Source organism: Streptomyces sp. NPDC026589 (assembly GCF_040638385.1).
Taxonomy (GTDB): Bacteria; Actinomycetota; Actinomycetes; order Streptomycetales; family Streptomycetaceae; genus Streptomyces.
In genome coordinates, this window is the sequence record NZ_JBEZYG010000028.1 from 1 (window position 1) to 114266 (window position 114266).

Genomic DNA, 114266 nt, shown 5'->3' on the forward strand with positions numbered 1-114266 from the left:
CGAACCCCAACCCGCCCCATCAGATTGACCAAACTCATAGGGGCACCCCCCCCCCCAGAAGCGCACACGTCACGACCCATCACACCCGCATCACCAGCAGACAGAAAAGAGCCGACGATGAACATCTCGAAGACACAGCGGGGGCGCGCCACGGCCGCGATCTCCATCGCGGCGGTGCTCGCGCTGACGGCCACCGCGTGCGGCGACGACGGCAGCGGCTCCGGCACCGAGGGCAGCGGAAAGGGCGAGATCACCTTCTGGGACAACAACGGCGGTCCGCGCACCGCCGTCTGGACCGAGATCATCAAGGACTTCGAGAAGCAGTACCCGGACATCAAGGTCAAGTACGTCCCGATCCCGATCGCCGACGTCCAGTCCAAGTACGACACGGCGATCGCGGGCGGCGGGCTGCCCGACGTCGGCGGTGTCGGCACGGCCTACCTGGCCAACATGGTCTCCCAGGAGGCCCTGGAGCCGGTCAACGACCGGCTGGAGAAGTCCGCGCTGCGGGGCAAGCTGGTCGAGTCCATGGTCGAGAGCGTCCGCGCGGCGGCCGGGCGGGGCGACGACGTCTACTCCGTACCGACCTCCGCGAACAACGGTGTGCTCTGGTACCGCACCGACCTGTTCGAGCAGGCCGGTCTGAAAGCTCCCGACACCTGGGCGAATTTCTACACGGCGGCCGAGGAACTGACCGACGCGAAGAACAATAAGTTCGGCTACACGATCCGCGGCGGCGCCGGCTCCATCGCGCAGGCCCTGGACGCCGTCTACGGGCAGTCCGGCATCACCGAGTTCTGGGACGGCGACCGGACGACGCTCAACGACCCGAAGAACGTCGCCGCACTGGAGAAGTACGCCGGGCTCTTCAAGAAGACCACGCCCGCCGCCGACGTCAACAATGACTTCACCAAGATGGTGGCCCAGTGGGACACCGGCACGATCGGCATGCTGAGCCATAATCTGGGCTCCTACCAGGACCATCTCAAGGCTCTCGGAGAGGACAAGTTCGCGGGCATACCCGCGCCCATCGGGGACGGCGGCACCCGGGTACAGGTCTCCAATCCCGTCGACGGCCTCGGTCTCTTCCGATCGAGCCAGAACAAGACCGCGGCGTGGAAGTTCATCGAGTTCGCGGCCTCCCACGCGTCCAACAGCAAGTGGAACGAGTCGGCGGGCGCCATCCCGGCCAACACCGAAGCCGCGAAGGACCCCTGGATCACCGAGACCGAGTCGACCGCGCTGGCCGCGAAGACCCTGACCGACGGCTCCACGAAGGTCGTCGATCTGCCCTACTACCTGCCCGACTGGAACAACATCAGCAAGGCGGACAACGAGCCGGAGTTCCAGAAGGTGCTGCTCGGCAAGATCACGGCCAAGGCGTTCCTGGACGACATGGCCGAGCAGTTGAACGCCGCCAACAAGGAGTGGAAGGAGATCGGCAACGGTTGATCCGGCCTCCTCCTCTGTCCCTCCCCCCATGACGGGGGCCGGCGGCGGTCCGGGTCGCGCTCCGCCGCCGGCCCCTCTCCCGCGCAAGCGCGCACACAAGAGAGGCAGCCCTCCGTGTCACTCACCCGCAGACAGACCGCCACCGCACTGCTCACCCTGCCCCTCGGCCCGGGCCTCGCCCTCACCGCCACCCCCGCGCATGGTGGCGGGGGCGAGGGCGGCAGACCCCGGCCCCGCACGATCCACATCGCCGGGGACTCCACGGCCGCCGTGAAACACGCCGACGCCGCGCCCGAGACGGGGTGGGGCATGGCGCTCCCCTTCTTTCTCGCCGGTCGGCTCCGGGTCGCCAACCATGCGGTGAACGGCCGCAGTTCGAAGAGCTTCCTCGACGAGGGCCGCCTCACCGCGCTCCTGGCCGGTGTCCGCCCCGGCGATCTCGTCCTCGTCCAGTTCGGCCACAACGACCAGAAGACCGAGGACCCTGCCCGCGGCACAGACCCGTACACCACCTATCAGGAGTACCTGCGCCAGTACGTAAAGGGCGCCCGCGCGCGAAGGGCGCGGCCGGTACTGGTCACGTCGGTCGAGCGCCGCCGGTTCACCGCCGACGGCACCGCCCGGCCCAGCCTCGGCGAGTACCCGGCGGCGATGCGCGCCCTGGCGGCCGAGGAGGAGGTCCCCCTGGTCGACGTCCAGGCCCTCTCCCTCGCCCGCTGGCAGGAGCTTGGTCCGGACGGCACCGAGGCCTGTTTCCTGTGGCTGGACCCCGGCGACTCGCCCAACCACCCCGACGGCGCCCGGGACAACACGCACTTCAGGCCGGCGGGCGCCATCGAGGTGGCCCGGCTCACCGCACGGGCGCTACTGAGCGAGGACGCGCTCGCCCCGCGCGACGTCCGCCGCCTGGACGACCGGGTCCCGGCGGAGTGGATCACCTGGCCCGGACAGGTCTGACCACTCCCCCACCCCTTCCCCCTCCCCCTCTCCATCTCCATCTCTTCGTCTTCTCCCTTCTTCCTCTTTCCGACGACACAGAAGGATTCGCCATGCCCGCACGCAAGCGTCATACCCGCGCCATCGCCGTGACCCTGGGCTGCACCTCTCTGGCCCTCGCCCTCAGCACCCCGGCCCTGGCCACCGGACGGCCGAGCCACGCCGGCCCCGGCGTCGAGCGCGCCGTACTGCCCGCCGGAGACGGCTGGGCCGCCGCCGAGGGCTCCACCACGGGTGGTGCGAACGCCACCCCCGACCACGTCTACACGGTGACCGACCGGGCCGAGCTCATCGCCGCCTTCGCGGAGGCGGGCGACGCACCGAAGATCATCAGGATCTCCGGGACCGTGCACGGCAACTCCGACGTCAACGGCACGCCGATCGGCTGCGAGCACTACCAGACCGGCGGCTACACGCTGGAGAAGTACCTCGCCGCCTACGATCCCGAGCTCTGGGGCCGGGACACGGTCCCCTCGGGTCCGCAGGAGGAGGCCCGCGTCGCCTCCGCGAAGCTGCAGGCGGCCGCCGTCACCATCAAGGTCCCCTCCAACACCACCCTGGTCGGGGTGGGGAAGAACCCGAAGGTCATCGGGGCCTCGCTCCAGGTGCGGGACGTCTCCAACGTCATCATCCGCAACATCGGCTTCGAGGACACCTACGACTGCTTCCCCCAGTGGGACCCCACGGACGGGGCCGAAGGCGCCTGGAACTCCGAGTACGACAACCTCGTCGTGTACGGATCCCGCCACGTCTGGGTCGACCACAACACCTTCAGCGACGGCGACCGCCCCGACGCGGACCAGCCCCACTACTTCGGCCAGGTCTACCAACAGCACGACGGCCTCTTCGACATCGTGCGCGGCGCCGACCTGGTCACCGTCTCGTGGAACGTCCTCAAGGACCACGACAAGACCATGCTCATCGGCAACAGTGACGGCGCCGGCGCCACGGACCGGGGCAAGCTCCGCGTCACGCTCCATCACAACCTCTTCAAGGACGTCAAGGAGCGGGCCCCGCGCGTGCGGTTCGGCCAGGTCGACGCGTACAACAACCACTTCGTGGCGACGAAGGGCAGCGCCTACGGATACACGTTCGGCATCGGCGCGGAATCCCGACTGGTCGCCGAACACAACGCGTTCACCCTCACGCGGGACGTGGACCGGGCGACGATCCTGAAAAAGTGGTCGGAGTCGCCCCTCACCGCGAGGAACAACTACGTCGACGGGCGGAAGACCGACCTGGTCGCCGTGCACAACGCGGGTGTGCCGGACGAGCACCTCACCGAGGGCGCCGGCTGGACGCCCCGCCTGCGGACGGCGGTCCACCACCCGCTCGTCGTGCCGGTGCTCGTGGCGTTCGAGGCGGGAGCGGGCAGGGCGAGCGCGAGCGGTCGCTGAGAGCTCGTCCCCGACCGCACGCGCCCGGAGGCAACCGCCCCCGGACCGCATCACCCGGCCGTAACCGCCCCCGGCCTCGCCGTCGCGGGCGCGACCGTCCCCGCGCCTCATCACCCCTCGACCCGACTACCCCGAACCGGCCGGAGCGGCACCGCATGCTTTCCACCACCCCGGAGAGCGCCGCTCCGGCCTCTCGCCGCTCACCCCGAGGAGCCCCTTCATGCCCAGCGGACCTTCCCTGCCCAGCGGACCTTCCCTGCCCAGCAGACGTACCGCCCTCTCCCTGCTCGCCGGAACGAGTGCCGCCCTCGCCCTCGGCGCGACCGCCGCCCACGCCGGGACCGCGGCCCCCCGCCCCTTCGGCCGCTACGGCTCACCCGCACGGCGTCTGGACCCGCGCACGCTGTACGTCGACACCTACGGCCGCGGCGACCACACCGACGTGCAGTCCGCCGTCGACGCGGCGACCGGCACCGGGCGCACGCTCGTGATCGCCCCCGGTGTGTACCGCGCGACGGTGCTCATCGGCCCCGCCCACGAAGGGCTCACCCTGATCGGCGCGAACGGCGACGCCCGGGACACCGTGCTCGTGTACGACAACGCGGCGGGCACACCCAAGCCCGACGGCTCCGGAACCCTGGGCACCAGCGGCTCGGCCTCCGTCACCGTCCGGGGGGCCGGATTCACCGCCCGCGACCTGACCTTCGCCAACGACTGGCTGCGCTCCGACAACCCCGAGTACACCGGCACGCAGGCCGTCGCCATCAAGGTCCAGGGGGACCGGTCGGCGTTCTATGGCTGCCGGTTCCTCGGCCACCAGGACACGCTGTACGCCGACTCCCCCGCCGTCGACGCGTTCGCCCGCCAGTACTACCGCGACTGCTACGCGGAGGGGGACGTCGACTTCGTCTTCGGCCGCGCCACCGCCGTCTTCGACCGCTGCCACTTCCGCGCGCTCACCCGCACCGACCTGGCCTCGGCCCCGTACGGCTATGTCTTCGCGCCGAGCACCGCCGGGGCCAATCCGTACGGCTTCCTGGTCGTGCGCTCGCGGATCACGAGCACCGCCCCCGACGCGCACTACAAGCTCGCCCGCCCCTGGGTGCCTTCTTCGGACCTCACCGCGCACCCTATGCTGACCGTCCGCGACAGCCGGCTCGGCCCGGGGATCGACGCGAGGACGCCGTACGCCACCATGTCCGCGGGCTTCCCGTGGCAGGACCAGCGCTTCGCCGAGCACCGCAACACAGGCCCCGGCGCCCGCGTCACCGTCCCCGCGAACCGGCCGCAGCTCAGCGCGGCCGAGGCCCGTGCCCACACTCCGGCCCGCTGGCTGGACGCCCGGAACCCGCACCTCCCGGATACGTGGGAGACGCGGGTCGCGGACGATGCGCGCGGACTGCGTGGTCAGCCCGCGTAGGTCTCGAACTCGGCGATCCTCGGGGTGCCGGTCGAGCTGGTGATCTCGAAGGTGATCTTGCGCAGGGAGGTGCGGGGGAAGCTGATGGCCCCCGCTCCTTCCCCGGAGGTCAGGACGGCGCCGGTGTCGCCGTCGAGGAGCCGCCAGGCCTTGACGGCGCCGGTGGAACCCGCCGCCTCGTGGATGACGACCGAGGAGACGGAGGTGGCGGAGGCCCACTTGATCGAGGCGGAGCCGGTGGGGCCGGCGGGCGACCAGTAGGTGCTCGGGTCGCCGTCGCGCAGATCGCCGTAGCTTGTTCCGGCGGCCTTGCTGGATCCGTCGGAGCCCGCTCCGATACTGAGGTTGGTCCCGGTGGGCGGAGTGGGGTCGGTCGGCCCGGGAGTGGGATCCGTCGGTCCCGGCGTCGGGTCGGTCGGTCCCGGCGTCGGGTCCGTCGGTCCCGGCGTCGGCGTCTGCGGTGTGCAGTTGCCGTCCGAGACCTTCAGGCCCTTGTCGGCGCCCGCCGTGCGGCTCACGACGTCCGGCACGCAACCAGCCGTGTCAGCACGGTAGGTGTAGGGGATGTCGACCGTGGTGGTGGACTTCATGTCGGGCCCGGCGGGGTTGGTCGTGCCGCCGGGGCTGGACCAGGTGACGTTGTCGAGGGTGTTGCCGCTCACCTGCCAGTAGCCGGCCTCGTCGGTGTAGAAGGTGCCGAGGACGTCCTTGGAGTCCTCGAAGTAGTTGTTCTCCACCTTGGCGCGGGCCCCGGCCCGGGAGTTGATGCCGGACTCGTTGAGCTTCACGTAGTGGTTGTTGTAGATGTGGGCGATGCCGCCCCGCAGCAGGGGCGTGCGGGAGTCGATGTTCTCGTACAGGTTGTGGTGGTAGGTGACGAAGCCGTTGGAGCGGTCGCTCTCGCTGGACCCCACCAGGCCGCCGCGGCCGGAGTTGCGCAGGATGCTGTACGAGAGGGTCACGTACTGCGTGTTGGCCTTCATGTCGAAGAGGCCGTCGTACCCCTCCGACTCCCCGCCCGACGCCTCCAGGGTCGTGTGATCGACCCAGACGTTGCGGACGCCGGACTCCATGCCGATGGCGTCGCCGCCGTTGGAGGTGGGCGAGCCGGACTTCTTGACGTTCCGGACGGTCACGTTCTGGATGATGATGTTGCTGGCCTCACGCAGGTGGATGCCCAGCTGATCGAAGACGGCCCCGCTGCCGACGCCGACGATCGTGACGTTGCTGATCTGCTTGAGCTCGATCACGCCGGCGGCGGTGCTGCAGCTGTCGCCGGACACCTTGGCGGTGTTGCCGTGGTTGATGGTGCCTTCGACCTCGATCACGATCGGGGTGGCGCTGTCGGCCCGCCCGCACAGCGCCTCATGGATCTGGGTCCCGGTGGTGGCGCGGGCGGTCTGCCCGCCCGCACCGCCGGTGGTCCCGCCGTTCTGGGTGGCGTAGCCGGTGGCGCTCCCGGTCGCCGCCACCGCCTCGGGCGCCGACAGCACCGCTCCGGTCGCGGCCGCGAGGGCCAGGGCTGCCACTGCGGCCTGCAGCCGCCGTGCGACTGGTCGTCCCATGTTCGTCTCCCAGGTGTCTTCGGTTGGTCGGTGATGGATGCCACAACACATGTCGAATGACGTGTCCATGACATGCGGGAGCGCTCCCGCACGCAGCCGCACAGAAGCGGCTCGATCCACCAGGGGACGTACGGCAGCGCCCCTGCGCCCCGGGCTCCACGCCGGAAGCGACAGGACAGCAAGCGCTTTCTAAAGTGAAAGTAGAGGGGTCCGACCGGCATGGCAAGGTGCGTGCGGCAGCGGTTTTCCCCAGACCGCTCTCGCGCCGAAGTACCCATGCCTCCCGGACCCGTTCGGACCGCCTCCCGGCACCGGCACCCGCCTCAGCGCGCGCAGATGGCGCCGCGAAGGGTCCAGCGGATCAGGTCATCGACGCCGTGGCGTGCGACGAGCCCGTCCCCGGTCGCATGGAGGCCGGTGTAGACGATGCTCCACACCATGCGCTGGATCCACTCGGCCGGGACGGTGGAGTCGAGCTCGCCGCCCCGCTGGCCCCTCCGGATCTCCGCGACGAGGATCTCGTCGACCGCACCCGCCACCGCGGCATCCGCGCGGGAGGGGTCCTCCCCCGCCGAGGCGAACAGGAACAGCACCCGGTCACCGACGTGGACCATGGCGCTGACGATCCGGTCGATCACCTCCGACACCGAGCCGGAGCCGGGAGCGGCCTCCACGATCGCCGCGTGGAGAGCAGCCCAGGAGTCACTGGTGAGCGCCGACCAGAGGTGTTCACGGTCGGGGAAGTAGCGGTGGACGGTCGCCCGGCCGACACCGGCCGCCTCGGCGATGCGCCCCAGGCTCGCGGCGGGATCCCGCGCCCACTCACCGGCCGCCGCGTCGAGAACGGCACGGCGCGTGCGCTGCTTCTGCGGTGACAACTCCATTGCCAGATCATAAAGCACAGTGCCATTATGAGACTATGAAGTCTCATTTTGATAGCTCATTGCCTCTTACTGTGGTGACCGGTGCGACCGGCGTGCTCGGGCGGCGCGTCGTCGACGGGCTGCTGAGCAGCGGCCGGCCGGTACGAGCCGTGTCCCGGCGGCCCCGCCACAGCGTTCTGCCTCCGGCCGTAAAGGTGGTGGCCGGCGACGTCCACGAGCCGTCGACGCTCGGCACCGCGTTCGAGGCGGCGAAGGCCCTGGTGCTGATCGCGGTGCCCGACACGGCCGTCGAGGTCGTCGAACGCGCGCGGAAGGCAGGGATCGAGCACATCGTGGTCGTGTCGTCCGCCGCCGTGACCGCGGGCCACGACACCACCTACAACCTGCCCGTCGAGCGCGCGGTGCAGGCGTCCGGGCTCGACTGGTCGATCGTCCGGCCCGGTGAGTTCGCCACCAACGCCCTGCTCATCTGGGGTCCGTCCATCCGCTCCGGCCGGCGGGCGGTCGAGCCGTTCCCCGACCAGGCCGGCCACCCGATCCACGAGCAGGACATCGCGGACGTCGTCGTCGCCGACCTGCTCGATCACGACCGCCGCGGACGGATCGACACGATCATCGGCCCCGATACGCTCACCAAGCGCGAACAGGTCGCCCTCATCGCCGAGGCGGTGGGAGAGGACATCGCCCTCGACGAGGTGACGCCCGAACAGGCGCTCCGCTTCTACCGCGAGCAGGGCGGGTTCGCGGCCGACAACGCCGACTGGCTGTACGGCTTCACCAGTTACGACGGGGTGGAGGGCGTGACCGACGAACCCCGGGAAGCGAACCCCGCTTCCGACGATGCCTACCTCACCCTCGCCGAGGTGCTCGGCCGACCGGGGCGCTCCTACGTGCAGTGGGCCCGCGACCACGCCTCCGACTTCACGGGAACGGTCGACTGAGCCGATCTCCCGCGGCTGCCCGCCGGGCACGGGCGGCCACGGTCGGGGGATCCGCCGCTGCCGGAGGCGCCCGGGCCGGCGCTGCCGCTCCGGCCGGTGGTGAGCCGTCGCGTACGCGCGAGGCACCACGCGTCAGTCGGCCGGGAGCCAGCCCCGCTCGCGCAGCGCCGCGACGAAGCGGCCGTGGGCGTCGTCCAGAGCGGGGCGCTCCCCCGGCACCGGCTCGACGAGGGCGCCGCCGCGCACCATCGCCGCGGCGCTCGCCGCGAGGTCCTCGTGGAGGGTGCCGGTCGCGGCGAGGAGTGCGGCGCCGAAGGCCGTCTCCGCACGCTCGACGACCCGGACCGGGCGGTCCAGGACGGTGGCCCGGATCGCCGTCCACACGGCGCTGCGGCTGCCCCCGCCGGCCGCGTGCAGGGGGCCCAGCACCGGGACGCCGAGTCGCTCGACCCGGTCCAGGGCCAGGCGTTCGACGAAGGCGACTCCTTCGAGTGCGGCCCGGTGGGCGTCCGCCTCGTCGCGGGGGCGGCCCAGCTCGAATCCGCGCGCCGCGCCGGAGACGAAGGGGAACCGCTCGCCGTCACGGCGCAGCGGGTAGCGCACGTACGAGGCGGGGCCCCGGGCCGCCGCGGCGGCGTCCAGCGCGGGCAGGCGGGCCGGGTCGATGTCGGCCAGGCACCCCCCTCCGGTGTTGGACGCACCGCCGGGGAGCCACCAGCCCTCGGGGTGCCGATGACTGTAGAACGCTCCGGTCGCGTCGCGGACCAGGTCCGCGGAGACCCCTTTGAGGACGTACGTGGTGCCGAGTACGCCCACGAAGCGGCCCGGCTCGACCGCCCCCGTGGCGATCTGGCCCGCGCAGCCGTCCGTCATCCCGAGGCGTACGGAGCACCCTTCGGGCAGGCCCGTGGCCTCGGCCGCCTCCGGGCCGACGACTCCGGCCTCCGTGGCGGGGGCGCGTACGGAGGGGAGCAGCGCGAGCGGGAAGGCGAAGGTGTCGAAGACCTCGTGAGCCCACTCCGAAGCGCGGGCGTCGTAGCCGGACTTGAGTGCGTGGCTCCAGTCCGTGGCAACGGGACGGCCTGTCAGCGCGCGCCCGACGACGTCGGGTGTGTGCAGGACCTGACGCAGGGCGGAGCCGTACGTCCGCAGGCACCAGACGGCCCGGCCCAGCGCCGCGGTGGGCCCCACGGACAGGCCGAGCGCCTCCCACCGGGCGCTGCCCGCCCGCTGCGCCTCGGCGTTGACGTCGGCGGCCCGCCGGTCGTCGTACATCAGGGCCGGGCCGAGCGGGACACCGTCGGTCCCGGTGGGCACGATGGTGCCGGACGTGGCGGACACGGCCACCGCGATCACCTCACGCCCGCCCCGGGGCAGCGCGCCCGTCGTGCGGCGCAGCGCCGAGCGTACGGCGGGCCACCACGACCGGGCGTCCTGCTCACTCGTCCCGGCGGCGGTCCGTACGGGGGGCGGCAGTTCGCCCCGCGCCTCGGCGAGTACGCGCCCCTGCCCGTCCACGCACACCGTGCGGACGGACGCGGTCGCCACGTCGATGCCGATCACGGCCGGGGCGTGGGGAGGGGGGCGACGGGATGCACTGCTCATGGCGGAAAGCGTCCTTCCCCGGCGGAACGGGCCTCAGGCGTCCACCTGTCAGGTGGACGGTCCCTTCGCGGTGGCTACGTGCGTGGGCAATCAACAGGTCTTTGACAGGCGTTCCGTCGTGGCGGGAGGAACGGCTTCATGGTGCGACGGCCGCCACCGTCACCCGGGTCCGCTCGCGGAGTTTGCCGAGCAGTTCGGCGTCCGCCCCGTCGTCCACGACGAGATGGTCCAGGTCGCCGACGGGCCCCACCCGGTGCAGCGCGGTCCGGGCGAGTTTGGTGTGGTCCATGAGCATCACCTTCGTGGCCGCCGACGTGAGCATCGCCCGTTTCACCAGCACCACGTCCTGCTCCTGGTGGTAGGCCGTCCTGGCGTCGAGGGCTGAGGTGGAGACCGCGACCAGGTCGACGGAGAGCGCCTCCACCGCCTCGACGCAGGGCATCCCGAGGAAGGAGTCATGGGTGCGCGAGTACTCGCCGCCCAGGGCGATCAGGCGGATGCCCTCGCACCCGGTGAAGACGTCGAGCACCCGGCGGGCGTTGGTGACGACGGTGAGGGGAGCGAGATCGACCAGCAGGCCGGCCATGACCAGGACCGTGGTGGAGTCGTCGAGCATCACCGACATCCCGGGCTCCACCAACGCGGCGGCGGCGCGCGCGACGGCGTTCTTCTCCGCCGTGTTGACGCCGAGCCGGTAGTCGAGGCTCGACTCGAACACGGTGGACGGCAGGGCGGACGCGCCGCCGCGGAAGCGGCGCAGCACCCCTTGCCGCGTGAGGTCGTCGAGGTCGCGGTGGACGGTCATCAGGCTCACGCCCGCGAGCTGGGCGAGGGCGGCGCCCGTGGCGGTCCCCTGCTCCACGACATGGTCGGCGATGAGCCGTCGCCGCTCTTCGGCGGATCTCTTGGTCATGGGGATCAGTCTCCCGCAGGGCTCGGGCCGGGCGCCGGGGCGGGGGGCACGACGGTGGGCACGTTGAGCGAGCGCAGCGCCGTCTCCGTGCCGCGGATCTCGATCTCCGTGACGGCCCCGTTGTCCAGGCGCGGAAAGATCCGCCGGTAACGCCCGAGGGGAAGTCCGAGGAGTTCGCACAGGGCGATGCGCAGCAGGGTGTTGTGAGCGACGACGAGCACCTTTCCCCCCTGGTGACGGTGTGCGAGGTCGCGCAGGGAGCCGGTCGCCCGCGCCGCGGCCAGGACGACCGGCTCGGAGCCGGGGAAGGCTCCGGAGTCGGCGTCCTCGCGGAACCGCCGTACGGCTTCGGGGTCCTCCAGGGCCATCTCCTCGATGGTCCTGCCCTCGCCCCATCCGAAGTCCACTTCCCGCAGCCCCTCCTGGACGTCCGCCGTCAGCCCCAGCGCCGCCGCCGCGGGTGCCGCGGTCAGTTGGGCGCGGCCGAGCGGGGAGCAGGCGACCGCGTCCACGCCGCTGCGGACGGCCCAGGAGCCGAGGTCGGTCCCCTGGGCCACGCCCTTGGGCGTCAGGGCGACGTCGGTGACACCGGCATACCGGTTCTCCGCGTGCCACTCGGTCTCGCCGTGGCGTACCAGCAGGAGACGAGAGGTCATGGAGAGGCCCTTTCGAGGTCGAGGCGCGTCCGAAGGATCAGCGACAGGCCGTACGCGCCGGGCGCATTGCCGGTTCACGTGAGCGCTGTTAAATTTAACAGAAATTCCACAACCCAGGGTCGGCCTGTGGCCGCCCGGATCACGCTCCGGCCCGCTCGCCCCGCAACCCCACCGGCTCTCCTCGCAGAAGGAATCCGACGTCATGCGCATCCTCGCCGCAGGCGACCACTTCGTCCGCCCCTCGTTGATCCGCGCGGCAGTGAGCCAGGAGCTGTCCCGCACGGGCCGGGAGCTGCCGGAGTTCACGGAGCTGACCCTCCCCTGGCCCCACGAGCCCTTCGGCCCGGTCGCGGAGGTCCGCGAGGCGAGCGGTACGGAGGACGAGCTCGTCGAGGCGCTGGCCGGGGCCCCGGTCTGCGTGACGCAGATGGCCCCGTTCACCGAGCGAGTGTTCGCCGCGTCGTCCGCACTGCGTCTCGTCGCCGTCTCCCGGGGTGGGCCGGTCAATGTGGACCTGGCCGCGGCCACCCGTCACGGAGTGCGGGTCAGCTTCGCCCCCGGCCGCAACGCCCAGGCCGCCGCGGAGTTCGCCGTGGGGCTGATGCTCGCCGCGATGCGCCGCGTCACCGCCGCCGACGCGGAGCTCAAGCGGGGCGTCTGGCGGGGCGATCTGTACGCGTACGAGGAGAGCGGCGGTGAGCTCGGCGGTGCCACGGTCGGGCTCGTGGGCTACGGCGCCATCGGCCGGATCGTGGCACGGGTGCTGCGCGCCTTCGGGGCCCGTGTGCTGGCGGCCGACCCGTACGCCGACCGTGCGGCGGCCGAGGCGGAGGGCGTTGAACTCGTCGACCTGGAAACCCTTCTGATCCATAGTCAGGTGGTGAGCCTGCATGCCCGCCTGACGGAGGAGACCCATCACCTGATCGACGCCCGCCGCCTCGGGCTGCTGCCGCGCGGTGCGGTCCTGGTGAACTCCGCCCGCGGCGGGCTGCTCGACCACGCGCCGCTGCCGGGGCTGCTGAGCGGCGGCGCTCTCGGGGCGCTCGCCCTCGACGTGTACGACATCGAGCCGATCCCCGCCGACTGGGCCCTGCGCGACGTGCCGAACGTGATCACCACACCCCATCTCGCGGGCGCGACCCGGCAGACGGCGCACCGAGCGGCGGCCATCACCGCCGCCGAGGTCGGCCGTTTCCTGCGCGGGGAGAAGCTGTCCCACCTCGCGAACCCCGACGTCCTGACGGCCGGTCGGCCCTGACGGCCGCCGCCGCCGTCGTCGTGCCCCTTCGTCCAGGAACCCCTCGGCTCGTATCGGCCGCTACCGGCTCGTACAGGAGGCACCACGCGTGAGCACCATCATCGGTGTGGACATCGGGACGTCGGTCACCAAGGCCGTGGCGTTCGACGGGACGGGCGGCGCCCTGGCCTCCGCGAGCCGGCGCTCGCGTCTGGACATGTTGCCGGGCGGACGGGTCGAGCAGGATCTCGATGACGTCGTGGCCGGTGTCGGCGAGGTCGTGCGCGAGGTCGCCGCCGCGGTCGGCCGGCCGCCGGACGCCGTGGCGCTCACCGGGCAGGGGGACGGTCTGTGGCTGCGGGACTCCGAGGGCCGCCCGGTGCGGCCCGCCATCTCCTGGATGGACGCGCGGGCCTCGGACCTGGTGACCCGCTGGCTGGTGGACGGCACGATCAGCACCGCTTTCGCCCACACCGGCTCCGGCATGTTCCCCGGGTGCCACGGCCCGCTGCTGAACTGGCTCCAGGAGCACGAGCCCGACTCGCTGGACCGGGCCGCCGTCGCGGGGTACTGCGTCGACGCGGTCGCCCAGCGCCTCACCGGCCGGGTGTGCCTCGACGCGTCCGACGCCACGCTGCCGTTCCTCGACCCGCGGACCCGCCGCTACGCACCCCGGGCCCTGGCCGCCTGCGGTGTCGGGGACCGGGCGGGGCTGCTGCCTCCTCCCGCCGCTCCGGGCACGGTGCTCGGGCTGGACGGCCGCGGCGCCGGACTCCTGGGGCTGCCCGAGGGACTGCCGGTCGTGGCGGGGCCGTACGACCTGCCGGCCTGCGCCATCGGCAGCGGGGTGCGCAAGGTGGGAGACGGCGTTCTCATCCTCGGCACGACCCTCGCGAGCCAGGTGCTGACCGACCGCGTCGATCTCGATCCGCTCGCCGAGCCCGCCGGCATGTGGCTGTGCACACCCACCCCCGGCCGGTGGCTGCGCGCCATGCCCGCCATGGTCGGAACGGCGGCACTGGAGTGGGTGCTCGCCCTCGTCGGCGCGACCACGGCCGACGTGGACGCCCTGCTCACCGACAGCCCGCCCGGAGCCCGGGGCGTCCACGCCTTCCCCTTCCTGTCCGAAGCGGGCGAACGGGCCCCGTTCGTCGAGCCGTCGGCCCAGGGCAGACTCGACGGGCTCAGCCTGGCGACGGGCCGGGAGGACGCCGTGCGGGCCGTCTGCGAGGCCATCGGCTACGCCGCGAGGCACTGCCTGGACACGGCGGGGCTGAGCGGCACCCTCGCCCTGTGCGGCGGCGGCACCCGGTCGGTGATGTGGGCCCGGCTGATCGCCGATGTCCTCGGCCGGCCCGTCCGCGTTCCGCTGGAGGAGCAGGTCGGGGCGCTCGGCGTGGTGTCCGTCGCCCGCGCCTCCCTGTCCCCCGGGTACGAGGCCCCTCCGGGACGCCACCGGGTCGTCGATCCGCGCGAGGACGTACGGGCGCTGTACGAGGACGGATACGAGCGGTACCGGGCGGAGTTGGTGACGGCCCGGGCGGAGTGGAGGGCTCGCGCGCGGTTGCCCGGACGGCTCTGAACGGCCGGCCACCCTGTTATTTATGACATGCCCATTGACACTACTAACACGTGCGCTGTTAATTTGACGCGAAGGAGGGCTCTCCGCCTGAAGACCAGGAGATTCCAGTGAAGCAACGCTCTGTCAGATCGTTCGCCGCTGCCCTGTCCGCGACGGCGGTGATCGTCGCCGCCGCCGCGTGTACGACGAAGGCGCCGGGCGGCACGGACGGCACGTCACCGGAGGACGCCAAGATCGCGTTCCTGATGCCCGATATCGCCTCCACCCGGTACGAGTTGTACGACGCTCCCCTCTTCAGGGCCAAGGTGAAGGATCTCTGCGGTGGTTGCGAGGTCCTGTACCAGAACGCGGGCGGCGACGCCGCGAAGCAACAGCAGCAGGCCGACTCCGCGCTCGCGCAGGGCGCCAACGTCATCGTGATCGATCCGGTCGACTCCGCCGCGGCGGCCAGCACCGTCCGTACGGCACAGGGCCGAGGGGTCCCGGTCATCGCGTACGACCGGCCGATCCCGGCGGTCAAGGCCGACTACTACGTCTCCTTCGACAACGAGAAGATCGGCTCCATGATCGGCGCGTCCCTGGTGGAGCACCTCAAGGCCACTTCGGCCGAGGGCGGCCTCCTCCAGGTCAACGGATCACCGACCGACGCGGCGGCGGGCCTGATCAAGAAGGGCATGCACAGCGCGGTCGACTCCAGCGGATTCGAGCTCCTCGCCGAGTACGACACCCCTGCCTGGGAACCAGGGAAGGCGCAGAGCTGGGTCAGCGGCCAGATAGCCAAGTTTCCGGGAAGGATCGCCGGAGTGGTCGCCGCCAACGACGGCACGGGCGGCGGATCCATCGCCGCGTTCAAAGCGGCCGGAGCTACCGTGCCGCCGGTGACCGGGAACGACGCCGAACTCGCCGCCGCCCAGCGGATCGTCAAGGGCGACCAGTACAACACCATCTCCAAGCCCATCAAGACCGTCGCGGAAGCCGCCGCCACCGCGGCGTTCGCCTTCGCCAGGGGAGAGAAGCCCCGGGGCGACACCACGCTCTTCGGCACCCCCTCGGAACTCTTCACCCCCACCGTGGTCACCCGGGAGAACATCGCGGAGGTTCTGGTGGGCGACGGGAAGCCGCTGAAGACCGCCGAGGTGTGCACGACGACGTACGCCGCCGCCTGTGCCGAGGCGGGCCTCACGTAGTCCCACCGGCCCGACCGTGCGGCGTCCACGACCGTCCGCGGCGGGGTGGGATGCCCGCCCCCGGGCCACCACTGTCCCCGCCCGCCCGCCTCCGGAAGGCCGGTCCATGTCCGCTGACTCCTTGCCCTCCCCTCACGAGGCGCCGGGCGGCTCATTGCTCTCCCTGCGCGGAATAAGCAAATCCTTCGGCGCCGTCGCCGCACTCACCGATGTCGACCTCGACGTCGCCGCGGGGCAGGTCGTGGCTCTGGTGGGCGACAACGGCGCGGGGAAGTCCACCCTGGTCAAGGTCCTCTCCGGGGTGCACCAGCCGGACGCCGGAACCGTCGGCTTCGGTGCCGGGACCGTGGCGATCACCTCCCCGGCCACCGCACAACGGCTCGGCATCGCGACCGTGTTCCAGGACCTCGCCCTGTGCGAGAACCTGAACGTGGTGGAGAACCTCTTCCTCGGGCGCGAGTCGCGTGGGCTGCGCCTGGACGAGGTGGGCATGGAGGTCCGCTCCCGTGCTCTGCTCGGGGAGCTGTCGGCGAAGATCCCCTCGGTACGCGTCCCGGTCGCGGCCCTGTCCGGCGGCCAACGGCAGACGGTGGCCATCGCGCGGACGCTCCTGGGCGACCCCAAGGTGATCATCCTGGACGAGCCGACGGCCGCCCTGGGCGTGGCGCAGACGGCGGAAGTCCTCAATCTGATCGAGCGTCTGAGGGAGCGTGGGCTGGGCGTCATCATGGTCAGCCACAACATGGCCGACGTGCGGGCCGTCGCCGACACCGTGGCCGTCCTGCGACTCGGCCGCAACAACGGAGTCTTCGAAGCGGCCGGGACGACAGCGTCGGAACTGGTGGCGGCCATCACCGGAGCCACCGACAACGTGGTCAGCCGCCGCGCCGGCCGCGACCGGGCCACGGGCGACAGAACGGAGCCGGCGTACCGGACCGGTACGGCGCACCAGGGGGAAGCATCATGACGGAACCGGCCGCTGTCACGAGCCCGGAGCTCTCCCCCTGCGAGCCCGTCGGGCCGGCGGCCCGGTCCGCCGGTGCGCGCGACCGCCTGCGAGCGGTTCTCGTCCGGCTGCGCGGCGGCGACCTCGGGCTCCTGCCCGTCCTCGCCGGGCTGGTCGTGATCTGGGGCGTGATGCAGGTCCTCAACCCCATCTTCCTGTCGAGCGCGAATCTCACGAACCTCGCCCTGGAGAGCGTGCCGGTCGGCATCATCGCCCTGGGAGTCGTCTGTGTCCTCCTCGTCGGCCAGATCGATCTGTCGGTCGGCTCGGTCAGCGGCCTCGGCGCTGCCGTACTGGCGGTCCTCTTCGTGGACCGGGGGCTGCCGGCCTGGCTCGCCGTCGCCGTCTCGCTGGCCCTCGCGGGTCTGATCGGCTGGTTCTACGCCCAGGTCCACAACCGGGTCGGGGTACCCAGCTTCGTCATCACCCTCGGCGGCCTCCTCGGCTTCCTCGGCGTGCAGCTGTGGATACTCGGGCCCAAGGGATCGATCAACCTGCCCTACGACTCGGGCCTGGTGGCCTTCGCGCAACTCCAGTTCCTGCCACCCTGGTTGGCGTACGCGCTGGTCGTCGCGGGTGCGGCGGCGCTGTACTCGACCGGTGCCGCGCGTGCGTCGGAGCGCCGCCGGGCGGGGCTCACCGCCGCCTCCCGGCGCCTGCTCGCCGGACGGAGTCTGGCGCTGCTGGCCGGCCTCGGCGCGGCGGTCTGGTATCTCAACCGGGACCGGGGGGTGGGCTGGATGTTCGTGTTCTTCCTGGCCCTGGTGCTGGCGCTGCACTATGTCCTGTCCCACACCTCCTTCGGCAAGTCGATGTACGCGGTCGGCGGCAACATGGAAGCCGCCCGGCGTGCGGGCGTGAACGTGAGGGCCGTCCTCACCACCGCCTTCGTGGTGTGCGCGACGCTCGCGTGCGTCGGCGGCGTCCTCTCCGCCTCACGGCTCGCGGCGGCCAACCAGAGCAGCGGCGGCGGTGACGTCAACCTCAACGCGATCGCGGCAGCCGTCATCGGCGGCACCAGTCTGTTCGGCGGCCGGGGCACCGCGTTCGCCGCACTGCTCGGCGTTCTCGTGATCCAGTCCATCTCCAGCGGGCTCACGCTGCTGAATCTCGACTCCGCGTACCGCTTCATGGTGACCGGCGGGGTACTGCTGCTGGCGGTGTCGTTGGATGCCGTGGCCCGGCGTTCGCGGGTCTCCCACGGCAGGGCCTGAGGCACCGCCCGTATGCGGTACCCAACCCCTTCACGGTGCTGGGACGCCCCTGACGAGCGTCATTCGCTTTCGTTCTCGGTCCGCCAGTGGTCCCACAGTGCCGACAGCTCCGCTTCCAGCGCCGGGGCCTCGGTGTCCAGCAGCCGGACCTGGGCCCCCGGGCCCGCGAGGTCCGTCCGGTAGGGGTGGGGCGGTCCCGGCGGGCGGGCGCCGAGGGCGGTGACGGAGCCGATGATCCGGTTCGGGCCGAGGACGCCGGGGAGTTCGCGTATGTCCGGGTCGGTCAGGTCGAGGTCCTCGACCAGCAGTTCCCGGTCCTCGTGCACGGCCCGGGTCCTGGCCCGGACGCGGCCGCCGCGTTCCCCGGAGCGGCCCAGGACGAGGGTGTCGCGCCACAGCATCCGGGCGCCGGGAGCGAGCGTCACCTCCATCGTGCGGTCGACCCACGCCCCGTGCGCGACGACGAACGGCTTCCCGTCCCAGTCCAGTCGGCCTCCCGCCGCGATGTCGATCCTGGCCCGCCACGCCGATCTCCCTCCCCGGTGGTCGTACGCCACCAGACCGGAGGGTTCGACCAGTTCCAGGCGGGCCCCCGGGCCGACCGAGACGTGCAGCCGGAGATCGTCGCCGGCCAGCAGCCCCGCCCGGGTGCCGACGAGGGCGATCCGCAGGCGGTCCGCGCAGGGCAGCAGGGGGCGGGGGGCGAGGAACGCCCCGGGAGACAGCTCGCGGGCGAGGTGCCGGCCGGAGGCGTCACGCTCGACGGCGACGACCGTGGGGTCGTCGGGCTCGGCCGGGCGGGCGGCGGGCGCGGGCGGGCCGGTCACGAGCCGTCGTGGCTGTGGCTGTGGGGCGCCATCGGGCCGGGGTCGGTCGGCACATGGGTGCCGGAGCGGTGGCGTACCAGCACGGCTCGCACCCAGTCGGCCAGTTGGGCGATCGACTCGGGGTCGTGCTTGGACAGCGCGAGGACGGGCAGACCGTCGCGGGCCCGTTCGGCGTCGGCGACCATCGCGGCCACGTCGACCTCCACGTGCGGGGCGAGGTCGGTCTTGTTGATGACCAGGAGGTCCGCGCCGGTGATGCCCGGGCCGCCCTTGCGGGCGACGTCCCCGCCGCCCGCGACGTCGATGCTGAAGAGCTGGGCGTCGGCGAGGGCGGGGCTGAACGTGGCGGTGAGGTTGTCGCCCCCGCTCTCGATGAGCACCAGGTCCAGCGGTCCGTAGGCCTCCTCCAGGTCCTCGACCGCGTCGAGGTTGGCGCTCACATCGTCGCGGATCGCGGTGTGGGGGCAGGCTCCGGTCTCGACGGCGCGGATGCGCTCGGTGGGCAGGACGCCGGCCGAGCGGAGGAATCGGGCGTCCTCGTCGGTGTAGATATCGTTGGTGACGACGGCCATGGAGAGCTCGCCGGCCAGTTCGCGGCAGAGGGTGGCGAGGATGGAGCTCTTGCCGGTGCCGACGGGGCCGGCGACGCCGATGCGCAGGGCGCGCGGCTGGTTGAGCGGCTGGTGATAGTGCTCGTTGGGGCCCTGGGCGGGTTGTCCGGGCTGCTGGGCGGAAGCGTTGTCAGGCAAGGAAGAGTCTCCGTTCGCGTCGGTCGTGTTCGAGTGCCCACTGCTCGGTGAGCGGTGGTGTACGGGCGGGGAGTTCGGCGGGGGTGCGCACGGCCAGTGCTTCGGTGACGGCTCGCGCGGCGTCCGCCTCGGCGGCGACGATCCACGCGACGGAGTCGAGGGGGTCGCCGGGCAGCAGCTTGAGCGCGGCGGAGGCGATGGTCTGCAGTTCGTCATAGACGACGCCGTGGGCCAGCGCCTCCTCCCCCACCCCCAGGGCCGCCCCGAGCGCCCCGAGGGTGACCGGCCGCAGGGGGCGCGGGTGGAGCCGGGTCAGGGCGGTGACCGCGGGATGGCCGGGGGCCAGCCGGCGGGCGAGGCGGTGCACGCCTCGGCCCAGTGCGGCGGAGGCCTCGCGCAGCGGGGCCGTCGGCGTCCGGGCGGCGAGCGCCTCCTGCACGGGCGTGTAGTCCACCGGATCGCGCTGGGCCGCCCGCAGGGCGAGTACGGCGCCGGCGGCTTCGGTGACGACGGTGGTGTGCAGGCGGGCCCTCAGCAGGGCGGGGATCTGCGCGCGGGTGAGGCCCGCCGCGACGGCCGGTTCGAGGCCCGCGCTGTAGGTGTGGGCGCCGACCGGGAGCCGCCCGTCGGCGAGGAGGTAGGGGGCGAGAAGCGACATCAGAACATGCTGTACCGCTGGGCCAGCGGCAGTTCGGCGGCGGGGGCGGGCTCGACGAGCTCCCCGTCGATGCGGATGGCGAAGGTCTCCGGATCCACGTCGATGGCCGGGAGCGCCGTGTTGTTCGGCAGGTCCGCCTTGGTGAGGTGCCTGGTGGGCCGTACGGCGACCAACTCCCGGACCAGGCCGAGACGTTCGGCCAGCCCGTCGGCCAGCGCCAACGGGGAGACGAAGCTGACCGACAGGTGCGGCGCGGCCTCGGCGGCGGCGGTGGCGCGCATGAGGACGGGCTGTGTGGTGGGGATCGCCGCGCCCGCGTCGCCGAGCGGCGCGTACACGGCCATGCCGCCCTTGATGACGGCGGCGGGCCGGATCCCGAAGAAGGCGGGGTCCCAGAGCACCAGGTCGGCGAGCTTTCCGGGCTCCACGGAGCCGACGACGTGGTCGATGCCGTGGGCGACGGCCGGGCAGATCGTGTACTTGGCGACGTACCGGCGCGCTCGCTCGTTGTCGGCGGGCAGTTCGCTGCCGCGGTCGCCGAAGCGCTGCTTCATGACGTGGGCGACCTGCCAGGTGCGGCAGACGACCTCGCCGATGCGGCCCATCGCCTGGGCGTCGGAGGAGGTGATGGACAGTGCGCCGATGTCGTGCAGCACGTCCTCGGCGGCGATGGTGGTGGCCCGGATCCGGGACTCGGCGAAGGCGAGGTCCTCGGGCACCCGGGGGTTGAGGTGGTGGCACACCATCAGCATGTCGAGGTGCTCGGCGACGGTGTTGACGGTGTGCGGGAGCGTCGGGTTGGTGGATGCCGGGAGGATGTTCGGGTGGGAGGCCACGGTGATGATGTCGGGAGCGTGGCCGCCGCCCGCGCCCTCCGCGTGGAAGACGTGGATACCGCGTCCGGCGATGGCGTCGAGGGTGCCTTCGACGTAGCCGACCTCGTTGAGGCTGTCCGCGTGCAGCGCCACCTGGAGGCCGTAGGCGTCGGCCGCCCGCAGCGCGGCGTCGATCGCGGCGGGGGTGGCTCCCCAGTCCTCGTGGACCTTGTAGCCGCCGGCGCCGCTGAGGGCCGCCTCGCGCAGGGCCTCCTCGCCGACGGTGGAGCCCTTGCCGAACAGCATGACGTTGAGCGGGACGCGGTCCAGGGACCGGTGCATCATGGCGAGGTTCCAGGCGCCGGGGGTGACGGTGGTGGCCTTGGAGCCCTCGGTGGCGCCGGTGCCGCCCCCGATGACGGTGGTGGTGCCGGTGGCGAGCGCCTCGTGGAGGGTCTCCGGCATCAGGAAGTGGACATGGGTGTCGACGGCTCCGGCCGTGAGGATGCGGCCCTCGCCGGAGATCACGTCGGTGCCCGGGCCGATCACCAGATCCGGATGGACGCCGTCGCTGATGTCGGGGTTGCCGGAGCGGCCGAGGGCGACGATCCGCCCGTCGCGAACGCCGATGTCGGTCTTGACGACGCCCCAGTGGTCCAGGACGACCGCGTTGGTGATGACCAGGTCGGGTGCGCCTTCGGCCCGGGACGCGGTGGCCTGGGCCATCGACTCGCGGATGGACTTGCCGCCCCCGAAGACGGCCTCGTCGCCGCCGAAGCAACGGTCCTCCTCGACCTCGATCCAGAGATCGGTGTCGGCGAGGCGGATCCGGTCCCCGGTGGTGGGGCCGTAGAGCGAGGCGTAGGCGGCACGGGTCAGCTGGGCCATGTCACTAGGTCCTCCGTTCGAGGTGTGGGGGCGGGGGCGGGCGCGGGGGTCCGGGCCTCGGGCAGCACGATGCCGGGAACGCGGCGGCGGCCGCGGAGTTCGACGAGGCTGACGTCGACGCCGACGCCCGGCTCGAAGCGCAGCGACGTCCCCGACGGAATATCGAGCCGAAATCCCCGGGCGGCGGTCCGGTCAAAAGAAAGAGCCGGATTCGCGTCGGAGAAATGCAGATGGGATCCGACCTGAATGGGCCGGTCTCCGTCGTTCACCACGGTGAGAGGCAATACCGTGCTTTCGGCATTGATGTGCACGACTCCGGAGCCCGTCCGGATCTCGCCGGGGATCACGGGATCGGCGAGGTGATCGTGACGAGCTTGCGCCCGTCCGGGAAGGTCGCCTCGACCTGGACGTCGTGCAGCATCTCGGGGACGCCTTCCAGCACTTCAGCACGGGTGAGCACGGCCCTTCCCGCCGTCATCAGCTCGCTGACCGGGGCTCCCTCACGGGCCCGCTCCATCGCCCAGCACGCGAGCAGGGCGACGGTCTCCGGGTAGTTGAGGCGGACGCCGCGGGCGCGCCGGTCACGGGCGATCATTCCGGCAACACTCAGTAGCAATTTCTCCGTGTCGGACGGAGTCAGAAACATGGGAAACCTCCATGGCGGCCTCCCCGGAATTCCCGGCGGCGCCTGAACCACATGCCTCTTATAGCTCTTCTCTTCGCGGCGTGGCAAATTCTCGCGCACGGCGAAAAGTCCCTTTTTGTGGTTACGACCCACTACATACGGGCAAAACGTACAAAATTCGGTCGGGCGACTACCGGGGTCAGCGCGTCACAGCGGGCCGACCGGAGGGTTCCGGTGGTGGTGCCTCGCCCTGTCCGCCCTGGTCCCGCGCGAGAGGCAGTGGTGACCGAACGGCGTCGCCGGTCCGCGCCCCCGGAAGGTCCGGCGTCTCGAAACGGGGCGGAAGATCAGGGGTGAGGAGTGATCGTGTCCGGGCCATCGATCCCACCTGCTCCTTCGGAAGAAGTCCGGGCCCGCCCTCACCAGTGATTCGGAGCCGGGCGCCGAAGGGATGGGTCCACCGGGTGACCCGGCTCACATCCGACCCCTGTCAGCAATCGGAGCGCTGTCCCGTTCAAGGGGTACGCGAACGAGACAGGAGCCATGTCATGAAGCACCGCATCGTCGTACTCGGCGCCGGCTACGCCGGGGCTTTCGCCGCCGGCAACCTGGCCCGCAGACTCTCCCCCGCCGACACCGAGATCACCGTCGTCAACGCCGCACCCGACTTCGTCGAACGGATGCGCCTCCACCAGCTCGCCAGTGGCCAGGAGCTCGCCTCCCGCAGGCTCGCCGACGTGTTCGCGGGCACCGGGGTGCGGTTGCGTCTGGCGCGTGTCACCGGTATCGACCCCGAGCACAGGACCGTCGCCGTGGCCGGCGAGGACGGCGCCGGTGAACTCGCCTACGACACCCTTCTCTACGCGCTCGGCAGCTCCGTCGCCCACCATGACGTCCCCGGCGCGGCCGAGTACGCCTTCGATGTGGCCGGCCGGTCCTCGGCGCTGCGTCTGCGCGAGCGCCTGGCCGGCCTGGGCGGGGGCGGCACCGTCGTGGTCGTCGGCGAGGGGCTGACCGGCATCGAGACCGCGACCGAGATCGCCGAGTCGCGGCCCGGGCTCTCGGTCGCGCTCGCGGCCCGCGGCGAGCTGGGCGCCTGGCTCTCCCCGAAGGCGCGTCGTCATCTGCGCGGCGCCTTCGACCGGCTCGGCGTCACCGTGCACGAACACACCGCCGTCGACGCCGTCGAGCCGACCCGGGTGCTCACCACCGACGGCAGGTCCGTCCCGGCCGATGTGACCGTGTGGTCGGCCGGGTTCGCCGTGCACCCCATGGCCGCCGCCGCCGGACTGGAGGTCGCCGGGACGGGCCAGATCGTCGTCGACCGCACCATGCGTTCGGTCTCCCACCCGGACGTCTACGCCGCGGGCGACTGCGCCTACGCGATCGGCGAGAACGGCCGGCCGCTGCCGATGTCCTGCGCCTCGGCCGGTCTCACCAACATGCGGGCGACCGCCGCGATCATCGCGCGCCTGACGGGCCGCGAGGTCCCGGCCACCGGGCTGAAGTACTTCGGCAACCACATCAGCCTCGGACGGCGGGACGCCATCTTCCAGATGGTGGACGGGGACGCCCGGTCCAAGGCCTGGTACCTGGGCGGCCGAACCGCCGCACGGCTCAAGTCGGGCGTGCTCAAGGGCGCCTGGTGGGGCATCCCCCATCCGACCTTCGGCCTGCCGAAGCGCAGGCACCGGCTTGCCCCCGCGCCCGGCCGGGCCGGTACGCGGGTCGCCTCCTAGGCTGTTGCGCATGGACAGCACAGCCGTCGATCAGTTCGAGGCCGGCCGGAGCAGGCTGGCCTCGCTCGCGTACCGTCTGCTCGGCTCGGCGGCCGACGCCGAGGACGCCGTGCAGGACACGTTCCTGCGCTGGCAGGCCGCGGACCGCGAGCGGATCGAGGTACCCGAGGCGTGGCTGACCAAGGTCGCCACCAACCTCTGCCTCGACCGGCTCCGCTCGGCACAGGCGCGTCACGAGCGATCGGCCGGCGCGTGGCTGCCCGAACCGCTCCTCGACGGCGACCCGATGCTCGGCCCTGCCGACACCTTCGAGCAGCGTGAATCGGTGACCCTGGCGGTACTGACCCTCCTGGAGCGCCTCTCGCCGGCCGAGCGGGCCGTCTACGTCCTGCGCGAGGCCTTCTCGTACAGCCACGCCGAGATCGCCGCGATCCTCGACATCACCGAGTCGGCGAGCCAGCAGCATGCCCATCGGGCCCGTACCCGGGTCGCCGCCGAGCGCCGCCGCGGCTGCGCGGCAGACCCCGCGTCCGCGCGCCGGGTCGTCGAGGAGTTCCTCGCCGCCGCCACGTCCGGGCGCACCGATCGGCTGGTGGCGCTGCTCACCGACGACGTGACGGCGGTCTCGGACGGCGCCGGACTGGCCAGGCGGCTGCTGCGGTACACGTCGCGCGAGCGGGTCGCCTCCTTCGTGCGGGCGGGTTTCAAGCCGACGCCGGCGAAGCGGCGGCTGGCCGGCGGCTCGCTCGCGATGCATCTCGCGCGGGTCAACGGCACCCTGGCCGTCGTCGCCGTGGTCGGGGGCCGGGTCGTGGGCGCCGTGGCTTTCGAGGTCAGCGACGGCAAGGTCGCGTCCCTGTACGGCATCGCCGCCACGGACCGGCTCGCGCGCCTCGACGAGGCGTGGCAGCACCACGAACCCGGCGTACCGGTCATCGACGCGTGGTGACCGGCCCGTGGGAGATGTCGCCGAGGGGGGCGGGGCGGCTCCTCGCGCGCCGTGCGATAGCTTGCCCGCCATGGCTGAACTCCCCAGCGCCACCTGGCCGCCCGCCCCGATCAGGACGCGACGGCTCGTGCTCCGTGAGTCCGAGGCGCGGGACCGCGCGGCGTTCGTCGAGCTGTTCGCATCACCGGAGGTGGGCGCTCACATCGGCGGTCCGCAACCGCGCGACGCTCTCGAACGCTCCGTCCCCGAGGTGCCGGGGCGACGGCGGGGCTTCTTCGTGGTCGAGCTCGACGGAGCGATGATCGGCACGATCACTCTCGACCGTCGGCCCGGGGAACTCCCGGATCGCCTCCGTCCGGATGCCGGGGAGACCGAACTCGGCTACCTGTTCCTGCCGGAAGCCTGGGGCTTCGGGTACGCCGCCGAGGCGTGCGCCGCCGTACTCGGCTGGTTCGCCGCCGCGCGGCCGGGCGAACCGGTGGTCCTCTGCACACAGATCGCCAACACCCCGTCGATGCGCCTCGCGCGGAAGCTGGGGTTCACCGAGGTGACCCGGTTCGAGGAGTACGGCGCCGAGCAGTGGTTGGGCGTGTGGAGTCCGGTCACGCCGTCCGGCTGATCCCGTGCCGTACGCCCTCGCGAGCAGGCCGTTTCCGGGTGCCCCGCTGTTACACAACGATCATTGAGTGCGCCCGAACAGCCTCTGCATACTTCAGGAATCCGGGGCCGAACGCGTATCCGAACGCGCCCCGTACGGCCGGGCCTTCGCCCGCCCGAACCACTCCTGAGCAGGGACAATCTTGCGAAAAAGATCAACGAGGGCGTACGCGCTCGTCGCCGCGGCCTCGGTCGCCCTGACCGCCGGCATGACCGCTCCGGCGTCCGGGAAGACCGGCGGCCCGGACACGGCATCCCCGACCAGCGCCAAGGCCTTAAAGGCAGACGACCGGGCCGTCGACACCGTCACCCTGATCACCGGTGACCGGGTCCTCGTGGACGCCAAGGGCCGGGTCGGTGGCATCCAGCGGGCCACGGGCCGGGAGGACATCCCCTTCTTCACCGAGATCCACGACGGCCGCACCCATGTGGTGCCGCGTGACGCCCGGCAGCTGATCGCCGACGGCAGGCTGGACCGGCGGCTGTTCGACATCACCGCTCTGGCCGAGCCGGAGAGCCTCCAGGCCCACCGGGCCGGGCTCAAGGTGATCGTCGGATACCGGGGAGCGGCGGCCGGGTCAGCCCGTGCCGAAGTGCGGTCCGCCGACGGCACCACCGTCCGCCGGACCCTGTCGGCCCTCGACGCCGATGCCGTCACCAGTGCCGCGGCCACCGACAGCGAAGGCGCTCTGTGGGACGCCCTGACGCGTCAGCGGAAGGACGGTTCGGCGGCCACCGCGTCCGGCATCGCGCGGATCTGGCTCGACGGTGTGCGCAAGGCCTCGCTCGACCGCAGCACCGGTCGGATCGGCGCCCCGGCGGCCTGGGCCCGGTCGTTCGACGGCACCGGTGTGAAGATCGCCGTCGTGGACACGGGCATCGACGCCACCCATCCGGACCTGGCGGGCCGGGTCGCGGCTGAGCGCAACTTCAGCGGCTCCCCGGACGCCCGGGACCGTGACGGGCACGGCACACATGTGGCCTCGACGGCGGCCGGCACCGGGGCGAAGGACGCCCGGTTCAAGGGCGTGGCCCCCGGAGCCCGGCTGATCAACGCGAAGGTGCTGGACGACCGGGGCTTCGGTGACGACTCCAGCATCATCGCGGGGGTCGACTGGGCCGTCGCCCAGGGCGCCGACGTCATCAACATGAGCCTGGGCGGCCTCGACACCCCCGGCATCGACCCGCTGGAGGCCCAGGTCAACAAGGTCTCCGCGGAGAAGGGCGTCCTGTTCGCGATAGCCGCGGGCAACAACGGGCCGAGCCAGGGCACGGTCGCGTCGCCGGGCAGCGCCGACGCGGCCCTGACCGTCGGCGCCGTCGACGACAACGACCTGATGGCCGACTTCTCCAGCGTCGGTCCCCGTACCGGTGACAAGGCCGTCAAGCCCGACATCACCGCGCCGGGCGTCTCGATCACGGCGGCCGCGGCGGAGGGCGTGGCGGGGCAGAACCCGCCCGGATACCACAGCCTCAACGGCACGTCGATGGCGACTCCACACGTAGCGGGGGCCGCGGCGATACTCAAGCAGAAGAACCCCACCTGGACCGGCGCACAGATCAAGGCCGCCCTGACGGGCTCGGCCAAGGACGGCGCCCACTCGGTCTTCCAGCAGGGCGCGGGCCGGCTCACCGTCGACAGGGCGATTGACCAGACGGTCGTCGCCGAGCCGGTCTCCGTGAACCTGGGCACCCAGACCTGGCCCCACACCGACGACACCCCCGTCACCGAGCAGGTGACGTACCGCAACAACGGCAGCGCCGACGTGACGCTGGACCTGTCGCTGTCCGCGCCGACCGGCGGGGACGGACAGCCCGCCCCGGCCGGCTTCTTCACCCTCGGAGCCCAGCGGGTCACGGTCCCGGCGGGCGGGACCGCCGCCGTGGACCTGACGGCCGACACCCGCCTCGGCGGTACGGTCGACGGCTCCTACTCCGCCACGGTCGTGGCGTCCGGGGGCGGCCAGAGCGTGCGCACGGCGGCAGCGGTGGAGCGTGAGGCCGAGTCGTACGAGGTCACCTTCAACACCACCGGACGGAACGGCGCACCCAGCACAGGCTGGCAGGCGGACCTGAAGGGGTACGTTGGTCACGCCTCGGGCCTGCGGTTCTTCCCTGACCTGTCGTCCGGTTCCGCCACCGTCCGGCTGCCGCGCGGCACCTACAACCTGTCGGCCGACCTGCTGGTCGACCCCGCGGCTCCGGGCAAGGGCGCCGACCTGATCAACAACCCCCGGTTCTCGGTGACCGGCCCGACCACGGTCGACCTCGACGCCCGGACCACGCGGCCGGTGACGTTCAAGGTGCCGGACGCCTCGGCCACTCCGACGCGCGCGGGGATGATGTACTCCCTCAGCACGCCCGAGACGGGCATCACTCTGTGGAGCGACTTCACGAGTTTCGACAACGTCCGCACCGCGTACCAGGGTTCCCCGGTGACCGGCGACTCCTCGCTCTACCAGCAGTGGTCCGCCCATTGGAAGCAGGGGGCCACCGAGTACAACGCGCTCGCCGGCAGTCTGGTCCCGGAGCTGGCCACCGGCTACAGCAAGACGTACACGACCAAGAACATGGCCCTGGTGAAGGTGCGGATCGGATCGTCCGTGCCCGGCCTCGACGGCATCGTCAGGGCGGACGGTGAACTGGCCAACGGGGGGATCGCCCCGCTCTACTCGGCGCACCCCCTGCCGGGGACCCGGAAGGTGTACCTGTCCACGGACGACGACGCCGTCTGGAATATCGCGGCCGGTGTGCTGGGTGAGAAGGACGCGGCGGGCAACCGGCAGGTCGAAGGGGCCTACTCCTTCGCGCAGTCACGACGCTTCGAGCCGGGGACGACGCACACCGAGACCTTCCACGCCGGTGTGATGGGGCCACGGATCGAGGCCGGCGACGGGCTCGTGCGCGACGGCGACAACCTCTACGGCTCGCTGGCGCTGGTCAGTGACGGGCCGGGCCATCCCGGGTTCGCCCGGTACGCCGGTGCGACCACCACCATCCACCGTGACGGCGTGCTGTACGCGAAGGAGGACGCGGCCATCGACGAGCGGTTCTTCGCGCTGCCTGCGGAGTCCGCCACGTACAAGGTGGCGACCACCATCAACCGGAACCCGGCGGTGTACCGCGCCGGGAACCGGATCGACGCCTCGTGGACCTTCACCTCGGCCCGCACCGAAGCTCCGGCGACGCTGCCGGTCTCCACGGTCCGCTTCCAGCCGCGGCTCGCGCTGGACTCCACCGTTCCGGCAGGCTCCCAGCAGACGTTCCCCGTCGTGGTGCAGGGCGCGGCGGCCGGAGCCGGCCTGAAGTCGCTGCGGGTGACGGTGTCGTACGACAATGAGAAGTGGCTGCCCGCCAAGGTCACCGCGGGCAAGGTCACCGTGAGCGCCCCCGCGAAGGACAAGGCGATCTCGTTGAAGGCCGTCGTCACCGACAAGAGCGGCAACGAGTCGACAGTCACGATCCACAACGCCTTCCTCGGAAGGTGAGGCGCCCCCGGGCGGAACACCGCCCGGGGTGATCCCGGGCGAAGCGGCCCGCCGGAACGGAAGTTCCGGCGGGCCGCTGTCATGCCGTCGGCTGGGTGGCCCACTCCCTCCGCCCGTTCCCGCTCCCCCTTCGGGCGCTCAGCGTGCCGGGGCCGGGACCGGGCGGAGGGAGCAGTCGGCCGGAGCGAGGCGACCGTCCCGTCCGACCAGGGTGACGGGCAGGGCCCCCTGCGTCTGGGCGGCGAAGGCGGCCGTGCAGACGAGTTGGTCGCGGGCGGGGGCGGACAGCCGCCTCACCCGCAGGTCCAGCCTGACCTCGACGGTGGAATTCCCCGTCACGACCCGGTCCACGGCGGACGCCTCATGCGGCAGTGTGGGGGCGTTGCGGAGTCCGGCCCGCCGTTCGGCCTTGTTCGGCCCGTCGAGCAGGGCGGTGACAGCCGTCAGGGGCGACAGGGCCTTGCTCGCCTCCTCTCTCTCCGAGGCCGAAATCTCCGGGTCGCCCTGCCAGGGGACGTCGACGATCCGTGGCACGGGCAGCAGTTCGTCGTCGGGGGAGAAGAAGAACAACAGCACCCGTGTGTCACGCGGGGGCAACAGGTCGCCGACCGGCGGCCTCCCGGCCCCGACCACGCCCGTCTCCTGGATACCGCAGCCGGAGAGCGGCGCCCCGGCGAGCACCAGCAGCGTGGTCAGCCCGGCCGCGCGCAACGCCCGCTGCCTCACGCGTGGGCCCCCATGTCCTTGTCGGAGCCGGCCCCCGGCCGTTCGCCGAGTGCGGCAGCCTGACCGTCCGGCACGCCGTGGCCCGAGGCGGCGGGCCCGTCGAAGGGCAGTTCCACGGTGAACAGCGCGCCGCCGCCGGGCGGGCTCGAAGCACGGATCGTGCCGCCGTGGAGGCGCACGTTCTCCTGGGTGATAGCGAGTCCGAGGCCGCTGCCCGACGAGCGGGAACGTGCGGCGTCCGCCTTGTAGAAGCGGTCGAAGACGTTCGGCAGCGCTTCGGGGGCGATTCCGGGGCCGCTGTCGCGCACCTCGGTGATCAGCGCACCCGCTCGGGCCGACAGCCGGACGGTGACGGGTTCGGCCCCGTGGTGCAGGGCGTTGCCGACGAGGTTGGCCACGATGACGTCGAAGCGTCGCGGGTCGAGGCGGATGCGGACGCCCTCGGGCAGCTCCGCACGGACCCGGTCCTGCCACTGCCTGCCGGACAGGGTTCTCCGTACGGCCTCCGCCGCGTCCACCTCGTCGGTGCTGAGTCCGGCCGCGCGGGCGTCGAAGCGGGACATCTCCATCAGGTCCTCCACCAGCACGGCCAGTTTCCCGGTCTCGGCGCTGATCAGGCGCACCGCCCGGGCGGTGTCCGGGTCGAGCGTCCCGGCCTCCTCGTCCAGAACGTCCGTGACGGCGAGCATCCCCGCGAGGGGGGTGCGCAGTTCGTGCGAGACGTCCGAGGCGAAACGCCGGGCCCGCCCCCCGGCGTCCCGGAGTTCCTGTACGGAGTGTTCGAGGCGGGCCGCCGAGCTGTTGAACGTCCGGGCGAGGTCGGCCATTTCGTCCCTGCCGCGCACGGTGATCCGCGCGTCGAGCTGCCCGCCGCCCATGGAGTCCGCGGCACGGCGCAGTTCACGGACGGGGCGCAGCACGCTGCGCGCCGCGAACAGGGCGGGCACCAGGGCCACGACCAGCCCTGGCAGCGCACCGTCGCGCGCGGCGGTCACCAGTGCGTCGATGTCCGTCTCCTCGTTCGTCATGGGCATCACGGCGAAGAGGACCAGACCGCTGGGCACCGCGCCGCCGCCCGCGACGACCCGTGTCATCACCGGCATCCCGATCGTCAGATACGCGTTCCCGTCCTTGACGACCCGCTGGAAGCCGCCGTGCGGCGCGGTCCGCGCGGCACGGCGCAGCTCCCCGGTCAGCACACCGGAGACGGGCCGGTCTCCCGAGGAGACGCGCACGGAGCCGTACTCGGCGAACACGATCCACGGATGGGGTTTGGAACGGGCCGCGATGTCGTACAGGTCCCACCGGACCGATTCCGGGTCCAGGGGCAGGCCGGGGACGAACCGCTCGACCTCCTCGCGGAAGGAGGCGACGGCCGTGTCCTGTGCGCGTTCGAGGACCGCGCTGCGCGCCTCCCGGTAGGTCAACGCGGCCGTCGTGGCCGCGCTGACCGCGGCCACCAGAAGGAACGCGAGCACCAGCCGGGTGCGCACCCCGAACGCGGCGGCCGCTCCGGGTATCTTCACAGCGGGCCGAAGCGGTAGCCGAATCCCCGCACGGTCTGAATGTAGCGAGGGCTGTCGGACGGGTCTTCGATCTTGATGCGGAGTCGGCGCACGCAGGCGTCCACCAGGCGCACATCGCTGTGGTAGCTGTGGTCCCAGACCTCTTCCAGGAGCCGCTGCCGGCTGAAGACCTTTCCCGAAGCCGCGGACAGGAACAGCAGCAGCTTCAGCTCGGAAGGTGCGAGCGGGACCGGCCGGCCCGACTTCAGGACGGTGTGACCGGAACGGTCGATGTCCAGGTAGGCGTGGTGTTCGACGGCGGGCCGGGTGCCGGGCGGGGCTTCGATACGGCGCAGCACAGCACGGATACGGGCTTCGATGACCTCGGTACGGGCGGGCTTGACGACGTAGTCGTCGGCACCGGCCTCCAGACCGACGATGATGTCCACGTCATCGCCGCGCGCGGTGAGCATGATGATCGGCAGCTGGCTTTTCGCGCGTACGCGGCGGCACACCTCGACACCGTCCATCAGGGGCAGCATCAGATCGAGCAGCAGGAGGTCGGGGCGGAAGACGTCCAGCGCCTCCAGGCCGGCCTCGCCGGTCGCGGTGGCGAGGACCTCGTGGCCGCGGCGGCGCAGCCCCATCTCGACGCCGTCGCGTACGGACGGATCATCTTCGACGAGGACGACGCGTGGCATGCCGGTATCTCCAGGTCCTGGGACAGGAAGGATCGCGAAGGGGGACTTTCGGTGAGCGAGCGGTGGGGAGCGGACTCCCCGAGAGGCCGCGGGGTCACGTGGCCGGTCGGGTGTGCACGCTGACCGCGTAGCCGCCGCCGTCCTCGTACGGGTCGCCGTTCCAGGTCGCGTAGCGCTGCCGCAGGTTCAGTCCGGCCCGGGCGCACCACCGGTCGAACTCGGTGATGGTGACCGGAGCTTCGTCGAGGGGCAGGTGTGCCGCGTCCAGTCCCATGCCGGTGACCAGCAGACCGCCGGGGCGCAGGGCGGCGGCCAGGTGCCCGACAACGGTCGCTCCGGTGCCGGGGGCCAGCAGCGGGATGACGTTTCCGGCGGCGAGCACCAGGTCGAAGTCGGGATCCAGGCCGAGGGCGTCCAGCCGGGCCAGATCGCCGAGGAGCCAGTCCTGTGCGGGTGCTTCGCGGCGCGCGACGGCGAGCATCGAGGAGTCGACGTCCACGCCGGTGCAGTGGTGGCCCAGTTCGGCGAGGCGGATCGCGATCCGGCCGGTGCCGCAGCCCGCGTCGAGCACGCGGGCGGCCGGTTCCAGCAACGCGGCGCAGAAGGAGGCCTCACCGTGGATGTCGTGGCCCGACTCGGCGAGCCGTGCGAACCGCTGGGCGTACTCCTCCCCCGCCTGTCCACCGGTCAGTTCCGCCCAACGGTCGCGTTGCCCAGTCATGTTCAGCTTGCCTTCCGGTCAGCCCCCAGCGGGAGCATAAACGAGCCTGTCACACGGAGTCCGGTTCGGGTGGCTCCGGGCCGGCCCGGTACGCCGGGCTGGCTAGAGTCTCCGCCATGAGTGATCACCGCGATCCCGGGGCCGTCTCTCCGGTGCTGTTCGGCGTGGGGGGCGACTGGCTGCCTGTCGCCGCGGGCGAATCGGGTGCCTCCGTCTTTCGCTCCGTGGACGCCACCCGGTACGCCAAGTGCGTGCCCGCCACGGACGCGGCGGGACTTGAGGCGGAACGCGACCGGATCGCCTGGCTGAGCGATCAGGGCGTGCCAGGTCCCCGGGTGCTCGACTGGTACACCGCCGACGCGGGCGCCTGCCTGGTCACCCGTGCTGTCTCCGGCGTGCCCGCTGATCAGGTGAGCGCCAAGGATCTTCGCGCTTCCTGGGGGCACATCGCGGACGCGGTCCGTGGGCTTCACGAGGTGGCCGTGGTCTCGTGTCCGTTCCGCCGGGGGCTGGACTCCGTGGTCGCCGTCGCACGTGACGTCGTGGCCCGGGGGGCCGTGCATCCGGAGTTCCTCCCGGTCGAGCAGCAACTCGTGCCCCCCGCCGAGCTGCTGGCCCGCCTCACCGGGGAGATCCCTCGGCGACGGGATCAGGAGGCCGCCGACTCGGTCGTCTGCCACGGCGATCTGTGTCTGCCCAACATCATCCTCGATCCGGAGACCCTGGAGGTGTCGGGCTTCATCGACCTGGGCCGTCTCGGAGCGGCCGACCGTCACGCCGACCTGGCGTTGCTGCTCGCCAACGCACGCGAGACATGGGGGGACGAGGAGCGGGCGCAGGTCGCGGACGCGGCGTTCGCCGAGCGGTACGGCATCGCCCCGGATCAGGAGCGCCTGCGCTTCTACCTCCATCTCGACCCGCTCACCTGGGGCTGAGGGCTGTCCCGCAATCCCCGGCGGCGACCGTGGGCAGATTATGGTGGTCCGTCGCGACGACCACCACCTGGTCCTCGGCGTGCCAGACGCGCCGCTCGCCCTTCGTCGGGTTGAGTCTGATGCCGTGGTCCCCGGGTCCGGTGCGGGCGACATCGTGCCGACGGTAGCCGATCGCGCATTCGCCCCGGTCCCGCGCGGCGGCGACGACATCGGCGAACGTGGCCTCGGCTCCTGGGTGGATGTAGGCACCGGCAGGCCGCAGACAGACGTTGTTGCCCTCTGCGGAGAACAACTCCTCGAAGACGGGAGCCATATGCCGGTTCTGGGCGATCTGAGCCATGAGAAGACCGATGAGCATCCCGCTGACGATGACGTCGGAGCCGCTGTTGACGGGTGCCAGGGGGCGGTTCCGGTCATCGAGGAGCTCGGTGACGACACGCGTCTCGCGTCCGGTTCGCTGCTCCAGCAGTCGCACCGCCAGCAGCGTGACCAGGGTCCAGTCGTCCGGGTGGTCGGGGCCGTCGCCCCGGTCCGGGCCCAGGACGACCACCGTTTCGTACGGATCGAGGTCGAGGCCGAGCACGGTCTCGGGCCGCGACAGGGGAGCCGACCGGAAGCGCACGTCCGGCCCGGACGGCTCCCCGCCCTCCGGCTCTCTCGGCCCGGGTACGGCGCTGTCGGCGACCACGTCCACGACGGAGCCCGGGCGGGCCGTGCTCCGTAACTGGTCCAGGACCAGGGGGGCCCGGCGGTTCCAGCCGAGCAGCAACAGCCGGGAGGGGCCGGTCGGCTCGGCCCGTGCAGCGGCGATCACCGAGGCGTCGACGAGGTTCCGGCAGTCCTCCACGCGGGGACCGGCGTCATCGCGGGCGAGCACGATCAGGCGGCTTCCGGGGCGGACGACGGTGTCGGCGGGCGGATTCAGCAGCGTACGGCTCTCGGGCGTGAGCAGCCCCACCACGCAGGAGTCCGGGTGGCTCAGCAGGGTCGCTCCGAAGGGGCCGTCGTGGAACGCGGTGGCGTCGGCGACATGGAACTCGTCGCCCGCGAAGTCGAGAAGGTCGCGCAGTACGAGGGAGAGGCCCGGGCGGCCGACGCACTGCGCGATCAGCCGGGCCGTGACGGTGTCGGTCTCCAGGACCGTGCCGCGGGGGCCCGCGGCCAGCCGGGCCGGGGCCCGGTACCGGTCGTCCCGGACCGCGGCGAGTACCGGCGGCCCGTCCGTGTCCTCGCCGAGGACCGCCCGCAGGGCCAGCAGGATGCGCAGCACCTCGGCGTCGGCCGTCGGTTCCGCCGACGGCAGCACCACCACGGTGCTCGCCGACCGCGGGCTGACGAGTGCGAGAACGTCCGGATCACTGGCGGGACCACTGCGGCAGATGATCCGGGCGCGGGCAGCCGGGGCGGCCCGCGCGGTCAGCGCCTCCTCCATCTCCGCCTTGTCGCGGTCGGCGAGCAGCACGATGGCGCGCGGCCGCCGCGGGGCCCGGGCGGCGACCAGCTCGCTCACCACGGTGGTCACCTGGTCGGACCAGCCGAGCACCAGGACGTGCCCCTCCTCCAGGACCGTGGACCGCCCCCTGCTCAACTCCGCCATCCGCTCGGCCAGTCCGGTCGTGATCACCCCGACGAGGGTCGACACGCAGAGCAGCGCGACCAACCCGAGCACCGCGGAGAGCACCAGGCGCAGTGGCGTACCGGTGGCCGCGCCCAAGCGCAGCGTCTCGGCGCTGATCCGCCATGTCGCGATCAGCCGCTCCGAGAGGGACGTGGGCGATCCGGGATCGGTCCACACCAGCAGCAGGCTGACCGGGACGACGACGGCCAGGCAGGTGATCACCAGCCAGCCCATCAGCGTGCCGGGGGAACGGGCGAGCGTGCGGTCGAACCGGTAGCGCGCCCGGTCCCGCAACGGCACCCGCGGCCGGCCCTTGGCTGATTCCACTGCCCACTCCCCCTCGCCGCCGCCGCGCACCGCACGGCGGGTGCGGCATCGGCCGTCCCTCTCGGCAGAGTGCGGCCTCCGTCCTCGGGGCACGCCGGGTTCGGCGGTCGATTCATCCTTTCGGGCGCTCGGTCGCGGCGCGCCCGCATGAGTCCGGCCGGCGGCCCGCGCCGGTCAGCCCGTGGGTCCCCCGGGCTTCCGGGCCCCGGACAGACCTTCCGTACGATCGGGCAGCGACGGACGACGACACACGGAGGACTCCATGGGCGGCCTGGTCACCGCGGTGAGCCGCAACGAGCGGTACGGGTTCAGCAAACCCACCCACCCGTTCATCACGCTGCTCGCCGGACTCGGCGTGGAGGGGGATGTGCACGCGGGCACCACGATCCGCCACCAGTTCCGCATGACGTACGAACCGGACCTGCCCAACCTGCGCCAGGTCCACCTGATGCACGAGGAACTCTTCGAGGAGCTCGCCCTCAAGGGCTTCGATGTGTCGGCGGGCCAGCTCGGCGAGAACGTCACCACCGCGGGAGTGGATCTCCTCGGCCTCCCCACCGGAACCCTGCTGCGCCTCGGCGAGGAAACGGTGCTGGAGGTGACCGGGCTGCGCAATCCGTGCGCGAAGATCAATGACTTCCGCCCGGGGCTGCTGGGTGAGGTCTTCGCCCTGGATCCCGTGTCGGGCGAATTCACCTTCAAGTCGGGCGTCATGGCCGTGGTCCGTAACGGCGGGACGGTCCGCGCCGGCGACACCATCGGGGTCGAGCTGCCGACGCCCCCTTACCGGGCCCTGGAACGCGTCTGAGGGCTGTCCCGAGCACGCGGAGTACCCGCCTTGTCGGGGCCGCCCGGTCGCGGCCGGCGCCCGGCTCCCGTGGCGGACGCGGCCCCGTCGCGACCGGAGAGCCGGCGCCGGGGCCACGTTTACGCCCCGTCTCAGTCCTGCTGCTCCAAGGAGTCCGCGAACGCGCGCAGCGCATCGGCCAGATCCTTCTTCGTGGGCAGCTCGTCGACCTTCTTCTCCAGGTCGTCGATCCGCTGGGCGACCTCCGCGAGATCGACCGGAGCCGTCGGCGAGGGGCTCGGTCCGCCCGTGGGATCCGGGCCGCTCGGGTGGGCGCTGGGCTCGGGCCCCCCGATGGATCCGGCATCGCCGCCCTCCGACCCGCCGGACCCACTGACGCTTCCGCCACCGTCGGACCCTCCGTCGACGCCGCCGGAGCCACTCACGCTTCCGCCACCGTCAGACCCTCCGTCGACGCCGCCGGAGCCACTCACGCTTCCGCCACCGTCAGAGCCGCCCGAGACGTCGCCGCCACCGCTCGGTCCTGGGGGCACGCTCTCCGCGGGTACCGGGTCCCGGCCGGTCCGCCCCTCGTCCGACGTACCCGCGGCCAGCGCACCGCCGACTCCGAACACCACCGCAGCAGCGGCTCCTACCAAGGCCGCCGTCACACGTCTCGCCCGCCGATTTCCCATGGTCTCCATTCGTCAGACCCTAGCCATCGCATCTGGCGGAGGGACGGGTTCCCACATTCACGCGAATTCTCCACCCCTAACCGCCGCAGCTCCCGTTGACCGGTTAGATGCGAGCGGCGCGATGGAACTAACCAACAAATCAAAGTAGAGGGGTTAGCCATGGTTGCGGTCCACCACCGCTACGCGGACGTACAGGGACAGCGGAACTTCTCCTGGGAGGCCGGCGCCGGGCGCACGCGCGTGCTCGCCCGCCCTTGCGGCCGACGCGACCCCGCCGCCCCGCCGGGTCGGTGGACGTACGGCCCCGGCAGCGCGTGAGCCGTACGGAGAAATGCGCTTCAGGTTCGGTTCAGTTCGGGCTGTTAGAGTGCAGTCCTGCGGCGGCAATTCGCCGAGCGGCTTTGGCACTTCGCCCTACGGGCCGAATCGACCGGGACAGGGAGCGTAGGAATGCGCTGCAGGAAGATGCTGGCCTTCTACGCCGGTATCGCCGTGCTCCTGATGATTTCCGCGTTCGCTCTCGGCGGCTCCTCCCAGACCCCGCAGACCGTCGACACGGCAACTCATTCTCACTCCGTGTCCGTATTCGACGGGTCAGGGCCGAGCGCTCCGCTGGAGGGCGTCGACGGTGACGTCACGCTCCAGCACCGTCACAAGGCGGGGAGCACGACGGCCTCACCCCCCGTGCAGGCAGGTATTCCCTCCTCAGCACCGGATCTCCACGCCTGCGCGACGGAGGTCACCCGGCAGCATTCTTCGCACTCAGGATCGCGAAGCCCTGTCCGTGTCCAGATCCTTCTCTGCTGAGCGGAACCTCCGATCGTCGTGCGGCAGCCCCCGGGTCCCGCACAGCGCGAGGCGCTGTTGCGGCTCGGCGTTCGCCCGGTGAACTGCGCCTCGCCCGACCTCTTCCGTGAGCAGGCCCCCGGTGGCCCCAGGCCTCGATCTCCCGATCGCGGATACGTGCCATCACGTTCCTCGTCATGCGGAATCCGCCGCGATTCAGTCGTGATGGACCTCGGATTCCTCTCTCGGTATCCGACCGGCCTTTGCGGGATTTCCGACCCCCAAAAGATGTGACGCCGAATTGGCCGGCCCCGGCCTCGGCCCCCTACTCAGCCCTGGAGCAGACGCACATGCAGCATTTCCCCCTCGCCTCGGAACCGGCGAGCGGCATCGCAGGGTGGGCGACCAGCCTTGTCGAAACCATGGGCGGCCCCGGGGCCGGGCTGGCGATCGCCTTGGAGAATCTCTTTCCGCCGTTGCCTAGCGAAATCATCCTGCCGCTGACGGGCTTCGCCGCGGGACAGGGAGTGATCAGCCTGTTCTCCGCTCTGTTCTGGACGACGCTGGGGTCGGTGGTGGGGGCTGTCGCCCTCTACCAGATCGGCGCTCTCTTCGGCCGGGACCGCATGTACGCCCTGTGGGCGCGGCTTCCCCTGGTGAAGGTCTCCGACCTCAAGAAGACCGAGGAATGGTTCGTCAAGCACGGCATGAAGGCCATCTTCTTCGGTCGGATGATTCCGATCTTCCGCAGCCTGATCAGCGTCCCGGCCGGCCTTGAGCGGATGCCTCTGCCGCTCTTCATCCTCCTCACCGCGCTGGGCAGCTTCATATGGAACTTCATCCTCGTCATGGCCGGATATCTGCTGGGTGATCAGTGGGAGCTCGTGGAGAGTTACGTCGGGGTGCTCTCGAAGGTTGTTCTGGTACTGGTGGTCGTGGCGCTGGCCGTGGCGGTCGGTCGCCGGCTGCGTTCCCGTCGAGGTGATCGGCAGAAGGACCACGCGTGACCGGTTCGCCGAACCTTCCGGAGCCGCCTGCTCCGGGAGGCCCACCGGTCACCGGGCGAGGGCCGCCGACGGGCGGACCACGAAGAATGGTTGCAAGCGGCCGCGCACACTGCGCGGACCATCGATCCGATCGACAGGGTGGCACGCATGGCTATGTGGGACCGCATCAAGGACCAGGCCAAGGGGCTGCAGCAGCAGCAGTCGCAGGGCACGAGGGGCCCCGCCGGCCAGCGGCAGGCGGGTACGGGAGCCGCGGGCGGCTCGAAGGAGAAGTTGGTGGGGCTGCTCAAGTCGCAGCTCGGCTCGCTCAAGACGGAGCTCAAGAGCGGGGCGTACCGGGACGCCAGTATGGCGATGTGCGCTCTGGTCGCGGCCGCCGACGGCTCTGTCGACCCCGCCGAGCGGCACCACGTGGAGACGTTGATCCTGCAGAACGACGTCCTGCAGAACTTCCCTCCGGAGCAGTTGCGGCAGAGGTTCAACAAGCACGTCGACCAGATGATGTTCAACTTCCAGCAGGGCAAGACCGAGGCCATGCAGGAGATCGCCAAGGCCGCGAAGAAGCCTGTGGAGGCCAAGGCGGTCGTCCAGACCGGTTTCGTGATCGCCGGCGCGGACGGGTACATCGCCCCGGCGGAGGCTCAGGTTCTGCGGGAAGCATGCATGGCGCTCGGGGTGTCCCCGCAGGAGTTCGGCCTCTGAACCGGCCGGTGCCTCTGAACCGGCCGGCGCGTGTGAACCGGCCGGCGCGTGTGAACCGGCCGGTGCCTCTGAACCGGCCGGCGCGTTTTCCGTAGCGGTGGGAACCCGGCGGGCGCGACCGTGTCGCGTCCCGCCGGGCCCGGCCCGTCAGTCGTCGGTCAGGGACACCGCCCCGACCGGGCAGGCCCGGACGGCCTCCCGCACCAGCGGATGGTCCACCGCCGTGTGGCCGGGTAGCATCTCGCCGAATCCGTCGTCGTCCTGAGTGAACACGTCCGGCGCGGTCAGCGCGCACATGCCGGCCCCCACACAGCGTTCCTTGTCGACCTGGACGCCCATGCCGCTCACCAGGCCACGGGCAGTTCCAGGAGACCCTGGATCGTGTCCCCGGGTTTGTGCTGGATCTCGTCCGCGGGCACGGCGAGCCTGAGCGCCGGCAGCCGCTCGAAGAGCGTACGCAGCGCGATGTCGAGTTCGGTGCGGGCCAGGTTCTGGCCCAGGCACTGGTGGACGCCGAAGCCGAAGGCGAGGTGGTGGCGGGATGTCCGGTCCCAGTCGAGCGTCTCCGGGTTATCGAACACCTCGGTGTCGCGGTTGATGAGCGAGGTCGAGAAGAGCACGCCCTCTCCCTCGCGGATCGTCGTCCCGGCCACCTCGATGTCCTCGGTGGCCAGCCGCTGCAGACCGTCGGCGATGGACAGGAACCGCAGCAGCTCCTCGACCACCGCGGCCGTAGTCGTCTCTCCGGACCGCAGCGCCGCCAGTTGCCCCGGGTGCCTCAGCAGAGTGAACGTGCCGAGCGAGATCATGTTCGCGGTCGTCTCGTGCCCCGCGATGAGCAGGATCACCGCGAACGAGACGAGGTCGTCGCGGTCGACGGGCCCGCCGGGATGGTCCCGGTGGATCAGCTCGTCCAGGAGCCCCTCACCCGGCTCCACCCGCTTGCGGTCGATCAGGGCGCCCAGATAGCCCTCCAGTTCGGTCCGGGCCTTGTCCACGTCGGCCGCGCCGGGACCCCGCAGGAGCCGCCGCGAGCAGCCCTCGAAGAACTCGTGGTCGACGTACGGCACACCGAGGAGCGCGCAGATCACCATCGAAGGCACCGGCAGTGCGAAGTCGGCGACCAGCTCGGACGGCGGCCCCTGCCGCTCCATCGCGTCCAGCAGTCCGTCCACCGTTTCCTGGATGCGGGGGCGCAGCGCGGCGATCCGCTTGACGGAGAAGCTCGGGATGAGCATCCTGCGCTGGGCGTTGTGCTCGGGGTCGTCGACACCGAGCAGAGCCACGCGCCGCCCCTGCGCGTTCACGAACCGCTCGGCCGGAACGGGGAAGTCGGGATGGGTGCGATCGGTGGACAGCCGCGGATCCGCGAGCAGCCGACGTGCCAGGGCATGGCCGGTGACCGCCCAGACCGGGCGCCCGTCGAAGAGGGTGACCCGGCTCAACGGCCGGTCCGCGCGCAGTGGTTCGTAGCCGGTGGGCGGGTGGTAGGGGCACTCTCGGTCCTGCGGGAACGGTGTCGCGGAGGTCGGTTGCGTCGAAGGGGCGGTGAGAGCGTGGTCCTGGCGGGCCGGTTCCGTCGTGGATTCCGTCATGGGAGCGGTCGCCTCGCAGTGCTCGGTGATAGGTGCGGAGCGGGTCGCTCCGCACCTCACCGCAATTGGATGCCCCAGGCACCTATTGGGTAACGTCCGGACCGGCCACATCGCGGGATCGCGGATCTGGCCGGTGCCTTTCGTACACGGTCGAACGGTTTCGCATCCGCCCAGGTCCAGAGGGTGCGGCGGAGTGGTATCGGAGCGGGCGCCGCCCCTTCCACGGCCGGAACCGTTCAGCGCGGCGTCCGGAACCTTGCCGTCGGCCATGTCGTCCGCGATCGGCGGAGGCGCGCGCGTGCTGTCCGTGCCGCACGGCGACACCTCAGCCGGCCGTGTCGGGTCACGCCGTCACTCTGGCGATGAACGCCTCGACGTTCACCACGGTTCGCTCGATCTGCTGCTCCAGGGTGAGGGACTCGCGGAGCCGCGACCCGACGCCCGCGTCCTTCTTCCCGCGTACGTAGAGCGAGCAGGCGAGATCGCTGCACATGTAGGCACCGACCGAGTTGCCCTGCTGGCCCGCCTTCCCGGCCCTGGGGGCCACCAGCAGGGAGACGCCTCCGGTGTGCACGGTCACGCACAGCGAGCACATGCTGCGGCGGGTCTGCCAGGACCCGGCGTCGGAGGAGCGCAGCTGGATGCCGACGGGACCCTCGCCCGAGGCGAGCACCAGATAGGCCCGGTCGGGAGCCTGCGGGTCGCGCCAGCCCAGGAAGTCCAGGTCGCCCCAGGGGCGGTCGGCGAGGTCACGGGGAACGGAGAGGCGCTTGGCCTCGCCCTTGGTGCAGTTCACGAAGGCGGTACGGATCTCTTGCTCGGTCAGGGGCTTCATGGAACTCACGCTAATTTGCCTAATCCTATTAGGCAAACATATATTTTCTTAGCCAATCGCAGGTGAGCGTTCGGAGGGTCGCATGGCACGAGCAGGACTGGCCGCGGAGCGCGTCGTACGGGCCGGGGCCGAACTGGCGGACGAGATCGGCTTCGAGCAGGTGACCCCGTCGGAGCTCGCCCGGAAGCTGGGCATCAGGACCGCGAGCCTGTACTCGCACGTCAAGAACGCCCATGACCTCAAGACGAAGATCGCCCTGCTGGCCCTGGAGGAACTCGCCGACGAGGCGTCGGCGGCACTCGCGGGGCGGGCGGGCCGGGACGCGCTCGGCGCCTTCGCCAACGCCTACCGCGACTACGCCCTCCAGCACCCGGGGCGCTTCGCCGCGGCCGGGTTCCGGCTCGAAGCGGACGCGGCGGCCGCGAGCGCCGGCGTCCGGCACTCCCGGATGATGCGGGCGATCCTGCGCGACTACGACCTGACCGAGCTCCAGCAGACCCACGCGGTGCGCCTCCTGGGCAGCTTCTTCAACGGCTACGTGGGACTGGAGACGGCCGGCGGATTCCGCCACAGCTCCCCCGACTCCCAGGAGAGCTGGACGGAGATTCTCGACGCGCTCGACTCCCTGCTGCGCAGCTGGCCCGCCCCCTCCTGACCCGCCCCTCGTGACCCCGCTTCCCGCCCCTCGACGAACGAGAAGACCGAGAACATGACCACCCGGCACGACTGGACGACGACCCCCATCAGCACCGACATCCTGCGGGGCGTGCTCGACCTGGAGCGGACCGGGCGCGGCATGCTGCCGCACCGGCTGCCCGAGCGGGCACGGCGGCAGATTCCCGACGGCCAGCTGGCCATGGCCGAATCACAGCCCTCCGGGGTCCGGCTGGCGTTCCGCACCCGGGCCACCGCCGTCGAGCTGGACGTGGTGGCCACCAAGCGGGTCTATCCCGGTGCGCCGCCGCGCCCCGACGGCGTGTACGAGCTCCTCGTGGACGGCCGCCCCGCCGCCCGGGCCAGTGCCCCCGACGGCGACACGCTCACCATCGATCTGGCCTCGATGACCTCGCGGACCCGGCCGGGCCCCATGGAAACGCTCCGGTTCACCGGGCTGCCGGCCGAGGAGAAGGACGTCGAGATCTGGCTGCCCCACAACGAGACCACGCTCCTGGTCGCCCTGCGTACCGACGCACCGCTCCGGAGCCCCGGGCCGAGCGGCCGGCCTATCTGGCTGCACCACGGCAGTTCCATCAGTCACGGGTCCAACGCCACCACCCCGACCGGCACCTGGCCCGCTCTGGCCGCGAGCCTCGGCGGAGCCGAGCTGATCAACCTGGGGTTCAGCGGCAGCGCCCTGCTGGACCCGTTCACCGCCCGCACCATGCGCGACACCCCCGCCGACCTGATCAGCGTCAAGATCGGCATCAACCTCGTCAACGCCGACCTGATGCGGTTGCGCGCGTTCGGCCCGGCGGTGCACGGCTTCCTCGACACCATCCGTGAAGGCCACCCCACCGCGCCCCTGCTGGTGGTCTCGCCGATCTACTGCCCCATACACGAGACCACTCCGGGTCCCTGCGCCCCGGACTACAGCGCGACGGGCGAGGGGCGACTCCGGTTCGTGGCCATGGGCGACCCCGCGGAGAGCGCCGCCGGGAAGCTGACCCTCACGGTCATCCGCGACGAGCTCGCCCGGATCGTCGCGGACCGCGCCGCCACCGACCCCCATCTGCACTACCTCGACGGCCTCCGCCTCTACGGCGAGAGCGACCACGCCGAGCTTCCGCTCCCCGACGACCTGCACCCGGACCCGGCCGCCCATCGGCGCATTGCCGAATGCTTCGCCCGCCTCGCCTTCGGCCACGACGGACCGTTCACGCCAAGGAACAGCTGACACCGGGGCGGACCGGCGTGTCACCCCGTTCCCGGGTTCCGGCGGCGGGCCGGCCGGGAACGGGGTGGCCCGCCGCCGGTTCAGGACGGGGCCGGCGTCTCGCGTGTCCTCGTACGACCGGTTACGAGGCGTCCACCAGGACGCGTCCGTCCGCCGGCACACGCGAGGCGAGACCGCCCGCGTAGGCGTACTCGACGCGGGACTGCTCGGCCGCGTTCGGTACGGCGTTCTTGCAGCTGATGCCGGCGCTGGATCCCGACATCAGCTGGGAGCAGGGACCGGGCTTGGTGTCCGGCAGCCCCAGACTGTGGCCGATCTCGTGAGCGGCGATACGGGTCTTGTCGTGGCCCTGGGCGACTGCCTGGCTGCCCAGCTCCACCCTGACCTGGCCACCGGGCCGGACCGGGCCGAGTGTGGCCTGCGGCCAGCCGCTGGTGGCCACGATCTGTATCTCGGCGCGCGCACCGGGTGCGGCCTCCACCAGCTTGACGTTGTCGACGTTGGAGTTCCACGAGGCGACCCCTGCCGCGATCGCCGACTCCCAGCCGCCTGCCCGGCTGTCGTCGTACCGGAGCGTCACCACCGCCGACGTGCGCTCCGCCGCCGGGTCCGGCGCGGGAGCGGCCTGCGCCGCCGTAGCTGTGGCCAGGGTGATCGCCGCGGCGACACCGACTGCCTTGAGCCATCTGGATTCCAGCATTGCTGTCCCTTCACTCTCATGGGGGCTCGGCTCCGCGCGGAGCCGAGGGAGTGGGAGGACGGTCACCGCGAACCGTAGGGACACAAGGGCCGGTGGCCTGTCCTCCCGGGGCCGCAGAAGCTATGCCGCGATCACAGCTTGATCATGCACCTGTCACAAAATGAGGCCGGAAACGCACCCTGCCGGGATCTTCGGCCCGGGCCCTTCGTCCCATCGGGTCGCCCCCGCGGCCCCGTCGCCCGGCATCGTCGCCATCGGGGGCATGTTCCGTACCCTGAGGACATGCGCATGCGACCCACCCTGAGCTGGACCTCCACCGAGGAGCCCCTGCCGGGCACCACGGACCTGGAGCCGGCCGTCGAGGCGTTGGGCGGTGGCGGTGTGCTGATCCTGAGCGGTGCGGGCATCTCCACGGAGTCGGGCATCCCCGACTACCGGGGCGAGGGCGGGAGCCTGAGCCGCCACACCCCGATGACCTACCAGGACTTCACCGCCGACGCCGGGGCCCGTCGCCGGTACTGGGCGCGCAGCCATCTCGGCTGGCGTACGTTCGGCCGCGCCCGGCCCAACGCCGGGCACCGGGCCGTGGCCGCGTTCGGGCGCCAGGGGCTGCTGTCGGGTGTCATCACCCAGAACGTCGACGGCCTGCACCAGGCCGCCGGCAGCGCGGACGTCGTGGACCTCCACGGCCGTCTGGACCGGGTCGTCTGTCTGTCCTGCGACGCCTTCAGCCCACGCGCCGAGCTGGCACGCCGGCTGGAGGAGGCCAACGAGGGCTTCGCGCCGGTGGCCGCCTCGATGAACCCGGACGGGGACGCCGATCTCACGGACGAGCAGGTCGGGGACTTCCGCGTGGTGCCTTGCGCGGTCTGCGGCGGCGTCCTCAAACCGGACGTGGTGTTCTTCGGCGAGTCCGTGCCCCCGCAGCGGGTCGAGCACTGCCGCGCACTGGTCCGCGGAGCGAGCGCCCTGGTGGTCCTGGGCTCCTCGCTGACGGTGATGTCCGGGCTCCGGTTCGTCCGCCAGGCCGAACGGGCGGGGGTTCCGGTGCTGATCGTCAACAGGGACCCGACCCGGGGCGACCGGCACGCCCTGACCCGTATCGCTCTCCCGCTGGGCGACGCCCTCACCACCGCGGCCGACCTGCTGGGCGTTCCCGTCGACCTCCCGTAGGGCCTCGGAGAGGGCGAAGCGGGGCAGGAGAGCGCGAGCCTGCGGTTCCACGACTCTGCGTGAGTGCACCCTTACCGATATAGGTGCTTATAGGCAGTTTTCTGCCTGCCCAGTCGGGTACCCCGCAGTAAGGCGGAGCGCATCGTTCCGCCCCTGCACCAAAATCGTCGTTCTGGAGATTCCATGTCGGAGCAGCGCAAGAGTTCGTTCGCCACCGTCAATCCGTACACCGGGAAAACGCTCGCGGAGTTCCCGGCCATCGAGGGTCGGGAAGTCGACGCGGCGCTGGAAACAGCCGACGGTGCCTTCGAGGCGTGGCGGAAGCGGCCCGTCGAGGAGCGTGCCGAGCTGGTCGGCCGTGTTGCCGGGCTGATGAGGGAGCGCAAGGAGACCTTGGCGCAACTCATCACCCTGGAGATGGGAAAGCTCATCTCCGAGGCACGGGGAGAAGTGGATCTCGCCGCCTCCATCCTCGCGTACTACGCGGAGCACGGGCCCGGTTTCGCGGCCCGAGAACCTCTCGACGTCGAGGAGGGGGAGGCGTACCTCGTCAACGAGCCGCTCGGAGTCCTGCTCGGCGTCATGCCGTGGAACTTCCCGCTCTATCAGGTGGTGCGCTTCGCGGGACCCAACCTGGTCCTGGGCAACACCGTCCTGGTCAAGCACGCCGGGATCTGCCCGCAGTCCGCCCTGGCCCTGGAAGTGCTCTTCCGTGACGCGGGCGCGCCCGAGGGCGTCTACACCAACCTGTTCGTGAGCCACGAGGAGATCTCCCGCATCATCGACAGTCCGGTGGTGAAGGGCGCGTCGCTGACCGGCAGCGAACGCGCGGGGGCCCAGGTCGCCGAGCGGGCCGGGCGGAACATGAAGCCCAGCCTGCTGGAGCTGGGTGGCAGTGATGTCTTCATCGTCCTCGACGGTGAGGGGCTGGAGCGTACGGTCGGCGCCGCGGTAGCCGGCCGGATGGCGAACACCGGGCAGAGCTGCGTGGCAGCGAAGCGGTTCATCGTGCTGGCGGACGTCTACGACGACTTCGTGGAGCGCATGCGACGCGCCTTCGAGGCACTGGAGCCCGGCGACCCGGCCGACGAGGCGACGACGCTGGGGCCGCTCTCGTCCGAACGGGCCGCCTCCGGCCTGGTCGAGCAGATCCGCGAAACAGTGGAGCAGGGAGCCGAGCTGCTGACCGGCGGCGACCGGATCGACCGTCCCGGAGCCTTCGTCCGGCCGACGATCCTCACCGGCGTCAAGCCGGGCATGCGTGCGTACGCGGAAGAACTGTTCGGCCCGGCCGCGGTGATCTACCGGGTCGAGGACGAGGACGGAGCCGTCGCGCTCGCCAACGACAGCCAGTACGGCCTGGGCGGATCCGTCTTCTGCGCGGATGTGGAGCGGGGCCGCCGGGTGGCCGAGCGGGTGGAGACCGGCATGGTCTGGGTCAACCACCCGACCTCGACCCAGCCCGATCTGCCGTTCGGCGGGATCAAGCGGTCCGGCTACGGCCGGGAGCTGTCGAAGCTCGGTATGCGGGAGTTCGTCAACCGCAAGCTCGTCCGGGTGTTGCCGCCCGACGCCGAACTCCGCGGCATCGCCGGCTGAGCGGCGGCCCCGCCACCCGTACCTCTCACACCGCCTTCCGAGGCTTCGACACAGCAAGGAGCAACCATGCCCCCAGTACCCTCCATCACGCTCAACAACGGTGTGACGATCCCCCAGCTCGGCTTCGGGACCTTCCAGATCCCGCCGGACGAGACCTGTGAGACCACGCTGGCCGCCCTGGAGACCGGCTACCGGCACATCGACACGGCGCAGATGTACGGCAACGAGAAGGAGGTCGGCCAGGCGGTCCGCGCATCGGGACTCGACCGCGCCGACGTCTTCGTGACGAGCAAGCTGAACAACGGCGCGCACGCACCCGACGAGGCGCTCCGGGCGTTCGACCGCTCCATGGAGGAACTGGACCTCGATCACCTGGACCTCTTCCTCATCCACTGGCCCCTGCCGGGGGGTTCGGGGGACTTCGTGGAGACGTGGAAGGCCCTGGAGGAGATCTACCGGTCCGGACGCGTCAAGGCGATCGGGGTCTCCAACTTCCAGGAGAACCACCTGCGGCGGCTGCTGGACAACAGCACGGTGGTGCCCGCCGTCAACCAGATCGAGGTGCACCCGTACCTCACGCAGAACGTCCTGCGCGCCTTCGGGGCGGAACACGGCGTCGCCACGGAGGCGTGGTCGCCCATCGCCCAGGGCAAGGTGCTCGCGGACCCGACGGTCACGCGCATCGCCGAGCGGCTGGGCAGGACCCCCGCGCAGGTGGTGCTGCGCTGGCACCTGCAGCGTGGGGACATCGTGTTCCCCAAGTCCGTGACGCTCAAGCGCATCCAGGACAACTTCGCACTCTTCGACTTCGAGCTCACCGAAGGGGACATCGGCGAGATCGCCGCCCTCGACCGGGGCGAGCGCACCGGGCCCGATCCGTACACGTTCAACGGCTGAGCCGACCGAGCGGGGCCCGGCCCGGGAGGTGCCCCGGGCCGGGCCCGCCCCGCTTCACGCGGCGGGCGTACCTACCGGGCGAACTCCCTCAGCTCCTCCGCCAGCGAGCTGATCGCCGCGGGATTGCGCGGGCTCTCCACCAGGTCGACGTAGTCGAGCACGACGATCCGGTCGTTCTGAATCGCGGATACACCGGCGAGCGGCTTGTAGGACTTCAGGAACCTCCGCTTCTCGTCCGCTCCGGTGTCCCCGTAGTTGTTGATGACGATGACCTCGGGGTCCCGGTCGACCACGGTCTCCCAGCCCACCGTCGTCCAGCTGTCCTTGAGGTCCTTCATGATGTGGTCGCCGCCGGCCTTGGTGATGATGTCGTGCGGTCCGGCGTACGCACCCGAGGTCAACGGCTTGTCCTTCCCGTCGTCGTACAGGAAGACGCGGAGGCGGTCGCCGCCCTCGGGCGCCTTCGCCCGCGCGTCGGCGACCTCCTCGCGGAACGACGTGATGAGGGTGTCCGCCCGGTCCTCGACGTCGAAGATCTTTCCGAGGTTCCGCAGGTCGGTGTAGAGCGCTTCGAGCGGGGGCATGACTCCGCGGGCCTTGCCCTGCCCGTTGCGGCACGACTCGCTGAGCAGGTACGAGTCGACGCCCACGCGCTCCAGTTCGGCGGGGGTGAAACCCTCACCCTCGTTGAACCCGTAGTTCCAGCCGGCGAAGACCAGGTCGGCGCGGGCGTCGAGGACCAGTTCCTTGTTGATCCGCTCCTTGGAGAGCCACTTGGTCTTCTTGTAGCCGTCCTTCCAGGGGACGGACGTCATGTCGCCCTTGTCGTCGGGCATCACGTACCCGGCCATGTGGTCCTCCAGCCCGAGGGCGAACATGATCTCGGTGATGCCGGTGTCGTTGGTGACGACGCGCTGCGGGGCCCTGTCGTACGTCTTCTTCTCCCCGCAGTTCTCGACGGTCACCGGATAGTGGCGGTCGGCCTCCAACGTGCGGTCCTTCCCGTCGGCCTGTGAGGTGACGTCCGCTCCACAGCCGGTGAGGACCAGGGCGGCCGCGAGCACGAGCGCCGCGGGACGCAGGGGGTTGGGCATGGTGGTCGAGGCTCCTTCAGGAGGTGGGGCGGGCGGGAGGGAGGTCGAAGAGCAGTTGGAGCGCGCCGGTCTCCGGATGCGCGACCCGGTGCGCCCGTACGCCGAAGACATCGGCCAGCAGCTCGGTGGTCAGGACCTCGTACGGGGCCCCGGAGGCGACGATCCGGCCGCTGTCGATGACGTGGACCAGGTCGCAGTGCAGGGCCGCGAGGTTGAGGTCGTGCAGGGCGGTGAGCACGGTCAGGCCGCTGCCGCGGACCAGGGCGAGGACCTCCAACTGGTGGGCGATGTCCAGGTGGTTGGTGGGTTCGTCGAGCACCAGGACCCGGGGCTGCTGGGCGAGGGCGCGGGCGATCAGGACACGCTGCCGCTCACCGCCGGAGAGGGTGAGGAAGCCGCGTTCGGCCAGGTGTTCCGCGCCGACCCCCGCCAGCGCCTCGTCGCAGAGGCGGCGGTCCTCGTCGGATGCCCGCGCCACCGGCCCCTGGTGCGGCAGCCGCCCCATGGCGACGATCTCGGCGACGGTGAAGTCGAATTCGGCGACCGCGTCCTGCGGAAGGGCCGCGAGCCGTCGGGCGCCTTCCCGCGTGCTCAGGGCGTGAAGGTCCTCACCGCCGATCCTCACGGCGCCGGCCGAGGGGCGCAGGGCCCGGTAGACACAGCGCAACAGGGTCGACTTCCCGCTGCCGTTGGGACCGACCAGGCCGACGAGCTGCCCGTCGGCCGCGCCCAGGGTGACCTGGTCCACGAGCCGTGCACCGGCGATCTCGACGGTCAGCGCGTCGATGTCGATCCGCATCAGATGCCTCCGAAGGAGTAGGAGCGCCGGCGCATGAGGAGAATGAAGCAGGGAACGCCGATGACCGCGGTGAGGACGCCCACCGGCAGCTCGGCCGGTGCCAGCACCACGCGCGAGAGGACATCCACCCAGATCAGCAGGACGGCTCCCGCCAGAGGGGCTACGGCCAGGAGCCGGCGGTGGTCCGCGCCGACCAGCATCCGTGCGGCGTGCGGGACCATCAGGCCGACGAAGCCGATCGCTCCGCTCACCGCGACGACCGCCCCGGTGACGGCCGCGGAGACGAGGAAGAGCTCCTTGCGCAGCCTCCCGGGATCGACCCCGAGTGCGGCGGCGGTCTCGTCGCCCATGGCGAGGGCGTTCAGGCGCCGTGCCGACCAGCCGAGGTGCGCGAGGCCGGCGAGCACCGCTCCGGCGGCGATCGGCACGGCGGCCCAGTTGGCCCCGCTCAGGCTGCCGAGCAGCCACATCATCGCGGAGCGGGCCGCTTCCCCGCGCTCGGCAGCGAACACCATGAACGTGGTGACGGCGGAGAACCCGTAGTACATCGCGGTCCCCGTCAGGACGAGCCGCAGCGGGGTCAGTCCGCGTTCGGTACGGGCCACCGCGTACACGAGCAGCATGGCGAGGAGCGCGGAGAGGAACGCCGCCGTGGACAGCGCCCAGATGCCCAGCGCCCCCAAGGCACCGAAGATGAGTACGGCGTTGGCGCCGACCGCCGCGCCCGAGGAGATACCGAGGACGAACGGGTCGGCCAGCGCGTTGCGCACCATGGCCTGGACGGCGACGCCAATGGCGGACAGGCCGGCCCCGACGACGGCCGCCAGCACGGCTCGTGGCAGGCGCAGTTCCCAGACGATGGTGTAGGCCGGGACCTCGTCGGGGCCGATGGCCCCGCCGGTCAGCCCTGCCCACAGGTAGCGCGTCACCTCCGCCCAGGAGAGCCCCGACGCCCCGAGTGCCGCCCCGCAGAGGAGGGAGAGGGGCAGGGCCGCGCACAGGCCGGCCAGGAGGAACGGCAGGGGTACGCGCCGGGGTGGAGCCGGTCCGGTGCCGACGTACGCGGGGCGCGACGGCTTGGAGGGTATGCGGTCGAGTGACGTGGCCACAGGCCGGTCGCTTTCGCCTCGGGCCGTGCGTCGCGCGATGAGGAGCGGCCCCGGACGGCGGCCGCCCCGCGCAGCGCCCATTCGCAGTCCACGGCGAATCGTCAGGAGCCTTCTCGGCCACGGGTGATCGGGCTCACGGAGCCTGGAGGCTCCGTCTACCGTTGCGGGTCAGCGCCGGATTTCGACCGGACTTCCCCCGTGGCGGAACGCAGCCTAGCGCGTGCGTTCCCCCTCCCCCGGCGGAGGGTGAACGGCAGCGGCACACGGAAGGTTCTGTCGCCCTCCCCGAGGCGGGAGGGAGGCCCGGATGAGTCCGGATGCCTCCACGGTGTTCACCAGCTGATGCGGGCCGCCACCGGGAGGTGGTCGCTGCCGGTCGCGGGCAGCAGCCACGAGCTCTCCGGCTCCACGCCCCGGACCAGGATCTGGTCGATCCGCACCACCGGGAAGGCGGCGGGCCAGCTGAAGCCGAACCCGTCGCCCGCCGCCTCCTGCACCGATCGCATCCGCGAGGTGATGCCCGCGTACGCGCGGTCGTCCAGGGTTCCGTTCAGATCGCCGAGCAGCACCACCCGCTCGTTCCGCTCGGCGGCGACGGCCCGGCCGAGCGACTGCGCGCCGGCGTCCCGTTGGCCCGACGAGAGGCCCGCCCGGGGATTCACCCGTACGGATCCGAGGTGCGTCACGTACACCGCCAGGGGCCCGTGGTCCGTGGCCACCGTGGTGCGCAGCCCCCGGTTGTACTCCAGTCTGACGTCGTCGGGCTTCGCGTCCCCCAGCGGTCCGGCGTCCATCTCGACGTCGACCGGGCGGGTGTCCGACAGCGGCAGCCCGCTCCACACGCCGACCGTGCCCAGCACCGTGTGGTGCGGGTACGTCGTCGCCAGCTCCTTCTCGTACGTCCTCCGGACCGCCGGGTCCAGCTCCTCCAGTGCCAGCACATCCGCACCGGAGGCGGCCAGGGCGCGTGCGGTGCCCGCCGCGTCGGGGTTGTCGGCGCCGACGTTGTGGCTGACCACGGTGAGGTCGCCGCCCGGGTGGGACTTGTCGGTGAGCAGCCCGCCGAAGAGGTTCAGCCACACGGCGGCCGGCAGCAGCAGCGCGACGAGTGCGGGGACGGCGCGGCGCAGCAGCGCCCCGGCCAGCAGCACCGGGATGAACAGGCCGAACCAGGGGAGGAAGGTCTCCACCAGGCTGCCGAGGTTCCCGATCCGGTTCGGGATGCTCGCGTGCAGCAGCAGGAAGAGGCCCAGCAGCAGCGCCGCCGCCGCGAGCACCCGGCCGCGCTTCCAGGGGCCGGTCCTCGCGCCGGTGTGCCGGGGACCGGCGCCCCCGGGGCCGGCGTCGCTCCGCCCGGAACCGGAGGTGTCCATGCCGCTCTGCGCCGTCCCGGCTGTGGCCATGTCGCCCTGGGCGGTGCCCGCTGTGTCCACCTGCGTCATCGTCTGTCCTCGCTCGGCGTCGGTCACTGTCGCATCCTGGGGTCCTGGGTGGGGTCCGCGTACATGCGCGGGCAGCCCCGGTCGATCGCTTCCGTGCGCAGCTCGTAGTGCCAGGGTTCGTTCCGGTAGGTCTGGCACAGTCCGTACGCGGCGCCGTGCTCGGTCAGCCACTCCGTCGCGTCGGCCGGCCCGATGTCGACCGCGTCCCCCGACACGTGCGGTGACGTCGTCGCGGTGGCCACCCATCGGGCGGCCTCGGCCTCGGACCCGTACCGCGCGATCGCCTTGCGGAGCAGCTGATTCTGGTACTCCGGTGATCGCCAGCCGCTGTTGACGGCGAACTCGACGCCGTCCCGCGCCGCCTCCCGCGCCGCCCGACGGAGGGCCGCGAGCAGATCCGCATCGAGGTTGGTGACGGCCGGGATCCCGTCGTCGAGCACCGTCACGCCGTCGGGTACGGCCCCGTCGGCCGCTCCCAGCGCTCCACGGAGTTCACGGTGAAGTGGAGGAGGCAGCGATGCCGGCGCCGAAGAGGGGGCGGCGGACGGGGGGCGCGGTGAGGTCGAGGCCGACGGGGCGTGCGTCGGGTTCAGCAGGGAGTGGCCGAGGGCTGCCGCGATCGCTGCCACGACGGCTACCGCGCCGACGACAAGGGGCCCGCGTCTCCGGTGGGGTGTTGTTCGCACTGACGGCGGTGGTCGAGTCATACCGCGAGTCAAGGCAGCGAGGTGTTGCGGACATGTATGCGGTTTTCGATACGCCGACGATAGGTGCCGGCTCGTAGCATCGGCCCATGCGCGTGCTGATCGTCGAGGACGAGCCCTATCTGGCGGAGGCCGTCCGCGACGGCCTGCGTCTCGAAGCGATCGCGGCGGACATCGCGGGGGACGGGGACAGCGCTCTGGAGCTGCTGAGCGTCAACACCTACGACATCGCCGTCCTGGACCGCGACGTCCCCGGGCCGTCCGGCGACGAGATCGCCGAACACATCGTCGCCTCCGGCAGTGGCATGCCGATCCTCATGCTCACTGCGGCCGACCGCCTCGACGACAAGGCTTCCGGGTTCGGACTCGGCGCCGACGACTACCTCACGAAACCGTTCGATCTGCGGGAGCTCGTGCTCAGGCTCAGAGCGCTCGACCGCAGACGCGCCCACAGCAGACCGCCCGTGCGGGAGATCGCGGGTCTGCGGCTGGACACCTTCCGCAGGGAGGTCTACCGGGACGGCCGCTACGTCGCGCTGACCAGGAAGCAGTTCGCGGTACTCGATGTCCTCGTCGCCGCCGACGGCGGTGTCGTCAGCGCCGAAGAGCTCCTGGAACGCGCGTGGGACGAGAACGCCGACCCGTTCACCAACGCCGTACGCATCACCGTCTCGGCCCTGCGCAAGCGCCTCGGCGAACCGTGGATCATCGCCACCGTGCCGGGCGTCGGCTACCGCATCGGCACAGCGTCCGGCACCGGTCGCGGCGACGGTTGGGACCGTGGCTAGGCGGCCCGGGTTGAGCGTCCGCCTCAAGCTCACCCTCAGCTACGCCGGATTCCTCATGGTCGCCGGCGTCCTGCTGCTCACAGCGGTGTGGGTGTTCCTCCTGGAGTACGTTCCCGACGACTGGGACAAGCGGATGCTCCACGAGAATCCCAACCGCCAGCTCCTCGCGTACACGTTCGCCCCGGCGGCGGCCACCGTCCTGGCGGTCCTCCTCGTCTTCGGCCTCCTGGGAGGATGGGTCCTCGCCGGCCGTATGCTCGCCCCGCTGACCCGGATCACCGATGCCACCCGCGCGGCCACGCACGGGTCGCTCTCCCACCGGATCCGGCTGCCGGGCCGCAGGGACGAGTTCCGGGAACTCGCCGACGCCTTCGACACGATGCTCGCCCGGCTCGAAGCAGACGTCGCCGAGCAGGAGAGGTTCGCGGCCAACGCCTCCCATGAGCTGCGCACCCCGCTGGCGATCTCGAAGACGCTTCTCGAGGTGGCCCGCACCGATCCGCATCGCGACACCGACGAGATCATCGACCGCCTGTACGCCGTCAACGGGAGAGCGATCGACCTCACCGAGGCGCTGCTCGTGCTCAGCCGCGCCGACCGGCGTTCCTTCACCCGAGAGCCCGTCGACCTGTCGCTGCTGGCGGAGGAGGCCACCGAGACCCTCCTCCCCCTCGCGGAAGAGCAGGGCGTCACCGTCGAGACACGCGGCGAGATCGCCCCCGCGATCGGATCTCCGGCGCTCCTGCTGCAACTGATGACGAACCTCGTGCACAACGCGATCGTCCACAATCTGCCCGACCGGGGCACTGTCCGGGTCACTTCCGGCGTCCGCCGCGAGACCGTGGTGCTCACGGTCGAGAACACCGGTGCGAAGGTCACCCCGCAGCTGGCCGCGACGCTCACCGAACCGTTCCGGCGCGGAGCCGAACGGTTGCGCACCCACCACGCGGGTGTCGGGCTCGGCCTGGCCATCGTCGAGACCATCACCCGCGCGCACGACGGAACGCTCACCCTCACCCCGCGCCCGGACGGCGGGCTGCGCATCACGGTGGAACTCCCCGCGACAGCCCCGCCCGCCGACGGGATCAGGACCGCGTACGGCAGGATGGAGCCATGAGCGTAGTCAAGATCAATGTGCTGACCGTCCCCCAGGAACAACGCGAGACGCTGGAGAAGCGCTTCGCTTCCCGGGCCCATGCAGTGGAGGGCTCCGACGGATTCGAGTGGTTCGAGCTGCTCCGGCCCGTCGAGGGCACGGACGACTACCTCGTCTACACCCGCTGGCGTGACGAGGCCTCCTTCCAGGCATGGATGGAGGGGCCGATGAAGGCGGCCCATCAGGGCGGCGGTGCCGAGAGCGGTGAGCGCCCCAAGCCGGCGGCCAGCGGGTCCACGGTGTGGTCCTTCGAGGTCGTGCAGCAGGCCGCCCCGACCGGCGCGTAGCCGAGTGGTCGCAGCTGTGTGACCCGCCCGGTCCGGCCGACGTGGCCGGCCGGGCAGGTCTCTGCCGTCTTCCGGGTCCGGACAGGTCAGCGGTCGACCGCTGACAGCCGGGCCAGGCCGGTGTCACGCATGATGCGGTGGACGGTCCCGGCCAGGATGCTGTCGGGACCGATCACGGTCTCGACACCGTCGGGCAGCACGTCGCGGGGGCGGTACCAGTCCCGCAGTTGGTTCTCGTCGACCTCGTCGGCGATCGGCTTGGTGGTGTGCCGGGCCACGGTCTCGGCGAAGGGGACGTCCAGGTAGTACCCGTGGGTCGGGCCCCGGTGGTCGGCGCGCAGCCGGGCGAGCATGTCGCCGTAGTGGTCGGCGTAGAGGATGCCCTCGACCACCACGTGGTAGCCGGCGTCCAGGGCGTAGCGGGCGGTCAGGTCGATCAGACCGATGTTCGCCGCTCCGGGCCGGTCGCGTTCGCGCAGCACGGTGCGGCGGAGGTTGTCCTGGCCGACCACGGCCAGTCCGCGGCCGAAGCTGTCGCGGAGACCGGCCGCCACACTCGACTTCCCCGACGCGCTGTTGCCGCGCAGGACGATCAGCCGGGTCTCCTCTGTCCCCACGTTCACGGTGGACACGCTAGCCGCTGCCGGGCCCGGCCCGGTCCTGAACCGAGGCTCTTCCCTGCAGGTCACTCCCAGGGTGCATGCGCTCTCCTCCCGGCGGCTGATTCCCCACGACCTGAGCGTTTTTAAGATCATTCTCCGAGGAACGGACCGACGGACCGGTGGAGCACTACATGACACTGCTGGATGTACTACTGGACGCGGTGCGTGAGGCTCCCGGGCAGGTCGTCGTGCATGTGCGCGGCGACGGCGGCGAGCTGACGGTCAGCCTGCGCGAACTCCTGGACGCGTCCCTCCGTGTGGCGGGGGGCTTCCGGGAGGCGGGGGTGGCGCCAGGGACCTGTGTGCCGTTGCTCGCCGATCGCAGCGAGGACTTCCAGCCGATGTTCTGGGGTGCGGTGGCGGCCGGCCTCGTTCCGGTTCCGCTGGCGCCGGACGCCCGTCGGGTGCTCCCGGTCTGGGAGCACCTCGGGCGGCCACCCGTCGTCGTGGACGCCTCGACCGCGTCGCTGTCCGGTGAACTCCCCGACGCCGTTCGCACCCTGACCCTCGATGTCCTCCGGGAAGGACCGGTACTGCGGGAGACCTCCACCGCCGGGCTCGACGACGTGGCGTTCGTGCAGTTCTCCTCGGGAAGCACCGGTGCCCCCAAGGGGGTGGAGGTGACGCATGGCGCGGTGCTGGCCAACCTGGAGCAGATACGGGCCGCCTCGGCGCTGGGCCCCGACGACGTGGTGGTCAGCTGGATGCCGTACTTCCACGACATGGGGCTCATCGGCACCCACCTCGCTCCGCTGGCCGCCCGGGCCCGGCAGGTCAAGATCGGTCCGCTGACGTTCGCCAAGCGGCCCCGCCTGTGGTTCGAGGTGGCGGCCCGGCACCGGGCCACGGTGCTGTCCGCGGCCAACTTCGCCCTGGCGCTGGCCGTACGCCGTGTTCCCGAGGAGGTCCTGGCCCGGCTGGACCTCTCGGCCGTGCGGCTGATCCTGGTCGGGGCGGAGCCGATCGCGCCCGCGGTGTGGCGTGCCTTCGCCGACAGGACCCGGCCGTCGGGGCTGGACCCGGCGGCGGCCCAGCCGGTCTACGGCCTGGCGGAGGCGACGCTGGCGGTGACCTTCCCGCCGCCGGGAGAGGTGGCCGAGCCCCTGGTCCTGGACCGGGCGTCGTTGAGCCGTGGAGTGGCGGTGGACGCCGAACCGGGCGAAGGGGCCGTCGAGTTGATGGACGTGGGGCTGCCGGTGGCGGGCTGCGCCGTGCGCGTCGTCGACGACGCGGGCACCGTCCTCGGGGACCGGCGGACCGGGCACATCATGGTGCGCGGACCCCAGCTCGCCCGTGGCTACCACGGCCTTCCCGACGCGAGCGCGGAGGTGTTCGCCGGGGGGTGGCTCCGCACCGGTGATCTCGGGTTCCTGCGGGACGGCCGGCTGTGCGTCACGGGCCGGCACAAGGACGTGCTGTTCCTCAACGGCCGCACCTTCCACGCCACGGACATGGAGGAGGTCGCGGCCACGACTCCCGGGCTGCCTCCCGGCGCCCCGGCGGTGGTCGGGTCGACGGACCCGGTCACCGGTGCGGAGCGCGTCGTGGTGTTCGTCCCCTGGGCACGGCCCGCGCGCGAGGCGGCGGACGTACTCGAACGCGTCGCGGCCCGGGTGCGCGAGGCCCTGCTCCATGACGATGTGCGGGTGCTGGCCCTGCCGCCGGGCGCGTTCCCCCGGACGACGAGCGGCAAGCTGCAACGTCGGCGGCTGCGGGAGCGTTTCGAGGAGGGCGCGTTCGGGACCGGTGACGGTGATGGCGATGGTGGCGTTTTGTCCGGAACTCCCCGGACTGCGGCGGAACCTCACGAGAAGGCACCCCGTGCGAAGGCGCCCCGCGCCCGCGCGGAGACCGCCGAGGTCGTGCGGCAGGCGTGGGCGCGGGTGCTGGGCCGGCCCGCCGGTTCGATCGGGGCGCACGAGCCGTTCGGGAGCCTCGGAGGGACGTCGCTCAAGGCCATGGAGGTGCTGGTGGCGCTGGAGGACGCCTTCGGTGTGACCCTGCCGCCGGCGGTCATCCGCGACCACGGCACAGTGGACGCGCTGGCCGGTCATCTTCTGACGCCGGCGCCCGGTCCGGGGCCGTCCGACGCGGACGCCGCGGACGCCGCGGAGAGCGCCATACAGCGGGCCGGACGATCTGCCGCCGGGCCGACCCCGGCGCTCTCCCTCCCCACCGACGGTGCCGCCACCGCCGCGGCCGTCATCGGGATGGCGTGCCGGTTCCCCGGCGCCGACACCCCCGAGGCCTTCTGGGACCTGCTCGTCGACGGGCACGACGCCGTCGCTCCCGTACCGCGTGGACGATGGGACGACGGCCAGGAGGACCCGTCGGGGAGCCTGCCGACGAAGCCGGCGGCTCCAGGAGGTCCCGCAGCTCCGGCAGCTCTGACAGCTCCCCGGAGGCGATGGGCCGCACTGCTGGAGGACCCGGCCGGGTTCGACGCCGGCTACTTCGGCATCGGCGAGGACGAGGCACGCACGCTCGATCCGCAGGCCCGGCTCTTCCTGGAACTCGCGCACGAGGCTCTCGAACGTGCCGGATACGCGGGGCCCCGACGGAGCGGTCGCAGGATCGGTGTGTTCGCGGCGGTCGGGGACAGCGGCTACCGGGAGGTCCTGGAGCGGGCCACGGCCGGCGGCTCCCCGCTGCCCGCCGCGCTCACCGGGAACCTGCCCGCCCTCGTCGCCGCCCGGGTCTCGCAGAGCCTCGACCTCGACGGTCCCGCACTCGCCGTGGACACCGCCTGCTCGTCGGGGCTGGTGGCTCTGCACCTGGCCCGGCGCAGCCTCCTGGACGGCGAGTGCGACCTCGCCGTCGTCGGCGGGGTCAACCTCCACCTGACCTCGACCCCGCACCGGCTGCTGGAAGAAGCGGGGGCCCTGTCCCCCACCGGGCGCGGCCGCGCCTTCAGCGCCGACGCCGACGGCTTCGTGCCCGGCGAGGGAGGCGCGGCCATCGTCCTGACGCGGCTCGACGCCGCCCGCCTCGCGAACGATCAGGTGCTCGCGGTGGTCCGGGGCACGGCCGTCAACAACGACGGCCGGTCGATGAGCCTCATGGCGCCCAACCCGCTGCGGCAGCGCGAGGTCATCACCCGGGCGTACGAGGCGGCGGGGGTCGATCCCGCCTCGGTGACCTACGTGGAGGCCCACGGCACCGGCACGGCCGTGGGGGATCCGATCGAGCTGCGTTCGCTGGCCCACGCGTTTCCCGAACGCGCCGACGGCGAGCCGCGGTTGGTCGGCTCGGTGAAGTCCAACATCGGGCATCTGCTGAACGCCGCCGCACTTCCGGCGCTGGTGAAGGTCGTCCTGGCCCTGGGCCACCGCAGGCTGCCGCCGTCGCTGCACCATGCCCCGGCCTCGCCGGGCCTCGCCCCCGCGGGCTTCTCCGTGGTGACCGAGGCCCGGGACTGGACGTCGTCCGCCGGGCCCCTCGTCGCGGGGATCAACGCGTTCGGTTTCGGCGGCACCAACGCCCATGCCGTTCTCGAACAGGCCCCACCCCCGGCTGCCCCGGACTCGCCTCATTCTGGTGTCTCGCGTGAAGTCGCGGTCGACGGGCCTCACTTGCTTACCCTGTCGGCGCGCGGTCCGGGCGCGCTGCGGGACGCCGTGACCCGGCTCGCCACACATCTGGAAAGCCGTCCGCGGCTGCGCGAGGGCGATGTCTGCCGCACCGCGAGCACGTCCCGGGACGAGGGGCCCCACCGGCTCGCCGTCGTCGCCGACGGTGATCTGCGGGAGCGGCTCGCCGCCATCGCCGCCGCCACGACGGGAGAATCGGGCGGGCAGATCGGGAGCCTCGTCCGTTCCCGGCCGCGTGTGGTCTTCCTGTTCCCCGGGCAGGGCTCGCGGTTCCCCGGCCAGGACCGGGCGCTGTACCGGACGGCGCAGGTGTTCCGGGAGACGTTCGACGAGGCGTCCGCCTTCCTCGGGCCCGTGTGCGGGCGGTCCCTGCTGGACTGGGCCCTCGATCCGGAGGTGGACCCCACCGCCCAGGACGCGACGGAGAAGGCGCAACCGCTCCTCGTCGCCTCCGGGGTGGCGCTCGCCCGCCAGCTGCGGGCCTGGGGCGTGGAGCCCGACGCGGTCGCCGGGCACAGCGTCGGGGAGATCACCGCCGCCTGCGTCAGCGGGGTGCTGACCCTCCGGGAGGCGGTGCGGTTCGCGGCCGAACGCGGCCGTCTCATGGGCGCGTTCACCGAGCCCGGGGCCATGATCGCCGTCCGCGGGGGTGAGGAGGCCGTCGCCGCGGCGGTGGCGGAGTCCGACGGGACGCTCACCGTGGCCGCGTACAACGGTCCTGGGCTCCAGGTCCTCTCCGGGGGCGTCCGTGCGGTGGAGCGCGCCGCCGCCGGTCTCGAAGCCCTGGGCGTCCCCACCCGTCGCCTGCGGGTCTCCCGGGCCTTCCACTCGCCGCTGATGCGGCCGGTGGCGGACCGGATCGCCGACGCGGCCCGTGCGTTGACCCCGCAGCTCCCGTCCGTCCCCCTCATGAGCACCGTCACCGCCGAGTGGCAGCCGGTCCTCGGCCCCGAGTACCTGCGTGAGCACGCCGAGCGTCCCGTGCTGTTCGGGGCGGCCGTGGAACGCCTGGCCCGGGAGGGGTACGACACGTTCGTGGAGGTCGGCCACGGCGCGACGCTGTCGGGTGCGGTCCGCGCGACGACGGAGGTGTACGCGGCCGACGCCCCGGCGGCAGGCGCGGGAGGGCCCGGAGCTTCCGGGACCTCCAGAACGTCCGAATCATCTGAAACGTCCGGAACCACTGACGACCCCGGCGCCTCCGGTGGCACGACGACGGTGATGTGCGCCCTGCCGGGACGTTCCGACGACCGCGGCACGGATACGGAACGGCTCGCCGATGACCGGCACGGCGGGCGCGGGGCCCTGCTGGGAACCATCGGCCGCCTGTGGTCGCACGGCGTGCCGCTGGACCGTACGGCGCTCGACGCGGAGCACCAAGGGATTACCCTGCCCACCTATCCTTTCCAGCGCCGCCGGTACTGGGCCGATCCGCCCGCGAACGCGCTGCTTCACCGGGTCCTGTGGGACGACGCCGCGCTGCCCGGGCAGGCGGCGGCAGCCGTACGTTCGGTGCTGCTGACAGGTCCCGACTCCGCGTACGTCGCCGGGCTCGCCTCGCAGCTCTCCGCCGAGGGCGTCCGGATGCACGAAACGGGCGACGGGCCGCCGGATGCCGTGGTCCTGGTGACGGGTCCCGCTCCCGGCCAGGACACCGCGGACGCCCTCGGCCGGGCCCAGGACTCCGCGCTGGCCGCCTTCGCCGAGGCCCTCGTACGGTTCGACGCGTCAGGCGCGGACCGGCTGCTGGTACTGACCGAGGACGTCCACGCGACGGGGGTCGTACGGGAGAGGCCGCGGCCTGCCCATGCCGTCCTCGGCGGGCTGCTGATGGCGTTGCCGCAGGAGACTCCGGGCGCTTCGGCCACCGCTCTCGACCTCTGCTCGCTGGACGCCCCGTCCCAGCGGCTGGCCGCCGTGCTGGCCGAACTCGCCGAACTGACGTCGGCGGGCGGCAGCACTCCGGGCAGGGCCGCCACCGTCGCCTGGCGCGCCGGGCGCAGGCTCACCCGTCGTTTCGCACCGCTGCCGAGCGGCGCCGCCGCACCTGCGGGGGTGACGCGGTCACCGCTGCCGCCCGACGGCACCTACCTCATCACCGGGGGCGGCGGCGGCGTAGGTGCCGCGCTCGCCCGGGACCTCGCCGGCCGAGGTCGCCCGACCCTCCTGCTCGCCGGGCGCTCCCCCCGCCCGCCCGCCGGGTTGGCCGAGGAACTCCGCTCGCTGGGCGCCACCGTGCACTACCGCGTGGCCGACGTCTCGGTGGAGCAGGACGTGGACGCGCTCCTCACCGGACTCCCCCACCTCGACGGGCTCTTCCACGCCGCGGGGACCGTGCGACCCGGCACCCTGCGTGACCGGCATGCGGAGGAGACGGCGGAGACCTTGGCCGCCAAGACCCGGGGCAGTCTGCTGCTCTCGCTGGCCCTGCGCCGGCACGGGCTCGACCCGGCGGTCCGTGTCGCGTTCTCCTCCGTCAGCGCCGTGCTGCCCGGACTGGCGGGAGCGCTGGGCGACTACGCCGGCGCCAACGCCTTCCTCGACGCGTTCGCCGCGTCGGAACGGCACGCGGGCAGGCCCTGGCAGTCGGTGAACCTCGCGGCGCTCGCCGGTACGGGCATGGCGGCGGCCCTCGGAACCGGGGCAGGAGGCGGCTCCGCCACCGTACCGAGCGCCGGGGGCGGGCCCATCGCCCTCCAGCCCGCGCTGGCGGCGCTCCGCACGGCATGCGGCGTCGACGCGGCGCAGCTGCTGCTCGCCGACCTGACGCCGTCCCCGGGGCCCGCGGTCAGGGCGGACCCGGCCGCTTCGGCGGCAGCCACGGGAAAAGGCCCCTCCGCGGAATCCGTGGCGGAACCGCCCGCCTCGGGCCGGGCACCCCGTACCACTGTGAACAGCGGTACGCGGGCGGGAACCGGGCCCCGTGCCGATCCCGGTAGCGGCAGCGGTACCGCGGCGTTGCTCCGGCGGCTGCTCGCCTCGGCGCTGCGTCTGCCTGCCGCCGGGGTCCCTGACGACGAGCCGTTTCTCGCCCTCGGCCTCGACTCGCTCGCCGCCGTCGACCTCGTCAGGCAGCTCGAACGGGAGCTGGGCAGGCCGCTGCCCGCCACGCTCTTCTTCGAGTACCGCACGGTCGCCGAACTGGCCGCCCACCTCGACAGCGCGCCCTCCCCCGAACCGCCGACCGACGCTTCCCGCTCCTTCTCCCCCTCGCCCACCCCGTCTCCCGTGCCGGACGGGGTCGCCTTCCCGCTCACCCCCGTCCAACTGGCCCTGCACACCAGCGGTCGGCTCCACCCGGACGTCCCGGCTCACGGTTACGTCCGCCAGACCGTACGGGGGCCCCTGGACACCCGGCTCCTGGGTCAGGCACTCGCCGCGCTCGCCGACCGGCACACCATGCTCCGGATCCGCATCGAGAACACCGGAAACACCGGAAGCACAGGGAGCACCGACGGCGGGATCGGCGACGGGATCGGCTCGGTGACACCGGGGCAGTACGTCGCGCCGCCCGCCGCGCTGTCCGCCTGGTACGAGGTCCGCGAGCTGACCGGCCGAATCGAAGAGCTCGAAACGGCGTTGCGCAACCGGCCGTTCGACCTCTCGGCCGAGCCTCCCGTGCGTGCGCTCCTCGCCCGGGAAAGCCCTGAGCTCTCCCATCTGGTGCTGGTGATCCACCACGCGGCCGGCGACGGGTACAGCCTCAACATCCTCGCCGGAGAACTCTGGTCGCTCTACACCGCCCTCGCCGACGGGCACGCACCGACACTGCCCCCGCTCGGCACCGACTTCGCGCGGTACGCCGCCGCCACCGCCGATGGGCGGTCCTCCACGGACGGCATGAGGACCCTCACCACCGACCGCCTGTACTGGACGGGTCGGCTCGCCTCCCGGGGCGAACCGCTGCGACTGCCGTACGACGGTGATCCGTGCGCCCTGCCCGCGCCGCCGATGACCACACACCAGAGCGCCCTCGCCCCGGTGCCGACCGCCGCGTTGGAGCAGCGCGCCGCCGCTCACGGGGTGAGCCTCTTCCAGCTGCTGCTCGCCGCGCACGTGCGCTGTCTGGCCCGCTGGAGCGGGCAGCGGGAGATCGCGGTGAACGTCGCCCGCGCCCGGCGGGACGACCGCATGACGGGACTGGACCGGCTCGTGGGGCCTCTCGCCGACACCCTGCCCCTGCTGTGCGTGACGGACCCGGACGAGTCGGTGGGGGCCCTGGCCGCGCGGCTGGCGGGGATCTGGCTGGAGAGCGAGCGGCACGCGAGCCTCACCGGCCTGGACCTGGCACGGCTGCTGCCGGCGGACCCGTCCGGGGCCGGCCCCCGCACGGTGAGCCCGGCCGGCTTCAGCTTCTCGCGCTTCCCCGCCGCTCTCGACGGGCGTTGTCCGGTGAGCGTGCGGCCGACGGCGGCCGGCACCGCCACCGCCGCGACCCGCCTGAGCCTGCTGTGCTGGCAGGACGAGGCGGTCCTGCGCTTCTCGTGGAACTTCCCCGTCCGGCTCTTCGACCCGGCGACGGTGGCACGCCTGGACCGGGAATTCCACGACGAGTTGGCCACGCTCGTCGAGCCTCGGCCCGGCCTCCCGGCAGTCACGGAGCCCATGCCGGTCCACGGCAACGACACCGGCACCGGCACCGGCACCGCCACGCTCGTGCGTCGGCTGGTCGAGCGGTTCCGGGCCGCCCCGGACGCGGTCGCCGTCGACACCGGCGCCGCCACCCTGACGTACGCCGAACTCGACCGTGCCTCCCACGCCCTCGCGGCCTCTCTCCTGGCCCGGGGCGTCACCCCGGGAAGCCTCGTCGGGCTCCTCACCGAACCCGGCGCCGACACCGTCGTCTCGGTCGTCGCGGCCCTGCGCGCCGGGGCGGGCTGGGTTCCGCTGGACGCCGGCCACCCGACCGCGCGGCTGACGGACCAGCTCAGGCGCTCGGGCGCCCGTACGGTGCTCTGCCACGCCGCCACCCGGACGGTGGGGGAAACGCTCGGCGACGTCGCCCTGGTGCATGTCGACGCTTCGGCACCGCCGTACCGGGGTGTGGCGGTTCCCGGACCCGTCGCAGGCCCGGACCGGGTCGCGGGCCCCCTCCTGTCACCGGACGAACTCCCCACCCCCGACGGCCCGGTCGACGCCGACGGCATCGCCTACGTGATCTTCACTTCCGGATCCACCGGCCGGCCCAAGGCCGTGCCCATCACCCATCGGTCGATGGAGAACTACCTCGACTGGGCGATCGGCGCCTTCGGATACGACGAGCACGACCGGCTCGCCCAGACCGCGTCGCCCTGCTTCGACGCGTCCGTCCGCCAGCTCCTCGCCCCGCTTCTCGTCGGCGCCACCGTGGTCACGGTGGCCTGGGACCTGCTGCGCGATCCCGACCGGCTGCTGACCCACGTCGTACGCGGTCGCATCACCGTATGGAGCTCGGTTCCCACGCTCTGGGAACAGCTCCTCAGCGCTTCCGAGGAACGCGTACGCAACGGCGCGCCGCCGCCGGACCTGTCCGCGCTCCGGTGGATCCATGTCGGCGGCGAGGCCCTGTCACCCGCCCATGTACGCCGCTGGTTCGACCTCTTCGGCGACGGCCAGCACATCGCCAACCTGTACGGCCCGACCGAGGCCACGATCAACACGAGCTGCCACATCATCCGGGCCCGGCCCGGCGACCAGGTGCGGCGGCTGCCCATCGGCCGCCCCGTCTCGGGCACGGAGGTGGAGGTCGTCGGCCCGGACGGGGAGCCCGTGCGGCCCGGCGGGGCCGGTGAGCTCCTCATCTCCGGAGTCGGCCTCACCTCGGGCTACCTCGGCGAACCGGCCCTCACAGAGACCGCGTTCACGGTCCGGCGCGGTCGCCGCTGGTACCGCAGTGGCGACCGGGTGCGGTGGACCGAGGACGGCGTCCTGGAATTCCTCGGTCGACTGGACGACCAGGTGAAGATCCGTGGCAACCGGGTCGAGCCGGGAGAGATCGAGGCGGTGCTCCAGACCCACCCGGACGTCACCCACGCCGTCGTCCTCGCCGAGGACGGACGCCTCACCGCCTTCGTGACGCCGGGGCCGGGACCTGCCGGAGCGGATGCCGTGGCGCTCCGGCTCCATCTCGCGGAGTCGCTGCCCGCCTACATGCTTCCGTCCCGGATCACCCGCGTCGGCAGGATGCCGCTCACCAGAACGGGCAAGATCGACCGGCGTGGGCTTCCGGCGCTCCAGGAGGCGACCGAACCGCCCGGGGCGGACACGGACACCGGCATCGGCGCGCGTACGGGCGACGTCCGTACGCCGCCCCGCACTCCCACCGAAGTCCGGCTGGCCGCCATCTGGACCGCTCTGCTCCAGGCCGAGAACGTGTCCCGTGAGGACGACTTCTTCGTCCTGGGCGGCGACTCCCTGCTCGTGCTGGAAGTGTTCGCCAGACTGGAGCAGCAGGGCGGTCCGCTCCCCCGGCCGACCGTCATCTACCGCAACCGCACACTCGCGTCCCTCGCCTCCGCGGTGGACACCGCAGCGGACAGCGCCGTCGTCCCGGGAGTGACCGCCGCAGCGGACAGCGCCGTCAGCCTCACCGTCGATACCGCGGCGGGCGCCGGGAGCGCCCCTGCCGACGCCACCGTCGGGGCCGTCGGCACCGCGGCGGACCCGTCGGGCCGGGAACACCATCCACGGGGCGACCGCCCGGGGGCGACCGGTCCGACCGTCGTTCCCCCGCCCTTCCAGCTGACACCCACCCAGCGGGGCTTCCTGCTGGCCGAAGCCCTCGCCCCGGGCAACACATCGGCGTGGCTCACACGGTTGCGGCTGCACGGCCGCCTCGACACCGCTCGCTTCCAGAGCGCGGTGGACACGCTCGTCGGACGCCACCCGATGCTCCGCACCGTCTTCCCCGCCGGGGCGCGCCCGGCCGTCCAGCAGGAGCTTCCGTCCTCACTGCGCCTACCGGTCGACTTCGAGGTCCTCACCGACCCGGATCAGGTGGAGGAGCGGGTCGCCGCCGAACGGGCGCGCCGCTTCGAACCCTGGGCCTGGCCCCTGTTGCGCCTGCGGGTGCTCACCGTCGCTCCCGACGAGCACGTCCTGGTCGCCCACGCCCACCACATCATCGGCGACGGCTACAGCGCCGCGCTCCTGGTACGGGAGCTGACGGCCGTGTACGACGCCCTGTCCAGCGGCGAAGAACCGGCGCCGGCCCCGCCGCGCAGCACCTTCCGCGACCACGCCCGCCAGCTCGCGGCGCGCACGGACGCCGTCACGGCCACGGCCCCCGGTACCACCGTCGGCAGAGACTCCGTCACCCGGGCCCCGTCACTTCGGCCGGGCGCCCCGACCGGCGATGACCGGTGGGAGCGACTGAGCGCGCCCTACCGGCCGCCCCTGCTCGCTGCCGGTGCGACCACCACCGGCACGCCGTCGGGCAACGCCCCCGGCCCGCTCTTCCACACCTGCGGGTTCACGGTCGACGCCGGCCGGGTTGAGGCGCTGCGCGGGCTCGCCGTGCGTACCGGGTCCACCCTCCACGCCCCGGTACTCACCGCCTACTACCGGGCCCTCGTGTCCGTCACGGGCCGGGCGGATCTGGTGCTCGGTATGGCGGTGAGCGGCCGGGACCACTCCCTGCCCGACGCACACCGGGTGTTCGGTCCCTTCGCCACGGCTGTTCCCCTGCGGCCGGCAGGCCCGGCGTCGGGCCGGACCGACGGCGCGGGTTTCGAAGACGATCTGCGGCGCGTCGCCACCGAGGCCGCCGAGGCGCGAGCATACGAGGGGGCTGTGCCGCCGCTGCCCAACGGGCTGCCCATGGCCTCGCAGTTCTTCTTCACCTATCTGGACTTCTCCGCCCTGGGTCCGGAGAGCGGCAGGACGCTGACGGTCGCCCGGGAGGGCGGCGACGGCGTGTTCACACCGCCGCCTGCCGGTACGGACGTGTTCCTGGCGGCCGGTCCGGACGGGGGGCGGCTGCGGATCACCGTCCGGGCGGCGGCGACGGCGTTCACCCCGGAGGAGCTGGCCGCGTTCACGGACGCGGTGCGCGACGGTCTGGCGCATGCGGCGGCCTCGACCGTGCGCGATGCCGGCCACCTCGGCGCCCCGGGTGGCCCCGACCGGGACGCGCGGATGGATGCCGCACTCATCGGCTATCTGCCGTCCCCTGCCGACCTCGCCGGGCTGGCGGGTCTGCCGGAGGCGGCGCTGCCGCGCGAGCAGCTGCGGACCTTGCTGTTTCCGGACGGGCTGCCACGGCTTCTGGAGACGCTGAGGACGCCGCTGGGCCGTTCGGGCTTCGTGTGCGTCCCGCTGTTCGCGGACGAACTCGCCCCCGGCGACGGCCTGCTCGGGCACACCACGCGGGGGGTGGAGCTCGCCTCGTCGCTCGGTGCGCGGGCCGTGTCCCTGGCGGGCATGATCCCCTCGCTCACGGGCTACGGCTACGACGTGCTGCGGGCCGCCGGCACGACCGGAGCCGTCACCACTAAGGCCGCCGGCCCCGCCGTCACCACCGGTCACGCGGCGACCGTCGTGTCCGTCGTCAGGACCGTGCACGCGGCTCTCGACGCGACGGGGCAGCGACTGGGCTCTCTCACCGTCGCGTTCGTGGGCCTCGGCTCGATCGGCTCCTCCTCACTGGAGTTGCTGCTCACCCGGGCCCAGCAGCCGCCCGCCCGACTGCTGCTCTGTGACGTACCGGGCAGCGGGCCACGGCTGAAGGAGCTGGCCGAGAACCTCCTGGAACGCCGTCTCGTCGAGTGCGTCGAGGTGGTCGAGTCGGATCACGGTCTGCCCGACGCCGTGTACGACGCCCGCCTGATCGTCGCGGCGGTCAGCGGGGGCGGCACACTCCTGGACGTCGACCGTCTGCCACCGGGCACGACGGTGGTCGACGACTCGTTCCCGCACTGCTTCGACACGTCCCGTGCCATCGGCCGGATGGAACGGGCGAAGGACGTCCTGGTCGTCGGTGGCGGGCTGCTGAGCGCCGGCCCCGCGGAACGGCAGGTGGCCGAGGGCCTCCCGGCCGCCGCGGTGGCCGGATACCTCGCGCAGCCGATGGTGCCCGACACCATCGCGTCCTGCCGACTGGAGTCCCTGCTCCATGCCTCGGGTACCGGCGTGCCGCTCGTCCACGGTCCGGTCGACGCGGCCACCGCACTGGCCTACTGGGAAGCGGCGGAGGCGACCGGCATCCACGCCGCCCCCCTCCACCTGCTCACCCGCACCGTCGACCCGGAGATGTTCACGCGACGCCCTTGGAGTTCATGACCCTTTCCCCGTGCCGGATGGCGGACGCAGGGCGTCGCGGGCCGTCGGACGCGTTGTCAGTGGTCGGGATTAAGTTCGTTCATGTCCCGCCGCGATGGTGTGGACGCCCCCTTTCGCATGCATGGGAGTTGGCGCGTTGTCGTTCTGGGAGAAGTCGAGTACGGCGCGGGTGATGCCGCCCGCGCGCCCACGGAAGCTGGCCAAGGTGCCGTTCGTCGAACTGGCCGACGGACGGTTGCAGGGAGTCGTCTCCAGCGGGTCGGACATCGGCCGGGTGTACGTGTCGTCCGTGGCGGCCCGGACGTACGCGTTCGCCTGCAGCACCAACAACAACCGGCCCTGCGGCGGGGCACGCGGCATGTTCTGCAAGCACATCGAGGCGCTCGTCGGCGAGGCGGTGCTGCAGTACGGTGCTGAGCGCGTCGCCCGCTACCTCGCGGTGGAGACCCCGGACGGGGAGCCCGACGCGCGGTCCCTCACCGCCGCCATGACCGCGGCGCGGCCGGTGCAGGGCGACTCGTCGTCGGCCGCCCAGGTGTTCAGCCGGTTCCTGCGGCAGCTGGCCTATCTCGAACTGGACACGGTCACCGCACCGTTGCCCGAGATGCAGTGGTTCCCGCCGACGCGGGCGGTGGCCTGATGCGTGGCGACCTGTTGTCCGATCCGGTCGAGGGGCTCGACGAGGCGCTCGCCGCCGTGGACGCCTTCGACGAGGCGCTGGTGGCCGGTCTGCTGCGGCCGGGCCCCGCCCAGGCCGCAGCGTTTGCCGGTCTCGCCGACGCCGTCGCCGGGACCCCGCTGGCCGCGCGGGTCGCGGAGGCGGCCGGCCGGGCGACGGCCGGGGTCGCCGGTGAGGATCACTTCGTGGCGCTCGCCGCCGCCCGCTGCGCGCTGCTCGGCTCCGTGCACGACGCCCTGACGCAGCGGATCGACGAGGCGGTCGGCCGGCCCACCGCGGAGGACGGCGCGGAGGAATCCCGAGCGGGGTCCGCCGCGGCGGACCCCGGGACCAACCTCCTTGCGGCGGCCCGCAGTTGGCTGTGCGACCTCGCGCGCGGCGGCTGGCGGGGCATCGACCACGAGCTGGTCGCAGGGGCCGCGCCGGTGGTCTCCGCGATGCTGCCCGATCCGGGCCTGCGTCGTCGGGCGACGCTGCTCGACGGGTTCGCCGCCGAGCTCGCGGCGTCCTGCCCGGGGGCGACCCTGGAACGCGTGCCGGTGCGCCGGTGGGCCGACCTGTGGTCACGCGCCCTGCTGTTGACGGTGCCCGGCTCCGCCGGGGAACGTTCCGTCACGCCGGTGACCGGTCGCCTGTTGCCGCTCGGCGTCGATGTGCAGGAGCACGCGACGGCCGTACAGGCCCAGGTCCACGCCGTGTTCGAACCGGCGGACGGAGGCGCGCCCCGTCTGGTGCGCGCCGGAGTGTCGGCGCCCAAGCCCGACACGGTCGTCGGGGCGGGTCTGTGGCAGCTGCTGCGTCCCCGCATATCCTTGCTCGGCGCCGTGAGCGAGGGCCGCTCGATGGAGCTGGACGCCATGCCGGTGACCGCCGAGGGGGATCTGCTCTGGGACGACGGGCGCGCCCGCCCGGGTGAGCCCGCCGACACCTTCGCCACCGCGCGCGTGATGCTGTCCACCGCGATCGCCGCCCGCGTCACCCCGCTGGACCGGCATCCTGTCCGGATCGCCGTACCGGTGCTGCTGGAGGGGTACACCGCCCGGAGCGAGGAGGACCGGCTCGTGTTCGATCTGGCGGGGTGGTCTCTGGCCGTCGACCCCGACCGGGCGCCCGCCGCCGGTCCGCTGACACCCGAGGCGGTCGCGGCCTCCCACTCCTGTGTCGGGCTGCTGCGCTGGGATGCCGGAGAGTTCCTCCTACAGCCGCTCGCGGTCGAGGCGACCGTGCGGAAGAAGGCCGTCGCCGCCCACGCCGGGGCGTGGGCGGGCGGTACCACCGACAAAGCCGGTGTCCGGGCGGAGAGGGCCGCCACCGACGCCGTCGCCGTGCTGCGCGAGCGCGCCGGAAGGCTGTTGCGGAAATGACCGACCACCTCACCGGGCAGCCGCCCGGCCCCGCCGCGCCCGGCCCGTCCCCCGCCGGTCCCGACCCGTACGACAACCGCCGTCAGGTGCTGTACTGGCGGCTCCTGGCCCGTCTTTTCGACGGGGAGGAGCAGCCCGCCCTGGAGTCGGCGAGCCTGGGGGTGGTCGAGGACATCGGGCTGCCGTCCGCGCTGCTGGATCCCGGGACGTCGCTCGACTCCGTCGTGCAACGCCATCCGGAGCTGGCCGCCGAGTTCGACGGGCTGATGACACCGGACGACGACGCGGCCGGCGACCGCGACCGGGCGGCGGAGGTAAGGCGTGCCGCACTGGTTTCGAAGGTGCTGCTCAATGTCTTCGCGACGGGTTCGAGCACGGTGACCGCCGAGCAGCTGACACGCTGGCAGTCCGACGCGGGCTGGCTGGAGCGTGCGCTGGGCGGCCCGCCCGGCGGGCTTCGCGGCGGGCGGGCGGCGGGCGCGGGCCTGGACGCCGGCGGCCTCGGGCCCGAGCTGGCGGCGATCGAGGCGGATCTCGTGGGCCGTATGCGGCTGCGGGAGGTGCTGGCCGACCCGGCGCTGGCCGCGCGGCTGACGCCCAGCATGTCGCTGATCGAGCAGCTGCTGCGGGACAAGGGCAATCTGTCGGGTGTGGCCCTCGCCAACGCCAAGTCGCTGATCCGCCGTTACGTCGACGAGGTGGCCGAGGTGCTGCGTACGCAGGTGGAGAAGGCATCCGTCGGCGAGCTGGATCGTTCGGTGCCGCCCAAGCGCGTCTTCCGCAATCTCGACCTGGACCGCACGATCTGGAAGAACCTCACCAACTGGAGCCCGGAGGAGGAGCGGCTCTACGTCGATCGCCTCTACTACCGGCACACCGTCCGCAGGACGACGCCGCAACGGCTGATCGTCGTGGTGGACCAGTCCGGCTCCATGGTCGACTCGATGGTGAACTGCACCGTCCTCGCCTCCATCTTCGCCGGGCTGCCGAAGGTGGACGTCCACCTCATCGCCTACGACACCCGCTCGATCGACCTCACGCCGTGGGTGCACGACCCGTTCGACGTACTGCTGCGCACGAATCTCGGCGGTGGGAACGACGGCCCCGTCGCGATGGCGATGGCCCGCCCGAAGATAGCCGAGCCGAAGAACACCGTCATGGTCTGGATCTCGGACTTCTACGAGTTCGACCGCTCCCAGCCGCTGTTCGAAGGCATCGAGGCCGTTCACCGTTCCGGGGTGAAGTTCATCCCCGTCGGCTCGGTGACCAGCTCCGGACGGCAGGAGGTCAATCCCTGGTTCCGGGAGCGGTTCAAGGCCCTGGGCACGCCCGTGGTCTCCGGGCATGTGAACAAGCTCGTGCACGAGCTGAAGACGTTCCTGACCTGAGGCCCGGCGGGGCGGGGGAGCCCTCCCGCCCGCCGCATGCCTCTTCTCCTCACCCCCTTTCTCCTTCCCGCTTTCCCGCCTGTTCAGAAAGGCCTTCTGATGTCCGACGTGTTGCGCGCCCCCGCCGAGACCAAGTACGCGGAGGAGCTCGACTGGCTGGAGTCGATCGACGACGGTCCCAAGCCGTTCTCCTGGCGGCTGTCCCCGAAGATGGTCCGGCTGTTCATCCTGGGGTCCGAGCGCGCCGACGGCCTGGACCGGGAGATCTCACAGAAGTGGTTCGGCGACCGGAGCTTCGTCGAGCGCTCGATCGTCACTCTCGCCTCGGACCGCGGTCTGCTGCTGATAGGTGACCCAGGCACCGGCAAGAGCTGGCTGGCGGAGCTGCTGTCCGCCGCGATCTCCCGCAACTCCACGTTGGTGGTGCAGGGTACGGCCGGCACGACCGAGGACCACATCAAGTACTCGTGGAACGTGTCCATGGTCATCGCCAGGGGGCAGTCGCGTGAGTCGATGATCCCGTCGCCGATCATGACCGCGATGGAGACGGGCGCCATCGGCCGCTTCGAGGAACTGACGCGTTCCACCAGCGACGTACAGGACGCGCTGATCTCGATTCTCTCGGAGAAGTACATCTCCGTTCCCGAGCTGCAGAGCGACGGAGGGGACGCGGGCGACAACATCGTCTTCGCCAAGCCGGGCTTCTCGATCATCGCGACCGCCAACAGCCGCGACCGGGGCGTCAACGATCTGTCGTCCGCGTTGAAGCGCCGCTTCAACTTCGTCCGCATCCCGGTCGTGACGAACAGGAAGAGCGAGGCGGAGATCGTCCGCTTCCGCACGGAGGAGCTGCTGCGCCGCCACGCGATCGACCTGGACGTGCCGCCGACGCTGCTCGACGTCCTTCTCCAGAGCTTCGCCGATCTGCGGGCCTCGGCCGCCGCCGCGGGCAGCGACGACGAGAAACTGGAGTCCGCGCTGTCGACGGCGGAGCAGATCGGCGTGCTGGAGGACGCCGTCCTGCACAGCAACTTCTTCGGCGAGAGCACGCTGACCGCCCGGACCCTCGCCTCCTCACTGGTCGGCTCGCTCGCCCGGCGGGACCCGGAGGACCTGGCCATCTTCAACAAGTATCTGCACGGCGTGGTCGAACCGCGCAGCAAGGAGGAGGGTGGCTCGTGGCCGGAGTTCCTGGACGGCGGCCGTGACACGATCGCCACGCTGTCATGAGCGGGTCCCCCACGAATGGCCCCGGGGAGAACGGCCCCGGGGAGGCGTCGTTCGCGGCGCTGCGCGGGCAGCTGCACGAGGCCGCCACCGCCTTCGCGGGCGGGCCCGACGCGCTGGAGGGCATCCTCCTCGGCATGGTCGACGACGTCGACCGGGCGGTGCGCGAGCCGTTGGAGATCTTCCCGGTCTGCCACCACTCGCCCGCCTCCGCCCTCGCCATGGCCCGCCGACTGCGCGAGAAGCAGCCCAAGGTCGTCTATCTGGAGCTGTGCGAGGATATGGCGCCGCTCCTCGACGAGCTGCGCAACTGCCGCCTGCCGGTGGCGGTCCAGGCGTTCGCGAGCGATATCGACGGGTTCCCCGCCGAGTGGGCCCCGCTGTCGGTCGTCGCCCCGATCACCGAGGCCTCCGCCGAGTACCAGGCCATCGCGTACGCCCTCGACACCCCGGGCGTCGAGCTGGTCCTCGTCGACCGGTCCTCCGACCACGTCTTCCAGTGGGACGGCCGGCACGGCGAGGGCGCCCCCGAGGGGGCGCCCGGTCCTGTGGACGGGTCTCCGGAGCCCGAAGCGGCGCTGCACGGTGAGGCGGTCGGCGTGGAGATCGGTGACCTGCGGCCCCGCTTCGCGGAGCTGGAGGAGCATCTGCTGCGCCACGGCAAGGTGCGGCACTGGTCGGAGTGGTGGCACCAGTACGTCGAGATCCCGCTCGGCGACAGCGACCACGCCGCCTACCGCCAGGTCATGTTCCTCGTCGGCAGCCTGTTCCGGCGACTCGCCCCCGGCGACGGGGAACGGCTCCGGGTGGACGAGGACCGCGAGCGGTACATGTGGACCCGGATGCGCGAGCACCTGGCGTCGAGCGGGGCGGACCCCGAGGACTGCCTCTATGTGTGCGGCGCCTTCCACGCGGCCAGCCGGGTCGAGGAGTTCGGGGTGGCGGGCGGCGGGTCGTTCCTGATCTCCCCGCGCTCCGCCACCGCCTGGCAGCACGGGCTGATCCCGTCCAGCCACGCGGCGATCGAGGCACAGTTCGGGCTGGCCTCCGGGTCGGTGTCGATCGCCGCGACCCAGTGGGCGAAGAACCTCAAGCGCACCCGGGTGCAGCCGTACCGGCTGGCCGGTCAGGACGGGGCGAAGAAGCCTCGCACACCGAAGAAGGCCGTGGCGGCCATCCCTGCTCCCCCGGAGCCGGCCGCCACGGACCGGCTCTCCGGGTTTCTGCGTCGGCCGCCGGTCCTCGACACGCTGGACGAGGCCGAGCTGCTCGGCTGGTCGGTGGACATCGTGCGCGCGGCGCGGCGCGGCGGCTATCTGGCGTCCACCGCCGACGCCATCGCGGTGTTCGAGACGTCGATCCTGCTCGCCGGGATGCGGGACCGGGCCAAGCCCACTCCGTACGACTTCCAGGACGCGGCGATCACCTGCATCGAGAAGGACTCGGTGCCGGGCCGACGGGACGTGCGCCGGCTCGTCGAGATCATGATGGGCGGCGACCGGATCGGGCGGGTCGGCTACGACGCGCTGCCGCCGCTGGCCCGCGATGTGCACGACCGGCTCGCACCGCTGGAGCTGAAGCTCCAGCAGCGTGGTGTGCGGCGCGCCCTGCTGGACATGGGTTCCCGTCCGGAGCTCGAGGCGTGCTCCGACGTGCTGTGGATGCTCCGCCGTCTGATGCCGCACGGCGCGGCCCGGCCGATCATGGGTGAGCGAAAGCTCGGCGGGCGTTCGATCCAGGAGTCGTGGGACCTGGCGCTGGGCACCCATCAGCGGGCGCTGATCGAGCTCGGCTACGAGGGCGTGAGCATCGAGCAGGTCCTGGAGCAGCGGCTGCGCCGCGACGCGTACGGGCCGCGGGCGACGACGGCGGTCGTCCTCGCCGCCGTCGAGGACGCGACGCTGTATCTCCGCAGTCGCCGTCTCGCCGACGAGCTGGGCACCCGCGCCCTGGAGGTCCTCAGCGCCGAACGCACCGTGGACGGGGCCCCGGAGGTGCTGCGCCGGGTGCGGGGGCTGCTGGCCTACTACCGGACCGGCGAGCCGGTCCTGCCGCCGTGGGTGGAGTCGTTCGTCAAGACCGGCTACGCGCACTACTGCACCTTGCTGCCGACGGCGTTCACCGACGAGGACGTCACCGCGGGGCAGGTGGCGGCGATGCTGGGCTTCCTGTTCAGCATGGAGAGCCTGGCGCTGTCCCTGGGCTGCGACCGGGCGCAGCTGGAGCTGGCCGTCGCCCAGTCCCGTCCCACGGACCCGGAGCGGACAGCGCTCCTGTGGGCGGCGCAGGTGCAGCTCGGCGCCCTGTCCCGGGCCGATCTGCGGGAGCGCTGCGGCGAGCTGCTGGCGAACCCGATGGTGGTGCCCGCGTATCCGCGTTATCTCAGCGGCTTCGTGCACGCGCTGGTGCCGGCGCCGGGGCTCGCGGACGTGGTGGTGGAGGCCGTGTCGAACGCGTTCGGGCGGCTGCCGGACCCGGTGCTGCTGCCGTGGCTGCCGACCTTGATCACCACGCTGCGCGCCGGAGCGGCGGACCTGGCTCCCCTGTTGATCCGGGAGGCGGGGCGGATCTTCCCGGGCCGCCTCCCGGCGCTGGACGCATGGGTGCCGCCGTGGCGCGAGGCGCCGGAAGCCGGTGCGCCCGCCGCCGGCCGTGCGAAGGCGGGCGGCGGCGGGGACCGTGGCTCCGCGCTGCTCTTCACCCACCCGGGAACGCTCGACGCGGTCGCGGAGCTGCTCGGCTGCGACGGCACGTGGGCCGCGCCCGGCGCGGGTCCGGCGAAGCCGGGCGGCGCGGTGCTGACAGCCCGCCACCCGGACACCGCGACCGCGTGGGAGTCGCTGCTCGCGGGCGCGTGAGGGCTGTGCGCGACGCCGGGGAGGCCGACCTCACCCCGGCGCCGCGCCCCTTCCGTCCCTCGGAACCCCCGACCGCTCCATCGGCCGGACATCGCACGGCGACTCCCCCCTGCCTGCTTGATATTGCTTGAAATGCTTGCCTAATATGCAGCTTCGAGCATCTACCGCCGGAACAGGGAGCACAGATGACGCACGTGGCTCAGGAGCTGGCCAGTCAGCCGGCCTGCTGGCAGGTGGCCGCCGGCATGGCGGACGGGCTCGCCCACCGGCTTCCGGCGGCCGGCGAGCGCATCGCCGTGGTCGGCTGCGGTACGTCGTACTTCATGGCCCAGGCCTACGCGGCCCTCCGGGAGGGCAGCGGCCAGGGCGAGACCGACGCCTTCGCCGCTTCGGAGTTCCCGGCCGGCCGCCCGTACGACCGGGTCGTGGCGCTGAGCCGCTCCGGCACCACGACCGAAGTACTCGGACTCCTCGGGAAGATCGGTGACACGACCCGCCGCACGGTGGTCATCGGCGACCCCGACACCCCGATGGCGGCGATGGCCGACGACACGATCGTGCTCGAGTTCGCCGACGAGAAGTCCGTCGTCCAGACCCGCTTCGCCACCTCGGCACTGACCCTGCTCCGCGCCCATCTGGGCCTGCACACCGACGCGGTCGTCGAGGACGCCCAGGTCGCGCTCGCCGAGCCGCTGCCCAGCGGTCTTGTGGAGTGCAGCCAGTTCACCTTCCTCGGGCAGGGGTGGAGCGTGGGGCTCGCCAACGAGGCCGCGCTGAAGATGCGCGAGGCAGCGCTGGCCTGGACCGAGGCGTACCCGGCGATGGAGTACCGCCACGGCCCGATCAGCATCTCCACCCGCTCCACCGCGACGTGGATGCTCGGCGAGGCCCCGTCCGGACTGATGGACGAGGTGCACGCGACGGGCGCCCGGTGGGTGGCCGGCGGCCTCGACCCGCTGGCGGAGCTGGTCCGTGTGCAGCGTCTGGCCCTGGCCATCGCGAACGCCCGCGGTCTCGACCCGGACCGGCCGCGCCACCTCACCCGCTCGGTCATCCTCAGCAGCACGGTCTGACGGCCCCGGCCGCCCCCTCCCCGCCTGACGGGCCCTCACCCCGGAGTCGCCATGCCCATCGCCGCCACCGGCGATCTGATCGCCGAGGCCACCGCACAGCACCGTGCGGTCGCCGCGTTCAACGTCATCACCCTGGAACACGCGGAAGCCATCGCCGAGGGCGCGGAGGCGGCTGGATCGCCGGTGATCCTGCAGATCAGCGAGAACGCCGTCGCCTACCACCGGGGCCGGCCGCGGCCGCTGGCGCGTGCCGCGGCGGAGGTGGCCGACCAGGCCGCCGTCCCCGTCTCCCTGCACCTCGACCATGTGCAGTCGACCGAGCTGCTGCACCGGGCGGCGGACTGCGGTTTCAGTTCGGCGATGTTCGACGCCGCCCGGCTCCCGTACACGGAGAACCTGGCGGCCACCCGGGCCGCCGTCATGTGGGCGCACGAGCGGGGCCTGTGGCTGGAGGCCGAGCTGGGGCAGGTCGGCGGGAAGAACGGGGAGCCTGCGCTCGACGCCCACGCGCCCGGGGCCCGTACGGATCCCGACGAGGCACGGTCGTTCGTCGCGGCCACCGGCGTCGACGCGCTGGCCGTGGCGGTCGGCACCTCGCACGCCATGACCTCGCGGGACGCCGTCATCGACCACGGTCTGCTGGACAGGCTGCGAGAGGCCGTGCCGGTCCCCCTGGTGCTGCACGGTTCGTCCGGGGCCTCCGACGAGGAACTGGCCCGCGCCGTGGCGGGCGGGATCCGCAAGGTCAACATCGGTACCGCGCTCAACATCGCGATGACCGGAGCGATAAGGGAGCGACTGGCCCGGGACGACCGGAGCGTGGACCCGCGCCGCTATCTGGCGGACGGCCGGGACGCGATGGCCCGCACCGTGGCCCGGATGATCACGGTGCTGCCTTCGGGGCGGGCGTACGCCGCGTGACGCTGCGCCAGGGGCACACCCGACGGGGCGCGTCCCCCGGCGGATGCTCCCGGCAGGCAGGAATGGTGCACGGGTACGCGTACGGGTCAGGCCTGCTGGTGCAGGGTGCCCGGATCCACCGCGTGGGCGAACGGCAGACCGTGCGCGTAACGTTCGAGCTCGTCGACGGCGGCGTCCGCGAGCCGGTGGAGTTCGCCGCCCTGGGACCCGGCGATGTGCGGGGTGAGAAGGACGTTCGGCAGGTCGTAGAGGGGTGAGTCGGCGGGCAGGACTTCCGGCTCCGTGTGGTCGAGCACGGCGTTCAGGCGCCCGGCGACCAGCTCCCGCACGAGCGCGTCGGTGTCCACCAGGGAGCCGCGTGCGGTGTTGACGAGGGTCGCCCCGTCCCGCATGAGGGCAAGTCGCCCGGCGTCGAACAGATGCCGGGTCGCCGGGAGTTCGGGGGCGTGGATGCTGACGACGTCGCTCTGTGCCGCCAGGACGTCGAGGGTGGCGCGCTCCACTCCCAAGGCCCGGGCCCCGTCCTCGTCCAGGTACGGATCGTGGACCAGGACGCGCAGATCGTAGAGGCGCAGCAGTTCGACGACGCGGCGTCCGATGCGGGAGGCGCCGACGATGCCCACGGTGCGCCGGTAGTTGCCGACGGCGGGGAACCGCCTCAGGAGGTTCACCCGGGAGCGGGCCTCGCGGTAGACGCGGGCGCTCTCCAGGATCCGCTTGTTGGCGAAGAGGATCGCCGCGACCGTGTACTCGGCGACCGGGAAAGCGTTGGCCGTGGCGGCGGTGCTGACGGCGATGCCCCGGTCCCAGACGTCCTGGGTGATGTGGTGCTTGACGGAGCCGGCGGCGTGGACGACCGCGCGCAGCCGGGGCATGGCGCTCAGCGCCGCCGGGCCGAGCGGCGGGCAGCCCCAGCCGGTGAACAGGACCTCGGCCTCGTGGAGCCCGGTGCGCTGGGCGGGGTCGTCGGCGCCGAAGTCGGTGACGAGGAGGCCGGGGACGAGGTCGGCGACGCGGGTGAGCCGGTCCAGGACCTCCGGGGCCAGGATCGCCGCACGGGTCTCGCCGCTCATCGCCAGGACGGTGCGGGGGCGGGTCCGCTGGGGCGTGGCGGAGTGGCTCACTTGACGGCTCCTGCGGTGAGGCCCGAGCGCCAGAAGCGCTGGAGGCAGAGGAAGGCGACGATCAGGGGGACGACGGCGACGAGCGAGCCGATGATGACCAGCGGGTAGAGCTCCGGCTGCTGATAGACGTTCTGGTTCCACATGTAAAGGCCCAGGTTGACCGGGTAGAGCCGGTCGTCGTTGAGCATCATGAGCGCGCCGTAGAAGTTGTTCCAGCTCGCGGTGAAGGAGAACAGGAAGATGGTCACGAAGCCGGGTGCCAGCATCGGCAGGGCGACCTTGGTGAAGGTCCGCACCTCTCCCGCCCCGTCCATCCGAGCCGCTTCCAGGACCTCGCCCGGTACGTACCCCTCGGAGAAGACACGGGCCAGGTAGACGCCGAACGGGTTCACCAGGCTGGGGATCAGGACGGCCCAGTAGGTGTTGACGAGGCCCAGTTCGGAGGCCATGAGGTAGAGCGGGAGCTGGACGACGGTCGAAGGGATGAGGACGCCGACGAGGACGACCCCGAACCACCTCTCCCGGCCGCGGAAGGCGTACTTGTCGAAGGCGTAGCCGCAGGCCACCGAGATGAGGGTGGAGAGTCCGGAGGCGACGACGGTGTACAGGAGGCTGTTGAGCAGCCAGCGGACGAAGACCCCGTCGTTGTAGTCGAGGAGAGCGTTCAGATTGGCCAGGAACTGGAAGTCGCCGAGGCTGAACGGGTTGGTGGCGAACAGGTCCCGGTAGCTCTTGGTGGAGGCGATGAGGAGCCAGGTCAGCGGCATCAGGGTGTAGACGGCGACGACGGCGAGGACGCCGTTGACCATGACGCGGGAGGTGATCCCCCGGCCCCGGCGGTCGGGCGGCGGGGCGGAACGGCCTCCGGCGCGGCGGGGCGGCGTCGGCGCGGGCGGTGCGTCGGGGGTGGCTGTCTGGGTGCTCATGAGGCCTTCCACCGGTTGCCGAGCTTGGTGACGACGAAGGACAGCAGGCCGGCGACGAGGGCGAGCAGGAGGGAGCTCGCGGCGGCCAGGCCGTAGTCGTGGCCCTTGAAGGCCGCGGTGTAGATGAACATGGTCGGTGACCAGTCCTCGCCCATGGTGTTGGCGCGCAGCTGTACGAGTTTGGGGGCGTCGAAGAGCTGGATGGCGCCGACGCACGTGAACAGCAGGGTCAGGACGACGGTGGGCCGGATCATGGGAATCTTGACCTGGAGGGCGGTGCGCAGGGCTCCGGCTCCGTCGACGGTCGCCGCTTCCAGGACCTCGCGGGGAACAGCCTGGAGACCCGCGTAGAAGATGATCATGTTGTAGCCGATCCACTGCCAGGCGGAGATGTTGACGACCGAGAAGATCGCCTCGTCCTGGCCGAAGAAGTTCCACTGGGCGCCGAGCGCGTCGAGGGCGTCGGTGATCGGGCTGAGCCCCGGTGTGTAGAGGTAGAGCCAGATCAGCGACGCGATCAGGCCGGGTACCGCGTGCGGCAGGAAGTAGGCGATCTGGAAGAAGCGCCGGGCCCGCGCCATGGTCGAGTCGACGAGCAGGGCCAGGATGAGCGCTCCGCCGACCATGGCGGGGATGTAGAGCGCGCAGTAGAGCGCGATGTTGCCGAACGAGCGGAGGAACGCCTCGTTGCCCAGGGCTTCGGTGAAGTTGCCCAGTCCGGCGAAGACCCGCTCGGTGCCGCCGAAGCCCAGGCCGGAGGACTCCTCGCGGTAGAGGCTCATCCAGGCCGCGTAGAGCATCGGCAGGACCGTGACGGCGGTGAACAGGGCGAAGAACGGGATCGTGAACAGGGCGACCGCCCGGCGCTGTCCGCTTCGGGTGCCGGGGCCGCCCGGCTTTCCCGGTCCGGCGGAAACGGCCGGACCGGCGGGAACCGCGGGCCCCGTGGGCGGCGGCGCGGTCTGGGGCGCCGGGGTCTTGGCCGGCCGGGCGAGTGGGGCTGCCACCTGATGCTCCTTCGGCTGGATGGGGTGGGCGGGGAGAGGGGGCGGGCTGCCCGGCACGGTCTGTCCCGGGCAGCCGTGCGGCTACTTGGCGAGCTTCAGGCCGCGGTCGGTGACCGCCCTCTCGCCCTTCGCCTGACCGGAGCTGAGCATCTTGGTGTGGTCGCTGCCCGCGGCCATCTGTGCCGAGACGACCTGCTGCTGCACCGGGCCCCAGGTCCAGCCGGGCACGATGGTGTCGGCGGCCTCGCCGGCCACGGCGTAGACGTCCTGGCCGGCGAAGTAGGAGGTGTCGAACTCCTTCGCCGCCGCGGCGCGCATGCCCTCGTTGGCGGGCAGGGCGCTGCTGGGGGCTTTGAGGGAGCTGAGGCGGGCGGTCATGGCCGCGGGGTCGGTGGTGACCCACTTGATGAACTCGGCGGCCGCCTCGGTGTGTTTGCTGCCCTTGGGCACGATGTAGGAGGTTCCGCCGTACATGCCGGTGCTCGGCTTGCCGTCCCAGGTGGGCAGGGGGGCTATGCCCCACTTGCCTTTGCTGTCGGGGTAGCTGACGGGGAAGGTCCCGGCGCTCCAGGCTGCTCCGATCACGGTGGCGACCTTGCCGGTGGAGCGCTCCTTGGCCTCGCCCTCGCCCCAGAGCGGGGTCTTCGACGCGAGGCCGTCGTCAAGGAGGCCGTCCCAGTAGGCGGCGACCTTGCGGGAGGCCGGGTCGTCGATGTTCACCTTCCAGGCGTCGCCCTTGGTGCCGTACCACTGGGCGCCGGCCTGCCAGGCGAGGCCGGAGAGCAGGGCGGGGTCACCGCCGCCGAAGTTGGTGATGGCGACGTCGGGGTCGGCCCGCTGGATCTTCTCGGCGGCCGTACGGTATTCGGCCCAGGTAGTCGGCACCTCGACACCGTGCTTCTTGAACAGGTCCTTGCGGTAGAAGAGCTGGATGGGCGTGACGTCGAACGGGACCGCCCAGGTGGAGCCGCCCAGGTTGACGAGGGACTGGACCGCTTCGGGGAACTCCTTCTTCACCAGCTCTCCGGAGGTGGGCGTGAGGTTCACCAGGTTGCCCTCGCTGGCGTACTCGGGCAGGGCGGAGTAGTCCATGGTGGCCACGTCGGGGGCGTTGCCGCCCTTGACCGCGTTGGACAGCTTGGTGACGCCCTCGGGCCCCGCGGGCACCAAGGAGAACGTGACCTCGATGCCGGTCTGCGTCTTGTTGAACGCGTCGGCCGTCTCCTTGGCGCCCAGGGCGGAGGACCAGAAGGTGAGGGTGATGGGCTTGCCGTCGCCGGGGCCCGAGGCGTCCGCCCCCGACCCGCCGCCGCAGGCGGTGACGAGCAGGGCGAGTGAGGCGGCGGACGCCGCGAGGGCGAGGCGGGACGTGCGGGCGTTACGGGGCATGGGCCGACTCCTACGGGACCTCGAACTGCGGGAGAAGAGGTGAACGGCACACATCATTTTGCGCGGAAGCGATCGCAGTCAAGAGCAAATGACCAATTCAATCGAATCGATCATCTATGAGTCGGAGCGCCGGCTCCGCACCATCACCCCCCGGGCACACGAAGAGCCGTACTCTCAGGGCCTGTTGACCCGGGCACGGCTCCTCGTGCGGCACTTCTTCCATCAGGAGGCGACGGCGACCGCCCCGCAGGAGACCCGGATCCGCAGGCTGGGCAGGATGTCCAGGTGCCTGCGGGCGGTGGAACTCCGACCCGGCTCCCCCGCCCTCGGGTCCGTTACGCCGGGCTCCGTCACGCCCAGGCGGTCCAACAGGAGCCGGGCGGCGGCGGCCCCCACGGCGTGCTTGTCCGGGGCCACGGCGGTGAGCGGCAGGTCGGCGAGGCCGGCGACCTCGTCGTCGTACGCGATCACCGCGAGGTCCTCGGGCACCCGCACACCCCGGGCCTGGAGCCGTGGGATGAGAACGATCGCGTCCGCGTCGCTGTGCACGATCGCGGCGGTCACGTTGCCGCTCGCCACGGCCTCGCACAAATACTCCAGGGTCCGCTCGAAACGCTTCGCCTCCGACCTCGACGGAGCCTCGTCCAGCGGCGCGGCCGACACCGGGGTCAGCCCCAGCGCCTCCACGGCGGCCCGGTATCCCACCCGGAGCCGGGGAGCGGTCGGGCTGTCCTGCACGGCGAGCGCGATCGCCCGGTGCCCGAGCCCGGCCAGATGCGCCACCGCTTCGGCCGCGCCGTGCGCATGGTCCGAACGCACCCGGTCCAGGCCCGCCGCAGGATGGCCGAGGGGCGCCGAGCGTTCCACCAGGACGACCGGGACCTCCTGCTCCACCGCCCACAGCCCCTCCCCCGGCTCCGGGCAGCCGCGCTCCCAGCTGGGCGTCAGCAGGAGTCCGTCGGCACCGGTGGACAGCAGTCGGCGGGCCTGGGCCGCGTCCTCGTCGGGGAGGTAGCGGGAGAGCCCGATCGTCAGGCGAGCACCGGCGGCCTCGACGGCCTGCCGGGCGCCGCGCACCACGTCGGCGTAGTAGTAGTCGGTGGTCGGCACCACCATGCCCACTACCAGCCCTTCGGCGGGGGGCGCGGCGGCGGGGGCGGGCCGGGACTGCCCGGTGGGCCACACCACCGCGCCGTGCAGCCGCTCCACCAGGCCCTGCGCGGCCAGCGCCTCGACGTCCCGGCGCAGGGTGACGGCGGACATGCCGAGTTCTTCGGCGAGTTCGGCGACGCGCAGGCTGCCGCGCTCGCGGACGAGCTCGAGCACCCGCTCGTGGCGCTGGTCGACGTGCAGTCGCATGGATCCCCCTGGACTCGGAAACGGCTGGGCTCGGGCCTGACGGTGTTCCGGCGGCCGATCGGCCGCCGCCCGGGCGACGGAACCGCTCGGACTCCTGTTCCCGCACGGTGCCTCCCGGGTCCCGTCCGGCATGCCTCAACCATATCGATCACATCCGCTCGAAACGATCCGAGCGGGATTTTGCTCCGGCGCGACGGGCGCACGCCGGTTCACGGCCGGACCGGACATACACACCCCGAGAAACGATCGACACGATCAATTCGGCCAAAGTCATTGAGCGAGTCGTCTGAAGGCTGCTAGAAAGTGCCCGCCCGCTCAGAACAGTCGGATCCCGGGAACAGTTCAGCGCCCCGCGCGCCGGGTTCCCGGCGGAGACACGTCACCGACCCGGAGCTCCCCCATGACTTCTGCCTGGTCCCGCCGTACCTTCCTGGCCACCTCAGCGGCGCTCACCGCCGCGGGCGGCGGAGTGCTGACGCTCGCCACGCCCACCGCCGCCGCCGCCACCGCCACCGCCACCGCCACCGCCACCGCCACCGCCACCGCCACCGCCACCGAGGACGATCCGTACGCGGCGCTCCGCACCACCTGGAGCACGCTGATCCTCGGCGAGGGGTTCAGCCCGACCGCCGAACCCTTCAAGAGCCGACTGGCCGATCTCGGCGCGAAGGCCTCGCGCCTGCTGGAGACCATGGCGCCGGCGGAGGGCTCGCTCTGGCCCGACGCCGTGTTCGCGGATCCGGACCCGGACACGGACGCCGAGTCGTACGTCCTCTCGGGACGGATGGCCGACAGCTTCGTCCGCCTGAACACCCTGGCCCAGGCCTACCGCCAGCAGGGCACCGGCCTGACCGGGAACACGGGGCTGCGCGACGCGGTGCTCACCGGACTGGAACATCTCAACACCCAGGTCTACAACGACGGCCGGGCCCGGTACGGAAACTGGTACAGCTGGCAGATCGGCGCGCCGCAGGCCCTGCTGGACGTCTGCGTGCTGATGTACGAGGCCATCGCGCCGGAGCGGCTCACGCGCTACTGCGCCGCCGTCGACCATTTCGTACCGGACTCAGCGGTCGCCTCGTACACCGGGACCAGCACCGGGGCGAACCGGGTCGACCTGTGCCGGGTCCTGGCCCTGCGCGGGGTCGTCGGAGGGAGCGCGGCGAAGATCGCACTGGCCCGGGACGCCCTCTCCCCCGTCTTTCCGCTGGTGACGAGGGGCGACGGTCTGTACGCCGACGGCTCGTTCGTCCAGCACACCACCGTGCCGTACACCGGCAGTTATGGATCGGTGATGCTCGGCGGCCTCGGCCTGCTGTTCGCGCTGCTCAAGGGGACCACCTGGGAGGTCACCGACCCGAAGCGGCAGGTGGTGTTCGACGCGGTGGAGAACGCCTGGGCCCCGTTCCTCTTCAACGGCCTCGTGATGGACGCCGTCGCGGGGCGTGCCATCAGCCGGGGCGAGGTCGGCGACCACCGGCGCGGACACCCGATCCTCGCCTCCGTCGTGCTGCTGGGCCGGGGCGCGTCGGACGCGGAGAACAACCGGTGGCGGGGGCTCGTCAAGGGCTGGGCGCAGCGCGACCACTACAGTCCGCCGCTGAGCAACCCCTCCCTCGGGCTCACCGCGCTGGCCCGGATCAAGGACGTCCTGGACGACACCTCGCTGACTCCGGTCCCGGAGCCGGTGGGCCACCGGCTCTTCCCCGACATGGCGCGGGCCACCCACCGCCGTCCGGGCTGGGCGGCGTCGCTGAGCATGGCCGACCGGCGGATCACCTATTACGAGACCGGCAACGGCGAGAATCTGCGCGGCTGGCACACCGGGTCGGGAATGCTCTACTGGTGGGGCGACACCTTCGCCCACGGCCAGTACAGCGACGCCTTCTGGCCCACCGTCGACCCGTACCGGCTGCCCGGCACCACGGCTTCGCGCAGAGTGCTCGCCGACGGAGCGGGCGGCGACTGGGGCACCTCGCTCCCCGATGTGCACTGGGTCGGCGGAGTCACCGACGGGAAGCGGGCCGCCGTGGGCCAGTACCTCAAGGGGCTCTCCAGCACGCTGATGGCGAAGAAGTCGTGGTTCTTCCTCGACGACACCGTCGTGTGCCTGGGCGCGGGCATCCACGGCCGCGACGGCGCGGCCGTGGAGACGACCGTCGACAACCGCAATCTAGGGCCGACGGGCAACGCCCCGTTCACCGTCGACGGCTCGGTGAAGCCCCTCACGTTCCCGTGGTCGGCGACCCTGACCGGAGCGTCCTGGGCGCATCTCGCCGGTCATGGCGGCTACGTTTTCCCGGGCGGGGCCACCGTGAAGGCACTGCGGGAGAACCGGACGGGCCGCTGGCGCGACATCAACACGGCGGGCTCCACGGATCCGGTCTCCCGGAAATACCTCACCCTCTGGTTCGACCACGGCCAGGACCCGTCGGACGCCACGTACGCGTACCAGCTCCTGCCCGGCGCGTCCGAACAGCGCACCGCGGCACGTGCCGCGGACAGCGGCTGGCTGCGGGTGCTCGCCAACACGGACGACCAGCAGGGGGTGACGGTCCCCTCGCTCGGACTGACCGCCGTCAACTTCTGGTTCGGCGGGAGCGTCGGGCCGCTGGTGGCCGACGCCCCGTGCTCGGTGATGGTCACCGAGCACGCCGACGGAACGGCGACGGTATGCGTGAGTGACCCCATGCGGATGCGGACGAGCCTGACGCTCACGTGGAACCGGCCCGTCGCCTCGGTCGTGTCGAAGCCGGCGACGGTGACATCGGCGACCGCGGGGGCGTCGCTGCGCCTCGTCCTCGGCGACCTCTCCGGGACGCGCGGGGCGACGCAGACGGTCAAGGTACGGCTGTCCTGAACCCTGCCGACGGCGGGTTCCGGTGCGTGAGTGCAGGCAGGCGGGTTCGGTCGGCCGGGACGTTCGGGTGTTCCTCGATCCAGGACATCGGCCGGTCATACTGTCGGCCGGAACACGGAGTGGGGAACATCATCATGACGGACGACGACCGGATCGCGCCTCCGCCGCTGGGGAGCGAGCGCGAGACGCTGCGGGCCTTTCTCGACTACCAGCGGGAGACCCTCGCCAGGAAGTGCGCGGGGCTGGGCGACGACGAGTTGCGCGAGCGGTCGATGCCGCCGTCCGCCTTGTCCCTGCTGGCTCTGGTGCGGCATCTGGCCGAAGTGGAACGCGCTTGGTTCCGGCGGGTGTTCGAGGACGAGGCGGCCCCCATGGTGTGGTCCGTGAAGCCCTTCGACTTCCAGGCGGCGTACGACGCGAGCGCCTCGACCCGGGCCGAGGCGTTCGCCGCCTGGGAGGCCGAGGTGGAGACCTCGCGCCGTATCGAACGGGAGGCGCCCTCACTGGATCTGGTGGGGCGTCAGCCACGCTGGGAGAAGGAGGTCTCGCTGCGCATGGTCATGGTGCACGTCCTGCTGGAGTACGGCCGCCACAACGGTCACGCGGACCTGCTGCGGGAAGGGGTGGACGGCACGGTGGGGGCCTGAGGCCCCGGAGGGCGGCCGGACCCGCGTCCTGCGACCGCGGCGGACAGAGGGGCAGCCGTCCGGTACAACCCTCGGCCCGTTCCATACGCCCCGGCCCCGGTGGATCCAGTGAGGTCGAGGTGGCGGCCGGTATCCGGCAGTTGCTGGAGGCCGAGGCCGCACGGGCCGGGGGCGTACGGGTACTGCCGGGGCGGTTCATGGTGATCCGGCAGGTCATGGGGGTACCGGCCGGGCGAGGGGCTGCGGCGCAGGAGCTGCTGGCGTCGTGCGTGGAGGAGATGAAGGCGGCCGGTTTCGTCGCCGACGCCCTGAAGCGTCATGGCGTGGAGGGTGCGATCGTGGCGCCTGTGGCCTGGACCCCCCGCCGGGCGGCCGCCGTTTTGCGGGCGTGGCGACGGGGATACCGAGGTCGAGCTGGACGGGGCGGGCATCGGGCGGCTCTGCGGTCCGGCCGGGCGAAGGGCGCGTTCTTCGCCTCAGCGGTGACGGGTCAGCACGCGGGTGGTGCTGCCGTCGTCCTCCTCGATGTCCCTCATGTACTCGAAGCCGATTCTGTGCAGCAGGGTCAGCGAGGCCTCGTTCGCGGCGGCGACCGTGGCGTGGACCTCGGTCAGTCCAAGGGTGCCGAAACCGTGGGCGACGACGGCCTGTGCCAGCTCGGTCCCCAGGCCGGATCCCCACGCGGTGGAGGCCAGGGCATAGATGATCTCGTGGCCGTCGACGGCATCGGTCCGCTTGATCTCGGCGTGCCCGATGAGGATCCCGTCGCGGCGCACAGCCCAGACGGAGAACAGATCCTGGGCGTAGACCTTGGTGAAGACCCGCCCGAACAGGGCCCGGTCCTCCGCCTCGGTGGAAGGGCCGTCACCCATCCACCGGGACACCTCGGTGTCCTGGAACAGGGCGACGAAGCCCTCTTCGTCCTCGGAGGCGTACGGCTCCAGCAGGAGCCTCTCGGTGCGCAGAGTCGGGGTCACGGCGCGTGACGCTACCCGGGCGACGACCGCCCGGGCAATCGACATCTCCCGCACACCGGCGAGACGCCGGCAGACGTACGAGCGCCCTGCGTCTCGACGGGGAATCATCCACTCTAACGGGGTAATGCCTGACAGATCACGGGACAGTACCTTGGAGATGGCAACGAAGAAGCCAAGTGACCGAGCATCAGGTAGGTCACCGTCCAAGCGCCCGGAGCGGTTTGCCCCGTAGCGGCATCGCGGAAGTGGGCCGACATGGCCACTTCCCTTTCCCACCCCAAGGACATGACCGGCTGCGGGAACACGCAGCCGGATGACGGTCGACGCGTCACGTCGGACACACCCGCGGCGAAACGGGCCGCCGGACGGTCTTCTTCCGCTCCTCTTCTTCCGCTCCTCGGCCGCACGGAGCTCGGCGAAACCACTAACACCTCTTCCTTCCCATGGAGTTGACCCATGAGCGCATGCGGCTGCGGGCAGCCACCGATCACCATCGGCGACTGTCGGCCCTCCCAACCGGCCTGCCCTCCCGTGGCTTGTCCCGGCACCAAGCCGTGCGAGCACTGCGAGACGACCCCACTGCGCGATTCCGCGCCGTACCGGGTCGCAGCGACCGCGAGCACCACCGACCCGACGCCGTACTACACCATCGCCAACACCCATGCCGCACTGGACCCTGTCGTCGCCCAGACCATCCTGAACAGTGGCACGGGTGTATTCCCGGCCGACGACGGGACGCACAACGGCCAGCACACCTGGCTCGCCGGCGTCGTGCACATCGACCCCGCGTCACTGCGGGGCAACCCCACCGACGTCACGATCAGCGCCTCGGTCCATGTCCACAACGACGGCAGGAGCCCGGCCTGCCGGCTCTACGGCCGCTTCGCTCTGTGGAACGGCACGACCCCGGTCCGCACCGATCTCCTGGGCCCACCCGATCTGCCGGCGGGTGGAGACGACAACGGCGTGATCCCACCGACCACCGTGCCCCTCGCGGACGTCCTCGCGGGAAGGATCGTCGTCGAGCTCAACCTGGAGACAGGTAACGACGACGCCTGCCGAGTCGGCCCCAAACAGTGGACGGTCGACAGCTTCGTCCTCACCGTCCAGGCGTCCGCCCCGGGCTGCGGCAGACCGTTCCTCCGTACGACCTGCCGCAACTGCGACGGCGCGGTCACCTGCACGACCGACACCCTCGACGGCTCGACCCCTTACGCCCCGGTGCCGCCGGTCGTCCCGGTCGCCTCCTGCCAGGACGGCTGCGCCACCGCCCGCCCTCCGTGCATCTCCACCGACCGGGACAACGCCGTCACCCGGGGCAGCGACGGGTGCCTGTACGCACCCGACACGCCTTCTCTGGATCCCTCCCCGTGCAATGCCGCACGGAACACGACCGGTGGACTACTCGTGCCGCGGATCGACCTGACGGGCCTCGCTCCCGGCGGCAACAGCGGCATCGAACGGTCCGTGGACATCGATATCACCGGGGCGCCCGGCTGCCCCGAGAGGTGGGAGATCGGCGCCCGCCTCACGCCGGTGAGCGGGTTCCTCAACACCGAGCGGCAGCACGCCGACCTCCTGGCCCGGGTCGGTACCGACGTGCCGATCCCCGAGTCCGACATCGTGCTCCCGGAAGCCGGCGTCTACCACATCGACAGCGACGTACGGTACGCGCTCGGTTCCGCCATCGGCGGCAGCGGCTACATCATCGGCTGGCTCAGGGACGAGACCACGGACACCCTCCTGACGAGCTTCACCCAGATCGCGGCGATCAACGCGGCGAGGCAGGAGCAGCAGGGCGGAACCACACACATCATGACCGAGTACACGGTCGCCTCCGGTCCCCGGACGGTCCGTCTGCACCTGATGTTCGTCCTCACCGGCGGCAAGATCTCCGACGCCCAGGCCGGCGGCACCGACAGCAATGGCGCGACCCGGATGCGCTTCCTCAAAGTCAGGGATTAGTCAGGGATCAGGAGGTGGTCGCGCTCGAACGCGACCACTTCGACAGGCCTTCAGGAAGGGCGGGGCTCGGCCGTCGGCTCCTCGCGCAGCAGCCGCAGCGCCTTCTCCCGCAGCCGCTGCCGGTGCTCGGGGTCGGTGGCCCGGTCCGCGGCACGGCCCAGTTCCTCGGCGCGTTCACGGTTGCGGCGGGCTCGCTCCAGCGGGGTGTCGTACAGGTTCATGGGGTGTCCTCCGTCTTCGGTCCTCCGTCGGCAACCAACGCTGCGTGCGCGACCGGAGCCCCAGCGTCACCGGAGTCCGTCCGGTCCGCATCTCGTGCGGCTACGTTCGGTGACGGCAGGAGGGCGGGTTCCGGAGGGCGGCGACCGCCCGTCACTCGGCCGTGTGGTCCGGATGCCCCTCGGTCCGCCTGGTCGCCTTCATCTCGGCCTCGTAGAGGTGGTCGCGGCCTTCGGCAAGCGCTTGCCTGATCTCTCGTTCGATCGCCCGGAACACGTCGTAGTAGGTGGCGTTGTACTCCTCGACGATCTGGAAGGTCCAGTGTCCAGGGATCACGTTGCGGCCGAGGATCTCCCGTTCGACCCGCTCGGCGTGTTGTCCGTGCCCCGCGGCGCGGAGCAGTCGTACGGCGTCGTCGAGCGCGAGGTCGGCGCACCCGGTGAGCTGATGGAAGTCGTAGAGGGCGCCGCGGGCACGCTCAACGGTCTCCAGCGCCTTCGAGAGCGCCCCGAGGGCCTCGACGGTCGCGTCGGTCACGCCTTCGGGTCGCTGGTGCCCCTCATCGGGCGGCGGGTGTTCGGGGTGCATGGGTTTCCTTGTCCGCGGGCGGCCGTTCGTCTCCCGCTTCGCTACCGGGGGCTTTCCCACTGTCCTACCCGGGGCTCCGTCGCACCCGCCGAGTACGCCCGAGGCAGGTGACGACAGCTCACGATGTTCCCTAAACAACGCTATCCTCGCGAACCAGAGTCCACCTAGAGACATTTAACGTAGGATACGGAGCCATGGGGAATGACGAGCGGGAGCTCTACTCGGTCGGCGAGGTGGCCGAGCTGCTGGGACTGCATGTGCGGACCGTGCGGAACTACGTACGCGACGGCCGGCTCAAGGCTGTCCGGATCGGCAAGCAGTACCGGATCTACAAGGAGGATCTGGCCGCCCTGACCGGTCGGCCGACCGACGACACGGCCCCGGAACCGGCATGCGCGCCGAGGCACGTCGAGGCGTCCAGCATCGTGCAGATCGACGCGCTCGGTCCGGACGCCGCGCACCGGCTGAGCACGTTCGTCACGGCGGGCGCGCAGTCCCGGCGGGACGCGTCGGGCCCTCTGCGCATCCAGACGGTCTACGACGAGGAGCGGAGCCGGATGAAGATCGTCATTCTCGGCGGCGCCGCCGCCACCGCCGATCTGCTGCACATGATCGATGGCCTGCTGGGCCCGGACAGCGGCCTGTTCACCTCGGCCTCCACGTCCGCATCGGGGGCGGACCGTGCCTGACGTCGTCGAGTACCACGGCGTTCCGGTCCTGGTGTGCGACGCCGCCGGAGTCACCATCTCCGACGTTCAGGACGCCCTCGACCATCTGATCGGGGCCGCGTTCGCGTGTGCGGAGGTGGTCGCGGTGCCGTCCGCGCGGCTGGACGACCGCTTCTTCGACCTGAGCACCGGCCTCGCCGGAGCCATCCTGCAGAAGTTCGCGAACTACCGGCTCCGCCTCGTCGTCCTCGGGGACATCGGCCATCATCTGTCGGCCAGTTCGGCCCTCCCCGACCTCGTCCGCGAGGCCAATCGGGGCCGGGACATCTGGTTCGTGCCGGATCTGGACACGCTCGCCGAGCGGCTGGCCCCTGACGGGGCCAGACCTTCGTCCGGCTGAGGCATCCGTCTCCGAGACGGAGCTGATCGAAGGGAGTCACCGAGAGGGTGAGCGCGGCGGGCGGAAGACGTACCGCCCGCCGCGCCGGACCACGCTGACGGAGGGGTCAGCCCTCCGCGCCCTCGTCGCCTTCCTCTCCCTCTCCCTCGAAGGCGTCGCCGATCTCGTCGACGACCTCGGCCGCGACCATGCCGCCGCCGACACCGACGGCCACGCCCGCCGCGACCCCGGCCACCACCGCCCCCGCGCCGGGACCCGGCCCGTGCTGGTCACCGCGGCGTTCGGCGCCCGAGGGCGGCGTCGCACGGGTCTCGTGACCGGCGATGACCTCCTTCAGCCAGGCGTCGACCTGGGCGTTCCAGTCGGTGTGCGGGACCGCGTGGTGCGAGACGGTGAAGCGGTGGACCGTGTCGTGTCCGTCGGAGAACAGTCCGGCGCGCTTGTCCGCCTCGATCACGACCTCCAGACCGCCCGGCGCGGCGATGAAGGTGACCTCGATTTCGTTGACGGCGTGCGCGTGACCGGCCGGCGGGAGGATCTCGATCTCCTGGTAGCAAGGCAGCCGCTGACCGGTGCCCCGGATGTGTCCGAGCTCCAGGTCGGCCGCCCTGAACGCGTAACCGAGCTGCCCGAAGGCCTCCAGGACCGCTTCCTGCACGGGCAGCGGTCCCACCGCGAGCGCGTCGAGGTCGCCCTTGTCCCGCGCTCCCGCGATCTCCAGCTCCGTCCGGATACCGAGGACGGGGCCGAGGTGCTGGCCGTGGAGCTCGGTGATCGGTGTCTCCCACGGCAGGGTGACGGTGAACGGCACCGTGTGCTCTGCCTCCTCCGCCAGCCGGAACCCACCACCGACGGTGAACCGTTCGAGGACGACCGTGCCCTCGTGCTCCTCGTCCTGGTTCTCTCTTTCGACCCGGGCGACGAGGAGAAGCGACATCCGGTCGACCGTCACGTCCGATCCGCCGCCCCGCAGGCGGACCTCTCCGGCGAGGAGGCCTCCGGGCAGTACGGGGCCGGGCTCCAGAACGGTGTCGACCGAGGGTCCGCCGACCCCGAGGGCTCCGAGCAACTTCTTGAACACCATGTGCGGCGTCCGCTCCTTCTGTGTCTGGGCGATCTTTACGGATGGGTGATCTTTACGGAAGAGCGATCTTTGCGGATGAGTCGATCGAGGGTGCGTGAGCCGCCTCACCCGGCAGAACCTCCCAAGAAGCGAGGGGGTTCCCCAGCACATGACCACTACGCACAGTTCCGGCCATCAAGATCCCGGATGCCGTGGCCGCCCGGGGCGGCACTCCGTGTGACACCCGCCACTCCCCATTGCTTTGCGTTCCCTTTACTATCTATGGGGCGGGTTCACACCCGCATTCCACCGTCGATCCCGACGACCCGAACAGAGAAGGAGCTGCGCACCGCAATGGGTGAGCCTCCCAGTACGAACCGTGTCATCCCTGACCCCACGCACCAGGGGACGGAGGTGACACGGTGAGCGAAGTGGCCCTTCTTCTCCTCGCCCTCGCGCTGACGCTGGCCTGCGCGGTGTTCGTCGCGGCCGAGTTCTCACTCACGACCATCGAGCGCAGCGAGCTCGAACGCGCGGTGAAGGCCGGGGAGCGTGGTGCCGAGAGCGCGCTCAAGGCAGCCAAGCGGCTCACCTTCCAGCTCTCCGGCGCCCAGCTCGGCATCACCGTGACCTCCCTGGTCATCGGCATGCTGGCCGAACCGTCCCTCGCGGTGCTGCTGCGCGGCCCGCTGGAGGGCGCCGGACTTCCGGCCGGCGCCGTGTCCACGGTCGCCACGCTCCTCGGTGTGGCCTTCTCCACGGTGGTCCTCATGGTCATCGGTGAGCTGGTCCCGAAGAACTGGGCGATCTCCAGCCCGCTCACGGTGGCCAAGGTCGTCTCGACCCCGCAGCGTGCCTTCACGGCCTGTTTCGCCCCGCTGATCCGGCACCTCAACAACACCGCGAACCGTTTCGTGCGCCGCCTGGGCCTGGAGCCGGCCGAGGAGCTGGCCTCCGCCCGTACGCCGCAGGAACTGATCGCGCTCGCTCAGCACTCCGCCCGCGAGGGCGCCATCGAGCAGGACTCGGCCGAGCTGTTCGTCCGCACCCTGCACCTGGCGGAGCTGTCCGCCGAGAACGTGATGACGCCGCGCGTCGACGTCCGGGCGCTGGAGGCGCACGCCACCGCCGCCGACGCCGCCAACCTGACGCTGGCCACCGGCCTGTCCCGGTTCCCGGTCTACCGGGACAGCCTGGACGAGGTCATCGGCACGGTCCACATCCGCGATGTACTCGCCCTGGACGAGTCCGAGCGGGGCCGGACCCCCGTCACGGCCCTGGCGACCGAACCGCTCCTCGTACCCGACTCTCTGCCCGTCGACCGGCTGCTCGCGCAGTTGCGCAAACACCGGACGATGGCGGTGGTGATCGACGAGTACGGCGGTACGGCGGGCGTCGCCACCGTCGAGGACATCGTCGAGGAGGTCGTCGGCGAGGTCCGCGACGAGCACGACCCCCACGAGCGCCCCGACCTCGCACCGGTCGAGCCGCTCGGCGACGGGCGCCCGGTCTGGGAGGCCGAGGGAAGCATCAGGCTGGACCAGCTCGACCGGATCGGCTTCGGCGCGCCGGAAGGCCCCTACGAGACGCTCGCCGGTCTTCTCGCCAACCAGCTGGCCCGCATTCCGGTCCGTACGGACCGGGTGGAGGTCGACGGCTGGCAGTTCGACGTGCTCGACATCGAGCACCACCGGGCCGACCGGGTCCGGATCAGCGCGCCCGCACCGGCGCCGGCCCTCGTGGAGGAGGACGCCCGATGACCGCCATCCAGCTCGCCATCGGCGCGCTCACCCTCCTCACCAACGCGTTCTTCGTGGGCGCGGAGTTCGCCCTCATCTCGGTCCGCCGCAGTCAGATCGAACCGCAGGCCATACGGGGCAGCCGACGCGCGAAGAGCGCCCTGTGGGGCCTCGAACACCTGTCGGCCGCCATGGCCACCGCTCAGCTCGGCATCACCATCTCCTCGCTGGTGCTGGGCGCCGTCGCGGAACCGGCCATCGCCCATCTGCTGGAGCCGCCGTTCGACGCGGTCGGCGTGCCGGAGGCGCTGGTCCACCCGATCGCCTTCGTGATCGCGCTGACGCTGGCGACGTATCTGCACATGCTCATCGGCGAGATGATCCCGAAGAACATCGCGCTCGCCGCCCCCGTCGCCACCGCGCTGGCGCTGGGGCCGCCCCTGGTCGGTCTGACGCGGGCGCTGCGCCCGGTCATCTTCGGCATCAACGCCTTCGCCAACATGCTCCTGCGGCTCCTCAAGGTCGATCCCAAGGACGAGGTCGCCTCGGTGTTCACCGACGACGAGCTCGTACGGCTGGTCAAGGACTCCAGCGACGCCGGGCTGCTGGCCCCGGCCGACGGGGAGCGTCTGCGGGACGCTCTGGAGCTCGGAACCCGGCCGGTCGGCGAGGTGCTGGTCCCGCTGAACCGGACCGTCACCGTCGACCTGGGCATCACCCCGCAGGGTCTGGAGCGGGCCGCCGTCGCCTCGGGCTTCTCCCGGCTGCCGGTCACCGGGCCCGACGACGGGTTGCTGGGCTACTTCCACATCAAGGACGCCCTCGGCGTCGCGGAGCGCACCGAGGCGCTGCCCACGAGCGCCCTCCACCCCGTCATCCGGGTCGAGATCGACACCCCGCTCGACGACACCCTCACCGCGATGCGTGCCGCCGGTACGCATCTCGCGGCGGTCGCCGGGGACAAGGGCACGGTCATCGGGTTCGTGACCATGGAGGACGTGCTGGACGAGCTGGTGGGGGCCGCCGCGGTCTGACCTGCCCGGCGGTGAACTCCACCGCGCGAAGCGGAAGAAGAGGCGGCCCGCCGTACGACGGGCCGCCTCCCCCTCTTCCCGGCGCAGGGCTCCGCCGGTCCGGCCCGAGCGCGTAAGCTCGGTGAATGGCCAAGTACTTCGACGTGCACCCCGCAAATCCCCAGCCCCGCACCATCAGCACGGTGGTCGACAGCATCCGGTCCGGTGCGCTCGTCGCGTACCCGACCGACTCGTGCTATGCCCTGGGCTGCCAGTTGGGCAACCGTGACGCCCTCGGCCGGATCCGGTCGATCCGGAACCTCGACGACAAGCACCACTTCACGCTGGTGTGCCACGACTTCGCGCAGCTGTCGCAGTTCGTGCGTGTGGACAACGACGTGTTCCGGGCGGTCAAGGCGGCGACGCCCGGCAGCTACACCTTCATCCTCCCGGCGACGAAGGAGGTTCCCCGCCAGTTGCTGCACCCGAAGAAGAAGACGGTCGGCGTGCGCATCCCCGACCACGTCGTGACCCAGGCCCTGGTCGCCGAGCTCGGCGAGCCGCTGCTCTCCAGCACCCTGCTGCTGCCGGACGAGGAGGAGCCGCTGACGCAGGGCTGGGAGATCAAGGAGCGGCTGGAGCACGAGGTGGACGCCGTCATCGACTCGGGCGACTGCGGCACCGAGCTGACCACGGTCATCGACTTCTCCGGCGACGAGCCCGAGATCGTACGCCGCGGAGCCGGGGACACGTCCCGCTTCGAGTAGCCCTCATGGCGGCCCGCCGCGCCGGTCGCCGGTCCTCCCCCGCCGCCCGTGACGGAGGAGACTGGTGGGCGTGACAGGTGAGCGACTGCGGTTCGACGGCTGGATCGCCGGTGTGGGGAGCGCCTCGGGTACCCGGCTGGTGGTCGGCCACTGGCCGCGTTCGCCGTTCGGGGCGTTCAGCGACGTCATGGTCGAGCATCCCGACGGCGTACGGGTCCTCCTGGCCCCGTCCCGGCGGATCGCTGACTTCGTCGCCGCCACGTACCGCTTCGACCGGATCGAGGTGGTGCCCGTGACCGTCACCGTCGCCGGCGACACCTGGCTCGTCGAGGCGGGGCCGCTGCGTCTGCGGCTGCGGACGGGACGCCGATCCGCCCTCGGCCTGCTGCTGTCCGCCGTACCGGCCCCGCTCGCCCGCAGCCCGCTCTGGGCCGCGCTGTGCGATGGGCCGGCCCGGCTGCTGATGCCCGGCGTACGCACCCTGGGCCGCGCGGGTCCGGGACGGCGGGAGTGGTACGGGGCGCGGGGGCTGCGGCCGGTCGTGGCCGCGAACGCCGTGCTGGACGGGGTGGGTCTGGGGCGGCTCGCCCCGCTCGATCCGCCCGTCGCCTTCGGGTTCGGCTCCGCCCCGCGCAGGCCCTCCGTGGTGCGCGTCACCACAACGGTGGAACTCACGACCGCCGGGTGCTGAAGCCCTCCCCGGCCCCCGGGGAGGGCACGGAAGCCTTTTCAGGAGCGGCTTCTGCCCGCCGTCGGAGGGGGCGGGCCGGGGATGCGAGGGTGCGGGGCGCGTCGCAGGGTGGACCCATGGCGAATCCCCCGATCGTCATCCACCGGCCGACCCCCTCGGGCGGCCGCCGGGTGACCGTGCACTACGAAGGCCGGGACGAGATACTCGGGCTGGCCCACAGCGACCACGACGTGATCGTGTTCCTGAACGAGGCCGGCCTCGAAGAAGCGGACCGGATACTCGACAATCCGGTCTGGGTGGAGTGGCGGGGCGGACGGGCCCACCACTACGAGGCCGCCTGAGAGGCCGCATCACCTGAACCTCCCGCACCGCGCAGCCCGTCGAGGATGGCCGAAACCGTCTCCTCGGGCGTCTGGCCAGATGTGTCCAGCCAAAGGCCGATACGTGGCGTCCCGCTCCGCAGGTACGCGTCGAACGCTTCGACCGTCCACTCCCCGTACCCCGTTTTGGTTCGCGTTTCCTCCCGCTCGCGCACGGTCGCGGGTGAGGGGGCGAGCACGACGACGTGGAGCGGGCGGGTGCGGACCCTGTCGACGTAGCGGGGCAGGTCCTCGCCGAGGACAATGTCCTGGACGACGGCCGTCCATCCGTCGTCCGCGTAGGCGTCGGCCACCTGTGCCGAGATCCGGTGGCGGAGGTCGAGCTGGCTCCGCGCCTCCTCCGCCTCGTCGGGTGTCATCTCCGCCCGGCCGGAGACGATCATGCGGCGGAAGACGTCACCGCGCACATGGACCGCGCGTGGCAGGCGCTCCGCCAAAAGCTGGGCGACGGTGGACTTCCCCGCGGCCATCACTCCGGTGATCAGTACGACACAGGGGCCGAGGTCGGTGCCCATCCGGATCTCCTCCTTCTTCGATCGTGCGGTCGGTGTCACGCCGTGCCCGCCGGGGTCGACTGCGGGCTCCCGAGCAGCTCGCGGACCTCCTCGGCGTCGGTCTCGCGCAGTGCGTCGTCCAGCAGGATCCAGCGGGTGATGCCCACGGAATCCAGGAAGGGCAGATCGTGGCAGGCGATGACGAGCGCGCCCTCGTAGGACTCCAGGGCACTCGTCAGCTGCCGCACGCTGGCCAGATCGAGGTTGTTCGTCGGCTCGTCCAGCAGAAGCAGCTGCGGGGCGGGGGCGGCGAGCATGGTCGCCGCGAGGGCGGCCCGGAAGCGTTCGCCGCCCGAGAGGGTGCCCGCCGGCTGCTCCGCGCGGGCCCCCTTGAAGAGGAACCGGGCGAGCTGGGAGCGGATCTGGTTGTCGGTGGTGCCCGGGGCGGTGCGGGCGACGTTGTCGGCGACGCTCAGGGCGTCGTCGAGGACGTCCAGCCGCTGCGGAAGGAACTTCAGCGGCACCGCGGCCGTGGCCTCCCCGGTGATCGGCGCGAGCTCCCCGGTGAGCGCCCGCAGCAGGGTCGTCTTGCCGGCCCCGTTGCGGCCGACCAGGGCGATGCGTTCGGGCCCCTTCACCTGGAGGCTGCCCTCGCGCAGCCGCCCGTAGGGGAGGCTCAGGTCCCGTACGGTCAGGACGGTGCGGCCCGCGGGCACCGCGGTGTGGGGCAGGCTCACTTTGATCTCGGCGTCCCGGCGCATGGCTTCGGCGGCTTCCTCCCTGCGCTCGCGGGCCTCGTCGAGCCGGTCCTCGTGCAGGCCGCGCAGCCGGTCCCCGGACTCCTGGGCCGAGCGCTTGCGTTCCCCGGCGACGATGCGCGGGGCCTTCCGCTGGCCGTCGAGCTTCTTGTCGTGGCGCTGACGGCGGGCGACCTTGATCCGGGTCTCCTCCAGTTCGCGCTGCTGACGGCGTACGTCGGCGTCGGCAGCACGCAGCATCCGCCCGGCGGCCTCCTGCTGGGTGGCCAGTGCCTCCTGGTAGGCGGACCAGCCGCCCCCGTACCAGCTGACCGAGCCCGATCGCAGTTCGGCGATGCGGTCGACCCGCTCCAGCAGGTCCCGGTCGTGGCTGACGACGATCAGGATGCCGGTGCGCCAGGAGTCGACGGCGTCGTAGAGCCTGCGGCGGGCGAACAGGTCCAGGTTGTTGGTCGGCTCGTCGAGGAGGAGGACGTCCGGGCGTTCCAGGAGCAGCGCGGCCAGCCGCAGCAGGACGGTCTCCCCGCCGGACAACTGCCCGACGGTGCGGTCCAGTTCGACGGCGCCGAGCCCGAGGGAGCCGAGAGTGGCCAGAGCGCGCTCCTCGACGTCCCAGTCGTCGCCGACCGTCTCGAAGTGCTCCTCCCGTACGTCCCCGGACTCGATGGCGCGCAGGGCGGCCCGCCGCTCGGCGATGCCGAGGGCCGCGTCGACGCGCAGGGAGGTGTCCAGGGTGATGTTCTGGGGCAGGTAGGCAAGGTTCCCTCCGACGGTGACGGAGCCCTCCGAGGGGCGCAGCAGTCCGGCGAACAGGCGCAGCAGGGTCGATTTGCCGGCGCCGTTGGCTCCGGCCAGGCCGGTGCGGCCCCGGGGGACGGTGAGGGAGAGCCCGTCGAAGAGGTTCGTGCCGTCGGGCCACCGGAAGGTGAGGTTGGAGGCTGTCACGGAGGCGCTGGGCGCGGTGGGATGGCTCATGTGGTTCTCGCAGTCGGAAGCGGGGAGGAACGGGGGGCTTCGTATGCGAACAGCACGCGGCGACCCGGCCGGGGCCGGAAGGTGGTGGGAAGAACAGTCCTGCGAAGGTGAGGGACGGCTCGGCACCGAGGTCGCATCCACGCGGAAGTCACGGGCGGCAGAAATGCCGACAGCGTCGTGACCGTGTACGGGCCAGGGCCGTACCGCGCGATGATCGCGGACCTCAGATGCGCAACGTCCACCTCTATCGGAGACAACAGGACCCGCGCAGCATAGCCGATGATCTTGCCGGGCGTCGAGAGGATGTGTTCAGGGAGCGCTCTGCGGCGCCGGGGCGGGCGAGGCGGTGGACGCGGAGGCGCCCTGGTTCTCCTCCGAGCCCGCCCGGACTGCGGACCCCCGCTGGCCGGGCAGCCCGACGCCGGGCGGCACGACGGGGGTACGTCGGAGCGCGAGGGTGCCAAGTACGGCGGCGAGGCCGGCCAGGACGAATCCGTAGGGCGGGGTGGCGCCCATGGGGTGGGTCTCGTACACCAGCGCCGCCGAGAGCACGATCAGGACGGCGGAGAGGCGGCCGTACTGTTCGGTCGCGGCGACGACGGCCATGCCCCACAGCAGGTACCAGGGCTGGACCATGGGCGAGAGGGCGACCAGGACGAGCAGGGAGAGGCCGAGGGCGTGGGCCGGCGTCATACCGCCCCGCATCGCACGGCGGGCCAGAACGACGATCACAGCGAGCGCCACCGCCAGTCCCAGGGCCTGGACGGCGGACTTGACGGGTTCCGCGTCGACGCCCAGCAGCAACTGGGCCAGCTCTCCCAGTCCGAGGCCGACGTCGCTGGTGACGGAGAGCGCGGTGTGGATGTTCGCGGCGACGCCCTGGGTGCGGAGCCAGCCGAATCCCGTGCCGCTGACCAGCGTGGCCCCTCCGGCCACCGCGCAGGCGATCAGGCCGGGTGCGAGCAGTCCCTTGACCCAGCGGCGCCACTGGGGGCCCGTCGCGGACGCGTGCACGAGAACCCCGATGAACAGGAGTGCCACGGCCGCCGGGGACTTCACCATCATGGCGAGGCCGACCAGGGCACTGCCCGCGATCCACCTGCCGCGCAGCGCGAGCACCAGGCCGGCGAGCATCAGGCCGATCATCAGCCCGTCGTTGTGCACGCCGCCGACCACGTGCATCAGCAGCAGCGGGTTGAGCGCTCCCAGCCAGAGAGCGCGGCTCTCGCTGCGGCCGTGTTCGCGCGCCAGGCGGCGCAGGGACCAGACGATCAAGGCGAGGGAGACGAGCGCGACGAGCCGCATCGCCAGGACCGCGGGGACGATCGTACCGCCGGTGATCCAGGCGACGGCCGCGGAGAGCAGCAGGAAGAGCGGTCCGTACGGGGCCGGGGTGTCGCGCCAGTGGTTGCCGACGCTCGCGGCGGCGTCGCCGCCGATTCCGCCGGGGTCCAGGGCAGAGGGGCCGACGGTGTAGACGTCGTGCCCTTCGACGACCATCGAGCCCTGAGCGATGTAGCTGTAGACGTCGGCACTGTAGAGCGGGGGCGCGAGCAGGAACGGGGCCGTCCACCAGGCGAGGGTGACGAGGGTCTCGCGGGCCGTGGAGGCGGTCTTGCCGTACTGCCACCAGGCCACGACGAGCACGGTCAGTCCGACGTAGGCGAGGACGGCCGCCGCCGCCTTCGTGGCGGACCCGTGGTCGGTCCACAGGCCCCAGGGGTCATGAACCGGCAGTTTTCCGGCGAACCAGCCGCCGGCGACGATCGCCAGCGATCCTGCCGCACCCAGCCGACGGTGCCCGACCGCGCTCAAAGCCCACATGACCGGCCAACCTATCGGACGGCCCGGACCGGACCGCAGCGCCTCCCCGGCTTGCCCGGCGTCCCGGAGGAGGAGCCGCGCCGCGTCCGGAGCCCTGGCCGGCCGAGGGGGCGGTATGCGCGACGGGGTTCAACGCCGCGCACACGTAAATCTGTTGGCGTCCGGGCGCGCGCGTGCCAGGGTTCACCCGTAACCAAGGGGCGTAGCTCAGCGGCCAGAGCGGCGGTCTCCAAAATCGTATGTCGCAGGTTCGATTCCTGCCGCCCCTGCCATCACCACCCGACCCTTCACCCCTTTACCGCACGTCGCCGCGCCAGTCCCACTGGTGGCTGTCCGGCGACCGCGGTCCGTACTCAGCGCGTCCTCCGGGCCCGTAGGCTCCGATCTCGGTGACCAGCCCGACACCCTCGCGCAGGTCCGCCTCGTCCCAGCCCGTGACGTCGAGCAGCAGCCCGTCGAGCGGGCCGCCGACCAGCTCCCGGTAGTCGTGCCCCGGTCTCGGCCCGGGGCGGGGGTCGTCGTGGTCGGTGCCGTACACCCGTCGCTGCCTCATCAGCTCGTCCATGCGGGCAGCATCCCACCGGGCACTGACAACGGCTCGGTACGAGGGTCCATCCGGCCAGTGTCCGCCGCATCCCGCGGGTCCGGGCGAGCAGGACGGTGGCCTACGGAAATGGGCGCGCGCCCGCCCGGTTGGCGTGACACGCTCCACCGATGGTCCTCCCACCGCGTCTGATCCCGCTGCTGGAGCAGTTCGACTTCGCCTGTGAGCGGCTCCTCGCCCGCTTGGCCGGTCCCGTCATGGACAGCGGCAACGGCGTCGACATCGGCGTCACCCCTCTCGGCGACGACGAACTCCTCTGGGAACCCGTGCCCGACTGCTGGTCCGTACGCCGTCGCGGCGACACCCCCGGGGCGCGGGCGGCCGTTCTGGCGGGAGCCGGCGACTGGGGGCGGGACTCGGCGGACTCCCCGCATCCGTTCCCTCCGCCGTTCACCACCATCGCGTGGCGTCTGAGCCATCTCGCCGAAATGCTCACTCTCCGTGCCGACCACACCTGTGGCAGCAGGACGCTCACGCGCGACGGCTACCGCACTCCGGGGGACGCCGCCGCGGCGGTTGCCGCCTTCGAGGCCGCGTCCGCAGCCTGGCGCGCAGCCCTGCTCACCGCCGACGACAGGGCCCTGGACACCGTCGGGTACAGCACGTATCCGAACGGCAGCGACGCCGAGGATCCCTTCGTCGACATCGTCTGGTGGGTCAACCAGGAGGTGCTGCACCACGGTGCCGAGATCGCCCTGCTCCGCGATCTGTATCGCGCCCGACGGTCCTGAGCAGCGCCCCCGGGGCCGCGTGTACGCGGAAGCGCCCGCAGTCGCCGCTCAGGGGTGCCCGCCATATGATTCAGGGACATAACGCACTGCGGAGCGGCACATGAACCGGCGTCGGACTCCCCGCTCAGCTAGCGCCGAAGACCTGCTCAATACCTTGCAGAATCTCACTGCCCGCGCTCGGCGCGAGGTGGAGTTCCACCAGGCCAGGGTGGAACTGGCGCAGGCGCTCCAGCGCGACATGCTTCCGGCGGCCCTGCCCACGGTCCCCGGTCTCCAGTCCGCGGCGCGCTATGCGCCCGCCCGCCACGGTCTGGACATCGGCGGTGACTGGTACGACGGTTTCCCGCTCGCGGACGGGGCCCTCGGCTTCGCCATCGGCGACGTACAGGGGCACGACGTCGAGGCCGCCGCCTTCATGGGGCAGGTCCGTATCGCGATGCGGGCCATCGCGGGCACGGCGTCCGATCCGGGCGAGATCCTCGGCCGGACGAACGATCTGCTGGTGTCCGTGGACTCGGGCCTCTTCGCGACGTGCACGTTCATGCGACTGGACCCGACGACCTGGGAGCTGCACAGTGCGCGGGCCGGGCACGTGGCGTGCGTGTGGGCCACCACGGAAGGACGGTCCGGCGTCACGGAGGACCCGGGCGGCCTGCCGTTGGGCATCGAGCCGGGCGAGGACTATCCCGTCACCCGGCGCACCCTCGACTCCGACGGGGCGATCGTTTTGCTCACCGACGGGGTCGTCGAGGGGCCGTCGCTGCTGATCGAGGACGGCCTGGAGCGAGTACGGCAGCTGGTCGCCGCGCACGTCGGGGCAGGCGCGGCGCAGCTGGCCGACGAGGTCCTGCGCGCGACGGAGGTGACGGGGCACGAGGACGATGCCGCCGTACTGGTCCTGCGGCATGCCGCCGCCGGCCGCGGGCCGCGGTGACGCCGGACCGTACCGCGCGTGTCACCTGCCGAGTCCCATCGCGGCCGGTGTCTGATGAGTGGTGTGATCCGTACCGAGGAAGCCAGACGTCGGGCCGTGTACGTGGCGCAGATCCTGGGCGTGGCCGGCGCCTATTACCTGTCGGGGCATCTCGGGCTGATGCGGCAGGTCGTCGTGGACGGCGCGGTCGTCACACCCCTGTGGCCGCCCACCGGCATCGCCCTGGCCGCACTGCTGTGTCTGGGCGTCCGCGTCTGGCCGGGCGTCGCGCTGGGCGCGCTGCTCGCAGTCCTCGAGACCGGCGGTGCGTTCACCGTGAGCAGTCTGGCCATCATGTTCGGCAACACGGTCGCCCCGCTCGCCTCGTACGCCCTGTTGCGGAGGGTCGGCTTCCGCAGTGAGCTGATCCGGCTGCGGGACGGGGTCTGCCTGGTCTTCCTCGGCGCGTTCGCGGGGATGCTGATCAGCGCCGCCATCGGGAGTTTCACGCTGCTGCTCGACGGCAAGGTTCCGCCGGGACGATTCTGGCTGGTCTGGTCGTCCTGGTGGGCGGGGGACGCGATGGGGGTCCTGGTCGTCACCCCCGTGCTGCTGGTCCTGCGCGGGGTGCGGTGGCCCCGCCCGTCCGACCGATGGCTGGAGGCGTCGGTCCTCGCGGTCGTCGTGGTCGCGTCGTCGCTGCTCGCTACGCGCAGTTCGCTGTCGATGATCTACCTGGTGTTCCCGGTGATCATCTGGGCGGCCCTGCGCTTCCAGTTGCCCGGCAGCGCTCCGTGTGCCCTGGTCGTCTCGGTGCTCGCCGTCATCGCCGGTACGGATGGAGTGGGGCCGTTCGCGGGGCACAGCCTGATGGAGATCATGGCCAATCTCTCCCTGCTCAACGGAAGCGTCGCGCTCACCGCGCTGCTGCTCGGGGCAGTCGTCGCGGAGCACAGGAACATCCGCCGCGAGACGGAGTACGCCGTCGAGGAGCTGGAAGCCCTGGTGGAGCAGTTGGCACCGCTGTCGGGGCCGACCGCGACGCGGTACGAAGACAGGGGACGGCGGCACGGCCCTCTCGATGGCGGCCCCCACCCGGACCACCGGTAACGCGTATAACGCACCGGTGCCTCGAAGGGCGGGAAACGCCGAGGGTCAGTACGGCAGGGGGCGGCCGGACGGGGTGCGCAGATCCAGCGGCGGCGGCCCCGTAGGGGGCGGGGGACGACGGACGACAACTCGGATGCGGCCCATTGCCACCACCTCCTCCTGGTCAACCGGTATGTGCCCAGTCGGCGCGGCTTCACACTTCCCGGCCACCCCCGTCCCACCTGTCGGCGTCCTCGTCGTCCCTTGGCGCGGATGCGGGCGGTGCCCGGTGCGGTGACCCTTGAGATGGGGGGGTGCAGAGTCGACGAGGAGGACGCATGTCCGCACTGGACAAGATCAAGAAGATGCTCAAGGGACACGAAGAGCATGTCGGCAAGGGCATCGACAAGGCCGGCGACATGGTCGACGGCCGTACGAAGGGCAAGTACAAGAGTCACGTAGACACCGGTCAGGACAGGCTCAAGCAGCAGTTCGGGGCGGACCGCGACCAGGACGGGCCGCCCCGCGCCTGAGCTGCCCCGCCGATGACCGGACGGCCGCCGTCCGTCCCGCGCACCGGGCCGTGCCACGGATCGCATTCCGTGGCACGGCCCGGTGCGCGGAGTACGTCGCGCCCCCCGCGCACACGGACCCACGGGTCCCGAACGAGACCCGGGGCGGGGGGCGGCGAAGATTCCCGGGGTTGCCCGCCGGATTCTTGTTATCGTCCCGCCCGCACCCCGTCTCCCGAGTGTGGGAAGTAACAGCACCGGACCCCGGAAGAGTGAGTACAGCATGGGCAAGGATCACCCGACGGTCTTGATCCCGGCGGCGCAGAGCGGCGACCAGCAGGCCAAGGACCAGCTCGTCTCGGCGTACCTGCCGCTGCTGTACAACGTCGTCGGACGTGCGCTGGACGGTCATGCGGACGTGGACGACGTGGTGCAGGAGACGGTGCTGCGCATGCTCCGGGGCCTGCCCGACCTGCGCGACCCGGAGCGTTTCCGTTCCTGGCTGGTGGCGATAGCCATGAACGAGATACGCGCGCACTGGCGTGACAGACAGTCCGGTGCGATACCGGCGGACCGGCTGGACGCCGCGTACGACCTGCCGGATCCCCGGGCGGACTTCGTCGAGGTGACGATCCTGGAGCTGGGCCTGACCGGCCAGCGTCGCCAGGTAGCGGAGGCGACACGCTGGCTGGACGAGGACGACCGCGCCCTGCTGTCGCTGTGGTGGCTGGAGACCGCCGGGCACCTGTCCCGTGCCGAGGTCGCCGCGGCCCTCGAACTCTCCCCGCAGCACACCGCCGTACGGGTGCAGCGGATGAAGGCCCAGCTGGAGGCGGCGAGGGTCGTGGTGGGCGCGCTGGCGGCCGAACCGCCGTGCGTGCTGCTGGAGGACATCGCCGTCGGCTGGGACGGCGTCCCCTCCGCCCTGTGGCGCAAGCGGCTGGCCCGCCACGCCCGCGAATGCACGGTGTGCTCGGGGCACCGCTCGGGGCTTGTTCCCGCCGAAGGACTGTTGGTGGGTCTCGCACTCGTCCCGGTGGCCGCGGCAGGAGCGGGGGCCGCTCCGGAACTGCTCACCACCGCTGCGCAACTCCAGGTGCCCGGTCCTGGCCCGCACGGCACCGGGGCGGGACGCGCGGGACGCAGACGGGTGCAGGCCCGACGACGCCGTCGCAACTCAGCCATAGCCGCCGTGGTCGCGGTCGCCGCGCTCGGCACGGGCGGCGCGGCGGTGCACCTCTACACCGACGACGACCGGGACGCGACGACCGTCACCGCCGACGCTCCGGCCCCCCGCTCCCAGGCGCCCACCTCGGCCTCACCGACGTTGTCCCCGTCTTCCTCGGCCTCCGCGTCCGTGTCGCCCAGCGCCTCCCCGACACCGAGTCCCTCGCGTACGCCCAAGGCCAAGCCGGAGAAGAGCACCCCGGCACCACCCGCGCCCACCACCACCGCCGCCGCCCCGGCCCCGAAGCCGGACCCGCCGGCGCCCGCACCGCCCGCACCGCCCGCACCGGCGGGAACAGCCGGTCAGGTCACCGATCTGGTCAACGCCGAGCGGGCCAAGGAGGGCTGCGGTCCGGTGACCGTCAACGATCAGCTCAACACAGCCGCGCAACGGCACTCCGCCGATATGGAGGCCGAGGACTACTTCTCACACACCTCGCAGGACGGCAGGGATCCAGGCGACCGGATCACCGCCGCGGGGTATCGGTGGTCCACCTACGGCGAGAACATCGCCAAGGGCCAGCAGACCCCGGCCGACGTCATGCGGTCCTGGATGGACAGTCCGGGACACCGCGCGAACATCCTCAACTGTTCCTTCAAGGAGATCGGCGTCGGTAAGCAGAATTCGGGCGGCGGTCCGGTGTGGACACAGGTGTTCGGGGCTCGCTGAGTCCACTCGAAACCCCTTAGGATGCCGCCATGATCGCTCAGGTGGAGTGCGTGGCACTGGACTGCCCGGACCCGAAGGAACTGGCCGGCTTCTACGCGTCATTGCTCGGGGGCGAGGTCGACCGCGCCGACCGGAGATGGGCGTGCGACGCGGACTGGTCCACGCTGCACACGCCCGGTGGACTCGTCCTCGCCTTTCAGCGGGTGGCCGACCACCGGGCGCCCGACTGGCCCGGCCAGGACCCGCCCCAGCAGTTCCACCTGGACTTCGGCGTCACCGACCAGGAACGGGCGCACGAGGTGGTTCTGGCGTGCGGGGGATCCCTGCTCGACGCCGGGGACGAAGCGCGCGGGTGGCGTGTGTACGCCGACCCCGCCGGGCACCCCTTCTGCCTGGTACGGCACTGACCGTTCCGGCGCCGCTCGCGCGCCCGGGCCCGTCCGGTGCGGCCGACCGGCGGCCGCACCGGAGCCCGGCGGGATTCCGCCGGGCTCAGCGCAGAACCAACATCAGCGCCGTGCCGACGCAGATCGCCACGCCCGCCGCGCCCGCCGAGACGGCGACGCAGCGGGCCCGGAGCCGGACGTAACGCCCGGCGTACTCCTCGCGCAGTTCGTCCGCGCGGTCCCGGATGTGGGTGAGCGACTCCCGGGAAGCGACGACGCGTTCGGCGATGAACACCCGCTCGACGTCCTCACGCTGCGCTGTGGTCAACCAGGGCAACCGGTCGGTTAAGCGGCGCGCTTGTCGCCGCGCCCTCTCGACCTCGGCGTTCCACAGCAGAAAGCCTTCCAATTGCGCCAGGCCCCGGGCGCAGTCCTCGTCGGGTTTCACCCCGTCCTCCTCTCCCACCCCGCCGCTCCGTCAAGGGCGTGGGTCGCATTCACTCGTGCCGGTCCCCCGGGGCGACGATCGTGGAGTCCTGGGGGCGATTGGTGGCTTCCTCCAGAGAGCGGACCGCCGGGTGGTGCAGGTCGAACGCCGGGGATTCGGAACGGATCCGCGGCAGGGTGACGAAGTTGTGCCGCGGCGGCGGGCAGGAGGTAGCCCATTCCAGGGACCGGCCGTAGCCCCACGGGTCGTCGACCTCGATCTTCCTGCCGTACTTGGCGGTCTTCCAGATGTTGTAGAAGAACGGCAGGATCGACAGACCCAGCAGGAAGGAGGAAATGGTGGAGATCGTGTTCAGCGCGGTGAAGCCGTCGGCGTCGAGATAGTCCGCGTAACGACGCGGCATGCCCTCGGCGCCGAGCCAGTGCTGAACGAGGAACGTCCCGTGAAATCCGACGAAGAGGGTCCAGAACGTCATCTTCCCGAGCCGTTCGTCCAGCATCTTCCCGGTGAACTTCGGCCACCAGAAATGGAATCCGGCGAACATCGCGAACACCACGGTGCCGAATACCACGTAGTGGAAGTGAGCGACGACGAAGTACGAGTCGGAGACGTGGAAGTCCAGGGGTGGTGAGGCGAGAATGATCCCGGTCAGACCGCCGAACAGGAAGGTAACCAGAAAGCCGATGGCCCAGAGCATCGGGGTCTCCATGGAGAGCGATCCCTTCCACATGGTGCCGATCCAGTTGAAGAACTTCACGCCTGTCGGCACAGCGATGAGGAAGGTCATGAAGGAGAAGAACGGCAGCAGCACACCCCCCGTGACGAACATGTGGTGCGCCCACACGGTCGCGGACAGGCCCGCGATAGCGATGGTGGCCGCGACCAGGCCGATATAGCCGAAGACCGGCTTGCGGCTGAAGACCGGGAAGATCTCTGTGACGATGCCGAAGAACGGCAGGGCGATGATGTAGACCTCGGGGTGGCCGAAGAACCAGAACAGGTGCTGCCACAACAGAGCGCCGCCGTTGGCCGCGTCGAAGACATGCGCACCGAACTTACGGTCGGCCTCCAGCGCCAGCAGGGCCGCGGCGAGGACCGGGAAGGCCAGCAGGACCAGAACACCGGTCAGCAGGACGTTCCAGACGAAGATCGGCATGCGGAACATCGTCATGCCGGGTGCGCGCATGCAGATGATCGTGGTGATGAAGTTGACCGAGCCGAGGATCGTGCCGAAGCCGGAGAAGGCCAGACCCATGATCCACATGTCGGCGCCGATCCCCGGCGAACGGACCGCGTCGTTGAGCGGGGCGTAGGCGAACCAGCCGAAGTCGGCCGCACCCTGCGGGGTGAGGAAGCCGGCCACCGCGATGAGCGAACCGAAGAGGTACAGCCAGTACGCGAACATGTTAAGCCGCGGGAACGCCACATCGGGCGCGCCGATCTGCAACGGCATGATCCAGTTCGCGAATCCGGCGAACAGCGGCGTCGCGAACATCAGCAGCATGATCGTGCCGTGCATCGTGAACGCCTGGTTGAACTGCTCGTTCGAGATCAGCTGGATGCCGGGCCGGGCCAGCTCGGCTCGCATCACCAGCGCCAGGAGTCCTCCCACGCAGAAGAACGCGAAGGAGGTGACGAGATAGAGCGTGCCGATGGTCTTGTGGTCCGTGGTGGTCATCCACTTGATGACCACGTTGCCGGGTTCGCCGCGCCGTACCGGCATTTCGTCCTGGTCGGCGGTATCGGTCTCCACCGGTTGCGAGATGCCCCTCGTCGTCACTACGACGCTCCTTCGGTCGACGGCCCGTGTGGACTCGGCGACCAGAATGGACCCGCGGAGATCGGTGCGGTGGGACATCCTTCCCCGTCCGGGTCGAGCGGCCGACAAGGACACTCAAATGGCCTAGCGCGAACCCTTCCTCCACCCTCGGCCGGCGCAACCGAAACCGAGCGTCAACGTCCGGGAACGGATCGGATATTCCTTCGCGGGCATGGGAATAGCTTCTCCCACACCGGAGTTGGTGAAGCGACAGAATCACTTCTCTCCTCCCCATTCCTGTTCACTCTTCTCCACTCGGCGAGCTTCGGAAGGTCGGATCCATGAAGATCGGCATCATCGGCGCGGGCAATATCGGCGGCAATCTGACGCGACGTCTCACCGCCCTGGGGCATGAGGTCGCGGTCGCCAACTCCCGCGGCCCCCAGACGCTCACCGCCCTCGCCGAAGAGACCGGGGCGAAGCCGGTGCCCGCGTCGGAGGCCGCGCGGGGCGCCCAGGTAGTCGTCGTCACCGTGCCGCTGAAGGCCGTGCCCGACCTGCCTGCCGGATTCCTCGACGGTGCGTCGGAGGGCGTCGCGGTCATCGACACGGGCAATTACTACCCGCAGCAGCGCGACGGCCGCATCGCCGCCATCGAGGACGGACTGCCCGAGAGCCGGTGGACGGAGCAGCAGATCGGTCGCCCCGTGGTCAAGGCGTTCAACGGCACGTACGCCCAGGACATCCTGGACCGGGGCCGCCCGCAGGGCACTCCAGGCCGACAGGCGCTCCCTGTGGCGGGCGACGACCCGAAGGCCAAACAGGCGGTCCGCGACCTCATCGACGCATTGGGCTTCGACACCGTCGACAGCGGCGGCCTGGACGAATCCTGGCGCCAGCAGCCCGGCACGCCGGTGTACGGCAGCCAGGGCGACGTCGACGCCATCGTGAAGGCCCTCTCGGAAGCATCGCAGGAGCGCTCCGCGGAGTGGCGCGCCTGATACCGGGCGTCACGCCGGTGGGACGACCGGGCAACCACTCCGGCCGGGCGGGAAACGGGGGTACCCGCCTGGCCGGAGCGTCGGCCGCCCCTCAGACGACGCCCGTCACAGTGATCCGCAGTGAGACCACCGGCTCCTCCGGCAGCACGGCGCCGACTGCGGCCTGCACGGCCCTGGTGACGTCAAGCGCCCGGTGACCACGGCACAGGACGAACCGAACGTCGATGTGCCAGCCGCCGCCCTCGTCCCGGCCGACCCGCACTCCCGGTGTCCTGTTCCCGGTCAGTGGGGCGCGGCGCGGGGTGCGCTCGGCGATCCGGGTGCGTAGCAGGTCCGCCATGCCGGGGCGCAGGAACGCGACGCCCTGCACGCCGCGAGCGGCCTCGGCGGCAGCCCCGGCCACCCGGTCCCGACGTGTGTCCGCGGTCATCGCGCTGCTCCCGTCCCGTGTCCGTCGGCCCAGCCGTCCGTGTGACCGCCGATGACCGTACTGTCATCTCCGTCGCCGTCGCTGTACGCACGGTGGCCGACGTCCTGGTAGAAGACGTCGAGAGTGTCGACCGCGTCGAGGATGTCGACAACGAGAACGTCGGTGGTCGCGAGGCGGATACCGATGTCCCGGTCGGCGACCTCGGCGACCCGTGCGCGCACGGCGTCCGCCAGGTCCCGCATGGGCAGGCCGAGGCTCGCCGCCACCTCGACCCGAATGTGCAGCTCTCCGGTGGGGTCCGCCGGGTCGAGTGGGGCGATACGGCAGCTCCCGGCCCGCACCCCGGGCAGGCTGTCGACCGCCGCCCGCAGTATCCGTGCGACCGCGGACTCGACCATCCAGTGGTCCTCCCCCGGCTCTCCCAGCGGCAGTGGGCGTCCTGGACGCAGTTCGAGCCGTACGAGGTCCATGACACGAGCCGTGATGACCGTGGTGTCCGGTGTGCCGGGCTCCTGCTCACAGGTACGGCGTACCGCGTCGCCAAGGCCTGTGAGGTCTGCCAGGGCGGCCGAGCAGAAGGTGCATTCGGCGAAGTGCGGATTCTCCGCCGAGCGGCCGGTGTCCCAGGCCTCCCAGACGTCGGTGAGCAGGCGCCCGCAACCGAGCCGCTCGTCCTCCTCCTCGTATCGGCTCTCCTCATGCCGGCTCTCCTCCGGCCGGTCCGGATTGGCGCTCATCGCCATGCGCTCATCGCCTCCGTCAAGGAGCGGCGGGCCCGGAAGACCCGGCCGCGGACCGCCTGCAGACTGATTCCGACCGTTCCCGCGATGCTCTCGTACGACAGTCCCTGCATCTCACGCAGCACCCAGCACACGCGCTGTTCGGGTGAGAGTCCCGCCATCGCCTCGGCCAGCGCGTCGACGGCTGCCCGCGACTCCACCGCACGGGCAGGGGACGCCTGGTGCTCGGGGGCGGCCTGCTCGGGCACCGAGTCGAGGTCCGCCGCCGGTCTGCGAGCTCTGAGTCGGTTGAGGCAGCGGTTGGTGACGATGCGGTAGAGCCATGTGTGGAAGGAGGCGTCCCGGCGGAACTCGGGGAGTTTTCGCCAGGCACTCACGAAGGCGTCCTGGACGGCGTCCTCAGCGTCCGCCCGGTCGCCGAGAACCCGCATCGCCAGTTGCAACATCACGGGGCTGTGCCTGCGCACAAGCACCTCGAAGGCCTCCTCGTCCCCCTCTCCTGCCCTCGCCACCAACAGTGCCTCGTCGGACGGCGCGGCGTCCGGCGCGCGCTCCGTCAGCTGATTCCCGTCGCCGGGCACGGACCAACTCCTTCCCCGCTCATTTCCACGACGCCTGCTCCTGCTTCCGAGTACGCGTCCGGCACACGACCCCGCACGCATCTCTGCGCGTGCCCTCGTGACCGCTTCTCGTCGTTGGACACACCGAGAGGCCGAACGTCACGCGCTCACGCAGCTTTTGTCTGCACCGCACGGTGTGCCGTCGCCCGGCGCCCGCCGGCCGTCGTCCTGCTTCCGGGAAATATCCGCGAATCCGCGTGACGAACCAGCGCACAGCGTGTCCAACGAAATGTCAGGCAGAACGAGCCGAG

96 protein-coding genes, 1 tRNA gene, 1 pseudogene and 1 riboswitch are annotated in these 114266 nt (G+C 71.7%); of the genes and pseudogenes, 53 read left to right on the top strand and 45 right to left on the bottom strand.

Annotated features, from left to right (window positions below; genetic code table 11):
• The first annotated feature begins 117 nt into the window (after positions 1-117).
• The 4 genes from AB0F29_RS34505 to AB0F29_RS34520 all read left to right on the top strand — a co-directional run bounded on the left by AB0F29_RS34505 (position 118) and on the right by AB0F29_RS34520 (position 5265).
• Complete coding sequence (locus AB0F29_RS34505; protein WP_361880755.1) at positions 118-1452, top strand: sugar ABC transporter substrate-binding protein; 1335 nt, start codon at positions 118-120, stop codon at positions 1450-1452.
• Positions 1453-1566: 114 nt separating this feature from the next.
• Positions 1567-2409, top strand: a complete 843-nt coding sequence (locus AB0F29_RS34510) for a rhamnogalacturonan acetylesterase (protein WP_361880758.1) — start codon at positions 1567-1569, stop codon at positions 2407-2409.
• 92 nt (positions 2410-2501) lie between these two features.
• The gene (locus AB0F29_RS34515; protein WP_361880761.1) at positions 2502-3845 is read left to right on the top strand and encodes a pectate lyase; all 1344 of its coding nucleotides are present in this window, start codon (positions 2502-2504) and stop codon (positions 3843-3845) included.
• Between the two features lie 256 nt (positions 3846-4101).
• A complete protein-coding gene (locus AB0F29_RS34520) occupies positions 4102-5265 on the top strand; it encodes a pectinesterase family protein (protein WP_361881031.1) in 1164 nt (387 codons plus the stop codon).
• Here the strand turns inward: AB0F29_RS34520 and AB0F29_RS34525 are convergent.
• Positions 5253-6830 (bottom strand): polysaccharide lyase family 1 protein, encoded by a 1578-nt coding sequence (locus AB0F29_RS34525; protein ID WP_361880764.1) that lies wholly within the window; start codon positions 6828-6830, stop codon positions 5253-5255. The two genes, AB0F29_RS34520 and AB0F29_RS34525, sit on opposite strands and share 13 nt — an antisense overlap.
• A gap of 323 nt (positions 6831-7153) precedes the next feature.
• Complete coding sequence (locus AB0F29_RS34530) at positions 7154-7714, bottom strand: TetR/AcrR family transcriptional regulator (RefSeq protein WP_361880766.1); 561 nt, start codon at positions 7712-7714, stop codon at positions 7154-7156.
• A 35-nt stretch (positions 7715-7749) separates the two neighbouring features.
• Between AB0F29_RS34530 and AB0F29_RS34535 the strand changes: the two genes are divergently transcribed.
• A complete protein-coding gene (locus AB0F29_RS34535; protein ID WP_361880769.1) occupies positions 7750-8655 on the top strand; it encodes an NAD(P)H-binding protein in 906 nt (301 codons plus the stop codon).
• Between the two features lie 132 nt (positions 8656-8787).
• On the opposite strand, the gene AB0F29_RS34540 is transcribed toward AB0F29_RS34535, so the two are convergent.
• The 3 genes from AB0F29_RS34540 to AB0F29_RS34550 form a co-directional block, all read right to left on the bottom strand.
• On the bottom strand, positions 8788-10260 hold the full coding sequence (locus AB0F29_RS34540) for an FGGY family carbohydrate kinase (protein ID WP_361880772.1): 1473 nt from the start codon (positions 10258-10260) through the stop codon (positions 8788-8790).
• Between the two features lie 136 nt (positions 10261-10396).
• A complete protein-coding gene (locus AB0F29_RS34545) occupies positions 10397-11173 on the bottom strand; it encodes a DeoR/GlpR family DNA-binding transcription regulator (RefSeq protein WP_361880774.1) in 777 nt (258 codons plus the stop codon).
• 5 nt (positions 11174-11178) lie between these two features.
• Positions 11179-11829, bottom strand: coding sequence for a histidine phosphatase family protein (locus AB0F29_RS34550; protein ID WP_361880777.1), 651 nt, complete (start codon positions 11827-11829; stop codon positions 11179-11181).
• A gap of 202 nt (positions 11830-12031) precedes the next feature.
• Here AB0F29_RS34550 and AB0F29_RS34555 point away from each other — a divergent pair, with 202 nt between their 5' ends.
• From AB0F29_RS34555 to AB0F29_RS34575, 5 genes are all read left to right on the top strand, one after another.
• A complete protein-coding gene (locus AB0F29_RS34555; protein ID WP_361880780.1) occupies positions 12032-13087 on the top strand; it encodes a 2-hydroxyacid dehydrogenase in 1056 nt (351 codons plus the stop codon).
• Positions 13088-13175: 88 nt separating this feature from the next.
• Positions 13176-14648, top strand: a complete 1473-nt coding sequence (locus AB0F29_RS34560; protein WP_361880782.1) for an FGGY-family carbohydrate kinase — start codon at positions 13176-13178, stop codon at positions 14646-14648.
• Between the two features lie 107 nt (positions 14649-14755).
• Positions 14756-15835, top strand: a complete 1080-nt coding sequence (locus AB0F29_RS34565) for a substrate-binding domain-containing protein (protein ID WP_361880785.1) — start codon at positions 14756-14758, stop codon at positions 15833-15835.
• A 106-nt stretch (positions 15836-15941) separates the two neighbouring features.
• Positions 15942-16802 carry an ATP-binding cassette domain-containing protein gene (locus tag AB0F29_RS34570; protein WP_361880788.1) on the top strand — a complete coding sequence of 287 codons (861 nt, stop codon included), beginning with the start codon at positions 15942-15944 and terminating at the stop codon, positions 16800-16802.
• Positions 16799-18055: a sugar ABC transporter permease gene (locus AB0F29_RS34575; protein WP_361880791.1), complete on the top strand. Its 1257-nt coding sequence runs from the start codon at positions 16799-16801 to the stop codon at positions 18053-18055. The genes AB0F29_RS34570 and AB0F29_RS34575 overlap by 4 nt, the downstream gene beginning before the upstream one ends.
• Positions 18056-18114: 59 nt before the next feature.
• Here AB0F29_RS34575 and AB0F29_RS34580 read toward each other — a convergent pair whose 3' ends face one another.
• From AB0F29_RS34580 to AB0F29_RS34605, 6 genes are read right to left on the bottom strand one after another with little or no spacing between them, the layout of a single operon-like run.
• Complete coding sequence (locus AB0F29_RS34580; RefSeq protein ID WP_361880794.1) at positions 18115-18882, bottom strand: urease accessory protein UreD; 768 nt, start codon at positions 18880-18882, stop codon at positions 18115-18117.
• Positions 18879-19631, bottom strand: a complete 753-nt coding sequence (ureG, locus tag AB0F29_RS34585; protein ID WP_018960958.1) for an urease accessory protein UreG — start codon at positions 19629-19631, stop codon at positions 18879-18881. The genes AB0F29_RS34580 and ureG overlap by 4 nt, the downstream gene beginning before the upstream one ends.
• Positions 19624-20289: an urease accessory UreF family protein gene (locus AB0F29_RS34590; protein WP_361880797.1), complete on the bottom strand. Its 666-nt coding sequence runs from the start codon at positions 20287-20289 to the stop codon at positions 19624-19626. The genes ureG and AB0F29_RS34590 overlap by 8 nt, the downstream gene beginning before the upstream one ends.
• Positions 20289-21992 (bottom strand): urease subunit alpha, encoded by a 1704-nt coding sequence (locus tag AB0F29_RS34595; protein WP_361880800.1) that lies wholly within the window; start codon positions 21990-21992, stop codon positions 20289-20291. Before AB0F29_RS34595 ends, AB0F29_RS34590 begins: the two co-directional genes overlap by 1 nt.
• A complete protein-coding gene (ureB, locus tag AB0F29_RS34600; RefSeq protein ID WP_361880803.1) occupies positions 21980-22339 on the bottom strand; it encodes an urease subunit beta in 360 nt (119 codons plus the stop codon). Before ureB ends, AB0F29_RS34595 begins: the two co-directional genes overlap by 13 nt.
• A complete protein-coding gene (locus AB0F29_RS34605) occupies positions 22336-22638 on the bottom strand; it encodes an urease subunit gamma (protein WP_050363096.1) in 303 nt (100 codons plus the stop codon). The genes ureB and AB0F29_RS34605 overlap by 4 nt, the downstream gene beginning before the upstream one ends.
• 527 nt (positions 22639-23165) lie before the next feature.
• On the opposite strand from AB0F29_RS34605, the gene AB0F29_RS34610 reads away from it, so the two are divergent.
• The 4 genes from AB0F29_RS34610 to AB0F29_RS34625 all read left to right on the top strand — a co-directional run bounded on the left by AB0F29_RS34610 (position 23166) and on the right by AB0F29_RS34625 (position 29450).
• Positions 23166-24356, top strand: a complete 1191-nt coding sequence (locus tag AB0F29_RS34610) for an FAD-dependent oxidoreductase (RefSeq protein ID WP_361880806.1) — start codon at positions 23166-23168, stop codon at positions 24354-24356.
• A gap of 10 nt (positions 24357-24366) precedes the next feature.
• Positions 24367-25305, top strand: coding sequence for a sigma-70 family RNA polymerase sigma factor (locus tag AB0F29_RS34615; RefSeq protein WP_361880809.1), 939 nt, complete (start codon positions 24367-24369; stop codon positions 25303-25305).
• A gap of 70 nt (positions 25306-25375) precedes the next feature.
• Positions 25376-25924, top strand: a complete 549-nt coding sequence (locus AB0F29_RS34620) for a GNAT family N-acetyltransferase (protein WP_361880812.1) — start codon at positions 25376-25378, stop codon at positions 25922-25924.
• A 181-nt stretch (positions 25925-26105) separates the two neighbouring features.
• Positions 26106-29450 carry a S8 family serine peptidase gene (locus AB0F29_RS34625; RefSeq protein ID WP_361880815.1) on the top strand — a complete coding sequence of 1115 codons (3345 nt, stop codon included), beginning with the start codon at positions 26106-26108 and terminating at the stop codon, positions 29448-29450.
• 138 nt (positions 29451-29588) lie between these two features.
• Here the strand turns inward: AB0F29_RS34625 and AB0F29_RS34630 are convergent, their stop codons facing one another.
• From AB0F29_RS34630 to AB0F29_RS34645, 4 genes are all read right to left on the bottom strand, one after another.
• A complete protein-coding gene (locus AB0F29_RS34630; RefSeq protein ID WP_361880818.1) occupies positions 29589-30176 on the bottom strand; it encodes a hypothetical protein in 588 nt (195 codons plus the stop codon).
• Positions 30173-31702, bottom strand: a complete 1530-nt coding sequence (locus tag AB0F29_RS34635; protein WP_361880821.1) for a HAMP domain-containing sensor histidine kinase — start codon at positions 31700-31702, stop codon at positions 30173-30175. Before AB0F29_RS34635 ends, AB0F29_RS34630 begins: the two co-directional genes overlap by 4 nt.
• Complete coding sequence (locus tag AB0F29_RS34640) at positions 31699-32382, bottom strand: response regulator transcription factor (protein WP_361880824.1); 684 nt, start codon at positions 32380-32382, stop codon at positions 31699-31701. The genes AB0F29_RS34635 and AB0F29_RS34640 overlap by 4 nt, the downstream gene beginning before the upstream one ends.
• Positions 32383-32476: 94 nt before the next feature.
• Complete coding sequence (locus AB0F29_RS34645; protein WP_361880826.1) at positions 32477-33103, bottom strand: class I SAM-dependent methyltransferase; 627 nt, start codon at positions 33101-33103, stop codon at positions 32477-32479.
• Between the two features lie 116 nt (positions 33104-33219).
• On the opposite strand from AB0F29_RS34645, the gene AB0F29_RS34650 reads away from it, so the two are divergent.
• Entirely contained in the window at positions 33220-34038 is an 819-nt protein-coding gene (locus AB0F29_RS34650; RefSeq protein WP_361880829.1) for an APH(3'') family aminoglycoside O-phosphotransferase, read from the top strand.
• Here the strand turns inward: AB0F29_RS34650 and AB0F29_RS34655 are convergent.
• Complete coding sequence (locus tag AB0F29_RS34655; RefSeq protein WP_361880832.1) at positions 34025-35983, bottom strand: NAD-binding lipoprotein; 1959 nt, start codon at positions 35981-35983, stop codon at positions 34025-34027. The two genes, AB0F29_RS34650 and AB0F29_RS34655, sit on opposite strands and share 14 nt — an antisense overlap.
• A 262-nt stretch (positions 35984-36245) precedes the next feature.
• Here AB0F29_RS34655 and AB0F29_RS34660 point away from each other — a divergent pair, with 262 nt between their 5' ends.
• The gene (locus tag AB0F29_RS34660; RefSeq protein ID WP_361880835.1) at positions 36246-36791 is read left to right on the top strand and encodes an MOSC domain-containing protein; all 546 of its coding nucleotides are present in this window, start codon (positions 36246-36248) and stop codon (positions 36789-36791) included.
• A 131-nt stretch (positions 36792-36922) separates the two neighbouring features.
• Here the strand turns inward: AB0F29_RS34660 and AB0F29_RS34665 are convergent, their stop codons facing one another.
• Positions 36923-37216 carry a hypothetical protein gene (locus tag AB0F29_RS34665; RefSeq protein ID WP_361880838.1) on the bottom strand — a complete coding sequence of 98 codons (294 nt, stop codon included), beginning with the start codon at positions 37214-37216 and terminating at the stop codon, positions 36923-36925.
• Between the two features lie 1385 nt (positions 37217-38601).
• Between AB0F29_RS34665 and AB0F29_RS34670 the strand changes: the two genes are divergently transcribed.
• Complete coding sequence (locus AB0F29_RS34670; protein WP_361880841.1) at positions 38602-39258, top strand: DedA family protein; 657 nt, start codon at positions 38602-38604, stop codon at positions 39256-39258.
• A gap of 147 nt (positions 39259-39405) precedes the next feature.
• Positions 39406-39960: a tellurite resistance TerB family protein gene (locus AB0F29_RS34675; RefSeq protein WP_265597505.1), complete on the top strand. Its 555-nt coding sequence runs from the start codon at positions 39406-39408 to the stop codon at positions 39958-39960.
• Positions 39961-40107: 147 nt separating this feature from the next.
• Here AB0F29_RS34675 and AB0F29_RS34680 read toward each other — a convergent pair whose 3' ends face one another.
• The 3 genes from AB0F29_RS34680 to AB0F29_RS34690 form a co-directional block, all read right to left on the bottom strand.
• The gene (locus tag AB0F29_RS34680; RefSeq protein ID WP_361880844.1) at positions 40108-40299 is read right to left on the bottom strand and encodes a ferredoxin; all 192 of its coding nucleotides are present in this window, start codon (positions 40297-40299) and stop codon (positions 40108-40110) included.
• Positions 40300-40304: 5 nt separating this feature from the next.
• A complete protein-coding gene (locus tag AB0F29_RS34685) occupies positions 40305-41555 on the bottom strand; it encodes a cytochrome P450 (RefSeq protein ID WP_361880847.1) in 1251 nt (416 codons plus the stop codon).
• A 343-nt stretch (positions 41556-41898) separates the two neighbouring features.
• On the bottom strand, positions 41899-42390 hold the full coding sequence (locus AB0F29_RS34690; RefSeq protein WP_361880850.1) for an FBP domain-containing protein: 492 nt from the start codon (positions 42388-42390) through the stop codon (positions 41899-41901).
• An 82-nt stretch (positions 42391-42472) separates the two neighbouring features.
• On the opposite strand from AB0F29_RS34690, the gene AB0F29_RS34695 reads away from it, so the two are divergent.
• Entirely contained in the window at positions 42473-43045 is a 573-nt protein-coding gene (locus tag AB0F29_RS34695; protein ID WP_361880853.1) for a WHG domain-containing protein, read from the top strand.
• 54 nt (positions 43046-43099) lie between these two features.
• Complete coding sequence (locus AB0F29_RS34700) at positions 43100-44284, top strand: GDSL-type esterase/lipase family protein (protein WP_361880856.1); 1185 nt, start codon at positions 43100-43102, stop codon at positions 44282-44284.
• Positions 44285-44405: 121 nt separating this feature from the next.
• On the opposite strand, the gene AB0F29_RS34705 is transcribed toward AB0F29_RS34700, so the two are convergent.
• Entirely contained in the window at positions 44406-44984 is a 579-nt protein-coding gene (locus tag AB0F29_RS34705) for a snapalysin family zinc-dependent metalloprotease (protein WP_361880859.1), read from the bottom strand.
• Positions 44985-45266: 282 nt separating this feature from the next.
• On the opposite strand from AB0F29_RS34705, the gene AB0F29_RS34710 reads away from it, so the two are divergent.
• From AB0F29_RS34710 to AB0F29_RS34720, 3 genes are all read left to right on the top strand, one after another.
• Positions 45267-46157 carry an NAD-dependent protein deacetylase gene (locus AB0F29_RS34710; RefSeq protein WP_361880862.1) on the top strand — a complete coding sequence of 297 codons (891 nt, stop codon included), beginning with the start codon at positions 45267-45269 and terminating at the stop codon, positions 46155-46157.
• A 183-nt stretch (positions 46158-46340) separates the two neighbouring features.
• Positions 46341-47756 (top strand): NAD-dependent succinate-semialdehyde dehydrogenase, encoded by a 1416-nt coding sequence (locus tag AB0F29_RS34715; RefSeq protein WP_361880864.1) that lies wholly within the window; start codon positions 46341-46343, stop codon positions 47754-47756.
• Positions 47757-47822: 66 nt separating this feature from the next.
• Entirely contained in the window at positions 47823-48653 is an 831-nt protein-coding gene (locus AB0F29_RS34720; protein ID WP_361880867.1) for an aldo/keto reductase, read from the top strand.
• A 71-nt stretch (positions 48654-48724) separates the two neighbouring features.
• On the opposite strand, the gene AB0F29_RS34725 is transcribed toward AB0F29_RS34720, so the two are convergent.
• From AB0F29_RS34725 to AB0F29_RS34745, 5 genes are all read right to left on the bottom strand, one after another.
• Positions 48725-49747, bottom strand: a complete 1023-nt coding sequence (locus tag AB0F29_RS34725; RefSeq protein WP_361880870.1) for an ABC transporter substrate-binding protein — start codon at positions 49745-49747, stop codon at positions 48725-48727.
• Positions 49748-49763: 16 nt separating this feature from the next.
• Positions 49764-50546, bottom strand: coding sequence for an ABC transporter ATP-binding protein (locus AB0F29_RS34730; protein WP_361880873.1), 783 nt, complete (start codon positions 50544-50546; stop codon positions 49764-49766).
• Positions 50546-51655, bottom strand: coding sequence for an iron ABC transporter permease (locus AB0F29_RS34735; protein ID WP_361880876.1), 1110 nt, complete (start codon positions 51653-51655; stop codon positions 50546-50548). The genes AB0F29_RS34730 and AB0F29_RS34735 overlap by 1 nt, the downstream gene beginning before the upstream one ends.
• A 100-nt stretch (positions 51656-51755) precedes the next feature.
• Positions 51756-51884: riboswitch (cobalamin riboswitch) on the bottom strand.
• Between the two features lie 103 nt (positions 51885-51987).
• On the bottom strand, positions 51988-53097 hold the full coding sequence (locus AB0F29_RS34740; protein ID WP_361880878.1) for an endonuclease/exonuclease/phosphatase family protein: 1110 nt from the start codon (positions 53095-53097) through the stop codon (positions 51988-51990).
• A 23-nt stretch (positions 53098-53120) separates the two neighbouring features.
• On the bottom strand, positions 53121-53726 hold the full coding sequence (locus AB0F29_RS34745; RefSeq protein ID WP_361880881.1) for a M15 family metallopeptidase: 606 nt from the start codon (positions 53724-53726) through the stop codon (positions 53121-53123).
• A gap of 164 nt (positions 53727-53890) precedes the next feature.
• Between AB0F29_RS34745 and AB0F29_RS34750 the strand changes: the two genes are divergently transcribed.
• The 3 genes from AB0F29_RS34750 to AB0F29_RS34760 are packed head-to-tail and all read left to right on the top strand — an operon-like array spanning position 53891 to position 56032.
• Positions 53891-54589: a response regulator transcription factor gene (locus tag AB0F29_RS34750; RefSeq protein WP_361880884.1), complete on the top strand. Its 699-nt coding sequence runs from the start codon at positions 53891-53893 to the stop codon at positions 54587-54589.
• Positions 54582-55706, top strand: coding sequence for a HAMP domain-containing sensor histidine kinase (locus AB0F29_RS34755; protein ID WP_361880887.1), 1125 nt, complete (start codon positions 54582-54584; stop codon positions 55704-55706). The genes AB0F29_RS34750 and AB0F29_RS34755 overlap by 8 nt, the downstream gene beginning before the upstream one ends.
• On the top strand, positions 55703-56032 hold the full coding sequence (locus AB0F29_RS34760; RefSeq protein ID WP_018960991.1) for an antibiotic biosynthesis monooxygenase: 330 nt from the start codon (positions 55703-55705) through the stop codon (positions 56030-56032). The genes AB0F29_RS34755 and AB0F29_RS34760 overlap by 4 nt, the downstream gene beginning before the upstream one ends.
• An 86-nt stretch (positions 56033-56118) precedes the next feature.
• Here AB0F29_RS34760 and AB0F29_RS34765 read toward each other — a convergent pair whose 3' ends face one another.
• Positions 56119-56664 (bottom strand): AAA family ATPase, encoded by a 546-nt coding sequence (locus AB0F29_RS34765; RefSeq protein WP_361880890.1) that lies wholly within the window; start codon positions 56662-56664, stop codon positions 56119-56121.
• A gap of 149 nt (positions 56665-56813) precedes the next feature.
• Between AB0F29_RS34765 and AB0F29_RS34770 the strand changes: the two genes are divergently transcribed.
• From AB0F29_RS34770 to AB0F29_RS34805, 8 genes are all read left to right on the top strand, one after another.
• Complete coding sequence (locus AB0F29_RS34770; RefSeq protein WP_361880893.1) at positions 56814-69542, top strand: amino acid adenylation domain-containing protein; 12729 nt, start codon at positions 56814-56816, stop codon at positions 69540-69542.
• A 121-nt stretch (positions 69543-69663) separates the two neighbouring features.
• Positions 69664-70182: a hypothetical protein gene (locus AB0F29_RS34775; protein WP_361880897.1), complete on the top strand. Its 519-nt coding sequence runs from the start codon at positions 69664-69666 to the stop codon at positions 70180-70182.
• Complete coding sequence (locus tag AB0F29_RS34780) at positions 70182-71585, top strand: hypothetical protein (RefSeq protein WP_361880900.1); 1404 nt, start codon at positions 70182-70184, stop codon at positions 71583-71585. Before AB0F29_RS34775 ends, AB0F29_RS34780 begins: the two co-directional genes overlap by 1 nt.
• Positions 71582-72973 (top strand): VWA domain-containing protein, encoded by a 1392-nt coding sequence (locus AB0F29_RS34785; RefSeq protein ID WP_361880902.1) that lies wholly within the window; start codon positions 71582-71584, stop codon positions 72971-72973. The genes AB0F29_RS34780 and AB0F29_RS34785 overlap by 4 nt, the downstream gene beginning before the upstream one ends.
• A gap of 99 nt (positions 72974-73072) precedes the next feature.
• A complete protein-coding gene (locus AB0F29_RS34790; protein ID WP_361880905.1) occupies positions 73073-74203 on the top strand; it encodes an AAA family ATPase in 1131 nt (376 codons plus the stop codon).
• Complete coding sequence (locus tag AB0F29_RS34795; protein WP_361880908.1) at positions 74200-77058, top strand: hypothetical protein; 2859 nt, start codon at positions 74200-74202, stop codon at positions 77056-77058. The genes AB0F29_RS34790 and AB0F29_RS34795 overlap by 4 nt, the downstream gene beginning before the upstream one ends.
• A gap of 185 nt (positions 77059-77243) precedes the next feature.
• Entirely contained in the window at positions 77244-78131 is an 888-nt protein-coding gene (locus AB0F29_RS34800; RefSeq protein WP_361880911.1) for a sugar isomerase, read from the top strand.
• Positions 78132-78182: 51 nt separating this feature from the next.
• Entirely contained in the window at positions 78183-79052 is an 870-nt protein-coding gene (locus AB0F29_RS34805; RefSeq protein ID WP_361880914.1) for a class II fructose-bisphosphate aldolase, read from the top strand.
• A gap of 86 nt (positions 79053-79138) precedes the next feature.
• Here AB0F29_RS34805 and AB0F29_RS34810 read toward each other — a convergent pair whose 3' ends face one another.
• From AB0F29_RS34810 to AB0F29_RS34830, 5 genes are all read right to left on the bottom strand, one after another.
• Complete coding sequence (locus AB0F29_RS34810) at positions 79139-80176, bottom strand: hydroxyacid dehydrogenase (protein ID WP_361880917.1); 1038 nt, start codon at positions 80174-80176, stop codon at positions 79139-79141.
• On the bottom strand, positions 80173-81102 hold the full coding sequence (locus AB0F29_RS34815; RefSeq protein WP_361880920.1) for a carbohydrate ABC transporter permease: 930 nt from the start codon (positions 81100-81102) through the stop codon (positions 80173-80175). Before AB0F29_RS34815 ends, AB0F29_RS34810 begins: the two co-directional genes overlap by 4 nt.
• Positions 81099-82109, bottom strand: a complete 1011-nt coding sequence (locus AB0F29_RS34820; protein ID WP_361880923.1) for a sugar ABC transporter permease — start codon at positions 82107-82109, stop codon at positions 81099-81101. Before AB0F29_RS34820 ends, AB0F29_RS34815 begins: the two co-directional genes overlap by 4 nt.
• Before the next feature lie 81 nt (positions 82110-82190).
• Positions 82191-83498: a sugar ABC transporter substrate-binding protein gene (locus AB0F29_RS34825; RefSeq protein ID WP_361880926.1), complete on the bottom strand. Its 1308-nt coding sequence runs from the start codon at positions 83496-83498 to the stop codon at positions 82191-82193.
• 222 nt (positions 83499-83720) lie between these two features.
• On the bottom strand, positions 83721-84857 hold the full coding sequence (locus AB0F29_RS34830) for a substrate-binding domain-containing protein (RefSeq protein WP_361880929.1): 1137 nt from the start codon (positions 84855-84857) through the stop codon (positions 83721-83723).
• Positions 84858-85257: 400 nt separating this feature from the next.
• On the opposite strand from AB0F29_RS34830, the gene AB0F29_RS34835 reads away from it, so the two are divergent.
• The 3 genes and pseudogenes from AB0F29_RS34835 to AB0F29_RS34845 all read left to right on the top strand — a co-directional run.
• Complete coding sequence (locus tag AB0F29_RS34835; protein WP_361880932.1) at positions 85258-87717, top strand: polysaccharide lyase 8 family protein; 2460 nt, start codon at positions 85258-85260, stop codon at positions 87715-87717.
• A 134-nt stretch (positions 87718-87851) separates the two neighbouring features.
• The gene (locus AB0F29_RS34840) at positions 87852-88364 is read left to right on the top strand and encodes a DinB family protein (RefSeq protein WP_361880935.1); all 513 of its coding nucleotides are present in this window, start codon (positions 87852-87854) and stop codon (positions 88362-88364) included.
• A gap of 110 nt (positions 88365-88474) precedes the next feature.
• Positions 88475-88711, top strand: a pseudogene (locus AB0F29_RS34845) (ABC transporter substrate-binding protein); the annotation flags it as partial.
• Between the two features lie 129 nt (positions 88712-88840).
• Here the strand turns inward: AB0F29_RS34845 and AB0F29_RS34850 are convergent.
• Positions 88841-89341, bottom strand: a complete 501-nt coding sequence (locus AB0F29_RS34850) for a GNAT family N-acetyltransferase (RefSeq protein ID WP_361880938.1) — start codon at positions 89339-89341, stop codon at positions 88841-88843.
• A gap of 456 nt (positions 89342-89797) precedes the next feature.
• On the opposite strand from AB0F29_RS34850, the gene AB0F29_RS34855 reads away from it, so the two are divergent.
• Positions 89798-91306, top strand: a complete 1509-nt coding sequence (locus AB0F29_RS34855; protein ID WP_361880941.1) for a hypothetical protein — start codon at positions 89798-89800, stop codon at positions 91304-91306.
• Positions 91307-91356: 50 nt separating this feature from the next.
• Here the strand turns inward: AB0F29_RS34855 and AB0F29_RS34860 are convergent, their stop codons facing one another.
• Together AB0F29_RS34860 and AB0F29_RS34865 are read right to left on the bottom strand one after the other, a co-directional pair.
• On the bottom strand, positions 91357-91527 hold the full coding sequence (locus AB0F29_RS34860; protein ID WP_361880944.1) for a DUF6381 family protein: 171 nt from the start codon (positions 91525-91527) through the stop codon (positions 91357-91359).
• 151 nt (positions 91528-91678) lie between these two features.
• Positions 91679-92113, bottom strand: coding sequence for a hypothetical protein (locus AB0F29_RS34865; protein ID WP_361880947.1), 435 nt, complete (start codon positions 92111-92113; stop codon positions 91679-91681).
• A 194-nt stretch (positions 92114-92307) separates the two neighbouring features.
• On the opposite strand from AB0F29_RS34865, the gene AB0F29_RS34870 reads away from it, so the two are divergent.
• Both AB0F29_RS34870 and AB0F29_RS34875 read left to right on the top strand, forming a co-directional pair.
• On the top strand, positions 92308-92802 hold the full coding sequence (locus AB0F29_RS34870) for a helix-turn-helix domain-containing protein (RefSeq protein WP_361880949.1): 495 nt from the start codon (positions 92308-92310) through the stop codon (positions 92800-92802).
• The gene (locus AB0F29_RS34875) at positions 92795-93181 is read left to right on the top strand and encodes a DUF4180 domain-containing protein (protein ID WP_361880952.1); all 387 of its coding nucleotides are present in this window, start codon (positions 92795-92797) and stop codon (positions 93179-93181) included. The genes AB0F29_RS34870 and AB0F29_RS34875 overlap by 8 nt, the downstream gene beginning before the upstream one ends.
• Positions 93182-93287: 106 nt before the next feature.
• Here AB0F29_RS34875 and AB0F29_RS34880 read toward each other — a convergent pair whose 3' ends face one another.
• Entirely contained in the window at positions 93288-94265 is a 978-nt protein-coding gene (locus AB0F29_RS34880; RefSeq protein WP_361880955.1) for a sporulation protein, read from the bottom strand.
• A gap of 401 nt (positions 94266-94666) precedes the next feature.
• Between AB0F29_RS34880 and AB0F29_RS34885 the strand changes: the two genes are divergently transcribed.
• From AB0F29_RS34885 to AB0F29_RS34905, 5 genes are all read left to right on the top strand, one after another.
• Positions 94667-96004, top strand: a complete 1338-nt coding sequence (locus tag AB0F29_RS34885) for a hemolysin family protein (RefSeq protein WP_361880958.1) — start codon at positions 94667-94669, stop codon at positions 96002-96004.
• Positions 96001-97017: a hemolysin family protein gene (locus AB0F29_RS34890; protein WP_361880961.1), complete on the top strand. Its 1017-nt coding sequence runs from the start codon at positions 96001-96003 to the stop codon at positions 97015-97017. The genes AB0F29_RS34885 and AB0F29_RS34890 overlap by 4 nt, the downstream gene beginning before the upstream one ends.
• A gap of 125 nt (positions 97018-97142) precedes the next feature.
• On the top strand, positions 97143-97763 hold the full coding sequence (locus AB0F29_RS34895; protein WP_018961017.1) for an L-threonylcarbamoyladenylate synthase: 621 nt from the start codon (positions 97143-97145) through the stop codon (positions 97761-97763).
• 70 nt (positions 97764-97833) lie between these two features.
• Positions 97834-98454: a hypothetical protein gene (locus tag AB0F29_RS34900; protein ID WP_361880964.1), complete on the top strand. Its 621-nt coding sequence runs from the start codon at positions 97834-97836 to the stop codon at positions 98452-98454.
• A 116-nt stretch (positions 98455-98570) separates the two neighbouring features.
• On the top strand, positions 98571-98795 hold the full coding sequence (locus AB0F29_RS34905) for a hypothetical protein (protein ID WP_003964170.1): 225 nt from the start codon (positions 98571-98573) through the stop codon (positions 98793-98795).
• Here the strand turns inward: AB0F29_RS34905 and AB0F29_RS34910 are convergent.
• The 3 genes from AB0F29_RS34910 to mptB all read right to left on the bottom strand — a co-directional run bounded on the left by AB0F29_RS34910 (position 98780) and on the right by mptB (position 102885).
• The gene (locus AB0F29_RS34910) at positions 98780-99349 is read right to left on the bottom strand and encodes an AAA family ATPase (RefSeq protein WP_361880967.1); all 570 of its coding nucleotides are present in this window, start codon (positions 99347-99349) and stop codon (positions 98780-98782) included. The two genes, AB0F29_RS34905 and AB0F29_RS34910, sit on opposite strands and share 16 nt — an antisense overlap.
• Before the next feature lie 35 nt (positions 99350-99384).
• Positions 99385-101061, bottom strand: a complete 1677-nt coding sequence (locus AB0F29_RS34915) for an ABC-F family ATP-binding cassette domain-containing protein (protein WP_361880970.1) — start codon at positions 101059-101061, stop codon at positions 99385-99387.
• Positions 101062-101370: 309 nt separating this feature from the next.
• A complete protein-coding gene (mptB, locus tag AB0F29_RS34920; RefSeq protein ID WP_361880973.1) occupies positions 101371-102885 on the bottom strand; it encodes a polyprenol phosphomannose-dependent alpha 1,6 mannosyltransferase MptB in 1515 nt (504 codons plus the stop codon).
• A 196-nt stretch (positions 102886-103081) separates the two neighbouring features.
• On the opposite strand from mptB, the gene AB0F29_RS34925 reads away from it, so the two are divergent.
• Positions 103082-103157 (top strand) — tRNA-Trp (locus AB0F29_RS34925).
• Positions 103158-103180: 23 nt separating this feature from the next.
• Here AB0F29_RS34925 and AB0F29_RS34930 read toward each other — a convergent pair.
• Complete coding sequence (locus AB0F29_RS34930; RefSeq protein ID WP_018961023.1) at positions 103181-103450, bottom strand: hypothetical protein; 270 nt, start codon at positions 103448-103450, stop codon at positions 103181-103183.
• 149 nt (positions 103451-103599) lie between these two features.
• Between AB0F29_RS34930 and AB0F29_RS34935 the strand changes: the two genes are divergently transcribed.
• From AB0F29_RS34935 to AB0F29_RS34960, 6 genes are all read left to right on the top strand, one after another.
• Entirely contained in the window at positions 103600-104220 is a 621-nt protein-coding gene (locus AB0F29_RS34935) for a DinB family protein (protein ID WP_361880976.1), read from the top strand.
• A gap of 100 nt (positions 104221-104320) precedes the next feature.
• The gene (locus AB0F29_RS34940) at positions 104321-105154 is read left to right on the top strand and encodes a PP2C family protein-serine/threonine phosphatase (RefSeq protein ID WP_361880978.1); all 834 of its coding nucleotides are present in this window, start codon (positions 104321-104323) and stop codon (positions 105152-105154) included.
• Positions 105155-105217: 63 nt separating this feature from the next.
• Complete coding sequence (locus tag AB0F29_RS34945; protein WP_361880981.1) at positions 105218-106243, top strand: MASE1 domain-containing protein; 1026 nt, start codon at positions 105218-105220, stop codon at positions 106241-106243.
• A 317-nt stretch (positions 106244-106560) separates the two neighbouring features.
• Complete coding sequence (locus tag AB0F29_RS34950; protein ID WP_018961027.1) at positions 106561-106755, top strand: antitoxin; 195 nt, start codon at positions 106561-106563, stop codon at positions 106753-106755.
• A gap of 262 nt (positions 106756-107017) precedes the next feature.
• Entirely contained in the window at positions 107018-108631 is a 1614-nt protein-coding gene (locus AB0F29_RS34955) for a sigma-70 family RNA polymerase sigma factor (protein WP_361880984.1), read from the top strand.
• Between the two features lie 29 nt (positions 108632-108660).
• A complete protein-coding gene (locus AB0F29_RS34960) occupies positions 108661-109038 on the top strand; it encodes a VOC family protein (protein WP_361880987.1) in 378 nt (125 codons plus the stop codon).
• Between the two features lie 85 nt (positions 109039-109123).
• Here AB0F29_RS34960 and AB0F29_RS34965 read toward each other — a convergent pair whose 3' ends face one another.
• Together AB0F29_RS34965 and ctaD are read right to left on the bottom strand one after the other, a co-directional pair.
• A complete protein-coding gene (locus tag AB0F29_RS34965; RefSeq protein WP_361880990.1) occupies positions 109124-109465 on the bottom strand; it encodes a hypothetical protein in 342 nt (113 codons plus the stop codon).
• Between the two features lie 49 nt (positions 109466-109514).
• Complete coding sequence (gene ctaD / locus AB0F29_RS34970; protein ID WP_361881034.1) at positions 109515-111188, bottom strand: cytochrome c oxidase subunit I; 1674 nt, start codon at positions 111186-111188, stop codon at positions 109515-109517.
• A 329-nt stretch (positions 111189-111517) separates the two neighbouring features.
• Between ctaD and AB0F29_RS34975 the strand changes: the two genes are divergently transcribed.
• Positions 111518-112225 (top strand): NAD(P)-binding domain-containing protein, encoded by a 708-nt coding sequence (locus AB0F29_RS34975; protein WP_361881037.1) that lies wholly within the window; start codon positions 111518-111520, stop codon positions 112223-112225.
• Positions 112226-112316: 91 nt separating this feature from the next.
• On the opposite strand, the gene AB0F29_RS34980 is transcribed toward AB0F29_RS34975, so the two are convergent.
• Genes AB0F29_RS34980 through AB0F29_RS34990 form a run of 3 tightly spaced genes read right to left on the bottom strand, consistent with a single transcriptional unit; the run spans position 112317 to position 113976 of the window.
• Entirely contained in the window at positions 112317-112655 is a 339-nt protein-coding gene (locus tag AB0F29_RS34980) for an Asp23/Gls24 family envelope stress response protein (RefSeq protein ID WP_018962029.1), read from the bottom strand.
• Positions 112652-113398 carry a hypothetical protein gene (locus AB0F29_RS34985; RefSeq protein WP_361880993.1) on the bottom strand — a complete coding sequence of 249 codons (747 nt, stop codon included), beginning with the start codon at positions 113396-113398 and terminating at the stop codon, positions 112652-112654. Before AB0F29_RS34985 ends, AB0F29_RS34980 begins: the two co-directional genes overlap by 4 nt.
• On the bottom strand, positions 113389-113976 hold the full coding sequence (locus tag AB0F29_RS34990; protein WP_361880996.1) for a sigma-70 family RNA polymerase sigma factor: 588 nt from the start codon (positions 113974-113976) through the stop codon (positions 113389-113391). Before AB0F29_RS34990 ends, AB0F29_RS34985 begins: the two co-directional genes overlap by 10 nt.
• Between the last annotated feature and the right edge of the window lie 290 nt (positions 113977-114266).

What these genes read in the sequence shown, in the direction of transcription:
- AB0F29_RS34505 (WP_361880755.1), top strand. Translation starts at nt 118, where the DNA reads ATGAACATCTCGAAGACACAGCGGGGGCGCGCCACGGCCGCGATCTCC.
- AB0F29_RS34515 (WP_361880761.1), top strand. Translation starts at nt 2,502, where the DNA reads ATGCCCGCACGCAAGCGTCATACCCGCGCCATCGCCGTGACCCTGGGC.
- AB0F29_RS34525 (WP_361880764.1), bottom strand. Translation starts at nt 6,830, where the DNA reads ATGGGACGACCAGTCGCACGGCGGCTGCAGGCCGCAGTGGCAGCCCTG.
- AB0F29_RS34530 (WP_361880766.1), bottom strand. Translation starts at nt 7,714, where the DNA reads ATGGAGTTGTCACCGCAGAAGCAGCGCACGCGCCGTGCCGTTCTCGAC.
- AB0F29_RS34535 (WP_361880769.1), top strand. Translation starts at nt 7,750, where the DNA reads ATGAAGTCTCATTTTGATAGCTCATTGCCTCTTACTGTGGTGACCGGT.
- AB0F29_RS34540 (WP_361880772.1), bottom strand. Translation starts at nt 10,260, where the DNA reads ATGAGCAGTGCATCCCGTCGCCCCCCTCCCCACGCCCCGGCCGTGATC.
- AB0F29_RS34545 (WP_361880774.1), bottom strand. Translation starts at nt 11,173, where the DNA reads ATGACCAAGAGATCCGCCGAAGAGCGGCGACGGCTCATCGCCGACCAT.
- AB0F29_RS34550 (WP_361880777.1), bottom strand. Translation starts at nt 11,829, where the DNA reads ATGACCTCTCGTCTCCTGCTGGTACGCCACGGCGAGACCGAGTGGCAC.
- AB0F29_RS34555 (WP_361880780.1), top strand. Translation starts at nt 12,032, where the DNA reads ATGCGCATCCTCGCCGCAGGCGACCACTTCGTCCGCCCCTCGTTGATC.
- AB0F29_RS34570 (WP_361880788.1), top strand. Translation starts at nt 15,942, where the DNA reads ATGTCCGCTGACTCCTTGCCCTCCCCTCACGAGGCGCCGGGCGGCTCA.
- AB0F29_RS34575 (WP_361880791.1), top strand. Translation starts at nt 16,799, where the DNA reads ATGACGGAACCGGCCGCTGTCACGAGCCCGGAGCTCTCCCCCTGCGAG.
- AB0F29_RS34590 (WP_361880797.1), bottom strand. Translation starts at nt 20,289, where the DNA reads ATGTCGCTTCTCGCCCCCTACCTCCTCGCCGACGGGCGGCTCCCGGTC.
- AB0F29_RS34595 (WP_361880800.1), bottom strand. Translation starts at nt 21,992, where the DNA reads ATGGCCCAGCTGACCCGTGCCGCCTACGCCTCGCTCTACGGCCCCACC.
- AB0F29_RS34605 (WP_050363096.1), bottom strand. Translation starts at nt 22,638, where the DNA reads ATGTTTCTGACTCCGTCCGACACGGAGAAATTGCTACTGAGTGTTGCC.
- AB0F29_RS34610 (WP_361880806.1), top strand. Translation starts at nt 23,166, where the DNA reads ATGAAGCACCGCATCGTCGTACTCGGCGCCGGCTACGCCGGGGCTTTC.
- AB0F29_RS34615 (WP_361880809.1), top strand. Translation starts at nt 24,367, where the DNA reads ATGGACAGCACAGCCGTCGATCAGTTCGAGGCCGGCCGGAGCAGGCTG.
- AB0F29_RS34620 (WP_361880812.1), top strand. Translation starts at nt 25,376, where the DNA reads ATGGCTGAACTCCCCAGCGCCACCTGGCCGCCCGCCCCGATCAGGACG.
- AB0F29_RS34640 (WP_361880824.1), bottom strand. Translation starts at nt 32,382, where the DNA reads ATGCCACGCGTCGTCCTCGTCGAAGATGATCCGTCCGTACGCGACGGC.
- AB0F29_RS34645 (WP_361880826.1), bottom strand. Translation starts at nt 33,103, where the DNA reads ATGACTGGGCAACGCGACCGTTGGGCGGAACTGACCGGTGGACAGGCG.
- AB0F29_RS34650 (WP_361880829.1), top strand. Translation starts at nt 33,220, where the DNA reads ATGAGTGATCACCGCGATCCCGGGGCCGTCTCTCCGGTGCTGTTCGGC.
- AB0F29_RS34660 (WP_361880835.1), top strand. Translation starts at nt 36,246, where the DNA reads ATGGGCGGCCTGGTCACCGCGGTGAGCCGCAACGAGCGGTACGGGTTC.
- AB0F29_RS34670 (WP_361880841.1), top strand. Translation starts at nt 38,602, where the DNA reads ATGCAGCATTTCCCCCTCGCCTCGGAACCGGCGAGCGGCATCGCAGGG.
- AB0F29_RS34675 (WP_265597505.1), top strand. Translation starts at nt 39,406, where the DNA reads ATGGCTATGTGGGACCGCATCAAGGACCAGGCCAAGGGGCTGCAGCAG.
- AB0F29_RS34680 (WP_361880844.1), bottom strand. Translation starts at nt 40,299, where the DNA reads ATGGGCGTCCAGGTCGACAAGGAACGCTGTGTGGGGGCCGGCATGTGC.
- AB0F29_RS34685 (WP_361880847.1), bottom strand. Translation starts at nt 41,555, where the DNA reads ATGACGGAATCCACGACGGAACCGGCCCGCCAGGACCACGCTCTCACC.
- AB0F29_RS34690 (WP_361880850.1), bottom strand. Translation starts at nt 42,390, where the DNA reads ATGAAGCCCCTGACCGAGCAAGAGATCCGTACCGCCTTCGTGAACTGC.
- AB0F29_RS34695 (WP_361880853.1), top strand. Translation starts at nt 42,473, where the DNA reads ATGGCACGAGCAGGACTGGCCGCGGAGCGCGTCGTACGGGCCGGGGCC.
- AB0F29_RS34700 (WP_361880856.1), top strand. Translation starts at nt 43,100, where the DNA reads ATGACCACCCGGCACGACTGGACGACGACCCCCATCAGCACCGACATC.
- AB0F29_RS34705 (WP_361880859.1), bottom strand. Translation starts at nt 44,984, where the DNA reads ATGCTGGAATCCAGATGGCTCAAGGCAGTCGGTGTCGCCGCGGCGATC.
- AB0F29_RS34710 (WP_361880862.1), top strand. Translation starts at nt 45,267, where the DNA reads ATGCGCATGCGACCCACCCTGAGCTGGACCTCCACCGAGGAGCCCCTG.
- AB0F29_RS34715 (WP_361880864.1), top strand. Translation starts at nt 46,341, where the DNA reads ATGTCGGAGCAGCGCAAGAGTTCGTTCGCCACCGTCAATCCGTACACC.
- AB0F29_RS34720 (WP_361880867.1), top strand. Translation starts at nt 47,823, where the DNA reads ATGCCCCCAGTACCCTCCATCACGCTCAACAACGGTGTGACGATCCCC.
- AB0F29_RS34725 (WP_361880870.1), bottom strand. Translation starts at nt 49,747, where the DNA reads ATGCCCAACCCCCTGCGTCCCGCGGCGCTCGTGCTCGCGGCCGCCCTG.
- AB0F29_RS34730 (WP_361880873.1), bottom strand. Translation starts at nt 50,546, where the DNA reads ATGCGGATCGACATCGACGCGCTGACCGTCGAGATCGCCGGTGCACGG.
- AB0F29_RS34740 (WP_361880878.1), bottom strand. Translation starts at nt 53,097, where the DNA reads ATGACGCAGGTGGACACAGCGGGCACCGCCCAGGGCGACATGGCCACA.
- AB0F29_RS34750 (WP_361880884.1), top strand. Translation starts at nt 53,891, where the DNA reads ATGCGCGTGCTGATCGTCGAGGACGAGCCCTATCTGGCGGAGGCCGTC.
- AB0F29_RS34760 (WP_018960991.1), top strand. Translation starts at nt 55,703, where the DNA reads ATGAGCGTAGTCAAGATCAATGTGCTGACCGTCCCCCAGGAACAACGC.
- AB0F29_RS34775 (WP_361880897.1), top strand. Translation starts at nt 69,664, where the DNA reads ATGGGAGTTGGCGCGTTGTCGTTCTGGGAGAAGTCGAGTACGGCGCGG.
- AB0F29_RS34780 (WP_361880900.1), top strand. Translation starts at nt 70,182, where the DNA reads ATGCGTGGCGACCTGTTGTCCGATCCGGTCGAGGGGCTCGACGAGGCG.
- AB0F29_RS34785 (WP_361880902.1), top strand. Translation starts at nt 71,582, where the DNA reads ATGACCGACCACCTCACCGGGCAGCCGCCCGGCCCCGCCGCGCCCGGC.
- AB0F29_RS34790 (WP_361880905.1), top strand. Translation starts at nt 73,073, where the DNA reads ATGTCCGACGTGTTGCGCGCCCCCGCCGAGACCAAGTACGCGGAGGAG.
- AB0F29_RS34795 (WP_361880908.1), top strand. Translation starts at nt 74,200, where the DNA reads ATGAGCGGGTCCCCCACGAATGGCCCCGGGGAGAACGGCCCCGGGGAG.
- AB0F29_RS34800 (WP_361880911.1), top strand. Translation starts at nt 77,244, where the DNA reads ATGACGCACGTGGCTCAGGAGCTGGCCAGTCAGCCGGCCTGCTGGCAG.
- AB0F29_RS34805 (WP_361880914.1), top strand. Translation starts at nt 78,183, where the DNA reads ATGCCCATCGCCGCCACCGGCGATCTGATCGCCGAGGCCACCGCACAG.
- AB0F29_RS34815 (WP_361880920.1), bottom strand. Translation starts at nt 81,102, where the DNA reads ATGAGCACCCAGACAGCCACCCCCGACGCACCGCCCGCGCCGACGCCG.
- AB0F29_RS34825 (WP_361880926.1), bottom strand. Translation starts at nt 83,498, where the DNA reads ATGCCCCGTAACGCCCGCACGTCCCGCCTCGCCCTCGCGGCGTCCGCC.
- AB0F29_RS34830 (WP_361880929.1), bottom strand. Translation starts at nt 84,857, where the DNA reads ATGCGACTGCACGTCGACCAGCGCCACGAGCGGGTGCTCGAGCTCGTC.
- AB0F29_RS34835 (WP_361880932.1), top strand. Translation starts at nt 85,258, where the DNA reads ATGACTTCTGCCTGGTCCCGCCGTACCTTCCTGGCCACCTCAGCGGCG.
- AB0F29_RS34840 (WP_361880935.1), top strand. Translation starts at nt 87,852, where the DNA reads ATGACGGACGACGACCGGATCGCGCCTCCGCCGCTGGGGAGCGAGCGC.
- AB0F29_RS34855 (WP_361880941.1), top strand. Translation starts at nt 89,798, where the DNA reads ATGAGCGCATGCGGCTGCGGGCAGCCACCGATCACCATCGGCGACTGT.
- AB0F29_RS34860 (WP_361880944.1), bottom strand. Translation starts at nt 91,527, where the DNA reads ATGAACCTGTACGACACCCCGCTGGAGCGAGCCCGCCGCAACCGTGAA.
- AB0F29_RS34865 (WP_361880947.1), bottom strand. Translation starts at nt 92,113, where the DNA reads ATGCACCCCGAACACCCGCCGCCCGATGAGGGGCACCAGCGACCCGAA.
- AB0F29_RS34870 (WP_361880949.1), top strand. Translation starts at nt 92,308, where the DNA reads ATGGGGAATGACGAGCGGGAGCTCTACTCGGTCGGCGAGGTGGCCGAG.
- AB0F29_RS34880 (WP_361880955.1), bottom strand. Translation starts at nt 94,265, where the DNA reads ATGGTGTTCAAGAAGTTGCTCGGAGCCCTCGGGGTCGGCGGACCCTCG.
- AB0F29_RS34890 (WP_361880961.1), top strand. Translation starts at nt 96,001, where the DNA reads ATGACCGCCATCCAGCTCGCCATCGGCGCGCTCACCCTCCTCACCAAC.
- AB0F29_RS34895 (WP_018961017.1), top strand. Translation starts at nt 97,143, where the DNA reads ATGGCCAAGTACTTCGACGTGCACCCCGCAAATCCCCAGCCCCGCACC.
- AB0F29_RS34905 (WP_003964170.1), top strand. Translation starts at nt 98,571, where the DNA reads ATGGCGAATCCCCCGATCGTCATCCACCGGCCGACCCCCTCGGGCGGC.
- AB0F29_RS34910 (WP_361880967.1), bottom strand. Translation starts at nt 99,349, where the DNA reads ATGGGCACCGACCTCGGCCCCTGTGTCGTACTGATCACCGGAGTGATG.
- AB0F29_RS34915 (WP_361880970.1), bottom strand. Translation starts at nt 101,061, where the DNA reads ATGAGCCATCCCACCGCGCCCAGCGCCTCCGTGACAGCCTCCAACCTC.
- mptB (WP_361880973.1), bottom strand. Translation starts at nt 102,885, where the DNA reads ATGTGGGCTTTGAGCGCGGTCGGGCACCGTCGGCTGGGTGCGGCAGGA.
- AB0F29_RS34930 (WP_018961023.1), bottom strand. Translation starts at nt 103,450, where the DNA reads ATGGACGAGCTGATGAGGCAGCGACGGGTGTACGGCACCGACCACGAC.
- AB0F29_RS34935 (WP_361880976.1), top strand. Translation starts at nt 103,600, where the DNA reads ATGGTCCTCCCACCGCGTCTGATCCCGCTGCTGGAGCAGTTCGACTTC.
- AB0F29_RS34940 (WP_361880978.1), top strand. Translation starts at nt 104,321, where the DNA reads ATGAACCGGCGTCGGACTCCCCGCTCAGCTAGCGCCGAAGACCTGCTC.
- AB0F29_RS34950 (WP_018961027.1), top strand. Translation starts at nt 106,561, where the DNA reads ATGTCCGCACTGGACAAGATCAAGAAGATGCTCAAGGGACACGAAGAG.
- AB0F29_RS34955 (WP_361880984.1), top strand. Translation starts at nt 107,018, where the DNA reads ATGGGCAAGGATCACCCGACGGTCTTGATCCCGGCGGCGCAGAGCGGC.
- AB0F29_RS34960 (WP_361880987.1), top strand. Translation starts at nt 108,661, where the DNA reads ATGATCGCTCAGGTGGAGTGCGTGGCACTGGACTGCCCGGACCCGAAG.
- ctaD (WP_361881034.1), bottom strand. Translation starts at nt 111,188, where the DNA reads ATGCCGGTACGGCGCGGCGAACCCGGCAACGTGGTCATCAAGTGGATG.
- AB0F29_RS34980 (WP_018962029.1), bottom strand. Translation starts at nt 112,655, where the DNA reads ATGACCGCGGACACACGTCGGGACCGGGTGGCCGGGGCTGCCGCCGAG.
- AB0F29_RS34985 (WP_361880993.1), bottom strand. Translation starts at nt 113,398, where the DNA reads ATGGCGATGAGCGCCAATCCGGACCGGCCGGAGGAGAGCCGGCATGAG.